The sequence below is a fragment of the Streptomyces sp. NPDC027672 genome, from assembly GCF_055566335.1.
Genome location: NZ_JBVHSO010000008.1, coordinates 337,494 through 420,889 on the forward strand (window position 1 = coordinate 337,494; position 83,396 = coordinate 420,889).

At 73.9% G+C, this 83,396-nt stretch carries 77 protein-coding genes and 1 rRNA gene (1 of these 78 only partly in view); 23 read left to right on the plus strand and 55 right to left on the minus strand.

Translation table 11 applies throughout. The annotated features are described in order from the left end of the window. From ACZ4SV_RS21500 to ACZ4SV_RS21535, 8 genes are all read right to left on the minus strand, one after another. A protein-coding gene (locus ACZ4SV_RS21500; protein WP_468006014.1) for a Zn-dependent alcohol dehydrogenase crosses the window boundary here: on the minus strand, positions 1-73 show its beginning. It extends 1,010 nt beyond the left edge of the window; only the first 73 of its 1,083 coding nucleotides appear in the window; it begins with the start codon at positions 71-73; its stop codon lies off the left edge, out of view. 15 nt (positions 74-88) lie between these two features. Continuing rightward, positions 89-1,477: an aldehyde dehydrogenase family protein gene (locus tag ACZ4SV_RS21505; RefSeq protein ID WP_468006015.1), complete on the minus strand. Its 1,389-nt coding sequence runs from the start codon at positions 1,475-1,477 to the stop codon at positions 89-91. Positions 1,478-1,633: 156 nt separating this feature from the next. After that, positions 1,634-2,299, minus strand: coding sequence for a class F sortase (locus tag ACZ4SV_RS21510; protein ID WP_468006016.1), 666 nt, complete (start codon positions 2,297-2,299; stop codon positions 1,634-1,636). Next, on the minus strand, positions 2,286-2,960 hold the full coding sequence (locus tag ACZ4SV_RS21515; protein ID WP_468006017.1) for a hypothetical protein: 675 nt from the start codon (positions 2,958-2,960) through the stop codon (positions 2,286-2,288). Before ACZ4SV_RS21515 ends, ACZ4SV_RS21510 begins: the two co-directional genes overlap by 14 nt. A 102-nt stretch (positions 2,961-3,062) precedes the next feature. Beyond that, the gene (locus ACZ4SV_RS21520; RefSeq protein WP_468006018.1) at positions 3,063-4,310 is read right to left on the minus strand and encodes an MFS transporter; all 1,248 of its coding nucleotides are present in this window, start codon (positions 4,308-4,310) and stop codon (positions 3,063-3,065) included. Between the two features lie 24 nt (positions 4,311-4,334). Continuing rightward, positions 4,335-5,714, minus strand: coding sequence for a CitMHS family transporter (locus ACZ4SV_RS21525; protein WP_468006019.1), 1,380 nt, complete (start codon positions 5,712-5,714; stop codon positions 4,335-4,337). A gap of 220 nt (positions 5,715-5,934) precedes the next feature. Continuing rightward, positions 5,935-6,552 carry a TetR/AcrR family transcriptional regulator gene (locus tag ACZ4SV_RS21530; RefSeq protein WP_365941588.1) on the minus strand — a complete coding sequence of 206 codons (618 nt, stop codon included), beginning with the start codon at positions 6,550-6,552 and terminating at the stop codon, positions 5,935-5,937. A gap of 178 nt (positions 6,553-6,730) precedes the next feature. Beyond that, complete coding sequence (locus ACZ4SV_RS21535; RefSeq protein WP_468006020.1) at positions 6,731-7,330, minus strand: hypothetical protein; 600 nt, start codon at positions 7,328-7,330, stop codon at positions 6,731-6,733. A gap of 151 nt (positions 7,331-7,481) precedes the next feature. Here ACZ4SV_RS21535 and hmgA point away from each other — a divergent pair, with 151 nt between their 5' ends. The 3 genes from hmgA to ACZ4SV_RS21550 are packed head-to-tail and all read left to right on the plus strand — an operon-like array spanning position 7,482 to position 10,767. After that, positions 7,482-8,792, plus strand: coding sequence for a homogentisate 1,2-dioxygenase (gene hmgA, locus ACZ4SV_RS21540; protein WP_468006021.1), 1,311 nt, complete (start codon positions 7,482-7,484; stop codon positions 8,790-8,792). A 46-nt stretch (positions 8,793-8,838) separates the two neighbouring features. Then, positions 8,839-9,588 carry a GntR family transcriptional regulator gene (locus tag ACZ4SV_RS21545; protein ID WP_468006022.1) on the plus strand — a complete coding sequence of 250 codons (750 nt, stop codon included), beginning with the start codon at positions 8,839-8,841 and terminating at the stop codon, positions 9,586-9,588. A 24-nt stretch (positions 9,589-9,612) separates the two neighbouring features. Then, complete coding sequence (locus ACZ4SV_RS21550; RefSeq protein WP_468006023.1) at positions 9,613-10,767, plus strand: type ISP restriction/modification enzyme; 1,155 nt, start codon at positions 9,613-9,615, stop codon at positions 10,765-10,767. 217 nt (positions 10,768-10,984) lie between these two features. On the opposite strand, the gene ACZ4SV_RS21555 is transcribed toward ACZ4SV_RS21550, so the two are convergent. Continuing rightward, on the minus strand, positions 10,985-11,707 hold the full coding sequence (locus tag ACZ4SV_RS21555) for a TetR/AcrR family transcriptional regulator (RefSeq protein ID WP_468006024.1): 723 nt from the start codon (positions 11,705-11,707) through the stop codon (positions 10,985-10,987). Between the two features lie 63 nt (positions 11,708-11,770). On the opposite strand from ACZ4SV_RS21555, the gene ACZ4SV_RS21560 reads away from it, so the two are divergent. The 3 genes from ACZ4SV_RS21560 to ACZ4SV_RS21570 are packed head-to-tail and all read left to right on the plus strand — an operon-like array spanning position 11,771 to position 14,747. After that, positions 11,771-12,727, plus strand: a complete 957-nt coding sequence (locus ACZ4SV_RS21560) for an ATP-binding cassette domain-containing protein (RefSeq protein WP_468006025.1) — start codon at positions 11,771-11,773, stop codon at positions 12,725-12,727. Continuing rightward, complete coding sequence (locus ACZ4SV_RS21565; RefSeq protein WP_468006026.1) at positions 12,724-13,503, plus strand: ABC transporter permease; 780 nt, start codon at positions 12,724-12,726, stop codon at positions 13,501-13,503. The genes ACZ4SV_RS21560 and ACZ4SV_RS21565 overlap by 4 nt, the downstream gene beginning before the upstream one ends. A 47-nt stretch (positions 13,504-13,550) precedes the next feature. After that, the gene (locus ACZ4SV_RS21570; protein WP_365882109.1) at positions 13,551-14,747 is read left to right on the plus strand and encodes a CaiB/BaiF CoA transferase family protein; all 1,197 of its coding nucleotides are present in this window, start codon (positions 13,551-13,553) and stop codon (positions 14,745-14,747) included. A 40-nt stretch (positions 14,748-14,787) separates the two neighbouring features. Here the strand turns inward: ACZ4SV_RS21570 and ACZ4SV_RS21575 are convergent, their stop codons facing one another. Both ACZ4SV_RS21575 and ACZ4SV_RS21580 read right to left on the minus strand, forming a co-directional pair. Further along, complete coding sequence (locus ACZ4SV_RS21575) at positions 14,788-15,057, minus strand: hypothetical protein (RefSeq protein WP_365882107.1); 270 nt, start codon at positions 15,055-15,057, stop codon at positions 14,788-14,790. Between the two features lie 432 nt (positions 15,058-15,489). Next, entirely contained in the window at positions 15,490-16,296 is an 807-nt protein-coding gene (locus ACZ4SV_RS21580; protein ID WP_468006027.1) for an SGNH/GDSL hydrolase family protein, read from the minus strand. A 253-nt stretch (positions 16,297-16,549) separates the two neighbouring features. Here ACZ4SV_RS21580 and ACZ4SV_RS21585 point away from each other — a divergent pair, with 253 nt between their 5' ends. Both ACZ4SV_RS21585 and ACZ4SV_RS21590 read left to right on the plus strand, forming a co-directional pair. After that, positions 16,550-17,644: a DUF5925 domain-containing protein gene (locus tag ACZ4SV_RS21585; protein ID WP_365884057.1), complete on the plus strand. Its 1,095-nt coding sequence runs from the start codon at positions 16,550-16,552 to the stop codon at positions 17,642-17,644. Between the two features lie 16 nt (positions 17,645-17,660). Next, positions 17,661-18,431, plus strand: coding sequence for a DUF72 domain-containing protein (locus ACZ4SV_RS21590; protein ID WP_468006028.1), 771 nt, complete (start codon positions 17,661-17,663; stop codon positions 18,429-18,431). Positions 18,432-18,588: 157 nt separating this feature from the next. On the opposite strand, the gene ACZ4SV_RS21595 is transcribed toward ACZ4SV_RS21590, so the two are convergent. After that, positions 18,589-18,957 (minus strand): GntR family transcriptional regulator, encoded by a 369-nt coding sequence (locus ACZ4SV_RS21595; protein ID WP_397946624.1) that lies wholly within the window; start codon positions 18,955-18,957, stop codon positions 18,589-18,591. A 111-nt stretch (positions 18,958-19,068) separates the two neighbouring features. Here ACZ4SV_RS21595 and ACZ4SV_RS21600 point away from each other — a divergent pair, with 111 nt between their 5' ends. Next, a complete protein-coding gene (locus tag ACZ4SV_RS21600) occupies positions 19,069-19,572 on the plus strand; it encodes a ribonuclease FAU-1 family protein (protein ID WP_468006059.1) in 504 nt (167 codons plus the stop codon). Between the two features lie 28 nt (positions 19,573-19,600). Here the strand turns inward: ACZ4SV_RS21600 and ACZ4SV_RS21605 are convergent, their stop codons facing one another. Continuing rightward, positions 19,601-20,221: a class I SAM-dependent methyltransferase gene (locus tag ACZ4SV_RS21605; RefSeq protein ID WP_468006029.1), complete on the minus strand. Its 621-nt coding sequence runs from the start codon at positions 20,219-20,221 to the stop codon at positions 19,601-19,603. Between the two features lie 135 nt (positions 20,222-20,356). On the opposite strand from ACZ4SV_RS21605, the gene ACZ4SV_RS21610 reads away from it, so the two are divergent. Further along, positions 20,357-20,491: a hypothetical protein gene (locus tag ACZ4SV_RS21610; RefSeq protein WP_365877634.1), complete on the plus strand. Its 135-nt coding sequence runs from the start codon at positions 20,357-20,359 to the stop codon at positions 20,489-20,491. Between the two features lie 199 nt (positions 20,492-20,690). Here the strand turns inward: ACZ4SV_RS21610 and ACZ4SV_RS21615 are convergent, their stop codons facing one another. The 10 genes from ACZ4SV_RS21615 to ACZ4SV_RS21660 all read right to left on the minus strand — a co-directional run bounded on the left by ACZ4SV_RS21615 (position 20,691) and on the right by ACZ4SV_RS21660 (position 34,108). Then, positions 20,691-21,557: an esterase/lipase family protein gene (locus ACZ4SV_RS21615; protein ID WP_397946626.1), complete on the minus strand. Its 867-nt coding sequence runs from the start codon at positions 21,555-21,557 to the stop codon at positions 20,691-20,693. A gap of 180 nt (positions 21,558-21,737) precedes the next feature. Further along, positions 21,738-22,706, minus strand: a complete 969-nt coding sequence (locus ACZ4SV_RS21620) for a DNA polymerase Y family protein (RefSeq protein ID WP_365877630.1) — start codon at positions 22,704-22,706, stop codon at positions 21,738-21,740. Next, complete coding sequence (locus tag ACZ4SV_RS21625) at positions 22,703-26,209, minus strand: DNA polymerase III subunit alpha (RefSeq protein ID WP_468006060.1); 3,507 nt, start codon at positions 26,207-26,209, stop codon at positions 22,703-22,705. Before ACZ4SV_RS21625 ends, ACZ4SV_RS21620 begins: the two co-directional genes overlap by 4 nt. Before the next feature lie 199 nt (positions 26,210-26,408). Continuing rightward, positions 26,409-27,311, minus strand: a complete 903-nt coding sequence (locus ACZ4SV_RS21630) for a S1 family peptidase (RefSeq protein WP_468006030.1) — start codon at positions 27,309-27,311, stop codon at positions 26,409-26,411. Positions 27,312-27,499: 188 nt separating this feature from the next. Then, entirely contained in the window at positions 27,500-28,282 is a 783-nt protein-coding gene (locus ACZ4SV_RS21635; RefSeq protein ID WP_468006031.1) for a DUF1684 domain-containing protein, read from the minus strand. Next, on the minus strand, positions 28,279-29,571 hold the full coding sequence (locus ACZ4SV_RS21640) for an NtaA/DmoA family FMN-dependent monooxygenase (protein ID WP_468006032.1): 1,293 nt from the start codon (positions 29,569-29,571) through the stop codon (positions 28,279-28,281). Before ACZ4SV_RS21640 ends, ACZ4SV_RS21635 begins: the two co-directional genes overlap by 4 nt. Next, the gene (locus ACZ4SV_RS21645; protein WP_468006033.1) at positions 29,568-30,650 is read right to left on the minus strand and encodes an LLM class flavin-dependent oxidoreductase; all 1,083 of its coding nucleotides are present in this window, start codon (positions 30,648-30,650) and stop codon (positions 29,568-29,570) included. Before ACZ4SV_RS21645 ends, ACZ4SV_RS21640 begins: the two co-directional genes overlap by 4 nt. An 88-nt stretch (positions 30,651-30,738) precedes the next feature. Continuing rightward, on the minus strand, positions 30,739-31,500 hold the full coding sequence (locus ACZ4SV_RS21650) for an amino acid ABC transporter ATP-binding protein (protein ID WP_365877622.1): 762 nt from the start codon (positions 31,498-31,500) through the stop codon (positions 30,739-30,741). Beyond that, positions 31,497-33,254, minus strand: a complete 1,758-nt coding sequence (locus ACZ4SV_RS21655) for an FAD/NAD(P)-binding protein (protein ID WP_365877620.1) — start codon at positions 33,252-33,254, stop codon at positions 31,497-31,499. Before ACZ4SV_RS21655 ends, ACZ4SV_RS21650 begins: the two co-directional genes overlap by 4 nt. Beyond that, a complete protein-coding gene (locus ACZ4SV_RS21660) occupies positions 33,251-34,108 on the minus strand; it encodes an amino acid ABC transporter permease (protein ID WP_365877618.1) in 858 nt (285 codons plus the stop codon). Before ACZ4SV_RS21660 ends, ACZ4SV_RS21655 begins: the two co-directional genes overlap by 4 nt. A 408-nt stretch (positions 34,109-34,516) precedes the next feature. Between ACZ4SV_RS21660 and ACZ4SV_RS21665 the strand changes: the two genes are divergently transcribed. Both ACZ4SV_RS21665 and ACZ4SV_RS21670 read left to right on the plus strand, forming a co-directional pair. Next, complete coding sequence (locus ACZ4SV_RS21665) at positions 34,517-35,464, plus strand: ABC transporter substrate-binding protein (protein WP_365877615.1); 948 nt, start codon at positions 34,517-34,519, stop codon at positions 35,462-35,464. Between the two features lie 318 nt (positions 35,465-35,782). Beyond that, positions 35,783-36,220: a cell division protein SepF gene (locus tag ACZ4SV_RS21670; protein WP_103812297.1), complete on the plus strand. Its 438-nt coding sequence runs from the start codon at positions 35,783-35,785 to the stop codon at positions 36,218-36,220. A 37-nt stretch (positions 36,221-36,257) separates the two neighbouring features. On the opposite strand, the gene ACZ4SV_RS21675 is transcribed toward ACZ4SV_RS21670, so the two are convergent. After that, positions 36,258-37,448, minus strand: a complete 1,191-nt coding sequence (locus ACZ4SV_RS21675; RefSeq protein WP_365883306.1) for an acyl-CoA dehydrogenase family protein — start codon at positions 37,446-37,448, stop codon at positions 36,258-36,260. Positions 37,449-37,493: 45 nt separating this feature from the next. Then, positions 37,494-39,170 carry an MFS transporter gene (locus tag ACZ4SV_RS21680; RefSeq protein WP_365883305.1) on the minus strand — a complete coding sequence of 559 codons (1,677 nt, stop codon included), beginning with the start codon at positions 39,168-39,170 and terminating at the stop codon, positions 37,494-37,496. Between the two features lie 260 nt (positions 39,171-39,430). On the opposite strand from ACZ4SV_RS21680, the gene ACZ4SV_RS21685 reads away from it, so the two are divergent. Both ACZ4SV_RS21685 and ACZ4SV_RS21690 read left to right on the plus strand, forming a co-directional pair. Beyond that, positions 39,431-40,681, plus strand: a complete 1,251-nt coding sequence (locus tag ACZ4SV_RS21685; RefSeq protein WP_468006034.1) for a glycosyltransferase family 39 protein — start codon at positions 39,431-39,433, stop codon at positions 40,679-40,681. A gap of 237 nt (positions 40,682-40,918) precedes the next feature. Next, complete coding sequence (locus tag ACZ4SV_RS21690) at positions 40,919-41,941, plus strand: phosphatase PAP2 family protein (protein WP_468006035.1); 1,023 nt, start codon at positions 40,919-40,921, stop codon at positions 41,939-41,941. A gap of 194 nt (positions 41,942-42,135) precedes the next feature. Here the strand turns inward: ACZ4SV_RS21690 and ACZ4SV_RS21695 are convergent, their stop codons facing one another. Both ACZ4SV_RS21695 and ACZ4SV_RS21700 read right to left on the minus strand, forming a co-directional pair. Continuing rightward, positions 42,136-42,351 carry an I78 family peptidase inhibitor gene (locus tag ACZ4SV_RS21695; protein ID WP_468006036.1) on the minus strand — a complete coding sequence of 72 codons (216 nt, stop codon included), beginning with the start codon at positions 42,349-42,351 and terminating at the stop codon, positions 42,136-42,138. A gap of 517 nt (positions 42,352-42,868) precedes the next feature. Continuing rightward, on the minus strand, positions 42,869-43,564 hold the full coding sequence (locus ACZ4SV_RS21700) for a LysM peptidoglycan-binding domain-containing protein (RefSeq protein ID WP_365878198.1): 696 nt from the start codon (positions 43,562-43,564) through the stop codon (positions 42,869-42,871). 547 nt (positions 43,565-44,111) lie between these two features. Between ACZ4SV_RS21700 and ACZ4SV_RS21705 the strand changes: the two genes are divergently transcribed. Both ACZ4SV_RS21705 and ACZ4SV_RS21710 read left to right on the plus strand, forming a co-directional pair. Next, the gene (locus tag ACZ4SV_RS21705) at positions 44,112-44,903 is read left to right on the plus strand and encodes a hypothetical protein (protein ID WP_365878200.1); all 792 of its coding nucleotides are present in this window, start codon (positions 44,112-44,114) and stop codon (positions 44,901-44,903) included. Between the two features lie 82 nt (positions 44,904-44,985). After that, positions 44,986-45,378: a hypothetical protein gene (locus ACZ4SV_RS21710; protein ID WP_365878202.1), complete on the plus strand. Its 393-nt coding sequence runs from the start codon at positions 44,986-44,988 to the stop codon at positions 45,376-45,378. A gap of 69 nt (positions 45,379-45,447) precedes the next feature. Here ACZ4SV_RS21710 and der read toward each other — a convergent pair whose 3' ends face one another. The 5 genes from der to ACZ4SV_RS21735 all read right to left on the minus strand — a co-directional run bounded on the left by der (position 45,448) and on the right by ACZ4SV_RS21735 (position 49,700). Further along, positions 45,448-46,929: a ribosome biogenesis GTPase Der gene (der, locus tag ACZ4SV_RS21715; protein WP_365878204.1), complete on the minus strand. Its 1,482-nt coding sequence runs from the start codon at positions 46,927-46,929 to the stop codon at positions 45,448-45,450. A gap of 78 nt (positions 46,930-47,007) precedes the next feature. Continuing rightward, on the minus strand, positions 47,008-47,595 hold the full coding sequence (locus ACZ4SV_RS21720) for a lysophospholipid acyltransferase family protein (RefSeq protein WP_468006061.1): 588 nt from the start codon (positions 47,593-47,595) through the stop codon (positions 47,008-47,010). 62 nt (positions 47,596-47,657) lie between these two features. Beyond that, positions 47,658-48,353: a (d)CMP kinase gene (gene cmk / locus ACZ4SV_RS21725; protein ID WP_365878208.1), complete on the minus strand. Its 696-nt coding sequence runs from the start codon at positions 48,351-48,353 to the stop codon at positions 47,658-47,660. A 115-nt stretch (positions 48,354-48,468) separates the two neighbouring features. After that, on the minus strand, positions 48,469-49,554 hold the full coding sequence (locus ACZ4SV_RS21730) for a prephenate dehydrogenase (protein ID WP_397937155.1): 1,086 nt from the start codon (positions 49,552-49,554) through the stop codon (positions 48,469-48,471). Continuing rightward, complete coding sequence (locus ACZ4SV_RS21735; protein WP_365878212.1) at positions 49,551-49,700, minus strand: hypothetical protein; 150 nt, start codon at positions 49,698-49,700, stop codon at positions 49,551-49,553. The genes ACZ4SV_RS21730 and ACZ4SV_RS21735 overlap by 4 nt, the downstream gene beginning before the upstream one ends. Positions 49,701-49,847: 147 nt before the next feature. Here ACZ4SV_RS21735 and ACZ4SV_RS21740 point away from each other — a divergent pair, with 147 nt between their 5' ends. After that, positions 49,848-50,306 carry a Rieske (2Fe-2S) protein gene (locus ACZ4SV_RS21740; protein ID WP_468006037.1) on the plus strand — a complete coding sequence of 153 codons (459 nt, stop codon included), beginning with the start codon at positions 49,848-49,850 and terminating at the stop codon, positions 50,304-50,306. Between the two features lie 47 nt (positions 50,307-50,353). Here ACZ4SV_RS21740 and ACZ4SV_RS21745 read toward each other — a convergent pair whose 3' ends face one another. The 11 genes from ACZ4SV_RS21745 to ACZ4SV_RS21795 all read right to left on the minus strand — a co-directional run bounded on the left by ACZ4SV_RS21745 (position 50,354) and on the right by ACZ4SV_RS21795 (position 63,208). Further along, positions 50,354-51,103 carry a nucleotidyltransferase domain-containing protein gene (locus ACZ4SV_RS21745; RefSeq protein WP_365878216.1) on the minus strand — a complete coding sequence of 250 codons (750 nt, stop codon included), beginning with the start codon at positions 51,101-51,103 and terminating at the stop codon, positions 50,354-50,356. Positions 51,104-51,107: 4 nt separating this feature from the next. Beyond that, positions 51,108-52,115 (minus strand): ADP-ribosylglycohydrolase family protein, encoded by a 1,008-nt coding sequence (locus tag ACZ4SV_RS21750; protein ID WP_468006038.1) that lies wholly within the window; start codon positions 52,113-52,115, stop codon positions 51,108-51,110. Positions 52,116-52,183: 68 nt separating this feature from the next. Continuing rightward, positions 52,184-53,245 (minus strand): pseudouridine synthase, encoded by a 1,062-nt coding sequence (locus ACZ4SV_RS21755; protein WP_365878218.1) that lies wholly within the window; start codon positions 53,243-53,245, stop codon positions 52,184-52,186. Positions 53,246-53,259: 14 nt separating this feature from the next. Then, positions 53,260-53,898 (minus strand): SMC-Scp complex subunit ScpB, encoded by a 639-nt coding sequence (gene scpB / locus ACZ4SV_RS21760; RefSeq protein ID WP_365878220.1) that lies wholly within the window; start codon positions 53,896-53,898, stop codon positions 53,260-53,262. After that, positions 53,895-55,037, minus strand: a complete 1,143-nt coding sequence (locus tag ACZ4SV_RS21765; protein WP_468006039.1) for a segregation and condensation protein A — start codon at positions 55,035-55,037, stop codon at positions 53,895-53,897. The genes scpB and ACZ4SV_RS21765 overlap by 4 nt, the downstream gene beginning before the upstream one ends. A gap of 18 nt (positions 55,038-55,055) precedes the next feature. Beyond that, complete coding sequence (locus ACZ4SV_RS21770; RefSeq protein ID WP_365878224.1) at positions 55,056-55,598, minus strand: hypothetical protein; 543 nt, start codon at positions 55,596-55,598, stop codon at positions 55,056-55,058. Then, a complete protein-coding gene (locus tag ACZ4SV_RS21775; RefSeq protein ID WP_397969388.1) occupies positions 55,583-56,716 on the minus strand; it encodes a ParA family protein in 1,134 nt (377 codons plus the stop codon). The genes ACZ4SV_RS21770 and ACZ4SV_RS21775 overlap by 16 nt, the downstream gene beginning before the upstream one ends. Before the next feature lie 424 nt (positions 56,717-57,140). Next, complete coding sequence (gene ald, locus ACZ4SV_RS21780; RefSeq protein ID WP_365878227.1) at positions 57,141-58,265, minus strand: alanine dehydrogenase; 1,125 nt, start codon at positions 58,263-58,265, stop codon at positions 57,141-57,143. 137 nt (positions 58,266-58,402) lie between these two features. Beyond that, positions 58,403-60,478 (minus strand): tetratricopeptide repeat protein, encoded by a 2,076-nt coding sequence (locus ACZ4SV_RS21785; RefSeq protein ID WP_468006040.1) that lies wholly within the window; start codon positions 60,476-60,478, stop codon positions 58,403-58,405. A 332-nt stretch (positions 60,479-60,810) separates the two neighbouring features. Further along, on the minus strand, positions 60,811-61,437 hold the full coding sequence (locus tag ACZ4SV_RS21790) for an NUDIX hydrolase (protein WP_365941592.1): 627 nt from the start codon (positions 61,435-61,437) through the stop codon (positions 60,811-60,813). Between the two features lie 121 nt (positions 61,438-61,558). Then, positions 61,559-63,208: a CTP synthase gene (locus tag ACZ4SV_RS21795; protein WP_365878405.1), complete on the minus strand. Its 1,650-nt coding sequence runs from the start codon at positions 63,206-63,208 to the stop codon at positions 61,559-61,561. Between the two features lie 543 nt (positions 63,209-63,751). On the opposite strand from ACZ4SV_RS21795, the gene ACZ4SV_RS21800 reads away from it, so the two are divergent. From ACZ4SV_RS21800 to ACZ4SV_RS21810, 3 genes are all read left to right on the plus strand, one after another. Continuing rightward, complete coding sequence (locus ACZ4SV_RS21800; RefSeq protein WP_468006062.1) at positions 63,752-65,554, plus strand: glycoside hydrolase family 15 protein; 1,803 nt, start codon at positions 63,752-63,754, stop codon at positions 65,552-65,554. Positions 65,555-65,639: 85 nt separating this feature from the next. Beyond that, positions 65,640-67,013: an FAD-binding oxidoreductase gene (locus ACZ4SV_RS21805; protein WP_468006041.1), complete on the plus strand. Its 1,374-nt coding sequence runs from the start codon at positions 65,640-65,642 to the stop codon at positions 67,011-67,013. Positions 67,014-67,063: 50 nt separating this feature from the next. Next, positions 67,064-68,710: a PucR family transcriptional regulator gene (locus tag ACZ4SV_RS21810; protein WP_468006042.1), complete on the plus strand. Its 1,647-nt coding sequence runs from the start codon at positions 67,064-67,066 to the stop codon at positions 68,708-68,710. Here ACZ4SV_RS21810 and ACZ4SV_RS21815 read toward each other — a convergent pair. The 6 genes from ACZ4SV_RS21815 to ACZ4SV_RS21840 form a co-directional block, all read right to left on the minus strand. Next, on the minus strand, positions 68,707-69,870 hold the full coding sequence (locus ACZ4SV_RS21815) for a glycosyltransferase family 4 protein (RefSeq protein WP_468006043.1): 1,164 nt from the start codon (positions 69,868-69,870) through the stop codon (positions 68,707-68,709). The two genes, ACZ4SV_RS21810 and ACZ4SV_RS21815, sit on opposite strands and share 4 nt — an antisense overlap. 294 nt (positions 69,871-70,164) lie before the next feature. Beyond that, positions 70,165-70,920: a hypothetical protein gene (locus ACZ4SV_RS21820; RefSeq protein ID WP_468006044.1), complete on the minus strand. Its 756-nt coding sequence runs from the start codon at positions 70,918-70,920 to the stop codon at positions 70,165-70,167. Between the two features lie 37 nt (positions 70,921-70,957). Further along, positions 70,958-72,700 (minus strand): DNA repair protein RecN, encoded by a 1,743-nt coding sequence (recN, locus tag ACZ4SV_RS21825; RefSeq protein WP_468006045.1) that lies wholly within the window; start codon positions 72,698-72,700, stop codon positions 70,958-70,960. A 39-nt stretch (positions 72,701-72,739) separates the two neighbouring features. Then, positions 72,740-73,657 carry an NAD kinase gene (locus ACZ4SV_RS21830; protein ID WP_365879412.1) on the minus strand — a complete coding sequence of 306 codons (918 nt, stop codon included), beginning with the start codon at positions 73,655-73,657 and terminating at the stop codon, positions 72,740-72,742. Beyond that, a complete protein-coding gene (locus tag ACZ4SV_RS21835) occupies positions 73,654-74,469 on the minus strand; it encodes a TlyA family RNA methyltransferase (RefSeq protein WP_468006046.1) in 816 nt (271 codons plus the stop codon). The genes ACZ4SV_RS21830 and ACZ4SV_RS21835 overlap by 4 nt, the downstream gene beginning before the upstream one ends. A 19-nt stretch (positions 74,470-74,488) precedes the next feature. Continuing rightward, positions 74,489-74,860 carry a hypothetical protein gene (locus tag ACZ4SV_RS21840; protein ID WP_468006047.1) on the minus strand — a complete coding sequence of 124 codons (372 nt, stop codon included), beginning with the start codon at positions 74,858-74,860 and terminating at the stop codon, positions 74,489-74,491. 42 nt (positions 74,861-74,902) lie between these two features. Here ACZ4SV_RS21840 and ACZ4SV_RS21845 point away from each other — a divergent pair, with 42 nt between their 5' ends. After that, positions 74,903-75,250 (plus strand): sterol-binding protein, encoded by a 348-nt coding sequence (locus ACZ4SV_RS21845; RefSeq protein WP_468006048.1) that lies wholly within the window; start codon positions 74,903-74,905, stop codon positions 75,248-75,250. On the opposite strand, the gene ACZ4SV_RS21850 is transcribed toward ACZ4SV_RS21845, so the two are convergent. From ACZ4SV_RS21850 to ACZ4SV_RS21865, 4 genes are read right to left on the minus strand one after another with little or no spacing between them, the layout of a single operon-like run. After that, positions 75,234-76,085 carry an ABC transporter ATP-binding protein gene (locus ACZ4SV_RS21850; RefSeq protein ID WP_397949347.1) on the minus strand — a complete coding sequence of 284 codons (852 nt, stop codon included), beginning with the start codon at positions 76,083-76,085 and terminating at the stop codon, positions 75,234-75,236. The two genes, ACZ4SV_RS21845 and ACZ4SV_RS21850, sit on opposite strands and share 17 nt — an antisense overlap. Beyond that, positions 76,082-77,128, minus strand: a complete 1,047-nt coding sequence (locus tag ACZ4SV_RS21855) for a FecCD family ABC transporter permease (RefSeq protein ID WP_468006049.1) — start codon at positions 77,126-77,128, stop codon at positions 76,082-76,084. Before ACZ4SV_RS21855 ends, ACZ4SV_RS21850 begins: the two co-directional genes overlap by 4 nt. Continuing rightward, the gene (locus ACZ4SV_RS21860) at positions 77,125-78,168 is read right to left on the minus strand and encodes a FecCD family ABC transporter permease (RefSeq protein ID WP_468006050.1); all 1,044 of its coding nucleotides are present in this window, start codon (positions 78,166-78,168) and stop codon (positions 77,125-77,127) included. The genes ACZ4SV_RS21855 and ACZ4SV_RS21860 overlap by 4 nt, the downstream gene beginning before the upstream one ends. Before the next feature lie 57 nt (positions 78,169-78,225). Beyond that, a complete protein-coding gene (locus ACZ4SV_RS21865) occupies positions 78,226-79,254 on the minus strand; it encodes an HAD-IIA family hydrolase (protein ID WP_468006051.1) in 1,029 nt (342 codons plus the stop codon). Between the two features lie 73 nt (positions 79,255-79,327). On the opposite strand from ACZ4SV_RS21865, the gene ACZ4SV_RS21870 reads away from it, so the two are divergent. After that, entirely contained in the window at positions 79,328-80,611 is a 1,284-nt protein-coding gene (locus ACZ4SV_RS21870; RefSeq protein ID WP_365879397.1) for a DUF1015 domain-containing protein, read from the plus strand. A 105-nt stretch (positions 80,612-80,716) separates the two neighbouring features. On the opposite strand, the gene ACZ4SV_RS21875 is transcribed toward ACZ4SV_RS21870, so the two are convergent. Continuing rightward, a complete protein-coding gene (locus tag ACZ4SV_RS21875) occupies positions 80,717-81,634 on the minus strand; it encodes a tetratricopeptide repeat protein (RefSeq protein ID WP_468006063.1) in 918 nt (305 codons plus the stop codon). Here ACZ4SV_RS21875 and ACZ4SV_RS21880 point away from each other — a divergent pair. Further along, a complete protein-coding gene (locus ACZ4SV_RS21880) occupies positions 81,581-83,065 on the plus strand; it encodes a hypothetical protein (protein WP_468006066.1) in 1,485 nt (494 codons plus the stop codon). The two genes, ACZ4SV_RS21875 and ACZ4SV_RS21880, sit on opposite strands and share 54 nt — an antisense overlap. A 30-nt stretch (positions 83,066-83,095) precedes the next feature. On the opposite strand, the gene rrf is transcribed toward ACZ4SV_RS21880, so the two are convergent. Beyond that, a 5S ribosomal RNA gene (rrf, locus tag ACZ4SV_RS21885) occupies positions 83,096-83,212 on the minus strand. Positions 83,213-83,396: the final 184 nt, after the last annotated feature.

Below are 83,396 nucleotides of genomic sequence, written 5' to 3' on the forward strand. Positions count from 1 at the left end.
GTTCGGGCAGCTCGATCCCGGTGATCTCCAGCGGTGCGCCGATGGCGGGCAGGACGGCGGCTCGTACGGCCATGGGTCTCGTACTCCCTTAGAACTGGAGGGACTTGGTCTGCAGGTACTCGGCGAGGCCGTGGCTGCCGAGTTCCCGGCCGACGCCGGACTGCTTGTAACCGCCGAAGGGCGCGAGCGGGTTGAACCGGCCGCCGTTGATGTCGACCTGGCCGGTGTCCATGCGGCGCGCGAAGGCTACCGCCTCCTCCTCGCCGGCGGCCCAGACCGCGCCCGCGAGCCCGTACACCGTGCCGTTGGCGATGCGCAGGGCGTCCGCCTCGTCCTCGTAGCGCAGGATCGTGAGGACCGGGCCGAAGATCTCCTCCTGGGCGATCGTCATGTCCGGGGTGACGTCGGCGAAGACGGTGGGGCTGACGAAGTAGCCGCGCTCGTGCGGGGTTCCGGGGCCGCCCGCGACCAGCCGGGCGCCCTCCGCGACGCCCTTGTCGATGTAACCGCGCACCCGCTCCTGCTGCCTGGCGCTGACCAGCGGGCCGATGCGGTCGGCGTACTTGGCGGCGGCGGTCGCGGCCAGCTCGACGGCCTCGGCGTACTGGTCACGGTGGACCAGCATGCGGGTCCAGGCGCTGCACGTCTGGCCGGAGTTGGCCATGACGTTGGCGACGCCGACGTTCACCGCCCGGGCGAGGTCGGCGCCCGGCAGGATGACGTTGGCGGACTTGCCGCCGAGTTCCAGGGCGACCTTCTTCACGGCCGCGCCGGCCACCGCGCCGATCTGCCGGCCGACCGCGGTGGAGCCGGTGAAGGAGACCAGGTCCACGCCGGGGTGCTCGGCGAGGGCCTGTCCGGCGACCGGGCCGAGTCCGGTGACCAGGTTGAACACGCCCGCGGGCACGCCGGCTTCGTGCACCGCCTCGGCGAATAGCTGGGCGGTGAGCGGGGTGTCCTCGGCGGGCTTGAGGACGATCGTGCAGCCGGCGGCGAGGGCCGGGGCGGCCTTGGCGACGATCTGGTGCAGCGGGTAGTTCCACGGCGTGATGGCGCCGACCACGCCGACCGGCTCGTGCAGGACGGTGGAGTTGCCGACCTTCTCCTCGAAGGCGTGGGTCGCGGCCAGCTCGGCGTAGGAGGCGGCGACCGCGATCGGCATGGAGGTGTGCACCGCCTCGGAGAACTTCAGCGGTGAGCCCAGCTCGGCGGTGACCGTCCCGGCGATCTCGTCCTTGCGGGCCACGAGGGCGCCGTGCAGGGCGGTGAGGCGCGCGGCGCGTTCGGCCGGTGGCGTGGCGGCCCAGCCGGGCAGGGCGGCGCGCGCGGCCCGTACGGCGGTGTCGACGTCCAGCGCGCCGCCCGCCGGCACCCGGCCGATGACCTGCTCGTCGGCGGGGTTGACGACCTCGATCACGTCCCGGTCCGCGGCGGGGCGCCAGGCGCCGTCGATGTACAGCGCGTCATGTGCCTTCATGGTGTGTCCTCCCGGCGGGTCCGCGTCGTCCGGCACACAAACTAGCGATGATAGTTTTGCTGCGCCAGACTTTCCCGGGCCCTGCCCGTGCCGGGGCACCGTCGCGGACGGACCCCGGCCGGCCCGGACCCGCACGTCCGCGCCGGCCGGGCCGCGTCACCTCACCGCGCTGAAGTGCGCGAAGACCACCACGTTGCTGGTGTAGCCGGTCCGCCGGCTGAACAGGCCGCCGCAGGTGATGATCCGCAGCTCCGGGCGCCCGGTCGAGCCATAGACCTCCCGGTCGGGGAAGCCGGCCTTGTCGTACACCTTCACCCGGTCCACGGAGTAGACGGCGGTACGGCCGTCCGCGCGCCGCGCCTCGACCGTCCGGCCGGGCCCGATGTGGGCGAGGCCGGCGAACACGGCGGGCCCGGACCGGGTGTCGCGGTGCCCGACGGCGATCGCGGTGCCGGTCTCGCCGGGGGTGGCTCCGCCCTGGTACCAGCCGACCAGTTCCGGCCGGTCCACCGGCGGTGTCTCCAGCTCCCGGCCGGCGTCCAGCCGCAGCGGGACGACCGGGGCGTCGATGCCCAGCGAGGGCACCCGGAAGGCCGTCGGCCGGGACCGGGGCAGCGGGCGGGGCGGCGGCGCGGCCGGGGCGGGCCGGGCCGCGTGGGCACGGGAGTCCTGGGCCGCCGCCATGGACGGGCCGCCCCGCCTGCCGTCCGGCCCGCAGTGCGACACCACCGTGGCCAGGACGGTCGCCAGCACGGCCGTCCTGGCGAGGCGGTAGGCGCGGGTCCGGTACCAGGGCCTGCGTCGGCGCCTACGCGGCGCCATGGGGCCGGCGGCGGATCACCCGGAGGTACACGACACCGCAGACGGCGAACAGGCCCACGGCCGCCGCCCCGGCCACCGGCGCGTACGCGGCGGCCCTGTCGATGAGGCCGCCGCCGCCCGCGTGCACACCGCCCTTCGGGCCGTCGTGGTCGCTCTGTCCCCAGGACCCGTTGTTCTGCTGGTGGTCCTCGATCTGCCCGCCGGGCGCCCCTTCCGCCCGGCCGTCGTGGCAGTTGACGCGGAAGACCTTCTCCTTCAGGGCCGGGGGCGTGCCCACGGTCCAGCTGATCTTGTACTGTCCGTCCGCCAGTCCCAGCACATCGGTGTGCCCGGCACCGCCCGCGAGCTGGATGATGCCCGTCACGGTGGCGGCGGTGGGCAGCGGGGGCTGGGGCGTGATCGTGTACGCGATGCTGGTCAGGGTGTCGAAGTTGAGGGCCTCCAGGAAGAACTTGCAGACCACCGGGTCGTCCTTGGCCGAGCCGACGAACGACGGCGGATTGGTCGAGCGCGCGTTGTGGATCCGGATGTCGCCGTTCTCCCCCTGGGCCGCCGCGTTCGGCGCCGCCACCCATGAAGCACCCGCCGCGGCGAGGGCGGTGAGGACGACTGTGGCGCCCGCGCGGGAACCGACGGCACGGGGGAGTGTCAGGGTGAGCATGCGCATTCCTCCGAGTTCAGATGATTTTCATACAAATCGCTCTTTCGTCTGGACTCTGCTCCATCCCCCGCGCGACCCCCGGCAGCGACGCCCGGCGCGCCGTCAGATATCGCTCGTGCGGCGCAACCGCGAGCCGCGCCGCCGCTCCCCCGCCACCCGTCCGGCCGTCTCCCGGCGCGGCTCCGGCGTCCGCAGCGCCACGCCCGACGACACCAGCAGCAGGACCCCGAGCAGCACGAACGGCGCAGCCACGCCGGCCAGACCGGCCACCAGGCCCGCGGCGGCCGGGGCGGCGACCTGGCCGAGCCGGTTGCCGGTCAGCCGCAGCGCCAGCGCGGTGGAACGGGCCTCCTCGGGCGCGGCCCGCACCACCGTCGTCATCGACAGCGGCTGGCCCACGCCCAGACAGAAGCCGAGGGCCGTGAGCATCGCGCCGAGCGCCCACACCGGCACCGGCAGCGCGACCGCCGCGCACAGCAGGGCCGCCGGCAGGCAGGTCGCGGTGAGCAGCACGGGCCGGCCGAGCAGCCGCAGCAGCGGGGTGAGGACGAGCCGGCAGGCGATGCTGGCGGCGGCCCGGAGGCCGAGCAGGACGCCGACGACCGACGGTGCGATGCCCCGGTGCTCGCCGACCACCGGCAGGTAGGCGGTGAGGATGTCGGTCGCGGACAGCACCGAGAGGCTGATCAGGATGCCCGCGGGCACGCCCCGGGTCCGCAGGATGCCGGCGACCGGCACCCGCCCGGCACGCGGCGGGCGTGGGCCGGCGGCCGTGCGGTCCTCGATCCGCCACAGCGAGGCGAACGCGGCCGCGGCGCCCGCGCCCGCCGTGACGAGGGCGAGCGCGCTGCTGCGGGCCAGCCCGCCGGGCCCCTCGCCGCCGACGAGGGCGCCCGCGGCGAGGGGCCCGGCGAGCTGGCCGAGCGAGGCGCCGATGGTGAAGTACCCGAAGTCGCGGTCCTGTTCGTGCGGCGCGGACTGCCGGGCCACCAGCGACTGGGCGCCGATCACGAAGCACAGGTGCCCCAGCCCCATGACGCCGCTCCACAGGGCCATCGCCCCCAGCGAGCCGGCGAGGCCGCTGAGCGCGCAGCCGCCCGCGATGAGGACCACGCCGACGGACAGCAGCGGGGCGCAGCGGCCGTGGTCGGTGCGACGGCCGAGCGGTACGGCGGCGAACAGCGGCAGCAGGGCGTACACCCCGGCGATGACACCGACCGCCCGTTCGTCGGCGCCGAGCGCGAGGGCCCGGTAGGAGACGGCGGGCCGGGCCATCGACACGGCGCCCTGCGCGCAGCCGAAGGCGATGACGAGACGGAGCAGCCAGCCGCGGTCGCCACCGGGCGCCATGGGCGAAGTCCCTTTCCTGCGTGCTCAGATGATGCCGTACAGCAGGCCCGCGCCGAGCACCACCAGGGAGGTGAGCACGGCCCACTTGACCACGAACCGGGTGTGGTCGCCGAACTCCACCCTGGCCATGCCGACCAGGACGTAGACGGCCGGGACGAGCGGGCTGGACATGTGCAGCGGCTGGCCGACGATGGAGGCGCGGGCGATCTCCGCCGCGGAGACGCCGTGCGCCTGGCCCGCCTCGGCGAGCACCGGCAGGACGCCGAAGTAGAAGCCGTCGTTGGACATGAAGTAGGTGAGCGGGATGCTCAGCACGCCGGTGACCAGGCCCATGTGCGGGCCCATGCCGGCGGGGATATTGTCCACCAGCCAGGTGGCCATGTGGTCGACCATGCCGGTGCCCTGGAGGACGCCGGTGAAGACGGCGGCGGCGAACACCATGCCGGAGACGTTGAGCACGTTCTCGGCGTGGGCGGCGATCCGGGCCTTCTGGTCCGGCATGTGCGGGAAGTTGACGGTCAGGGCGAGGGCCGCGCCGAGCAGGAACAGCACCGGGATCGGCAGCCACTCCATGATCATGGCGGTGAGCAGGACGACGGTGAGCAGCGCGTTGAACCAGTACAGCCGCGGGCGCAGGGTGGGGCGGTCCGGGTCCAGGCCCTGGAAGCCGTCATCCTCGGGCGCGTCGTCCGCGGCCCCGGCGGCGGCGCCGGCCGCGGGCCCGCTCCCGGCGCCGGCGCCGACCAGCACCGTCTCGCTCTCCTCCACCAGCACCTCGTCCAGCATGAGCACGCCGAGCCGGCTGCGCTCGCGGCGGCCGAGGACGTAGGAGAGGACGAGGACGAACAGCAGGCCGGTGGCGAGGGCCGGGATCATCGGTACGAAGATGTCGCTCGCGTCCAGCTTCAGCGCGGTGGCGGCGCGGGCGGTGGGGCCGCCCCAGGGCAGGGTGTTCATCACGCCGTTGGCCATGGCGGCGACACCGGTCATCACGACCAGGGACATCTTCAGGCGCTTGTACAGCGGGTACATCGCCGAGACGGTGATCATGAAGGTGGTGGAGCCGTCGCCGTCCAGGGAGACGATCGCGGCGAGGACCGCCGTGCCGACCACGATCCGCAGCGGGTCGGCCTTGCAGAACCGCAGGATGCCCCGCACGACCGGGTCGAAGAGACCGACGTCGATCATCACGCCGAAGTAGACGATCGCGAACATGAGCATCGCCGCGGTGGGCGCGAGGCCGGTGACGCCGTCGATGACGTAGTCGCCCAGCTTGGCGCCCTTGCCCACGCCCACGCAGAACAGCGCGGGGATGAGCACGAGCGCCGCGATCGGCGACATCTTCTTCAGCATGATCAGGACCAGGAAGGTCGCGATCATGGCGAAGCCGAGGATGGTGAGCATGAATGGTTACCTAACGTTCGCCCTTGAACATCCCACCTGGGGGCCGGCGGTGCGATGACGTTAGGTCCGTTCACTCGGCGTTAACAAGATGGTGAGGCGCGAGCAATAAGCGCGAAAGTCCAGGTCACGGCAGTGCGAGCCGGACGGCGGGTACGGCGTCGGGCAGCGCGGGCGGCGGTCCCGGCGCGGAACCGGTCCGGTGTGACCGGGGTGGCCGGTCTCAGTCGAGTACGCGGCCCAGGTAGGCCCGCAGCAGGTCCCGGGTCTCGGCGATGACCGCCTCGTCCCCCTGCGGGTCGACCCGGAATGCCAGTTGCACGAGGGTGTCGGCGGCCTCCACGGCGACCAGGAACACCCGCCGCAGGCCGGCGTCCGGGGTGCGGGCGAGATGGCCGGCCAGCAGCTCGGTCAGCCGGTCGGCGACCCGGGTGTTGGGCTCGCCGTGGCGGGAGCCGACCGGGATCTGGTTGCCGAAGTCGACCAGGGAGAAGCCGGGCGCGGTGCGCTTCATGGCCAGGTACTCGTCCAGGACGGCGTCCATGGCGGCCCGCCAGCCCCCGGTGCGGCTCTCCGCCAGCCGCTCGGTGACGCGCTCGACGTACCGCTCCAGGTTGCGCTGGGCGAGGGCGTCGGCCATCTCCCGCTTGTTGCCGAAGAAGCGGTAGACCGAGCCGATGGGGACGCCGGCGCGCTGGGCGACGGCGCGGGTGCTCAGGGCGTCGTAGCCGACCTCGTCGAGCAGGTCGGCGCAGGCGTCCAGGATTCTGGTCAGCCGTTCGGCGCTGCGCCGCTGGACGGGCGCGCGGCGGAGCGATGTCGCGTGGGGCACGGGCTTCATGATGCCTTTCCGCCGTGGTCCGGTGAAGCTCGCCCCAGAGTACGGAGACGGGCGGGCGGTCCACTCACCCGCCGGGGGCAGGGCTGTGAGCAGTGGCCTTGCCGGGCCGGTCCGGGCGGTGGCCGGGCGCCCGGCGGGCCTCCGGTGAGCCGTCATCCGGCCGGCACGCCGACCGGGCTCAGCCCTCCGGCGTACCCGGCGTACTCGGCGTGCCCGGGGTGCGCGACGTACCCGGCGTACCCGGGGTGCGCGGGGTCCGCCCTGCCGGGGGCGGTTCCGGGTCGGACACCGTGATGTCGGCGGTGCTCTGGACCGGCTTGCCGTGCACCGCCCACACCGTGCCGTCGTCGGCGTAGAGACGGGCGGTGATCTGGTGGGTGCCGTGCGGGACGAGGCCGGCGGGCAAATGATGGGTCCGGGACCGCAGCCGGGCGACCCGGCGGCCGTCCACGAAGAGGTGGACGAGTCCGCGGCCGAGGACCGCGACCGGGCGCGTGCCGGGCTCCGAGCAGCGGAAGCGGCGCAGGGCCAGCCGGACGTCCCAGCCGCCGGCCGGGTCCGGGGCGACCTCGACGGCGACCTCGGGCGCGCCCTGCGGGGGCACCTCGCGCAGGTTGCGCCCGGTCTCGTCGGTGCCGTCCAGCACCTTTCCCACCGGCGAGGGCGAGACCCCGTCCCCGTGCGCCTCGCCGGCCGCGCAGGCCGCCGCCCCCCACGGCAGCAGGACGCACACCGCGAGCGCGACGAGCCGTCCACGCGTCCACTTCGTCCACGACATGATCCGGAGCGTAGAACAGCGCCCCGCCGCCCCGGATCCCCCTCGAGTCGGGTTCCGGCCATACCCCGGAGGGAGGACCCGGGAATGCTCTTGCGCGGGCCCGCACTCATTCCTACGGTGTTGCATAGGAATCGGGACGCGAGGAGCGATCATGAGCGGGGACGCACGGAAGACCGCCGAGGGGCTGTCGTATCTGACCGGATTCGGCAACGAACACGCCTCGGAGGCGGTGCCGGGCGCCCTGCCCGAGGGCCGCAACTCGCCCCAGCGCGCGCCGCTCGGCCTGTATGCCGAGCAACTGAGCGGTACGGCGTTCACCGAGCCGCGGGCTCACAACCGGCGCTCCTGGCTGTACCGCATCCGTCCCTCGGCCGCGCACCCGGCGTTCACCCGCACCGGCGAGGGCGCGCTGCGCACGGCGCCGTTCACCGAGACCGTGCCCGACCCCAACCGGCTGCGCTGGAACCCGCTGCCCGAGCCGCCGGCCGGCACGGACTTCCTCGGCGGCCTGTGGACGCTGGGCGGCAACGGCGACGCGACCCAGCGCACGGGCATGGCGGTGCACCTGTACCACGCCAACGCCTCGATGGAGCGGGTCTTCTCGGACGCCGACGGTGAGCTGCTGATCGTGCCCGAGCGCGGCGGACTGCTGCTGCACACCGAGTTCGGCCGAATGCATGTGGAGCCGGCCCAGGTCGCGCTGATCCCGCGTGGAGTGCGCTTCCGTGTGGAGCTGACGGACGAGTCCGCGCGCGGTTATGTGTGCGAGAACTATGGGTCGCCGTTCCGGCTGCCCGACCTCGGTCCGATCGGCGCCAACGGCCTGGCGAACCCGCGGGACTTCCGGGCGCCGGTCGCCGCGTACGAGGACGTCGAAGGCCCGGTGGAGGTGGTGAACAAGTTCTGCGGCTCCCTGTGGACGGCCACCTACGACCACAGTCCCCTGGATGTGGTCGCCTGGCACGGCAACCATGTGCCGTACGTCTATGACCTGCGCCGGTTCAATGTGATCGGCACCATCTCCTACGACCACCCGGACCCGTCGGTCTTCACGGTCCTGACCTCTCCGTCGGACACGCCTGGCCTGGCCGGTGTGGACTTCGTGGTCTTCGCGCCGCGCTGGCTGGTGGGCGAGGACACGTTCCGGCCGCCGTACTTCCACCGGAACGTGATGAGCGAGTACATGGGCCTGATCGAGGGCGCGTACGACGCCAAGGCGGAGGGTTTCGTGCCGGGCGGCGGCTCGCTGCACAACATGATGTCGGCCCATGGCCCGGACCGGGAGACGTTCGACCGGGCGAGCGCGGCCGAGCTGCGGCCGCAGAAGATCGACGACGGGCTGGCCTTCATGTTCGAGACCCGCTGGCCGGTGACGCTCACCGCGCGGGCGGCCGGGGCCGACCACCTCCAGCAGCGCTACGACGACGTGTGGCGCGGACTGGAACGCCACTTCCGGGGATGACCGGCGCCATTGCGCCGGACGTTCCCCGCCGGGTACGGATAGCCGCGTGACCTCCTTCGCTCCGGATTCGATCGTCCTGAACCGCAAGCTGCCGCTGTGGTACCAGGTGTCGCAGTCGCTGCGCGCCTCCATACTGGGCCGCTCCCCCGCCGACCCGCTGCGCCTGCCCACCGAGGAACGGCTGGCCGAGCACTACGGCGTGAGTGTGCTGACCATGCGGCAGGCGCTGAAGGAGCTGGAGGACGAGGGGCTGATCAGCCGGCACCGGCGGCGCGGCACGTTCATCGAGCCCGGGGCGCGGCGCGGGACGCCGGTGCGGCTGCTGGGCTCGGTGGACGCGATCGTGGCCCAGCAGTCCGGGATGACGACCGAGCTGCTGGACCACGGCCGGGTGCCGGTGCCGGCCGGACTCGCCGAGTACTTCCCGGACCTGGCGGAGGTGGCGTCGTACCACCGGCTGCGCAGCGACGAGAAGACCGGCGAGCCGACCAACCACGCCGTGAACCACATCCGTCCCGACCTGGCGGAGCGGATCGACCCGCGGGACCTGGTCCGCTGGCCGATGACCAAGGTGCTGCGGGACGTGGTGAAGGCGGACATCAGCCGGATCACGGACACCGTGGAGGCCCGGCTCGCCGACCCGGAGACGGCCCGGCTGCTCGACGTGCCGCTGCTCAGCCCGATCCTGCACTACACGGGGGTGACGTACGACTCCGCGGGCCGGGTGCTGGACGTGGCGGTCATCCACTACCGGGGTGACCGGTTCTCGTTCACCGTCACGCTCGACGCCACCTGATCGCGGGGCGGGTCAGGCCGTACCATGCCCAGCGTGACGCACGACGACGCGCCGCCGCTGGCGGACCTCATGCCGTGGTCCGTCGCACCGCTGCGGCTGGGCCGCGCCTGGCCGGCGGCACCGGACGCGGCCTCGCTGCGGGCCCGCTGGGACGCCCTGCTCAAGGCCGAAGGCCCGGACCGGGAGGCCCTGTTCGAGCCGACCCGCGCGCGGGCGCTCACCTCGGCGGTGGGCCAGCTTCCCGGTCAGTCCACGGGGACGCGGCGGCTCGCGCGCGCCGAGGGGCCCTGCGCGGAGCCGGTGCGGGTGCTCGCCGCCCCCTTCGACGAGCAGTGGCTGATCCCGGACCACCGGCTGATCGACGCGGCCCGCCCGGAGCTGTGGCGGGTGGCGGACGCGGGACAGGTGTTCACGGTGGAGTCGGGCGACGCGGGCCTGCCGCTGCTGGCGACCGGGCTGCTGCCCGCCCTGCGCACCGGCCGGATCCGCCCGCTCTACCGCCGCCCCGGCACCGCCGAACCGAATCTCGCCCCCGGCCTGCCGGACCTGCTGTCGGCCCGGCTGGGCGTCCGTGTCCCGGCACCGGACCTGCTGGCCTGGATCGTGGCGGCGGTCCGCCCGGACCTGACCGTCCCGCTCACCGCGGACCCGGACCTGTGGACCGCCGGCGTGGAGCTGGGCCGCCGGGCGCTGTGGCTGATGCGGCGGGACGGCGAGCGCCCCCGGCTGCCGGGCGGGCGCCGGCCGTACGTCCGCGCGCCCCTGCCTCCCCGCCCGCTCGCGCTGCGCTACGACCCCGACGAGGAGGCCCTGTACCTGGAGGAGGGCCGTATCTCCCCGGTCCCGCCCGGGGTCTGGGAGTTCGAGGTGGCCGGGGTCCCGGTGCTCCCGTCCTGGTTCTCGGCCCGCACCGCCCCGGCCGGGCCGGGCACGCTCGCCGCGATCCGCCCGGCGTCCTGGCCGCAGGAGTGGACGTCGGAGCTGCTGGAGCTGATCACGGTCCTGGCGCTGCTGGCGGAGGTGCGGACCCTGCGGGACGGACTGGAGGTGACGTCCCCGGTCACGGCGGCCGAGCTGCGGGAGGCGGGCGTCCTGCCGGTTCCGGAGCGCTCCCGGCGCCCCGCCTCGGTCCTGGACCACCAGGAGGAGGGCCCGGACGGCCAGTTCGCCCTGCTCTGACCGCCGGCGCACCGGCCCGGCGCGACCGTCAGCCGGGGCACCACCGGACACCCCACCGACACACGGCCCCCGCTCGGGGCCGCCGCCGGTTCACCGGCTCCCCGGCTCCGGACCGCCACCGGTTCACGGCTCGCCCGCTCCGGACCGCCACCGACTCACGGCCCCCGCGCTCCGCGTCGTCACCGACGCACGGCCCCCGTTCCGGGCCGCCGCCCTCTCACCGGCTCCCCCGTTCCGGGTCGAAGGAATCGATGACCCGTTCCACCATCCGCTCGAACACCGCCTCGAGGTCGATCGGTCCCGCGTCCGCCATGAAGGCCGCCGCCATCCTCGGATAGGCGCCGCTGGCGATCCGGCCGCCCAGGTAGGCGATGCGGACCGCGTTCTCCTGCTCCTGCGACCAGGGCAAAGCGCGCACCCGCTCGGCGGTGTCGAGTTCGTTGCGGACGTACGTCGTGACCATGCCGTTCAGCATCGCGATGCACTCCAGCTTGGTGCCGTACGCCGCCTCCAGCGGGTCCAGGCAGGCCAGGCAGTGCTCCAGGTAGCGCAGGGCGTTCGGGCTGAAGCCGTAGACGGGTGACATCAGGCGCGGCAGCCACGGGTGCCGGCGCATCAGCTCGCGGGTCTGCCGGGCGACCCGGCGCATGTCGGCCCGCCAGTCGCCGCTCGGCTCCCACGCCTCGTGCTCCGCGCCGGCCGCGTCCACCATCAGCTCGTACAGGTCCTCCTTGCGGGGGACGTAGTTGTACAGCGACATGGTGCCGCAGCCCAGCTCGGCCGCGACGTGCCGCATCGACACGGCGTCGAGCCCCCGCGCATCGGCGATCCGGACGGCCGCGGCGGCGATGTCGTCGCGCGTGTACGCCGGTTTCGGCCCCCGGCCGGTGCGCTCGGGGCGCGCCCAGATCACCTCGGGGACGGCCCCTCGGACTGCCATGGATCATCACCTCGGCCACCATCGTAGTTACGTACACCGTACGTAGTGCGGTATGGTCCGGGCATGGCTACTACGTACGCTGTACTTAGTGAAGGTCTGGAGAAGCGCTTCGGCGCTGTGCGGGCCCTGCGCGGGCTGGACCTGGCCGTCGCCGAGGGCACGGTCTGCGGGCTGCTGGGGCCGAACGGGGCGGGGAAGACGACGGCGGTGCGGCTGCTGACCACGCTGCTGCGCCCGGACGCGGGCTCGGCGCGGATCGCCGGACACGACCTGGTGCGGGAGGCGGCGGCCGTGCGCCGCCGGATCGGGGTCACCGGGCAGTACGCCACGGTGGACGGGGACCTCACCGGCCGGGAGAACCTGCGGCTGTTCGCCCGGCTGCACCGGGTGCGCGGGCCGGCCGCCCGCGCGGACGCACTGCTGGAGCGCCTGGGGCTGACCGAGGCGGCCGGCCGGAAGGCGTCGACGTACTCGGGCGGCATGCGCCGCCGCCTGGATCTCGCCGCGAGCCTGGTCCGCCGGCCCGACGTGCTCTTCCTGGACGAGCCGACCACCGGACTCGACCCGGCCAGCCGCGCCCGCATCCGGCAGACCGTGCGCGAACTGAAGGAGGAGGGCACGACCGTGCTGCTCACCACGCAGTACCTGGAGGAGGCCGACCTGCTCGCCGACGACATCGCCCTGGTGGACCGGGGCCGGGTCGCCCACTCCGGCTCCCCCGCCGCGCTCAAGGCGCTCATCGGGTCGTCCGTGGAGGCCGTCGTCGCCGACGCCGGCGCGCTGGCGCGGGCCGCGGCCGTGCTGGACCGGCTGACCGGCCGGGAGCCCGTGTTCGACCGGGAGCGGAACGCGGTCGGCGCGGTCACCACCGACCCCACGCTGACCCTGCCCCGCCTGGTGCGCGAGCTGGACGCGGCCGGCGTGCCGTTGCTGGACGCCGGCATCCGGCCGCCCACCCTCGACGACGTCTTCCTGCGGCTCACCGGAGAGTCCGCCCCCAACGAGGAGAGTGCCGCGTGAGCGCATGGGCGTACGACGGACTGGCGATGACGGGCCGCCAGCTGCGCCGGGTCCGCAACAACCCGGGGCTGACGGTCCTGACGCTGATGATGCCGGTCAACATGCTGCTGTTCTTCGGCTATGTGTTCGGCAGCGCCCTGGCCATGCCCGGCCGCGAGTACCGCTCCTTCCTGGTACCCGGACTGCTCGTCGCGACGGCCGCCGGCGGGGTGATGACGGGTATGTTCCAGGCCGCGCAGGACGTCCACCGGGGCGTGGCGGACCGGCTGCGCACGATGCCGGTGAGCCGGGCCGCCGTACCGCTCGGGCAGGCCGTCGCGGACCTCGTCGTCACGGCCGTCGGGACCGTGCCGCTGCTGCTGGTGGCGCTGGCCGTGGGCTGGCGGATCGAGGGGTCCGCGGCCGGGGCGGCCGGGGCCGTGGCGCTGCTGCTGCTCTTCCGGTTCGCCTGCACCTGCGCCGGGGTGTTCCTGGGTCTGCTGACCCGCAGCGAGGAGGCCGCCGGGCAGCTCGGCGCCGCCTCCTTCGTGCTGCCGCTGCTGTCGGACGCGTACATCCCCACGGACCACCTGCCCGGCTGGCTGCGCACGCTCGCCGAGTGGAACCCGATCAGCGCGGTGACGACCGCCCTGCGGGACCTCTTCGGCAACGCTCCCGTCCCGGAGGGCGCCGCCTGGCCGGTGGCGCACCCGGTCGCCGGGGCGCTCGTCTGGAGTCTGGCGCTGACCGCGCTGTTCCTGCCGCTCGCGGTGCGCCGGTACGCACGGGCCGGATGACCCCGCGCTGCTGACAGCAGCGGAGGCCAGGGGAGATCATCCACCCCATGGAGCAACTCCCCCTGCCCCTGGAGGGCATCACCGTCGTCGCCGTCGAGCAGGCCGTGTCCGCGCCGTTCGCCACCCGGCAGCTCGCCGATCTGGGCGCCCGGGTCATCAAGGTGGAGCGGGTCGACGGCGGCGACTTCGCGCGCGGGTACGACACCGCGGCCGGCGGTCTCGCCTCGCACTTCGTGTGGTGCAACCGCGGCAAGGAGTCCCTCGCGCTGGACCTGAAGGACCCGCGCGGCCTGGACGTCGTACGGCGGCTGGTGGCGGACGCGGACGTGTTCGTGCAGAACCTCGCGCACGGCGCGGCGGCCCGGCTCGGCCTGGACGCGGCCACGCTGTGCGCCGCCCACCCGCGGCTGATCGCGGTGGACATCTCCGGCTACGGCGGCTCGGGGCCGTACGCGGACAAGCGGGCCTACGACATGCTCGTGCAGTGCGAGTCGGGGCTGGTGTCGGTGACCGGGACGCCCGAGCAGCCGGTGAAGGCGGGCATCCCGGCGGCGGACATCGCGGCGGCCATGTACGCGTTCTCCGGTGTGCTCGCCGCGCTGGTGCGGCGCGGGACGACCGGGCGGGGCGGGCCGGTGGAGGTGTCCATGCTGGAGGCGCTCGCGGAGTGGCTGGGGCATCCGCTGCACCACACGATGCACGGCGGGGAGCCGCCCGTCCGCACCGGGCTCGCGCACGCCGTGATCGCGCCGTACGACGCCTATCCGACGGCGGACGGCGGGCGGGTGCTGCTGTCCGTGCAGAACGACCGCGAGTGGCGGCGGCTGGCCGGACAGGTGATCGGCCGCCCGGAGCTGGCCGCGGACCCGGCGTACGCGACGAACGCCGCGCGGGTCGCGCACCGGGAGCGGACCGACGCGCTGGTCGCCGGGGCGCTGCGGGTGCTGGACACCGAGGAGGCGGTGGCCAGGCTGGAGAGGGCGGGCATCGCCTGCGCCCGGCTTCGGGATCTGCGCGGACTGGCGGAGCATCCGCAGCTCGCGGCCCGGGGGCGGTGGCGCCGGGTGGGAACGCCGGCCGGGCCGCTTCAGGCGCTGCTGCCGCCCCTCACGCTGCCGGGCGGAGACGAGCTGCGGATGGGTGACGTGCCCGCGCTCGGGCAGCACACCGAAGCGCTGCTGCGTGCCGTGGGGATGACGGACGACGAGGTGGCAGCGCTGCGCCGGGACGGTGTGGCGGCCTGAGCGCGGCCCCCCTGCTCGGGTGGGGGGACCCGCGGCGCGGTCAGTGACCGCCGAACAGCGAGCGGCGCAGCCGGCGCAGCGGCGCGAAGAGGGAGACGCGGCTGACCCGCGCGCCCCGGTCGCTGCGCGCGTGTACCGGAGCACGTGCCGTCAGCTCACGCATGAGCGAGGTCGCCTCGACCGTCTCCCGCTGCGGTATGGCGGGTCCCGCCAGCACCGACAGATGGCGGTCGAGGCGCGAACTGGTCGCGCTGCTCCCGCAGGTGATCGCAGGGACCCTGGCCCTGCTGCGTACTGTTATCTGTTCCATGTCACTCCCCACCCGTACGAGTCACCCGGCCCGGGCAGGCTAACCCTATCGCCCCGGTGGAGCACACGGGTATCTCGGGCACAGGATTCACCTTCCCTGTAAGGGGGTTGACCATCCCTCGGTGACTACTCTCCGAATCCGACCGATTTCAGGGTGAGTTGGACAATCGGCAGGCCGGCGGGGCGAGCCGGTCCGGCGTCCGGCCCGGTGGTTACGGCGGGTGACGCCGGGGAGGGGCCGAGCCCGGCGGGCGGGCCGCCGGGTCCGGCGAGGCTGACGGCGGCCTCGCGCGCGGACACGGAAGCGATCACTCCGGTACCGCGCTCCCGGCCGTCCGTGTAGACGGCCGGGAGCGGACGGAACGTGGGCGATCTCACGTGCCCGGCCCGGTGGGGGGCCGGAGTTTTCACCCGGACGGGCGAGCCCGTACGGTCATGCCGCGTTGGTGAACACCGGCAGATAGCCACCGGAGTGGCCGGCCGCGGTCGGGTGGTACGACTCGCCGATGTCGAGCCAGTCGACGCTGTGCAGCCAGGAGTCGCCGGAGCAGATCTCGTGGCCGGTGAACGTGGTGCGGACGTCGCCGAAGGCGAAGCGGTGGGCGGTGGCACGGGTCTTGATGACGGTGTCCATGTAGTCGGCGGCCTCGTTGATCGCGGACCGCTTGGTCTCGGAGAGGCCGAGGCAGGTCTGGCCGAGCAGGTAGAAGCGGGGGTAGCCGATGACGACCACCCGGGCGGACGGGGCCTTGGCCGTGATCGCGTTGTAGACGGCGTCCAGCTTGGCGGGGAGCGTGTTGGCGACGTACGCCTTGGCGGTGTTGATCCGGGACAGGCAGGTGCTGTCGGACTGGAGCACACAGGTCGTCATGACGTCGGAGAAGCCCGCGTCGTTGCCGCCGACCGTGAGGGACACCAGTGAGGTGGAGGAGTTCAGGGAGCCGAGCTGGCCGGCGAGTACGTCGTCCGTCGTCGCGCCCGAGCAGGCGTTGAAGGCGAACGAGGAGGGGCTGTGGGCGGCGTTCCACAGGTACGGGAACGCCTTGGTGCTGCGGTCGCAGTTGCCGCTCGAACTGATGTAGCTGCCGGCGCCCACCCCGGAGGAGTAGGAGTCGCCGAGCGCCACATAGCCGCCGGCCGCCGCTGTCGGGGACGCCTGCGCCGAAGCGGCCCCGGTGAGACCGAGGCCGGCGGCGAGGAGGAGCGAGGTCACGAATCCGGTGAAACGGGAACGTCTCATGGAACCTCCTTTAGCAGGATCTCTGCCGTAACTTTCGTAGCAACTACGCGCGTTGACGGGAAGTGTCCATGCCAAAACTTTTGCCCTCTCAACAGATTCGCCCCATGTCGTTCACCGCTCAGTTATTGCGTGGACATGTCAGATTGACCGATCATCCGTCAACTTCCGTCCACAGCAGGCCGAACCGCTCCCGACGGAACGTCAGGAGGGAAATACCGTGCGCGGAGCCCGTCCGTGCCGGATCATGGGCGGCATGGCCGCGAACCCACAGGACGCTCTGCCGATCCGGCTCCACGTCGACGACTCCGACTCGCCGTCCGACGTCGTCGACGCGCTGTTCCTCGGCCGCTTCGCGACGGGCGAGCAGCCGTTCTCCCACGCGCTGAACATCGACCGCGTGCGCTCCGGAGCGACCCTGCTGCCCGACGGCGCCCGGGTGCTGCGGGTGGCCCGCGACGACGACCGCAGCGCCACCCTCGCCGAGGGGGAGGGCTGGACCCTGCTGGTCTCCCGCTGGAACCGGGGCGCGGACGTGACGGTCACCGCGACCAGCGCCGAACTGGCCAAGGGCATCCTCGACCAGGCCACGGACGGCGCCACCGACGAGCCGGAACCACAGCCCGAGAACGTGACGATGGGCTTCTGGTACGTCTCGCCCCGGCGCGGCCCGCACCGCACCACCCGGCAGATCTCCGCCGGCACCTGGGACGAGGTCCGGGGCAACTACACGGCACCGGTGGCGGACGCCATGGACCGTCTGATGCGGACCACTCCCGACGACATCGCCGGCCGGCTGCTGCTGCTCCACGGCCCGCCGGGCACCGGCAAGACCTCCGCGCTGCGCACGCTGGCCCGCTCCTGGCGGGACTGGTGCCAGGTCGACTGCGTCCTGGACCCCGAGCGGCTCTTCTCCGACGTCGGCTATCTGATGGACATCGCGATCGGCGAGGACGACGGCGCGGGCAAGGGCCGCTGGCGGCTGCTGCTGCTGGAGGACTGCGACGAGCTGATCCGCGGCGAGGCCCGGCACACGGCGGGCCAGGCCCTGTCCCGGCTGCTGAACCTCACCGACGGCCTGCTCGGCCAGGGGCGCAACGTGCTGGTCGGGGTCACCACCAACGAGGACCTGGAGCGGCTGCACCCGGCCGTGGTCCGGCCCGGCCGCTGCCTGGCCCGTATCGAGGTCGGCCCGCTGACCCGCCGGGAGGCGGTGGACTGGCTCGGCACCGAGCAGGGCGTCGGCCGGGACGGCGCGACCCTGGCCGAGCTGTACGCGCTGCGCCGGGGCACCTCGCCGACCTCGGTGCCGGGAGCGCGGGAGGGAGCGGACGCGGGGCTGTACCTCTGAGTGCTTTCATGAGGGTATGACCCTGTATGTCGGCACGTCGGGGTGGCAGTACAAGGACTGGCGGGACCTCGTCTACCCGGCCGGGGTGCCGGCGCGGCTGTGGCTGGAGGAGTACACGCGGCTCTTCGCCACCGTGGAGATCAACAACGCGTTCTACCGGCTGCCGTCCTACGACACCTTCGCCGCCTGGCGCGGCCGGGTGCCGCCGGACTTCGTGGTCGCGGTCAAGGCCAGCCGGTTCCTCACCCACGTCAAGCGGCTGAAGGAGCCCGGGGAGCCGGTGCACCGGCTGCTGACGCACGCGGCGGGCCTCGGCGACCGGCTCGGCCCCGTCCTCCTCCAGCTCCCGCCCACCCTGCGCGCGGACCCGGCCCTGCTGGACGCCTGCCTGGCCTGTTTCCCGCCCGGCACGAGGGTCGCGGTGGAGCCCCGGCACGACTCCTGGTGGACGGCCGAGGTGCGCGAGGTGCTGTCGTCCCGGGGCGCGGCCCTGTGCTGGGCGGACGTCCTGGCCCGCCCGGTCACTCCGCTGTGGCGCACCGCCGGCTGGGGCTACGTCCGCTTCCACCAGGGCCGGGCCCGTCCCTGGCCGCGCTACGGCCGGCGCAGCCTGGAGACCTGGGCGGACCGGATCGCGACCACCTGGCCGGACGGGGAGGACGTGTACGCGTACTTCAACAACGATCCGGGCGGAGCGGCGGTGGCGGACGCGGTGGCGTTCGCCCGGACGGCGAGGCGAGCGGGCCTGCCGACCAGCCGCGCACCGGAACCGGCGAGACGCACGTGACCTCCCGCCACGGGCGGGCGAGGCACACGCGACCTCCCGCCACGGGCGGGCAAGAGGCGAGCGGCGGCCCGGTCGGCTTGTCCTCTCCGACCGGTACGGCGCGATGTGCCGGGGCCGGCCCGGGGCTGCCGGGCCCCGGCCTGGGGCGGTGGGTCCCCTACTCCCCGTAGGCCGCCCGCAGGGCGTCGCGTACGGCGGCCAGGGCCTCCGGCTCGCCCAGCCCCAGCCGCCTGGCCCGCTCGGCGTACGCCTGGGCGGCGAGGGACGCCTCGCGCTCCGCGGCCGAGCCGGCGGCGGCCACGAAGGTGCCGTTGCGGCCCCGCGTCTCGATCACCCCGTCGCCCTCCAGCGCCCGGTACGCCTTGGCCACGGTGTTCACCGCGAGCCCCAGGGACTCGGCCAGCCCGCGCACGGTCGGCAGCCGGTACCCCACCGGGAGCGCCCCGGACCGCGCCTGCTCGGAGATCTGCGCCCGCACCTGCTCGTACGGGGGCGCGCTGTCATCGATGCGGATCTTCAGGCTCACAGGGGCGATTGTCCCGCATCCGCCGGAAAATCAGAGGCGGTCCGGTCTCCCGGCCCGTACGGTGCCTGCTCATGACCGTGCTCGTACGGAATCCGAACCCGGAGGTGCGCCCTGTCCGCGAACTCTGCTGAGCCGGCGGGCCGGCTGGAGGTCGTCCTGCGCAAGGCGGGCCGGACGAAGATCCGTTACCCGGCGGAGCTGCTCCAGGACGACGGCACCCGGATCGCCGTGCGCGCGCCGTGGGCGGGTGCCGGGGTCCGCGACTTCGGGTTCGTGCGGTTCGAGCCGGGCGATGTGTTCACCGAGTACTACTGGCGGGACCGGTGGTACGCGGTGAAGGAGGTCCGCACCGCGGACGGCTCCGTCAAGGGCTGGTACTGCGACGTCACACGCCCCGCGGTGCGCTCGGGCGCGGAGCTGGTCGTGGAGGACCTCGACCTGGACCTGTGGCGGTCGGCCGACGGGCGGGACGTGCGGCGCCTGGACGAGGACGAGTTCGCCGCCGGCGGGCTCGCGGCGGCGGACCCCGGGGCCGCGGCCGCCGCGGTGGCCGCGCTCGACACGCTGGAGGCGCTGGCGGTCCGCGACGGCGGCTTCACCGCGCTGCTGGCCTGACCGGGCCGGGCGGCACCGGGTCGCCGGGTCACACCATGGCCACCACCGCGTACCGCTCGTCGTCGACCTCCTTGCCCCACAGCGCCGAGTCCCCGGAGAGCCGCTCCACGCGCGCCTCCCGGACCAGCGGCTCCAGCAGGGCGGTGAGCCGATCGGCGGGTATGCCGACCGGGGCGAGGGTTCCCCAGACGCCCTCCACGAGCACGAACCGGCCGCCGGGCCGCAGCAGCTCCCGCCAGTGCCGCAGCGCGCCGGCCGGGTCCGGCAGGGCCCACAGCACATGCCGGACCAGGACCGTGTCGAAGCGCCGCCCGCCCACCGGCGGGGCCCCGGCGTCCCCGCGCAGGACCTGCGCCGGGTGCCCGGCCAGCTTGGCCCGGGCGCGCTCGGTCATCGCCGGGGAGCGGTCGACGGCCGTCACGCGGTGGCCCTGTTCGGCGGCGAGGAGTGCCAGGCTGCCGGTGCCGCAGCCGAGGTCGAGGACGTGGGCGGGAGGCGCGGGGAGCCAGGCGCGCAGGCGGCCGGCCCAGGCCGCGCGGACCTCGGGATCGCGCAGCCCGTGGTCCGGTTCGTCGTCGAACCCGGCGGCCCGCGCATCCCAGTCCGTTTCCTGGGCAGCCGCAACGCTGGACGTGTTCTCGCTCGTCATGCCCAGAGGGTGACACACGCCACTGACAGTGCGGTCGTGACAGCCGCCACTGACATACCGGCACCCGAGGAACTCTCGCCACAAACGTCCGCCTCCGCGCACAGCGGAGCCCGGCGGGCACTGGAGGAGGCAGCCATGCGCCGTGTGACCCTGCGGAAGCTCCCGAAGAGGACCGACAGCCGGCGGATCCGCGAGGAGGCGCGAGAGCGCCCGGCGGACCGCCCGGAGGTGCGCAAGGACATCGCACGCGTCTGGTGGCCCGACGGCTGACGCCGTCGGCCGACGCCTCCGTCTGAGCGGGGGCTGAGCGCAGCCTTAAGCGGACCATAAGGATCGCCGCGGCCGGCGACTTCCCGCCGTCCCCGGGCTAGCTTCGGATCACCCACGGGATCGCGCCCGGTGCGCCGTCACCGGTGGTGAGGTGCCGGGGCCTGTCCGGCGGCTCAGGCCGGACAGGCCCCGACGGGCCTCAGAGGGCCGAGGCGCAGGTGGTGGGGGTGGCGTGGGCCGGGTCGAGGGCGTTGGCCACCTCGTGGAAGGCGATCCGGTCGGTCAGGCCGATCGCGAGGTGCTCGGACAGGTCCAGCGGGCACAGGTCCTGGAGCAGGACGTTGTGGACGCCGGGGCCGCTCAGGTACTGGGTGCGCCAGGGGGTGACCACCTCGTCGTACCGGGTGGCGATGACGGTGTAGCGCACTCCGGGGACGGTGTCGCCGCCCGCGTTGAGCCGGGTGACGAAGTCGGAGCCGGTGATCTGGTCGGTGAGGCCGGGAGTGGCGGCTTCGAGCAGGTCCGCGGCGCCGGGGAAGTACGGCAGCAGGCGGGTGAGGCCGTCCAGGTCGGTGCCGTGGTTGTCGGGGGCGAGGCCGACGAGGGCGTTCACCTTGGCGGCGCCGCCGAGGAACTTCAGGTAGTGGCGGGGCATCATGCCGCCCTGGGAGTGGCCGACCAGGTCGGCCTTGGCGGCTCCGGTCGCGGCGAGCACCCGGTCGACGAAGGCGGACAGCTGCCCGGCGGACTCGGCGATGGGTCCGAGGCCGTGGAAGACGGGGACGCCGGGGAGCCGGCCGTAGTCGAGCGAGTAGACGCAGTAGCCGCGGTCCGTGAGGTACGGGGCGAGACCGAGCCAGTTGTCGACCGAGTTGCCGAAGGTGCCGTGCACGAGGACGACGGGGCGGGGGTGCGCGGCGGACGGCTTGCAGGTGTAGTCGTTCCAGCCCCGGCTGGGGGCGGCGGCGGTGCCGGAGGCGCTTGCGGCGGCGGCCGGCACGAGGGCGGCGGCGACGCCGAGGAGCAGCGCGGCGAGCGGTCTGAGCGCTCTCTTCCAGGGCAGCATCGTGTGATCTCCTTGCGGCTCAAGGGGGGTGCACGGGCCTGACCCTGTGATCCGGATCACGGGATGCTGTTCATCCGTCAAGTTACGGGCGAGTAGCGCACGCGTGAAGTTACGCGTCGGTAAAAACTTCCGGTGCTCACCGGACCCGGCGCCCGCCGGGCCCGGGAGCGGCCCCGCCGGTCAGGCCGCCAGCGTGCCCGGACGGATCGCGTGGGGGCCGAACTTCGCCCGGGCCCGGTCCGCGACCTCCTCGATGCGGCGGGCCTTCTCGTCCACGGGGTCGAAGGTGAGCTGGTGGGCGGCCCGGTCGGCGGAGGTCAGGTCTTCGGCGCGCAGGGCGAGCGCGCGGACCCGGGCGCGCTGGAGCCCGAGCGCCTCGTACATGCCGTAGGCCGCCTTCGTCAGGGCCGCCGAGTGCGCGGTCGGCTCGGTCAGGGCGCGGCTGCGGGTGGTCGCGGAGCGGTCGGCGTAGCGCACGGTCAGGGTCAGGGTGCGGCAGACCTTCTCCACCGCGCGCAGCCGGGCGCCGATCTCCTCGGTGGCCGACAGCAGTGCCTTGCGGTGCCGGTCCGGGTCCAGTTCGTCGATGCCGAAGGCCCGTTCCGTCATCAGCGACCGCGCGACGCCGTTCGGGACGACCCGGCCGCGGTCGACGCCGCCCGCCTTCTCCCGCAGCTCCCGGCCCGCCCGCGCGCCGATCAGCCGCTGGAGCGTGGACAGCGGCGCGGCGGCGACCCGGCCCAGGGTGTCCAGGCCGTACTCGCCCAGGACGCGGGCGGTCGCCGGGCCGACGCCGGGCAGCGCGGTGACGGGCTTGTCCGCGAGGAACCCGGCGACGGCGTCCGCGGGCACCGCGCGGGTCGTCCCGGGCCGGGCGTCGCGCAGCGCCACGCGGGCCAGCATCGGGCCCGGACCGGCGCCGATCACGCAGTCGACGCCGTACCGCGCGAGGGCCCGCACCCGGATCACCGAGGCCAGTTCCACCGCGTCGCGCCCGAAGTACCGCTCGGCGCCGCGCAGATCGGCCAGCGCCCCGTCCGGCGGCAGCGCCTCCACGACCGGGGTGAACTCCTCCAGCAGCCCGAGCAGTCCGGGCAGGGCCGCCTCGGACGCCGGCGGCAGCTGGAAACGTACGCAGAGGATGGTCATCCCGCACTCCCCGGACTCTGGTGCCACAACTTCCGTATCGCCGCGGGTGCTTGCGCGGCGTCCTGACCCGCGGGCCGCAGATCGGCCCAGGGGTGCATCTCGTAGCCCGTGGGCATGCGGATCGTCCGGCCCGTCCCCGCGCCCGGGGCGGCGGAGCCGGCCGGCGCCGGCCGTCCGTCGGAACCGGCGAGCCGGGCCCGGAGCGGACCGTCCCCGCCGCCGTCCTCCGCCGTGGTCCCGGACGGTCCGGCCAGCCGGGCCGCGACCCCGTCGAGGCCCTCCGCGTGCCGCACCTCCACCAGGTCGGCGAGGTTCCAGGCGGCGGAGCCCACCACGCTGAAGCTGCGCGGTCCGCGCCGCTGCACCACTCCGCGCACCAGCAGCAGCCAGGAGTGGAAGACGGTGTGGGCGCAGGCGTCGTGGGAGTCGTCGAAGAACGCGAGGTCGACCAGGCCGGTGCCGTCGTCCAGGGTGGAGAAGATGACCCGCTTGCCGGACCGGACCGGCGGCGTCTGGGTGGCCGCCTTGGCGCCCGCGACCAGCACGGTCTCCCCGTGCCGGACCTCGCGCAGCCGGCGCGCGGAGACCACGCCCAGCTCCGCCAGGAACTCCTGGTGGTCGTCCATGAGATGGCGCGAGGTGTCCATGGACAGCACGCCCAGCTCGGCGCTGAGCCGTTCCGCCGGGGTCAGGTCCGGCAGCCCGGCCGGCGCGGTCCGCCGGCCCCCGGCCAGCGGGAGCTGGCCACCGCCGCCGCCCCGGGCGCCCCGGTGCAGCTCGGTCAGGTGCAGTTGCAGATCGCGCCGGTTGGCGCCGAAGGCGTCCAGCGCGCCCACCTGGGCGAGCCGTCCGGCCAGCGGTCTGCTGGGCCGGGCCCGTTCCCAGAAGTCCAGCAGGGAGGCGTACGGCTGTCCGTCCTCGATCCGCCGCGCCTCGGCCTCGCTGATGCCGTGGACGTCGCAGAGGGCGAGCCGCAGTCCCCACACCTCCGGTGATTCGGACACCAGTTCGATCCGATGGGCGGCCCCGGAGACGTTCACGTCCAGCGGCAGGACCGGCACCCCGCGCCGCCGGGCGTCGGCCAGCAGCAGCCGCTTCGGGTACATCCCGGGGTCGTGGGTGAGCAGTCCGGCGTAGAAGGCGGCCGGGTGGTGGGCCTTCAGCCACGCCGACTGGTAGGTGGGCACGGCGAAGGCGACGGCGTGCGCCTTGCAGAAGCCGTACGACCCGAACGCCTCCACGATCTCCCAGGTGCGCCGGATCGTCTCCGCGTCGTACCCGCGCAGCGCCGCCCGCTGCGCGAACCACACCCTGATCCGCCCCTGCGACTCCGGGTCGGACAGTCCGCGCCGCACCCGGTCGGCCTCGCCCCGTCCGCAGCCGGTCAGGGTGGCGACGATGTCGATGACCTGCTCGTGGAAGACGACGACCCCGTACGTCCCCGCCAGCGCCTCCTCCAGGTCCGGGTGCGGATAGCGCGCCGGCGCCCGGCCGTGCCGGGCCTCGATGAAGGGCCGCACCATGTCGGCGGCGACGGGCCCGGGCCGGAACAGCGAGATGTCGACGACCAGGTCGTGGAAGGTGCTCGGCTGAAGCCGTCCCACCAGGTCCCGCTGGCCGGGCGACTCGATCTGGAAGCAGCCCAGCGTCTCGGCCGAGCGGATCAGCCGGTACGTCTCCGGGTCCCCGGGCGGCACCGCGTCCAGGTCGATCCGCCGCCCGGCCGCCCGCTCCACCTCGGCGACCGCGTGCGCCATCGCCGACTGCATCCGCACGCCCAGCACATCCAGTTTGAGCAGCCCCAGGTCCTCCACGTCCTCCTTGTCGAACTGCGCCATGGGCAGCCCCTCGCCGCTGGTCGGCACCACCGGCGTACGGGCGAGCAGGGAGGCGTCGGACAGGAGCACCCCGCACGGGTGCATGGCGATCCCGCGCGGCAGCGCGTCGAGCGCCTCCACCAGCTCCCACAGCCTGCCGTACTCCTCCTTCCGCGCCGCCAGCCGCCTCAGCTCGGGCAGCTCCTCCAGGGCGGCCCGGGCGTCCCGGGCCCGGATGTGCGGGAAGGACTTGGCGACCCGGTCGATCTCGGCCGGGTCCATGGACAGCGCGGCGCCCACGTCCCGGATGGCGTGCCGGACCCGGTAGGTCTCCGGCATGGCGACGGTCGCGACCCGCTCGCCCCCGAACCTGCCGATGACCGCCCGGTAGACCTCCAGCCGCCGCGCGGACTCCACGTCGATGTCGATGTCGGGCAGCACCACCCGCTCCCTGGACAGGAAGCGCTCCATCAGCAGTCCGTGCTCGACCGGATCGGCGTGCGCGATCCCCAGCAGGTGGTTGACGAGCGACCCGGCGCCGGAGCCGCGGGCGGCCACCCGGATGCCCATCTCCCGGACGTCGTCCACGACCTGGGCGACCGTCAGGAAGTACGAGGCGAAGCCGTGGTGGGCGATGATGTCCAGCTCGTCGTGCATCCGCTCCCAGTACGCGCGCCGGCCGCCGTAGCCGAGCCGCAGCATGCCCGCCGCCGCCCGGGAGGCGAGCGCCCGCTGCGCGGTGCGCCGGCCGGCGCCGACGAGGTGCGGCTCGGGAAAGTGCACGCTGCCCAGGCCCAGGTCGTCCCGGGGGTCGACCCGGCACTCGGCGGCGGCGGCCCGGGTCTGCTCCAGCAGCCGGCCGGCGGCCTCCCGCCGGAACCCGGCGGCCTCCACGACCCGCTCGGCGGCGTCCAGCATGGCCCGCCCGTCCTTCAGCCACGCCTCGCCCGAGTCCAGCCCGCCCCGCGGGTCGACCGGCATCAGACGGCGCGCGGCGTCCAGCACGTCGGCGACCGGTCCCTGCCCGGGATCGGCGTACCGGACGGCGTTGCTGAGCACCGGCCGCACCCCGTGCTCGGCGGCGAACCCGACGGTACGGGCCGCCAGCCGCAGGGAACCGGTCCCCGTGCCCGTCCGCCCGTGCCAGACGGCCTCCAGCCGCAGCGCGTCGCCGTAGACCTCGCGCCACGGGGCCAGCAGCTCCGCCGCCCGGTCGGGCCGCCCGGCGGCGAGTGCCCGTCCGACGTCCGACTCCGGTCCGAGCAGCACCAGCAGTCCGTCGTCCCGGTGGGCGGTCCACGGCAGCAGCGGGGTCCCTCCCCCGGCGTGCGCCGCCGTGACCAGCCGGCACAGGCCGGCCCAGCCCCGGGCGCCGTCCCGGGCGAGGAAGGTCACCCGGGGCGCCGACTCGTCCACGAAGGCGCCGCCGCGCACCGGGGTGCGCCGCCGCTCCCGCGGCGCGGTCCGCCGCGCCGCCACCGCCAGGTCCACTCCGAACAGCGGCCGGACGCCCGCCCCGGCGCACGCCTTGGCGAAGCGCACGGTGCCGGCGAGGGTGTCGCGGTCGGTCAGGGCGAGGGCGTCCATGCCCCGTTCCGCGGCGCGCTCGGCCAGCCGCTCCGGGTGGGACGCCCCGTACCTCAGGGAGAACCCGGAGACGGTGTGCAGATGCGCGAAGCCCGGCACAGCCACCTCCCGCACACATGGAGTCCCGAACGACTCTCGAACACTAGTTCCCTACTTCTCTCCCCACCCTACCTCCATTCCGAACATGTGTACGACTTATCGGAGCACCCCCTCCGACCTGCGCAAACATCTGCGCGACCGCATGACGAAGCCCCCGCGTGCCCTGGGGCGCGCGGGGGCCGGACCGGTGCGGGGCCGGTCAGAAGACGTGCACTCCATAGGCGCTCAGCGCCTCGGTGACCGGCTGGAAGAACGTCGTACCGCCGGAGGTGCAGTCGCCGCTGCCGCCCGAGGTCAGGCCGTAGGCCGTGGTGCCGCCGTACAGCGGGCCGCCGGAGTCGCCGGGCTCGGCGCAGACGGTGGTCTGGATCAGACCGGAGACGACGTCGCCGCCGCCGTAGTTGACCGTCGCGTTGAGCGCGGTGACCCGGCCGCTGTGCGTGCCGGTCGTGGAGCCGCGCCGGTAGACGGTCGTGCCCACGGAGGGCGTGGCCGCGCTGGTGATGTCCTGGCTGCCCACGGAACCCGACTTGGCGACCGAGCTGTTGGTGTAGCGCACGATGCCGTAGTCGTTGCCGGGGAAGCTGGAGCCGGCCGTGGTGCCGAGCGTGGTGGAGTGGGAGGAGTCCGACCACCAGGTGCCCGCGCCGTCGGTGCAGTGCCCGGCGGTCAGGAAGTAGTAGGCGCCGCTGGAGTCCTGGACGTTGAAGCCCAGCGAGCAGCGCCAGCTGCTCGCGTAGATGGCGTCGCCGCCGGAGATCAGCTTGTTGAACTTGCCCGGCGTGCGCTTGACGACCAGGGCGTCCGCGGCCGCGCCGGCCTGCTTCTTGATCTTGGCGATCCCGGCCTGGGTCACCGTGCTGTCGGCGGTGACCACGACGCGGTGGGTCCGGGCGTCCACCGCCCAGGCCGTGCCGGGGACGTCGGCCTTGAGGACGGAGTCGCTCACCTGGGTGAGCTGGGCGGCGCTGAACGTGTGGGCGTCACCGGCGTTGGCGGTGGGGGCGGCGAACGCGGCGGCGGCGAGGAAGCCGGCGGCCACGGCGGTCAGCCGGGTGCGTCTTGTGGTGCCGGCGCGGGGAGTGGTGCGCTTGATCCTCACGTTTCGTTCCCTCCAAGGGAAGTCGGGGGCCCGCGTGGGGTCGGGGCCCGTGAGGCGCAGCCAGGGACCCGGCCGGATTCGGCATATGCATGCCCCTGACAAGCGCTGGTGGGGAGTATTCGGCCGAACGGCCGGTCGGCACAAGAGTGCCTTTCGGCCGTCGGACCACGCTCCCCACCACCGGACCCCTAGCCCACGCGGCGCTCACCCGCCTCGACGGCCGCGTCCAGCGTGTTGCCGGGGGCCGGGAAGGGGCAGATGAAGTGGTCGGCGAGGGCGCACGGCGGGAGCTGGGCCCGGTTGAAGTCGACGCTCGTGCGCCCCTCGGCGTCCGGTGCCTGCGGATACAGGAAGCGGAACCGGAAGCTGGTGCTCCCACTGGTGGCGTCGGCGAACACCGCCCACAGCCGCCCGTCCGGCAGTTGCGCGACCTTCAGCGTCCGCTCCCGGCCGGCCAGCGGGAACGTCAGCTCGCCGGCGAGGGCGAAGCCGCGTTCACGGCCGTCGGCGTTGCCGACCCGGATCGTGCGCGTGCTCTCGTACGGCGTGAACCGGCCCGGCACCACCCAGCGGGGGTCGTAGGGAGTGGCCTCGATGCCCGGGAAGGTCCGCCGGGCGGCGGACTCGGGGTCGTACACCCGCACGCCCCACACGCCCTCGCGCACCAGGACGACCAGCCGCCGCGCACCCAGCGCGACCTGCGACTCGGCCTCCGGGCCCTGGTCGGCGGCCAGCCGGACCTCGCCCGCGAAGGGCCGTCCGGACACGGTCAGGCCGTCGGCCGCGGCGGCGGTGAGGACCACGGCGTCGCCGTCCGCCACCCAGTTCCCGGGAATGTCCGGAAGTCGACCCTCCGGATAGTCCTCGATCCAGTGTGTCGCGGTCAGCGCGAGCGGTCCGTAGGGCGCCGAGACGCTCTCCACCCGCTGCTCGTGCCACTGCTTCCAGGCGTCGGACGCATCGGTCGTCATCTCAGGTTCCTTTCATCGGTGATCCCTCCCGGCACCCCGAGATGGGAGCGGAGCGTGTCGCCCCGGTATTCCGTGCGGAACGCGGCGCGTTCCTGGAGCAGCGGCACCACCCGGTCCACGAACTCCTCCAGCCCGCCGGCCGGGAGCTGCGGCACCAGGACGAACCCGTCGGCGGCCCCCTGCCCGGCGTAGTGGTGCAGGTCGGCGGCGACCGTGTCGGGCGTGCCGACGAAGGACTGCCGGCCGCTCGCCTCGATCACCGTCTCCCGGACGGACAGCCCCTTCTCCTCGGCCAGCGCCCGCCAGCGGGCGGCGAGCGCGCGCAGGCGGGGGTCCCGGGTCTCCGGCTCGCTGTCGGGCAGCGGGCCGTCCGGGTCGTATCCGGACAGGTCCGTTCCCCAGACCCGCTCCAGCGCGTACAGCGCGTACCGCGGGGTGACCAGGTGCCGTCTGATCCCGGCGGCCCGCTCCTGCGCCTCGGCCGCGGTGTCCCCGAGGACGACGGTGATCCGGGGCATGATCCGCAGGTCGCGCGGGGCACGGCCGTACGCCGCGAGCCGCCGTTTGACGTCGGCGTACCGGGCCCGGGCCGGGCCCGGCGGGGCGTGCCGGACCAGGAGCACGTCGGCCGAGGCCGCGGCCAGCTCCCGGGCCCGCTCGGTCTCCCCGGACTGGATCACCACCGGCTGCCCCTGCGGCGAGCGGGGCAGCCCGAACTCGCCCGCGATGTCGAAGTACCGGCCGCGGTGGACGAACGGCCGGGGCTCCCCGCCGGGGCCCCACGAATCCCACAGCCGCCGGGCCGCCAGGACGAGTTCGGCGGCCCGGCCACAGGGGTCGAAGGGCCCTTCGAAGCGGTGGTCCGGGCCCCGGCGGACATCCGCCGGCGCCGTCACCCGCCAGCCCGCCCGGCCCGCGCTGAGGTGGTCCAGGGTCGCCAGCCTGCGGGCGAGTTCGTACGGCTCCCCGAAGACGGCGTTCACGGTGGCGGCCAGTCCGAGCCGGGTGGTGATCCCGGCGAGCGCGTTCAGCACGGCGACCGGCTCGGGCCCGCCCACCGGGTCCAGCTCGTGCAGCCGGCCGCGGTGCTCGGGCAGCGGCGGTTCCTCGTCGAGCAGGAGGAAGTCGAACAGACCGCGCTCGGCGGTGCCGGCGAGCCGTTCGTAGGTGGCGAACGCGAGCCGTGAGCCGGCGCGGGTGCCGGCCCACACCGACCGGCCGGCCGCGTCGCCGTCCCGGCCGGCCCCCGGCGCCAGGGCCGCCAGATGCACCTGGTGGCGTACGGTCACGAGGCTCCCCCGGTCAGGGCGTACCGGCCCGCGGGCCGGGCCAGGCCCAGGTGCTCGCGCAGGGTGCCGCCCGGGTAGAAGGTGCGGAACAGACCGCGGTGCTGGAGCAGTGCCACCGTGCCGTTGACCAGCCGCTCCAGATCGCGGCGCGGTGCGACCGGGACGAAGTGGAAGCCGTCCGTGACGCCCTCGGCGTGCCAGCCGGCCACCAGCTCCGCGAGGTCGACCGGGCCGCCCCGGTACAGCGGGCCCTGCGCGGTGATCCGCGGACCGCCGCCGCCGTGCCCCGGCTCGGCCGCGTGCTCGCCGTCGCCGAGGTCCACCAGCAGGCTCACCAGGACCCGCGGCACGTCCGGGCCGCGTCCGCAGGCGGCCGCGGCCTCCCGCAGCGCGGCACGGGCCTCGGCGGCCCGGGCGGGTGTGGCGGCCCGGACCAGGGCCACGTCCGCGTACCGGGCGGCGACCGCGCGGGCGGGGCCGTCCGTGGCGTCGACCACGCGGACCGGGTGGCCCTGCGGCGGCCGGGGCACGGTCGACGGGCCCCGGACCGAGAAGGCGGTGCCGGTGAAGTCGACGCGGTGCACCCGGTCGCCGTCGAGGAAGCGGCCGGCGGCCACGTCCCGGATCTCCGCGCCGTCCTCCCAGCTGTCCCATAACCGCGCGGCCACGTCGGCGACCTCGCCGGCCTCCTGCCACAGGGCGTCGGCGGGTGCCGCGTGCCGGCGGCCGAACAGCCGGGCCTCCCCCTCGGTGGCGGACACGTCGATCCGCCAGCCGGCCCGGCCCCGGCTGATCCAGTCCAGGGTGGCCACGGCGGCCTGCACCTGGACGGGCTCGGTGTGGGTGGTGGTGACCGTCGGCACCAGTCCGATCCGCCGGGTCGTGGGCGCCACCCGGCACAGCACGCCGAGCGCGTCGGGTCCGGGCCGGGCGAAGGAGTCGTCCAGCGTCACGAAGTCCAGCCCGCCGCGTTCGGCGAGCCGGGCCAGCTCGGCGCAGGCCCCGCCGTCGAGCACACCGGGCCGGCCGGCGGCGTCCGGCTGGTCGAGGGCGGCGGCCAGATGCAGCAGCCCGTTCATCCCCGGCACCCCCGTGCCCGCCGCGCGGGCGTACGTCCCTGCCGCCCCGGCCGTGCGGTGCCGTACCCCGGCCCCATGTCCCCCACCTTCACAGCACCTTCGCCAGGAACGCCCGGGTGCGCTCCTCCCGCGGAGCGCCCAGCACCGCGGCCGGCGGCCCCTGTTCCACGATCCGGCCGTCGGCCATGAACACCACCGTGTCGGCGACCTCCCGGGCGAAGGCGATCTCGTGCGTGACGACGATCATCGTCGTGCCCTGGGCCGCCAGGTCCCGGATCACGTCCAGCACCTCGCCGACCAGTTCGGGGTCGAGCGCCGAGGTCGGCTCGTCGAACAGCAGCAGCTTCGGTTCCAGCGCGAGCGCCCGCGCGATGGCCACCCGCTGCTGCTGCCCGCCGGAAAGCTGGCGCGGGTAGGCGTCGGCCTTGTCCCCGAGCCCGACCCGCTCCAGCAGCCGGCGCGCGTTCTCCACGGCCGTCTTGCGGGGCCGCTTCAGCGCGGACACCGGCGCCTCGACGACGTTCTCCAGGACGGTGAGGTGGGGGAAGAGGTTGAAGTTCTGGAAGACGAACCCGATCCGGGTGCGCTGCCGCAGGACCTCGCGTTCGGGCAGCTCGTACAGCTTGTCCCCGGACCGCCGGTAGCCCATCAGCGCGCCGTCCACGCTGATCTCGCCCCGGTCCACCTTCTCCAGGTGGTTGATGGTGCGCAGCAGGGTGGACTTGCCGGAGCCGGACGGGCCCAGCACGACGGTGACCTCACCGGCGCGCACCTGGAGGTCGATGCCCCTGAGCACGTCGAGCGAGCCGAAGCTCTTGTGCACCGACCGGATGTCGACCATGACGCTCATCGCGCGAGTTCCTTTGTTCGTGGGGCGCGGAGGAAGGACAGCACCGCCCGGGCGGTCGCGTCGTTCTGCCGGAACGCGGGACCACCGGTGCGCGGGCGGGTGAACACGCCGGGGGTGCGGGTGTCGGTGTACGGGCCGAGCGCGAACCGCCTCGGGTGCGGGCGCCCGGCGGTGTCCAGGACGCGGCCGTCGACGGGGTCGACCCGGAGCAGTCCGTCGGGGGTCTCGGCGGCGTCGGCGCGCAGGCCGCGCAGCAGGCCGTCGCGGACCCGTCCGACGGCGGGGTCGGGCAGCCGGGCCTCCACCAGCGCGCGGGCCTCGACGGAGAAGCCGGGCACGGTGGCGCCGGCGGCCCGGAACACGCCGTCCTCGGCGGTGACGGTCATCCCGGCCCCGACGAACCGGAGCAGCCCGGCCCGGGACAGCGCGAGCATCTGCCGCAGCCGGGGCGCGGGCGGCCCGGACGCCAGGTAGCTGAAGAACCCGTGCCACCAGGGACCGATGTCCCCGAGCCGCACCAGCTGCCCGTAGACGGAGAGCAGTCCGAGGAAGACGGCCAGGTCGGGGCTGTGCGCCGGGTCGTGCCGGCGGCGCAGGTCGGCGTCGATGTAGTCGCGCAGCCCGTCCTGGAAGGCGTCGTGGGAGGCGTAGCGCACGCCGTCCAGCGGGTGGTCGAGCGCGGCGAGGTCGAGCCGGTCGGCCGGGTCGGGCACGGCGGCGGCGACCAGGGCCCGGGTCTCGGCGGGGCCGTCGGCCGCCGCGTACTTCTCCTCGAAGTCGGCCCAGGCCATCGCGGTGCGCCCGGGGTGGGCGGTGAAGAGCCGGTGGTAGTGGGCGAAGCCCAGCTCCTTCTCGACCAGCGGCCACACATCGCGCCGGAAGTCGAACCCACCGGGCCGGGCCAGCAGTTCCTCCGCCTCGGCGGGCCCGAAGAAGCGGGGCAGCGGCGGCCGGTCGCCGGTCCAGTCGTAGCCGATCTTGGAGTGGTACGGCACCCCGCGCCGGGAGCCGACGTACAGCACCGGCTCCCGCCCCGAGGGCAGATACGTTTCGCCCTCGTACCGTCCGCCGCGTCCCTCGGTGAGCAGCACCATCAGATCGACGAAGGCCAGCCCGAAGCCGCGGACGAGGACGGGTTCGCCGGGCTTGAGCGCGGAGAGGTCGCTGTCGGCGGTGAAGTCGGGCGGCAGGTGGGTCAGGCCGTGTTCCCGGGCGTAGGCGGCCAGTGCGGCCTGTTCGCCGTCGGGTTCGGCGTCCAGGTGGCCCAGGGCGAGGATCACCAGGTCGGCGAGGAGCGGGTGCGGGCGGCCCTCCAGCCACACCCGCTGCCGGCCCTCGCGCGGCCCGTCGACCCGCAGGGCGCGGTGCGGATGGTGGTGGACGGTGACGTCCGGGGGCAGGGCGTCCCGGGCCCGTTCGTACACCCAGCGCAGATAGCGGCCCTGGAGCCGGCGGTCGGGGAAGGTGCGGCCCGCCAGCCCGGCCCACTCGTGCAGGGTGGGGCCCTCGCGGACCGGGCCGTCCATGACCACCGTGTCGTCGGTGAACATGGTGACGTCCTCGGCCTGCGAGTTCATCCACAGCAGCGGGGACTGCGCCTGCCGCCATATGCGTCCGCCGCCCGGCGGGTGCGGGTCGACCAGATGGATGTCCAGGCCCGCCCCCTCGTACAGCTCGGGCGCGTTGGCGGCCAGGCGTTCGAGGATGCCGGTCCCCCGCGGCCCGGCTCCGACGATCACCAGCTGCCGCCTCATCGGGCGTTCACCGTGCCGCGCGCGTAGCGCTTCTCGACGTAGTACTGGCCGATGCCGAGCAGCGAGGTGACCACGGTGTACCAGAGGGTGGCGACCATCAGCAGCGGGATCACCTGATAGGTGCGGTGGTAGACCAACTGGGCGGAGAACAGCAGGTCGTTGACGGCGATGATGCTGACGATCGAGGTGCCCTTGAGGGTGCCGATCAGCATGTTGGCGGCGGGCGGCACGATGGAGCGCATCGCCTGCGGCAGCACGATCCGCCACCAGCGCCGCAGCCGGCCGAGGCCGAGCGCCTGGGCGGCCTCGATCTGCCCGCGGTCGACGGAGAGGATGCCGCCGCGGACGACCTCGGCGGCGTAGGCGGCCTCGTGCAGGGTGAGGCCGACGACCGCGACGGCGACCGGGCTGAGCAGGTTGACGGTCTTCACGCCGAGCACCTGCGGGTACAGCGCCCCGATGTTGAACCACAGCAGCAGCTGCACCAGGATCGGGATGGACCGGAACAGCCACACGTAACCCCAGCTGACCGCGCGCAGCACGGGGTTGGCGGACAGCCGGAACCCGGCGAGCAGGGTGCCGAGGGCGAAGCCGAGGACCATCACGACGGCGGTCAGCCACAGCGTGAGCCACAGTCCGCGCAGGATCGAGTCGGAGGTGAAGTAGTCGGCGACGACGTCCCACTGGAACGCCTTGTTGCGCAGGACGGAGTTGACGGCGAACCCCAGCAGCACGAGGACGGCGGCGGCCGCCGTCCACTGGCCGTAGCGGCGCTGCGGGACGATCCGCGGGGCGTCCGCGGGCTCGGGTGTGTCCGAGGCGGTGGGAAGTTTGGCGAGGGTGTCGGATGACATGGGAAGGCTCCGTGACGCGTGGGATCGTCGGAACGGGTGATGCCTTCACACGAGCGCGCCGCGCGGCGCGGATACGGCCGAGCCCCTCAGCAGGACCGTGCGTCGAGAGTACGTGGGCGTTTCGGTGCACTGTCAAGGCTGTCCATACTGTGAGCCGTACATCTCAAGTCAGTTGACGCGGAACCGGATGCCTGTTCCACTTGGCCCATGCATCCACAGCAGTGGCTGGTCACCCGCTCCCACATCGACTTCGGTCGCGTGTGGTCCTCTTCCTGTTGAGCTGACCCCCTGCGCGCGTCCGCCCCTCGCGGCGGACCTTCTCGCGTTCTCTCCGCGTTGCCGCCTTCACACGCGCTCCCCTCCCCTCGCGCTTCCGCACACCCTTCTGCTTCAGGAGACCGCTACCCGATGCGTACGTCCCTTTACCGGCACGCCATGCCCTTCGCCCTGATCACCTCGGCCGCCCTGCTGCTCACCGCCTGCGGCTCCGGATCCGGCGGCCCGGGCGGCGCGGACGCCTCCGGAGTGGCGGCCAAGAACGCCGAGGTGCCCACCACGGACGTCGTCTCCGGCGTGCGCAAGGACCCGGCCGCGGCGAAGCTGCTGCCCGCCGGCACCACGAAGCTCACCGTCGCGGTCAGCGTCGGGGGCACCCCGCCCGGCACCGCCTACCTCTCCGACGGCAAGACCCTGACCGGCCAGGACGTCGACTTCACCGAGGCGGTCGCCCGGGTGCTCGGCATCAAGCTGAAGGTGGAGCAGGCCGGCTTCGAGGCGATCCTGCCCGCCCTGGACAGCGGCAAGTACGACTTCGGCGCGAGCAACTTCGGCGTCACCGACGAGCGCCGCAAGACGATCGACTTCGTCACCTACGTCAACGACGGGCAGGGCTTCGCCACCCGCAAGGACAGCAAGCTGTCGAAGATCACCGACCTCAGGCAGCTCTGCGGTCTGAACATCGCGACCGGCGCCGGCACCACGTTCGAGGCCACGCTGGAGCAGAACAAGCACGTGTGCGCCGACGCGGGCAAGAAGGCGTACCAGATCCAGACGTACGCCGAGCCGAGCGCGATCTGGTCCTCGGTCCAGCAGGGCCGCAGCGACGTGGTGATGTCCACGATCAACGGCCTGCGCTACGCCGTCGCGCACCAGGAGGGACTGAAGTTCCTCAACGAGTACCACCGCCTGGACGTCGGCTTCGCCTTCAAGAAGGGCTCGGCGCTGACGCCGGCCTTCCAGGCGGCCGTCAACAAGCTGCTGTCCGACGGCTCCTACGAGAAAATCCTCAAGAAGTGGGGCACGACGGGTTCGGCGATCAAGGAATCCCGCATCAGCCCGCCGGAGCTGACGAACTGACAGCGACACCGTCCGGCACGGCAGCGCGGCGTGCGGGTTCCCGGCCGGGGACCCGCACGCCGCGTTTGTGTGACGAGTCCGGCGTTCACCCGGACGCACCGCCCGTCACCCGTCCGCCGCGAACAATCATATTTCACTCTCAGTCAGCAGCCGTATGAGTCTCGGCCCTTGGGGCACAAGGACTCTCGACGGATCCGCTGTGCACCAGTACCGTCACAAACCCCCCGCGCGGCGTCTATCCACTTGGCACGCCGTCCGCATCATGGATGACCATAGGGGTGCGGAAAGCAAGAGAGAACGCTGTGAGAGGAGGCGTCCATGGGATCGGTACGCAAGGCGAGTGCATGGCTCGGCCTCGTCGACGACAACGATGACGAGCGCTATTACGACGACGACTACTCCGAGGGCACCGAGTCCGGGGACGCCTGGGTCACCGACCCGCGGGTGAAGGTGGCCACGGACACGGCCGAGGACAAGGGCCGCAGGATCGGCACGGTGACCCCGGACAGCTTCCGGGACGCCCGCGCCATCGGCGAACTGTTCCGGGACGGTGTCCCGGTCATCATGAACCTCACCAACATGGAGCCCGGCGACGCCAAGCGGGTCGTGGACTTCGCGGCCGGGCTGATCTTCGGGCTGCGCGGCTCCATCGACCGGGTGTCCAACCGGGTGTTCCTGCTCACCCCCGCCGACACGGAGATCATCAGCGGTGAGGCGTCCGCGCACCGCTCCGACGGCTTCTTCAACCAGAGCTGAGGCAGGGCCGTTCACCGGCCCTGCCTGTCGACGGGGCTCACCGGAAGGCGTCGAGCCCGGTGAGCGCCTTGCCCAGCACGAGCTGGTGCATCTCGACGGTGCCCTCGTAGGTGAGCACCGACTCCAGGTTGGTCGCGTGCCGCATCACCGGGTACTCCAGGGAGATCCCGTTGGCACCGAGGATCGTCCGCGCCGTACGGCAGATCTCGATGGCCTCGCGGACGTTGTTGAGCTTGCCGAAGCTGACCTGCTCGGGACGCAGGCGGCCGGCGTCCATCCGCCGCCCCAGATGGTGGGCGAGCAGAATCCCCTTGTGCAGTTCCACCGCCATGTCGGCCAGCTTGGCCTGGGTGAGCTGGAAGCCGCCGATGGGCCGCCCGAACTGCTCTCGTGACCTGGCGTAGTCGAGGGCGGTCTCGAAGCTGCTGCGCGCGGCGCCCATCGCGCCCCAAACGATGCCGTACCGGGCGTGCGAGAGACAGCTCAGCGGGCCGCGCAGCCCGACGGCCTCCGGCAGCACGGCCGTACCGGGCAGCCGGACCTCGTCCAGGACCAGTTCGCTGGTCACGGAGGCGCGCAGAGACCACTTGTGCTTGATCTCCGGTGCCGAGAAGCCGGGGCTGCCGGCGGGCACGAGGAAGCCGCGGATGCCCTCCTCGGTCTGCGCCCAGACGACGGCGACCCCGGCGACCGAGCCGTTGGTGATCCACATCTTGCGGCCGCTGAGGACCCAGTCGTCGCCGTCGCGCTTGGCGTGGGTGCGCATCGCGGCGGGGTCGGAGCCGTGGTCGGGCTCGGTCAGCCCGAAGCAGCCGATCACCTCGCCGGCGGCCATGCGCGGCAGCCACTGCTGCTTCTGCTCCTCGCTGCCGAACCGGTGGATGGCGTACATCGCGAGGGAGCCCTGCACGGAGACCAGCGACCGGATGCCCGAGTCGGCCGCCTCCAGTTCCAGACAGGCCAGGCCGTACTGCACGGCGCTCGCGCCCGCGCAGCCGTAGCCGGTGAGCGACATGCCGAGCGCGCCGAGCGAACCCAGTTCCCGGGCGAGGTCGCGGATGCCGGGCAGCTCGCCCCGCTCGTACCAGTCGGCGACGTACGGCAGCACGCGGTCGGCGGCCCAGGCGCGGACGGTGTCCCGGACGGCCAGGTCCTCCGGCTCCAGCAGGTCGTCGATGCCGAGCGGGTCGGCGGCGTCGAACGGGGGCAGCTTCGCGGACGCGGACATGAGACACCCTCCGGGAGGAAGACTCGACAAAACTAGCAGCGCTAGTTACGGCTCTCCGGCCGACGTTACGGTGCGGTGTCCCGCACGTCCAGAGGAGGCCGGCCGGGGACCCGCGGCGCCGGGGCCGCCGCCTTCCGCCTCCCGGGGCGCCGGCAGTCCCACCCCGTCACCGGCCGGCTCCGCACCACACTGCATCAGCCGCGGCAGCCGCAGCGCCAGCACCGCACCCAGCAGCAGCAGGACCGCGCTGACCAGCAGCGTCACATGCAGCCCGTGCACGAACGACTCCCGCGCCGCCCGGCGCAGCGCGGCCCCGGCGGGCCCGCCGAGCCGGCCGGCGACCTCGTAGGCCTCGCCGAGCGAGTGGCCCGCCGCGGCCGACGCGCGCCGCGGCACACCCGGCACCGCGCGCAGCCCCGGCGCGTAGGCCGCGTTCATCACACTGCCCAGCAGCGCGATGCCCAGGCCGGCGCCGAGCTGGTACGACGTCTCGCCGATCGCCGCCGCCCCGCCGGACCGATCGGCCGGGACCTCGCTCAGCATCGACTCGTAGGCGCCGAAGAGCGTGGTCTCCAGGCCGAGACCCAGCAGCACGAAGCCGGTCAGCAGCAGCGGCGGGTCGTCGGTGCCGCCCATCGCCGTCAGGGTCAGCACCGCGACGGCGGTCAGGCAGAAGCCGGCGCACACCGTCCGGCGCGGCCCGAAGCGGCGCAGGACGCGCGCGCCCGCCAGGCCCGCCGCCATGGCCGCGACGGTCAGCGGCAGCAGTCTGAGGCCCGTCTCCAGCGGGGACAGGCCGAGCACCAGTTGCAGGTACTGGGCGGCGATCAGCTCCAGGCCGACCAGCGCAAGCATGGCCAGCACGATGCAGCCCACCGCGGTGCCGAACGCGGGCCGGCGGAACATCCGCAGGTCCACCAGCGGGTACGGGTGGCGGCGCTGCCGCCGTACGAAGAGCAGGAGGAGGGCGCAGCCGGCCGCCGGCGGCACCACGGTGAACAGGCCGGCCGCCTCTCCCCCGCCGAGCCGCTTCACCCCGAGGACGGCCCCGAAGAGCCCGGCCGCCGCCAGCAGCGCGCCGGTCACGTCCCACGGGCCGTCGCCCGCGCCCCGGGACTCCGGCAGCAGCAGCCGGCCCGCCGGAATGCTGATCAGCATGAGCGGGATGTTGACCAGGAAGACCGAGCCCCACCAGAAGTGCTCCAGCAGGAAGCCGCCGAGCAGCGGTCCGACCGCCGCGCCGACCGCCGCCACCGCGCTCCACACGCCGATGGCCACGGCCCGCTCGCGCCGGTCCGGGAAGACCTCGCGGAGGATCGACAGCGTCGCGGGCATGATCATCGCGCCGCCGGCGCCGAGCAGCGCGCGGGCCAGGATCAGCAGCTCCGCGCTCCCCGCCCACGCGGCCAGGGCGGAGGCGACGCCGAACAGGCCGTAGCCGAGCAGCAGCACCCGTCTGCGGCCGATCCGGTCGCCGAGGGTGCCGAAGAGGATCAGCAGCGAGGCGCAGACCAGCGGATAGACGTCGACGATCCAGAGCAGTTCCACGGCGCCGGGCCTGAGGTCCTCGGTGACGGCGGGGACCGCCACGTGCAGCACGGTCGCGTCCAGGGCGACGAGCAGCAGGCTGGCGCAGAGGACGACGAGGACGACCCACCGGTGGGCACCGGCTCCGGCCGCCCGACCGCGCTGCCGGACGGCAGCCGTGGTCGTCCCGGACATGTACGTACCTCCCAGATGATCCCTCGCGTGGGGCGGACCGACGGGACGGGGACTCCCTGTCGTGCGGCCGGAGCGGAGCGGCGTCTCCGGCCCGCGCGAACCCACGCGGGTGGCTCGTCAGCGTACGCGAGTCCGCCCCGGGGCCGCGTGGCGGACCTCTCACCCGCGCGAGGCAACCCGTGTGGCGTACAGCACGCCGCGGCCGGCCTGCCGTGACCCGGCCGCAGGTCCGGTCCGGACCGCCGTCGATAATCGGGCCCGTGACCGATCCTGACCCGCGCGCGGCCCCGCCCCGCGCCTCTCTCCCGCGCCGGGCGGCCCCGGCCCTGCTGGGCTACGCGGCGGTCCGCGCCCTGGGGCTGGCCGTGCTGGCGGTGTGGAGCGCCGCGCGCGGCACCAGCGCGCACACCTTGCTGACCGCGCGCTGGGACGCGCTCTGGTACACGCGGGTCGCCGAGCTGGGCTACGGCTACGAGGTGCGGCTGCCGAACGGGGACGTCCACTCCAACCTGGCGTTCTACCCGCTGCTGCCCTGGCTGGAGCGGCTGCTGCACGCGCTCACGCCGCTGTCGTACGCGGACGCCGGGTTCACGGTGAGCGTCCTGGCCTCGCTCGCCGCCGCGGCCGGGATCTTCGCGGTCGCCGAGCACGTGCGCGGCCCCCGCGCGGCGTTCTTCACCGTCCTGCTGTGGGCGGTGCTGCCGGTCGGCGTCGTGCAGTCGATGGCGTACAGCGAGTCACTGTTCACGGCGCTGGCGGCCTGGTCCCTGTACGCGGTGCTGACCGGGCGGTGGGTGAGCGCCGGCGCGCTCGCGGCGCTGGCGGGGCTGACCCGGCCGGTGGGAGTGGCGGTGATCGCCGCGGTGTGGACGGCGGCCCTGATCTCGTTCGCGCGAGCGCGGAGCACGCGGCACGCGCCGGGCGCGCACCACGACGAGCGCGCCACCGGCGCACTCCCTGCCCCGCACACGCCGCTCCGCCCGCCCGGCGCGCTCCCGTCACCGCGCGCCCTGGCCACGCGCCGGGCGCTCGGCATGCTGCTCGCTCCGCTCGGGGCCGCCGGCTACGTCCTGTGGGTGGGCCGGCGCACCGGCGGGGGCCCGCTGGGCTATCTGGACGTACAGGCCGGCTGGCGCAACGGCTTCGACGGCGGCTACGCCTTCGCCCGCTTCGTGGCCGACAAGTTCACGTCGTTCCCGTCCGCCCTCGCCGGCTGCGGCCTGATCGCCGGGGTGGCCCTGCTCATCTGGCTGTACGTCACCGGGGTGCGCGAGCGCCAGCCGGCCGGGCTGCTGGTCTACACGGGTGTCGTGCTCGCCCTCGCCCTGTGCGCGTCGAGCTACTTCGGCTCCAAGCCGCGGCTGCTGATACCCGCCTTCCCGCTGCTGCTGCCGCTCGCCGGGGCCCTGGCCCGGGCGCGCACCTCGCGTTCGGCCCTGGTCACGGCGGGATTGGCGGTCCTGGCGGCGGTCTACGGGGCCTTCTGGCTGAACGGTTCCGGTCCGCCATGATCGACAGGACGGGCCGATGACGTCCGGGAGAATTCCACGCCAGGACCGGGTTAACGCATTCATAAGCGCCATATAAACAACACCCGGCATGATCAAAGGAATTGACCCGGCCGGGCTTCCCGGATTGCGGAATCCCGGGAATTCTGGGCGCCCTTGAGACGTTTCCCACATCACATCGTCATCACAAAGCCGCTGTTTCGACCGGGAACACAGCTCACTCGCTGTAACGTCGATTGGGTGCGTACCGAACGAAACCTCACCCGGCGTCTGGACCGGGTGTTCGCCAGACTGGACCGTGAGCCGGAACGACCGGCCCACATCGATGTGCCGAGGATGAGCCGGCACCGGGTCGTGCTGTTCTCCGCGACCCTGGCTTTCTACCTCGCGATCGTGTGGGCCATCGTCACCACGTCCTGGCTCGTCCGGCTGGACTGGCAGGTCATGTTCTTCCGGCCGTACCAGCAGTGGCCGCAGATCCACGCGTTCCTCGACTACTACGTGGTGCTGGGCCAGCGCGGCCCCACCGCCGTGATGGTCGCGGCCTGGCTGGGCTGGCGCTCCTGGCGGCAGCACACCGTCCGCCCGCTGCTCACCCTCGCCGCCTCGCTGCTGCTGCTGAACGTCACCGTCGGCGCCGCCAAGCTGGGCATGGGACGGCTCGGCCCGCACTACGCGACCGTGATCGGCTCGAACGAGATGGGTCTGGGCGGCGATATATTTCCCAGCGGCCACACCGCCAACGCGGTCGTGACCTGGGGCATCCTCGCCTATCTGGCCTCCACTCCGCGCGCGCGCCGCTGGCTGTCGGCCCTCTCCGCGGTCACCTCGCTCGGCGTCGGCCTCACCACCGTCTACCTCGGTACGCACTGGCTGAGCGACGTGCTGCTGGGCTGGGCCGCCGGTCTGCTGATCCTGCTGGCGCTGCCCTGGTGCGAGCCGCTGATCGCCAGGGCCGAGCTGGTCCTGTTCGACCTGCGCGACCGCTGGCGCGACCGCCGCGGCCGGACCGTGCCCGAGCCCGCCGTCCCGGTCGCACCGGTCCTGCTGCGGCCGCTCGGCTCCCCGGCGGAACAGCCGGCCCGCGAGCCGGTCGCCTCGACCCGGGCCTCCCGGGGCCTGGTGCACCTGGCACCCGGACCGCACACGGCCCGTTCGGAGCGCACCCCGGTCACCCCGGCGGGCAGCCGCCGGCCGCCGCACGCCGACCGCCTGCCCCGCGGCACGTCCCAGCCGGCCGCCCGCCCGCTGACCGGCGGCTGACGGCGGGCACGAAACGCCAGGGCGGGTACGGAGCGCCACGGCGGCGAAGTCCGGTACGCACCACCGCTTCGCGCGCCGCGCCACCGCCGACGCCCGGCCGCACGATGGCCCCGGCTCCCGGAGAGGGAGCCGGGGCCTTCGCCGTAGCCGCGTCCGGAGCGCCGGGCCGCGCCGCCGGGAGTCACCGCCGGAGGTCAGCCCTTCCAGGCGCGGGCCACCCGGCCGTCCCGTACCTCGAAGTTCAGCCGTCCGGCCCGGTACTCCATGGTGATGATCGCGCCCGGCGGCAGCGACCGCACCGTCGGCCAGCCGCGCCGCCGGGCGAGGCGCTCGGCGTGCGCCGCGTCGAGGCCGACGTAACCGTCGGGACTGTCCTGGGGCTCCGCCGGCGGAGGGATGATCGGTGCCATGGGGCCACGCTAGCCGGGCACGGCCGGGTATGAGAAGTGTCCGCCCCCGGTCACATCTTCGTCACAGCTTCCCGTTCCGCGTTTTACCGGACACCGTCACACGTACGGGGGTTTCCGTTCGGCTTACCGGGGTATTCGAACACATTTTACGCGCGCCGGAAGGGCCTGCCGAATTACCTGCGGAAAGCGCCGCAGTGGGGATCGGGGCGGGGCCGGGACGCGATTGTCGGGCAATCCCGTGCGGGCGTACCGCAGCTGACGGGCCATGGGAATTTTCACGGATTCGGCACACGGCCGTCCGACGACTCCCGGCGGGCAGCGCGCCGACCGCCCGACGGGGACACGGCACCGCTGGTGCGCGCGGATCCCGCACGGCCCGGGCTCCGGTCCCCCGGCCGCCGCCGCACCGGTCCACCCCGGTCCGCGCCGGCCGCACGGCCGCCGGGAAGAGGGACGCGGACGGCCGCCGCCCCGGGTGTGCCGGGACGGCGGCCGCGGTCGCGCGGTGTGCCGGCGCTCAGAGCGCGAGGCTCTGGCCGGGCACGATCAGGTCGGGGTCGTCGCCGATGACGGCCTTGTTGGCGGCGTAGATCCGCTCCCAGGTGGTCCCGTGACGGGCGGCGATGATGCTCAGCGTGTCGCCCTCGCGGACGGTGTAGCCGCCGCTGGAGGCGGCGCGGCCGGTGCCGGTGGCCGGACGCTCCGGTGTCCGCGCAGGGGCGGAGGCTGCGGGTGCGGAGGCGGCCGGTGCGGACTTCGTCGTCGTGCCGCCCTGGGACGACGGCGTACCGGCGGAGCCGGTGCGGGCCGCCGCGGGGGCGGCGCCGTACGCCCCGGCGCGGGCCGAGCAGACCGGCCAGGCGCCCCAGCCCTGGGCCTGCTGGACCTGGGTGGCGACGGAGATCTGCGCGCTTCTGGAGGCCTGGTCGGCCGTCGGGGCGTAGGCGGTGCCGCCGTACGCGCGCCAGGTCGAGGCGGAGAACTGGAGCCCGCCGTAGTAGCCGTTGCCGGTGTTGATGTGCCAGTTGCCGCCGCTCTCGCACTGGGCGATGCGGTCCCACACTCCGTTGTCCGCCGCGGCGGCGTTGCCGGTCGCGGCCAGCAGGCCGAGCGGGGCCAGCAGGGCGGCCCCGGCGAGCGCGGCCGTGGTGCGGCCCTTGCGGGCGCTGTCGGGACGGGCGGTGCTACGGGTGGTATCGGCACACTCGGACATGTAGTTCCCTCTCCACGAACCCGGGCTCCCCCGGACGCGGCACGCCCCGGCCGCGCATGACCCGCGGCCGCCGCGCGCCCCGCCCCGCCCGTCGTGACCGGTGCAGGCGCTGTGCTCTGCCTGACGCCGGCCGGCGGACGTACCCGAGCGGTGCTCGTTGCACACGGCGGAGGAATCTAGGGAGGACGGGCCGCGGGAATCAACCAACCCGCCGTCCGGCCAGGCCAGTTGCCCGTTACCGGAGGTAGCGGCGATTTCCGGTCACCCACTACATGGTTCGATTTCCCGATTTTTCGACCACCGGCCGCGTCGGCCTGTGACCCACCTCACCTCTTCAAGTTCCTTGAAGAAATCCGGAGTTGACGGTCCGTGGCCGAAACCGCACCGAAGGTGACCGCGTACGGCGGAAGGTCCGAACCGGTCCGGCCCGGGGCGTGACTCCCACCACAGGACGCCCGTTGTCTTCTTCATGAGCCCGCAACCCCGGGGGCTCATCGGCCGGGAGCCACCCGGCCGACCCCAGCACCCCATCCCGAGGGAGCCACCCGTGCCGCGCATGCTCGACGTCAGCGACGCCGTACGCGCCGAGATCGGCGACGAAGAAGCCGACCGGCTGCTCGCCGGAGAGAACGCCCCGGGCAGTTACGACTGCACGTCCTGTCGCACCCCGGGCGACTCCGAGCAGGAGCGCACCAGCACCGTCCTGTTCGTCGGCGACGAGACCGCCGTCCTCGCCTTCGCCCACGCCGGCTGCCTGCCCTCGCAGGTCGTCCAGGTCACGGAGGAGCAGTTGCAGGGCGCCGTCCGGTCCATCGGCGCCGCGGACGAGCAGGTGCCCGGCGGTGTGCCGGACAGGACCGTGCCCGAGCAGGCGGTGCTCGGCGTGACCAGCGGCCTCGTCCTGCTCGACGGCGAGCTGCACCCCGCGCTCGTCGTCGAGCCCACCTCGCCGATCGTCCGCCCGGGCACGGCCGGCCCCGGCGACGACTTCCTGCCCCTCCTGGTCGAACAGGGCTTCCTGCCGGTGACCGAGCTGTCCTCCGTGCCTCCGGTGCTGCACGGCTGGTCCGTCCTGCTGGCCGTGGGCCGGCTGCACGCGGTGCTCCAGCCGGGGAGCAACGGCGGACAGCCGGTGGCGTGGTGGCAGGCGCACCAGCCGCTCCAGGTGACCGACGGCTGGCGGGCCGCCGCCAACAAGCACCAGCAGGTGCTGCTGTTCGCGGCGCCGGTGGGCTCCATCGGACGCCAGCCCCGGGAGGACCTGCTGCGCGACGCGCTGGACAAGGCGGCGGCGAGCGGCCGGCTGGTCGCCGCGGCGCTGCCGCTCGCGGGGACGTGAGCCGGGATCCGTCGTGCGGACCGGACCGCACCGGAGAGTGGTACGACCGCATCCCTTTGGGGTCCCGGTCGTTTGGACATACGTGCACGCATACGACGCTTCTCCACGCCGGTCCTTCTCCTCCGTGCCCGCCGCCCGGTCGGCGCAGGAGCACTGCGGCGGTTCGGCCACGCCGATCTACGACGCGCTTTACACGGAGTGGGTCAAGGCCTTCCGCACCCTGCCGGGGGACCGCAGCGGCGAGGAGGGGCTGAGGTTCAGCCCGTTCGGCGAGTTCCCGGACGGCAGCGGCCGCTACGGCGACCACCGCGCGGGCACCTTCGGCAGCACGTACAGCGCCTACAGCGCCGGGGCCTACAGCGCCCGGCAGCAGTCGCAGTGGCAGCGGGTCGGCACGCTGGGACGGCAGCAGGACACCGGGGCGCAGTACGTCCCGGCCGCCGCGCTGCCGCCGGGACCGCGCCGGGGTGCCTGACGGACCCGCACGAAAGACGGGCGGCCCCTGGAGAACCAGGGGCCGCCCGTCATGTCGTACCCGCTCGGGTCACTTCTTCTTCGTGCCGCGCTTCTCGCGCACCCGCACCGAGATGTGGATCGGGGTGCCCTCGAAGCCGAACTCCTCGCGCAGCCGGCGCTCGATGAAGCGCCGGTAGCCCGCCTCGATGAAGCCGGAGGCGAAGAGCACGAACCGCGGCGGCTTGGTGCCGGCCTGGGTGCCGAACAGGATGCGCGGCTGCTTGCCGCCCCGGACCGGGTGCGGGTGGGCCGAGACCAGCTCGCCGAGGAAGGCGTTCAGCCGGCCGGTGGGGACCCGGGTCTCCCAGCCCGCGAGGGCCGTCTCGATCGCCGGGACCAGCTTCTCCATGTGGCGGCCGGTGCGCGCCGAGACGTTCACCCGCGGCGCCCAGGCCACCTGGCCCAGCTCGGTCTCGATCTCCCGCTCCAGGTAGTAGCGGCGCTCCTCGTCCAGGGTGTCCCACTTGTTGATGGCGACGACCAGCGCGCGGCCCGCGTCGACCGCCATCGTGATGATCCGCTGGTCCTGCACGGAGATGGACTCCGAACCGTCGACCAGGACGACGGCGACCTCGGCCTTCTCCACGGCGGCGGCGGTGCGCAGCGACGCGTAGTAGTCGGCGCCCTGCTGGAGGTGGACCCGCTTGCGGATGCCGGCGGTGTCGACGAACTTCCAGGACTTGCCGCCGAGTTCGATGATCTCGTCGACCGGGTCGCGGGTGGTGCCCGCCATCTCGTTGACGACGACGCGCTCCTCGCCGGCGACCTTGTTCAGCAGCGAGGACTTGCCGACGTTCGGGCGGCCGATCAGGGCCACGCGGCGGGGACCGCCGAGGGCCGTGCCGAAGGACTGCTCGGGTGCGTCCGGCAGCACCTCCAGGACGGCGTCGAGCATGTCGCCGGTGCCCCGGCCGTGCAGGGCCGAGACCGGGTGCGGCTCGCCGAGGCCGAGGTTCCACAGGTAGGCCGCGTCGGCCTCGCCGCTCTGGCCGTCGACCTTGTTGGCGCAGAGCACCACCGGCTTGCCGGCCTTGCGCAGCAGCCGGACGACCGCCTCGTCGGTGTCGGTCGCGCCGACCTTGGCGTCCACGACGAAGACGACCGCGTCGGCCGCCTCGATCGCGTACTCGGCCTGGGCCGCCACCGAGGCGTCGATGCCGAGGACGTCCTGCTCCCAGCCGCCGGTGTCGACGACCTTGAAGCGGCGGCCGGCCCACTCGGCCTCGTAGGTGACGCGGTCGCGGGTGACGCCCGGCCGGTCCTCCACGACCGCCTCGCGGCGGCCGATCATCCGGTTGACCAGCGTCGACTTGCCGACATTGGGGCGGCCGACGACGGCGAGCACGGGCAGCGGGCCGTGGCCCGCCGCCTCGATGGCGCCCTCGACGTCCTCGACGTCGAAGCCCTCTTCCGCGGCCAGCTCCATGAACTGCGCGTACTCGGCGTCGCCGAGAGCCCCGTGCTCGTACTCGTGCTCGGCCGAGCCGGCGGGCTGGATGTCGTCGTTCATGAAGTCCGTACCTCGTCGTTCATCGGTGGTGATCGGTGCACCGGCCCCAAAAGGGCTGATCCACTACTCAAGTGTCGCCTAGCGCCCGGTCAGGCGCCTGGCGTTTTCCAGGTGGCTGGTGAGCTGCTTCCGGATGCGTTCGGTCGCCTGGTCCAGCGCCGCGCGGGTGCGCCGTCCGCTGCCGTCGCCCGCGTCGAACGGGTCGCCGAAGACGACGTCGACGCGGGAGCGCAGCGGAGGCAGCGCCTTGGTCAGCCGGCCGGGCCGGCCGGAGCTGCCCAGCACGGCCACGGGGACGATCGGCGCCCCGCCGCGGACCGCGAAGTAGGCGAGCCCGGCGCGCAGCGCGGCGAAGTCGCCCTCGCCCCGGGTGCCCTCCGGGAAGATGCCCAGCACTCCCCCGGCCGCCAGCACGCCGAGGGCCTGGGTGATCGCGCCCCGGTCGGCCGTGGTGCGGTCCACCTTCAGCTGGCCGATGCCGGTCAGGAAGGGGTCCAGCGGGCCGACGAAGGCTTCCTTCTTGATCAGGAAGTGGGTGGGCCGGGGCGACACGCCCATCACCATCGGCCCGTCGATGTTGTGGGAGTGGTTCACGGCGAGGATCACCGGGCCGGTGGCCGGCACCTTCCAGGCGCCGAGCACCCGCGGCCGCCACAGCCCGTACATCAGGCCGACGCCGATGCGCCGCCCGACCTCGGCGCCCCGCTCCGACACGGCCGGCAACCCGCTCACTTCGCGGCTCGCTTCTCCTCGACCAGGGTGACGACGCACTCGATTACCTGGGCGAGGGTCAGCTCGGTGGTGTCCACCTCGACCGCGTCGGCGGCCTTGGCGAGCGGCGAGGTCTTGCGGCTGGAGTCGGCCGCGTCCCGCTTGATCAGGGCCTCGCGGGTGGCGTTGACGTCGGCGCCCTTCAGCTCGCCGCTGCGGCGGGCCGCGCGGGCCTCCGCGGAGGCGGTGAGGAAGATCTTCAGGTCGGCGTCCGGGAGGACGGTCGTGCCGATGTCCCGGCCCTCGACCACGATGCCGTGCTCCGCGGCGGCGGCCAGCGAGCGCTGCAGTTCGGTGATCCGGGTGCGCACCTCGGGCACCGCGCTGACCGCGCTGACCTTGGAGGTGACCTCCTGGGTGCGGATCGGGGCGGACACGTCCACGCCGTCGACCGTGATGGCCGGCGCGGCCGGGTCGGTGCCGGAGACGATCTCCGGCTTGCCGGCCACGGCGGCGATGGCGGTGGGGTCCTCCAGGTCGATGCCGTTGGTCACCATCCACCAGGTGATCGCCCGGTACTGGGCACCGGTGTCCAGGTAGCTGAGGCCGAGCTGCGCGGCGACGGCCTTCGACGTGCTCGACTTGCCCGTGCCGGAGGGACCGTCGATCGCGACGATCACGGGCTTGGCGGTCGGGGCGGCGCCGTTTTCCACGGGGGGACACCTTCCTGGGCGGTGCGGGCGGGGAGGCGGGGAGCGAGAGCGCCCCGCACAAGGTTACTGGGTACGGGTCACTCGTCCGGACGCGTGCGGCATCCGGTGCCGGGTGCTACTGCCGCAGCGCCCAGCCCCGCTCCCGCAGCGCCTCCTTCAGTGGCGCCGCCGCCTGCGGCTCCACCATCAGCTGCACGAGACCGGCCTGCTGCCCGGTCGCGTGCTCGATGCGGACGTCCTCGACGTTCACCCCGGCGCGGCCCGCGTCGGCGAAGATCCGGGCGAGCTGGCCGGGCTGGTCGTCGATGAGGACGACCACGGTCTCGTAGGTCCGCGGCGCGGTCCCGTGCTTGCCGGGTACCCGCACCTGGCCGGCGTTCCCCCGGCGCAGCACGTCCCGGATGCCCGCGGTCCCCGCGGTCCGCTCGGCCTCGTCGGCGGACTGCAGGGCGCGCAGCGCCCGGACCGTCCCGTCCAGGTCGGCGGCGACGTCGGAGAGCAGGTCGGCGACCGGGCCCGGGTTCGCGGACAGGATGTCGATCCACATGCGCGGGTCGGAGGCGGCGATCCGGGTCACGTCCCGGATGCCCTGCCCGCACAGCCGTACGGCGGCCTCCTCGGCGTGTTCCAGGCGCGCGGCGACCAGGCTGGAGACCAGGTGGGGCATGTGGGAGACGAGGGCGACGGCGCGGTCGTGGGCGTCGGCGTCCATGACGACCGGTACGGCCCGGCAGTGCGAGACCAGTTCCAGGGCGAGGTTGAGCACCTCGGTGTCGGTGTCCCGGGTCGGGGTGAGCACCCAGGGGCGGCCCTCGAAGAGGTCGGCGGTGGCGGCCAGCGGGCCGGACTTCTCCCGGCCGGACATCGGGTGGGTGCCGAGGTAGGCCGTGAGGTCCAGGCCGAGCGCCTCCAGTTCGCGGCGGGGGCCGCCCTTGACGCTGGCGACGTCCAGGTAGCCGCGGGCCGCGCCCCGGCGCATCGCGTCGGCGAGCACCCGGGCCACATGGGCGGGCGGGGCGGCGACGAGCGCCAGGTCGACCGGGCCGGCGGGCGCCTCGTCGGTGCCGGCGCCCAGCGCGGCGGCCGTGCGGGCCTGCCCGGGGTCGTGGTCGGCGAGGTGGACGGTCACGCCGCGCCGGACGAGGGCCAGGGCGGCGGAGGTGCCGATCAGACCGGTTCCGATGACGAGTGCGGTTCTCACTGGGCGATGTCCTTGCGCGGGGTGGCGGCGGGGCAGACGCGGTCGGCGCCGGCGCGGGAGGCGTCCGGCTCCGCGGCCCGTTGCGCCGGGTGGCCGGCCCCGTCCCTCACCAGGGGGCCGGCCCCCCGGACCGCTCGTACCGCCACGGCGCTGCTCCTCGCTGACGTGCGTGTTCTGTTCTTGGTCCGTCCAGCGTAGTCAGCCCGCGCGGTACGGACGTGCGCCGCCCGCCCGCTGAGACGATGCGGGCGATCCGGTATGCACCGATATGCACTTCTGTACGGAGGTCTGCGATGACCCAGTCAGCGACACGGCGCACACTCCTCGCCACGGGCGCCGGCGCGCTCGCCCTGGGATGCGTGGGGTGCGGCGGCGACCGGGACGGCGACGCCACGGCGTCGGCGTCCCCGGCGTCCCCCGCCGCCGAGGAGACGTCACCGGCCGCGCGGGAGGCCGCTCCCGCCGGGCCGCGGCTGGCCGCGGCCGGTGACATCCCCGAGGGCGGCGGCAAGGTCTTCCCGGACCGGAAGATCGTGGTGACCCAGCCGGCGAAGGGGGAGTTCAAGGCGTTCTCGGCGGTCTGCACCCACCAGGGCTGCGCGGTGGACCGGGTCGCGGACGGCACCATCGACTGCCCCTGCCACGGCAGCAGGTTCCGCATCACCGACGGCTCGGTGGCCGACGGCCCCGCGACCCGGCCGCTGCCCGAGGCGCCGATCATGGTCCACGGGGACGCGATCCACCTGGCCTGAGCGGCGGGGGCGTACGGCCCTGGGCGCGTTCCCGGGCGGGGAGGGCCTCAGCCGTGCAGCCGGAGCCGGACCACCAGGTCGTGCAGGGCGTCGCGGGCGCCGGCCGCGGCGGGCAGGGCCGAGCCGGCCTGCGCCTCGTCGAGCGCGGTGTGCAGCCGCTCCACGTCGTCCTCCGCCCGCGTCCGGTCGACGTCGGCGGCGCCGTGTCCGTGCTCTTTCGCGGCGGCGATCAGCTCGGGCAGGTACGCGGGGCCGCCGGCCTGTTCCACGAGCGTGGGCAGGTGCGGCTGGACCTCGCCGGTGCGCATGAGGTGGACGCCGGTGAGCAGCACCCGGAAGGTGCCGAGCAGCGGCTTGAGTTCGCCGGTCTTCTCGAACAGCCGCCACTGGGTCACCGCCTGGCCGCGGTAGTGGTGGGCGTGGCGGCTGGTGAGGACGCCGGGGACCAGCGCGGTCAGCTCCCGGTGGGCCTCGGAGGTGTGCACGACCAGGGGCGAGACCAGTTGCTCCAGCACATGGCCGTTGCGGCGGAGCATCAGCCGGACGAACTTGCGCAGGTCGTGGGTGACGAGGTCCAGCTCGACGCCGTAGCGGACCCAGGTGCGCGAGCGGGTCTCCGCCGGCTCGCGCAGTCCGAGGAGGTCGGCGGCGGGCAGCAGATGGACGCCTCGCAGGTCGACGTCGGAGTCCTGCGAGGGGAAGCCGTGGAGGTGGGCTCCGCAGACGGTGGCGAACAGCACCGGGTCGGGCTGTTCCGCGACCACCGGAGCCAGGTCTATGTCGAGGTCGTCGATCATGGGCCTAAGCGTCCCAGAGCGTTCCCAGCGCCGACAGGCCCTCTCGGTACTCGATCCGGCCGGTCCAGCCGGCGGGCCAGGCGTTAGCGCCCAGCCAGGCACCGGCGAACGCTCCGGTGAGGCAGGCGAGGGAGTCGGAGTCGCCTTCGGTGCAGGCGGCCCGGCGCAGCGCGGTGAGGGGTTCGCCGGGGAAGAGCAGGAAGCACAGCAGGCCGGTGGCGAGCGCCTCCTCGGCGATCCAGCCCTGGCCGGTGGCGAGGCAGGGGTCGGTCTCCGGGGAGACGGTCCGGGCGGCCCGCTGGAGCCGTTCGAGGACCGCCAGGCACTCGTCCCAGCCGCGTGCGATGAAGTGCTCGGGGTCCGGGTCCTGGGCGCGGGTCCACAGGTCGCCGAGCCAGGCGTGGTGGTAGCGGGTGCGGTGGTCCAGGGCGTAGGAGCGCAGTTGTCCGACGAGTCCGGCGGGGTCGGCGCCCCGGGCGAGCAGGTGGACGGCGTGGGCGGTGAGGTCGGAGGCGGCCAGCGCGGTGGGGTGGCCGTGGGTGAGCGCGGCCTGCAACTGGGCGGCGCCGGCGCGCTGTTCACCGCTGAGCGCGGGGGCGAGGCCGATCGGGGCGACGCGCATGTTCGCGCCGCAGCCCTTGGACCCGGTCCGGCTGGCGTCCTGCCAGGGCCGGCGCGCGTCCTGGAGCAGGTCGCAGGCCGCGAGGCAGGTGGCGCCGGGGGCCCGGTCGTTCTCCGGCGACCGGTACCAGGCGACGAACTCCTCGCGCAGGGCCCGCTCCAGGCCCTGCGGGGCGAGGTCGCCGTTCCCGGTCGCGGTCCGCAGGGCGCGCCCGACGGCGAGGGTCATCTGCGTGTCGTCGGAGACGCGGGCGGGCCGCGGCAGTTCCCGCTCCCGCCAGGGTCCGAACTCGGACAGGATCAGCGGGACGGTCTTGAACTCGGCCGGGTAGCCGAGGGCGTCCCCGAGGGCGAGGCCGAGGAGTGCGCCGGTTGCGGCTCGTGCGGACATGCGGATCATCATCCCCTTTATCGTCAGCTTGACCATAAAGGGGATGACGAGCGGACCGCAAGGGCCTGCTACAGGTCGACTTCCTTCATCAGCATGCCGACCTCGGTGTTCGACAGGCGGCGCAGCCAGCCCGACTTCTGGTCGCCGAGGGTGATCGGGCCGAAGGCGGTGCGCACCAGCTTCTCGACCGGGAAGCCCGCCTCCGCCAACATGCGGCGCACGATGTGCTTGCGGCCCTCGTGCAGGGTCACCTCGACCAGGTAGTTCTTGCCGGTCTGCTCCACCACCCGGAAGTGGTCCGCGCGCGCGTAGCCGTCCTCTAGCTGGATGCCGTCCTTCAGGCGCTTGCCCAGGTCGCGCGGGATCGGGCCGACGATGGCCGCGAGGTAGGTCTTCTTCACGCCGTACTTCGGGTGGGTCAGCCGGTGCGCCAGCTCGCCGTGGTTGGTGAGCAGGATGACACCCTCGGTCTCGGTGTCCAGCCGGCCGACGTGGAAGAGCCGGGTCTCGCGGTTGGTGACGTAGTCACCGAGGCACTGCCGGCCTTCCGGGTCCTCCATCGTGGAGACGACGCCGGCCGGCTTGTTCAGCGAGAAGAACTGGTACGACTGGGTCGCCACGGTCAGGCCGTCGACCTTGACCTCGTCCTTCTCCGGGTCCACCCGGCGGCCCTGCTCGGTGACGATCTCGCCGTTCACCTCGACCCGGGCCTGCTCGATCAGCTCCTCGCAGGAGCGCCGGGAGCCGTAGCCCGCGCGCGCGAGGACCTTCTGCAGCCGCTCGCCCTCCTGCTCGGCGCCCGGGAAGGTCTTCGGCAGCTTGACGTCCTTCTTGCCGGCGTACCGCTCCCGGTTGCGCTCCTCGACCCGCGTCTCGTACTCCCGCGAGCGCGCCGGGGCGCTGCGGCCGCCCGGCTGGGGCCGCTTCGGGCCGCCCTTGGCGCCGCCTCGCGCGGCACCGCCGCGTCCGGCCTTGGGGCCGTCCTTGGTGGCTCCCGGGCCCACGTCGTAGCGGCGCTCCTCGGGGCGGGGCTTGCTGGGACGGCCCTGCCCCTGCTTCTGGTCCCTGTCGTTGCCGGCTCCGCGGTAGTTACCGCGCCCGCCGCTCTTGCCGCTGCCGCTGCTTCGCATCAAGGTTTTCCGTCTTAGTCGTCTGCGTCCTGACCGCCGGGCGCGTCGGGCGCGTCCGGGTCGAACGACGGGACTCCCTCCTGGGTCTCGGCCTCGATCGCCTCCGCCTCCGGGAGGAAGGGCGCGAGTTCCGGAAGTTCGTCCAGGCCGCGCAGGCCCATCCGCTCCAGGAAGTAGTTCGTCGTCCTGTACAGGATCGCACCTGTTTCGGGTTCCGCGCCCGCCTCCTCGACCAGACCGCGCTGGAGGAGGGTGCGCATGACGCCGTCGCAGTTGACCCCGCGTACGGCGGAGACCCGGCTGCGGCTGACCGGCTGGCGGTAGGCGACCACCGCCAGCGTCTCCAGTGCCGCCTGGGTGAGACGGGCGGTCTGGCCGTCCAGCGCCAGCCGTTCGACGGCGGGCGCGTAGGCGGCGCGGGTGTAGAAGCGCCAGCCGCCGGCGACGTACCGCAGCTCGAAGCCGCGGCCCTGGGCCGTGTACTCGTCGGCCAGCTCGCGCAGGGCGTCCGCGATCAGCCGCTCGGGCCGCTCCAGGATCTTCGCCAGGTGCCGCACGGTCGCGGGTTCGTCCACGACCATGAGCACGGCCTCCAGGGCCGGCTTGAGATCGAGGCCGGCGACGGCCTGTGCCCCGGCGGTCTGCTCGCTCACGGCTTCTCCTCCTCCTTCGGCGGCTCCGGCGGCCGGTCGAACTCGTCCGTGACCAGTGGCGCCGGGTCCGCTTCGCCGCCGGTCCAGCGCACGGTCAGCTCCCCGAGCGCGGCCTCCTGCTCCAGGGCGACGGCCTTCTCGCGGTACAGCTCCAGCAGGGCGAGGAACCGGGCCACGACGGTGAGCGTGTCACCGGCGTCCCCGGCCAGCACCCGGAAGCTGGCCTCGCCCAGCTCGCGCAGCCGCGCCACCACGATCGCGGCCTGTTCGCGGACGCTGACCAGCGGGGCGTGGATGTGGTCGAGGTACACCTGCGGCCGGGGCCTCGGCCGCATCGCCTTGACCGCGAGCCGGGCGAAGCCCTCGGGGCCGATGCTGATGACGACCTCGGGCAGCAGTTCGGCGTGGTGCGGTTCGAGTCCGACGGTACGGGGACGGCGCCGGGCCTCCTCGTCGAGCCGCCGGCCGAAGATGTCGGCGACCTGCTTGTAGGCGCGGTACTGGAGCAGCCGCGCGAACAGCAGGTCCCGGGCCTCCAGCAGCGCGAGGTCGGCCTCGTCCTCCACCTCGGCGGCGGGCAGCAGCCGGGCGGCCTTCAGATCGAGCAGCGTGGCCGCGACCACCAGGAACTCCGTGGTCTGGTCCAGGTCCCAGTCGGGTCCCATGGCCCGGATGTGCGCCATGAACTCGTCGGTGACCTTCGACAGGGCGACCTCGGTGACGTCCAGCTTGTGCCGGGAGATCAGCTGGAGGAGCAGGTCGAAGGGGCCCTCGAAGTTCGCCAGCCGGACCGTGAAGACACCGTCGGAGGAGCCCTGGGGCGGCTCGGACGGCTCGGGCGGCTCCGGCCCGCTGGGCGGCCCGGGGACCTGTTCCGGGGCCTCGCCGGGCTCGACGGGTTCCCCGGACCGCTCGGGCCCGCCACGCCGTACCCCGGCCCCGGCCGGCCGTACCGCAGGCTCGACGGGCCGCACCGCCGGCGCGGCCGGCTCTCCGGGCTCGCCAGGCTTCTCCGGCTCCCGGAATTCCTCGGGCTCACGGGGTTCCGCCGGCCCGGCCGGCGAGGTGCCCGGGCCCCGGCCCAGCGCACGCCGGCGGCCGGCGGCTGCGCCGGGGGCAGGGGCTCCGTTCGAGGTCATAGCCCCCGCAGGCTATCGCTACCGTCCGCGCAGCCGGCGTACGAGGATGCTCGCGTCCCCGCGGGACTCCAGGTCGGCCAGGACCACGGCCACCGCCTCGCGGACGATCCGCCCGCGGTCCACCGCGAGCCCGTGCTCACCGCGGAGCACGAGACGCGCGTGCTCCAGGTCCATCAGCTCCTCGGCCGAGACGTACACGGTGATCTTCTCGTCGTGCCGCTCGCGCCCGCTGGGCCGCCGGGACGCCGACCGGCCGCGCTTGCGCGGCTGTGCGGCGGCGTCCGGCGCCTGCTGCCGGCGCACCGGGCGGCTGCGGGACTCGCCGGCGTCGGCCGGCTCGGCCTCCGCCGCCGCGTGCTCCGCGCCCTCTCCGTCCCCGCCCCGGACGGGCACCGACGCCGGTGCGTCCTCGGCGGCGGCCGTCTCGTCGCTCTCCCCCGCGGGAGCCGGCACCCGGGCCTCGCCGCCCGCGCCGCGCCGGGGAGTCGACGGCTGGAGCGCCGTCCCTCCTGTCGTACGGAAGAGTTCGTCGGCCCCGGGCAGACTCACTCGGCGTGACACCGGGCGAGCACCTCCCTGGCGAGCTGGCGGTAGGCGGCGGCACCGACGGAGTTGGAGGCGTACGTGGTGATCGGCTCGCCGGCGACCGTGGTCTCCGGGAAGCGGACCGTGCGCCCGATGACCGTGTGGTAGACGTGGTCGTCGAACGCCTCGACGACCCGCGCGAGCACCTCACGGCTGTGCACGGTGCGCGAGTCGTACATCGTGGCGAGGATGCCGTCCAGCTCCAGTTCGGGGTTGAGCCGCTCCTGGACCTTCTCGATGGTCTCGGTCAGCAGGGCCACACCGCGCAGCGCGAAGAACTCGCACTCCAGCGGCACGATCACCTTGTGAGCGGCCGTCAGCGCGTTGACGGTGAGCAGGCCGAGCGAGGGCTGGCAGTCGATCACGATGTAGTCGTAGTCGGGCAGCAGCGGCTTCAGGGCCCGCTGGAGCGTCGACTCGCGCGCGACCTCGGAGACCAGCTGGACCTCGGCGGCCGACAGGTCGATGTTGGAGGGCAGCAGGTCCATGTTGGGGACCGCCGTCTTCAGCAGGACCTCGTCCGCGGACATGCCCCGCTCCATGAGCAGGTTGTAGACGGTGAGGTCCAGCTCCATGGGGTTGACCCCGAGTCCCACCGACAGCGCGCCCTGCGGGTCGAAGTCCACGAGCAGCACGCGCCGGCCGTACTCCGCGAGCGCGGCACCCAGGTTGATGGTCGACGTGGTCTTGCCGACGCCGCCCTTCTGGTTGCACATCGCGATGATCTTCGCGGGGCCGTGGTCGGTCAGCGGGCCCGGGATCGGGAAGTACGGCAGCGGGCGTCCGGTCGGGCCGACGCGCTCACGGCGCTGACGGGCCGCGTCGGGCGCGAGCGTGGCCGCGTACTCGGGATCCGGCTCGTACTCGGCGTCGGGGTCGTAGAAGTGCCCCTCGGGCAGTTCGTCGTAGTCGGCGAAGTGGTTGTGGGGCGCGCCACTTCCGTCGCCGGCCATGGCGTTCACGTGATGGCCATCCATGCTCTGGTGTGCTGTCCCGGCCGTCTGCGGACCGGAACTCTGGTGGGCTGCGAAGGTGCGCACAGCTACGGAGCCGACAGCCTCGAATCCCGCGGGGCCCTGGCCCCGGACCGGCATTCCTGGTTGACCACCCCCGGGAGAAAATGTCGACTCATTCACAAGTCGTCTTACCTCCTTGGTGACCAGGAAACTTCTAGACAAGGTCAGCGTGGCACCATGCCGACGGTTGGCGACTCTATGGCGTGTCGGCGGTCCGCAGCAACACAATCCGCCGGACCCGGCAGGATGTGTCGGCAATGAAACATGTCGCTGTCAAGGGCGTACGGCCGTCGCACCGCAGGTTTCACCGGTGTGCGAATCGGTCGAAGGGTTACGTTCGAGGCGAGTTGACCGAGAGCCGCAAAGTGACCATACACACATCCGGCCGGACCTTGTCGGGCAAGGTCCGGCCGGGTGTGTGCGGTTGACGAGTCGTGTTGACGAATCGCCTTTTTGCTCGCGGTGACTTGGCGGCTCACCTGGCCGTCAGCCGCTGGCGGGCTCAGCCGAGCAGCGACTCCAGCTCGACGTGGTCCAGGCCGTGGGCCTCGGCGACCTCCTTGTAAACGACCTTGCCGTCATGGGTGTTGAGACCCTTGGCGAGCGCGGCGTCCCGGCGCAGCGCCTCGACCCAGCCGTTGTTGGCGAGCGAGACGATGTACGGCAGCGTGGCGTTGGTGAGCGCGTTGGTGGAGGTGTTGGGCACCGCGCCCGGCATGTTGGCGACGCAGTAGAAGACCGAGTTGTGGACCCGGAAGGTCGGCTCGGCGTGCGTGGTCGGGTGCGAGTCCTCGAAGCAGCCGCCCTGGTCGATCGCGATGTCGACAAGGACACTTCCCGGCTTCATGCGGGACACCAGCTCGTTGGTGACCAGCTTCGGGGCCTTCGCGCCCGGGATGAGGACCGCGCCGATGACGAGGTCGGCGTCGAGGACGGCCTTCTCCAGCTCGAAGGCGTTGGACATGATCGCCTTGACCCGGGTGCCGAAGATCTTGTCGGCCTCGCGCAGCTTGTTGATGTCGCGGTCGAGCAGGGTCACGTCGAAGCCCATGCCGACGGCGACCTGGGTGGCGTTCCAGCCGGAGACGCCGCCACCGATGACGACGGCCTTGGCCGGGGTCACGCCCGGGACGCCGCCCGGCAGCACACCGCGGCCGCCGGCCGCGCGCATCAGGTGGTAGGCGCCGACCTGCGGGGCCAGCCGGCCCGCGACCTCGGACATCGGGGCGAGCAGCGGCAGGGCGCGGTTCGGCAGCTCGACGGTCTCGTAGGCGATGGCCGTGGTGCCCGACTCCAGCAGCGCGTCCGTGCACTCCTTGGACGCGGCCAGGTGCAGGTAGGTGAAGAGGATCTGGTCCTTGCGGAGCCGGTGGTACTCCTCCGCGATCGGCTCCTTGACCTTCAGCAGCAGGTCGGCGGCGGCCCACACCTCGTCGGCGGTGTCGAGGATGCCGGCACCGGCGGAGACGTACTCCTCGTCCGTGATCGAGGAGCCGAGGCCGGCGCCGCGCTCGACGACGACCTGGTGGCCGTGGCGCACCAGCTCGTGCACACCGGCGGGGGTGATGGCCACCCGGAACTCGTTGTTCTTGACCTCGCGGGGGATGCCGACCTTCACGTCGATCACGGTCCTTGGCTCAGAGGGTATGGGGGTGCAATGCAGACGTACCCAGACATGCGGGGGCACACCGGGAGACACCGCAGGAGAAAGTGCGGCAGAGCCAGTTTAATGAAGGTGTTCCGGCTGTCTAGCCTTTCATTGCATCAATCTTCACTGGATGCACTACGGATTTCGCAGGCGTTAGCGTCGTGTTCCGGCTCGGCGTCGCCCTCCGGTGCCTCCTCACCCAGCATGCGCTCCGCCGCCGCGCGGTGCAGGCGGGCCGCCGCCGGGTCGCCGAGCCGGTCCAGGGTGTCGGCCAGCCGAAGCTGCAGAGCGGCCTGGAGCCGGCCGTCCTCGGCACGCCGCGCCCACTCCACGGCCTCCTGGCAGGTGCGCAGCGATTCCTCGGGCCGGCCCGCGTACTCCTGCACCCGGGCGATCTCGCTCAACGCCCTTGCGCTCGCGGCGACATCGCCGCTCCTGCGGTAGCCGGCGAGGGCGGCCCGCCAGTTGCGCAGCGCCTCGCCGTAGCGGCCGGCGTAGGTGTGCGCGGTGCCGATCCTGCCGTAGAGCCGGGCGGCCTCCGGGGCCTGGCCGCGGGCCAGCCGCTCGGCCAGCGCCCGGCCGAACCAGTCGGCGGCCCGGTCGTGGTCCCCCAGCTCCTGGTAGGCACCGCCTACGGATTCCATCGCGCGGCCGGTCGCGTACGGGTCGTTCGCCTCGCGTCCGGCGTCCAGCGCGGCCCGGTAGCGGGCCAGCGCCTCCCGGGTGCGGCCGGTCTGCGCGTCCAGATCGCCCAGGTTCAGCAGGGCCGCGGCCTTCTCCCGGGGCAGCCCGCGCCGCTCGGCGACGTCCAGAACCAGGCGGTGCACGCCGTACAGGTCGGGCGCGGCGGCCTGGGTCCCCTCGTGCGCGGCCAGCGCCCGGACCAACTGGGACATCAGCCGGCGGGCGAGGGTGTCCAGCTCGCCGTCGGCCACCGCGAGCCGCACGGACGCCAGCAGGGCGGGCCGGCGCAGGCGCAGCCAGTCGGCGGCGGCCCGCGGGTTCGGGAAGCGCAGCGCCCGGGGCATGCCGCTCAGCTTCTCCCGGGCCTGCGGGCTGTCCGTCTCGGTGATCGCCCGGCAGGACTGGAGCAGCCGTACCGTCCGCTCCAGCATCCGGGCCCGGGCCAGCTGCAGCTCCGCCGGCCGCTCCTGGCTCTCGGCCAGGGCGCGCAGCAGCGGGTGCAGACAGCCGGGGACCTCGTACTGGGGCAGCGGGGAGGGCACCGGGCGCAGCAGGCCGAGGGCGACGAGGTCGTCCAGGGTGGCGCGGGCGGCGTCGACCGAGCAGCCGGCCAGGGCCGAGGCGGTGTGCGGGTCGGCCAGCCCGGCCGGGGCGAGGCTGAGCAGGCGCAGTATCCGGGCGGCCGGTGCGGGCAACTGGTCGTACACGAGCCGGAAGACACGCGACAGCGGAGTGCCGTCGGCGCCCTCCGTGCCGTCCTCGGTGGCCGCGTGCAGCCGCTTGGCGAGGTCGGAGACGGCGGACATGGGGCGGGCGGCGAGCCAGCCGCCGGCCAGCACCAGCGCGGCCGGATGGCCCTGGCAGGCCTCCACCAGGCTCTCCGCGGAGCGCGGGTCGACGGTGACGCGGACCGCGCCGGTGTAGCCGGTGAGCAGTTCCACCGCGGACTTGGTGTCGAGACCGCCGAGCGTGCAGGGGCGGACGTCCGCGATCCCGGTGAGCGGGCCCCGGGACACGGCGACCACCAGGCAGTCCGGGCTGTCCGGGAGCAGCGCGTCGACCTGTCCGGCGCCGGCCGCGTCGTCCAGCAGGAGCAGCGTCCGCCGGCCGGCGAGGCCCGCCCGCAGGGCCGCGGTGAGGTCGTCCTCGGCGGCTCCCGCGGGCGCGGGCAGTCCGAGCGCGCCGAGCAGGTCGCGGGCCACCTGCTCGACGGGCACCGGCGTGCCGCCGGGCTCGCTGAGCCGGGCCCGCAGCACGCCGTCGGGGTAGCGGCCGGCGATCTGCCGGACGAGTTCCCCGGCGAGGCTGGTCCGGCCGGAACCGGGGCGGCCCGCGATGAGGAGCACGCGCGCGCGGGGCGCCTTGCGGCCGGACAGGGTGTCCAGTCCGGCGCGCTCGATGTCGGCGCGCAGTTCCTTCAACTCCCGGCTACGGCCCAGGAATCGGTCCTTCGTGGCCGGGTGCGCGGGCAGCTCCGCGCCGTCTGTGTCCACCACCTGATCCGTCACGGGCCACACTCCCGTCCCACCGCACGCGCAAGCCCGCCGGTGTCTTCCGGTACGGGCGTTCAAGAGCCTAGTTCACGCTCTGCGACGTGCCCGGAGGAGCGCGGCGCACGCATCCCCCGATCGGATCAGGCGATCGTCACACCAGTCCCCCGGACGGGTGCGGGCCTGCCGGGAGGTCCGGGCGGGCGGGAGGCACCGGACAGCCCCTGGACGGACGCGCGGGCCGGCCGGTCACCGAAGGCGCGCGCCGACCGGCCGACTGCCGAAGGGACGCGCCGGGCAGGACGCGCCGGCCGGCTCCCGGAGGCCGGCGCGGGCCATGGACGTGCCCGTCAGTTCCCGAACGGACGGGCCGGCCAGGGCGCGTCGGCCGGGCGCAGGGCGTCCAGCCCGGCCCCGCCGCGGGCGGCGACCAGCGAGAGGACGCCGACCACCAGGCAGTTGTTGTGCACGTCACCGGCGAGGATCCGCTGCACCAGCTCGTCGGCCGGCACGCGCGCGTGCTCCATGTCGGTCTCCTCGTGCTCCGCCGCGAAGCGCTCCCCGTCGGCGTCGGACAGGTCCCGGGCGAGGAAGATCCGCACGGCCTCGTCACAGCCGCCGGGCGTGGTGTACACATCGGTCAGCACCCGCCAGTCGCCGGCCTTGACGTGCGCCTCCTCGTACAGCTCCCGCTGGGCGGCGTGCAGCGGGTTCTCGCCGGGCACGTCCAGCAGGCCGGCCGGGATCTCCCACAGCTTGTGCCGCACCGGGTGCCGGTACTGGTTGATCAGCAGGACCCGGTCCTCCTCGTCCAGGGCGAGGACGGCGACCGAGCCGGGGTGGACCTGGTAGTCCCGGCGGGCCACCGAGCCGTCGGGCATGACCACGTCGTCGGTGCGCACGGAGGTCTTGTTGCCCGTGAAGGGGGTCTCCGTCGCCCGGATCTCCCACTCCGCGGGAGTGTCCTTGATCGTCATGCCTGTCCTTCCACGTCTTTCCCACACAGCCGGCCGGACACGTCGCGGGTCCGGCCGGGAACAGAGACCGGGGTGCCCACCCTGAGCGGGTACGCACCCCGGCCACCGTACAACCGGTGTGTTACTCGGCGGTCTTCCGCTCGACCGCCGCCTTGACCAGGCCGGCGAAGAGCGGGTGCGGGCGCGTCGGCCGGGAGCGCAGCTCCGGGTGGGCCTGCGTGGCGACCAGGTAGGGGTGGACGTCACGCGGGTACTCGACGTACTCCACCAGCTTGCCGTCCGGGGAGGTGCCGGAGAACAGGACGCCCGCCTTCTTCTCCAGCTCCGCGCGGTAGGCGTTGTTCACCTCGTAGCGGTGCCGGTGGCGCTCCTCGACGTACTCCTTGCCGTCGTAGACCTCGCGGACGATGGAGCCCTCGGCCAGCTTGGCCGGGTACATGCCCAGCCGCATCGTGCCGCCCATGTCGCCCTCGCCGGCGACGATGTCGAGCTGCTCGGCCATGGTGGAGATCACCGGGTGGCCGGTGGCCGGGTCGAACTCGGTGGAGTTGGCGTCGGTGATGCCGGCCAGGTTCCGGGCGGCCTCGATCACGATGCACTGCAGGCCCAGGCACAGGCCCAGCAGCGGGATCCGGTTCTCGCGGGCGTAGCGGATCGCGCCGACCTTGCCGAGCACACCGCGGTCGCCGAAGCCGCCGGGGATGCAGATGCCGTCCACGTCGGCGAGCTGCGCCTTGGCGCCGGCCGGGGTCTTGCAGTCGTCGGAGGTGACCCACTTGATCTTCACCCGGGCACGGTGGGCGAACCCGCCGGCGCGCAGGGCCTCGGTGACCGACAGGTAGGCGTCGGGCAGGTCGATGTACTTGCCGACCAGGGCCAGGGTGATCTCGTGGTCGGGGTTGTGCACCCGGTCCAGCAGGTCGTCCCAGGTGGTCCAGTCCACGTCCCGGAAGGGCAGGTCCAGCTTGCGCACCACGTAGGCGTCCAGGCCCTCGGTGTGCACGACCTTGGGGATGTCGTAGATGGAGCGGGCGTCGGGGCAGGCGACCACGGCGGCCTCGTCCACGTCGCACATCAGGGAGATCTTCCGCTTGATCGCGGTGGGCACCTCCCGGTCGCAGCGCAGCACGATCGCGTCGGGCTGGATGCCGATGTTGCGCAGCGCGGCCACCGAGTGCTGGGTCGGCTTGGTCTTCAGCTCGCCGGACGGGCCGATGTAGGGCAGCAGCGAGATGTGCACCACGAAGACGTTGTCGCGGCCGACCTCGTGGCGGACCTGGCGGACGGTCTCCAGGAACGGCAGGGACTCGATGTCGCCGACCGTGCCGCCGACCTCCGTGATGACCACGTCGACCTCGTCGGTGGCCATGCGGCGGATGCGGTGCTTGATCTCGTTGGTGATGTGCGGGATGACCTGGACGGTGTCGCCCAGGTACTCGCCGCGGCGCTCCTTGGCGATCACCGTGGAGTAGACCTGGCCGGTGGTGACGTTGGCGCTGCCGTCCAGGTCACGGTCGAGGAAGCGCTCGTAGTGGCCGATGTCCAGGTCGGTCTCGGCGCCGTCGTTGGTGACGAACACCTCACCGTGCTGGAAGGGGTTCATCGTGCCGGGGTCGACGTTCAGGTACGGGTCCAGCTTCTGCATCACGACACGCAGGCCGCGGGCCTTGAGCAGCATGCCCAGGCTGGAGGCGGTCAGTCCCTTGCCGAGCGAGGAGGCGACACCCCCGGTGACGAAGATGTGCTTGGTCGTCGAGGATTTGGGCGGCATGGCCAAGAGGGGGCTCCCGTGGTCGCTGTCTGTGATGCCGGGCGGCTTCCCGCCCGGGGATCTCCGGGGGTGCCGTCGCTGCGGTTCGGGGGTTTTTCTCCCACCGGTCCACGGGCTACCAGGGTATCAGCGCCGGAACGGGATGGCTTCCGGCCACGCTCCGCACCCGCCCGGGCACCCTGCGGACCCGCAGGTGTCACTCGTGTCACTCCGGGCACCACCCAGACACACGGTAATCACCCGCCGCTCATCCGTTCGGCTCACACGGGTTGCCCGGAGCGGCACACACATCATCTACGTGCGTCGTATCCTGCTCGGACACTCACTGCCGCGCCCGGCCGGAACGACGGGCACACCCCCGCCTGTATCACCGGAACAACGAGAGCGCGGCAGTTCGTTGAGCAAGGACTGTCGTGTTGTTGCCTCAAGGCTCGGCGGACTGCTTTGCTTCACCGCTCAACGACGCATAACAACGACCCCTTGACCGCACTAAGCGATATCCCCCTGCGCGGGGGTGACGTGGCCGTTCGACTGGAGTTGCACGTGGCCGGGCGCATCGAAGACTACGCACTCATCGGAGACATGCAGACCGCCGCACTGGTCTGCCGGGACGGCACGGTGGACTGGCTGTGCCTGCCCCGCTTCGACTCGCACGCCATCTTCGCCGGCCTGCTGGGCACCGAGGAGCACGGCTTCTGGCGGCTCGGCCCGGCGCACGCCGCCGACGCCGCGCCGCCCACGGCCGCCCGGCGCGGCTACCGCGGCGACTCGCTGATCCTGGAGTCCGAGTGGGACACCCCGCGCGGCACCGTGCGCGTGACCGATTTCATGCCCCCGCGGGACGGCGCCCCGCAGCTGATCCGGATCGTGGAGGGCGTCACCGGCCGGGTGCCGATGCGCTCGGCCCTGCGGATGCGGTTCTCCTACGGCCGGGTGGTGCCGTGGGTGCACAAGCACGAGGGCCGCACGGTGGCCGTCGCCGGGCCGGACTCCGTGTGGTTCGACACGGAGGCCGAGACCTACGGCAAGGCGCTGACGACCTACGCCGACTTCACGGTCGGCCCCGGTGACCGGATCGCGTTCACGATCTCCTGGGAGCCCTCGCACAAGGAGCCCCCGGCCCTGCCCGAGCCGGAACAGTCCCTGGAGGCCACGGAGAGCTTCTGGCGCGAGTGGGTCGAGCAGTGTACGTACCACGGGCCGTACCGCGAGGCGGTGATCCGCTCCCTGATCACCCTCAAGGCGCTCACCTACGCCCCGACCGGCGGCATCGTCGCCGCGCCCACCACCTCCCTGCCGGAGGACATCGGCGGCGTGCGCAACTGGGACTACCGCTACACCTGGCTGCGGGACGCGGCGATCACCCTGTCCTCGCTGCTGCGCACGGGCTACCGCGAGGAGGCCCGCGCCTGGCGCGAGTGGCTGCTGCGGGCGGTCGCCGGCGACCCGGAGAACCTCCAGATCATGTACGGCATCGCCGGCGAGCGGGAGCTGGGCGAGGCCGAGCTGGACTGGCTGCCGGGCTACGAGAAGTCCGCCCCGGTCCGGGTCGGCAACGGCGCCGCGCACCAGCTCCAGCTCGACGTGTACGGCGAGGTCACCGAGGCCCTGCACCTGGGCCACATGACGGGCCTGGCCCGCAACGACTACGCCTCGCTGCTCCAGCTCAAGCTGATCCGCTACCTGGAGGACCACTGGCAGGAGCCGGACGAGGGCATCTGGGAGGTGCGCGGGCCGCGCCGGCACTTCGTGCACTCCAAGGTGATGGCCTGGGTCGCGGTGGACCGCACGATCAAGCTGGTCGAGTCCGGGGACGCGGACGGCCCGCTGGAGCGGTGGCGCGAGCTGCGCGACGACATCCACCGGGACGTGTGCGAGAAGGGCTACGACAAGGAGCGCAACACCTTCACCCAGTCCTACGGCTCGCAGGAGCTGGACGCCTCGCTGCTGCTCATCCCGCAGATGGGCTTCCTGCCGCCGGACGACAAGCGGGTGATCGGCACCATCGAGGCGATCCAGCGGGAGCTGTCCACCCCGGACGGGTTCATCCTGCGCTACCCGACCGAGGGCCGGCACGCGGGCGTGGACGGCCTGCCCGGTGACGAGGGCGCCTTCCTGGCCTGCTCGTTCTGGATGGCGGACGACCTGGCGATGATCGGCCGGGTGGACGAGGCCCGCCGGCTGTTCGAGAAGCTGCTCGGGCTGCGCAACGACCTCGGTCTGCTCGCCGAGGAGTGGGACCCGCGGCTGAAGCGCCAGGTGGGCAACTTCCCGCAGGCGTTCAGCCACGTCCCGCTGATCGACACCGCGCTGCGGCTGACGGCCTCGGGGGCGTACGGCGGCTAGCCGCCCCGCCCGGCCGGGCGCGCCCCGCCGTCCGCGGGGCGCGGCCTACGCTGGGAGGGAGTTCCCTTCCGGCAGGGGGCGGGTGATGGCTCTCCGTTCCAAGGCGCACACGGCTCTGGCCGCGCTCCGCGCGGAGCTGGCCGGCCAGGTGCTCGCCCCGGACGACCCGGGGTACGACGCGGCCCGTACGCTCTTCGACGCGCGGGCCGAACGGCGGCCGGCCGTGATCGCCCGGTGCGCGGACACGGCCGACGTGGTGCGGGCGGTGCGCTTCGCCAGGGAGCTGGACCTGCGCGTCGCGGTGCGCGGCGGCGGCCACGGCCTGGCCGGCGCGGCGCCGGCGGACGGCGCGCTCCTGGTGGACCTGCGCCGGATGCGCCGGGTGACGGTCGACCCGGCGGCCGGGACGGCCCGGGTCGAGGGCGGCGCCACGATCGGCCGGCTGGACCGGGCCGCCCAGCTCCACGGGCTCGCGACGACCGGCGGGCGGGACTCCGCCGTCGGCGTGGCCGGCTTCGTCCTCGGCGGCGGCACCGGCTGGCTGGACCGGGTCTTCGGCCTGGCCGCCGACAACCTCCTCGGCGCCGAGCTGGTGACCGCCGGCGCGGAGCGGGTGCGGGCGAGTGCCGGCGAGCATCCCGAGCTGTTCTGGGCGCTGCACGGCGCGGGCGGCAACTTCGGCGTCGCCACCGCGCTCACCCTGCGGCTGCACCCGCTGCCGGAGTTCTCCCTCGCCCTGCTGGCCTTCGCGCCGCGGCACGGACCGCGGGTGGTCCGCGCCTTCCGGGAGATCATCCGTACCGGCCCGGACGAGGTGGGCGGCGCGGTGCTGTGCGTCACCGGGCCGCGCGGGCCGTGGGCGCCGGCCGGCCGGCCGCTGTGCGCGGCGCTGCTGACCTACGCCGGGCCCTGGGCCGGACTGCGCGCGCTCGCCGCGCCGCTGCGCGCGCTGCCGTACGACGCGGAGCTGGCCGGCGACCTGCCGTACGCCGGCGCGCAGCGCCTGCTCGACGCCCCGGCCGGGCTGCGCGCCCACTGGTCGGCGCAGTGTCTGACCGGGCTGCCGGACGCGGCGGTGGAGGCGTTCTGCGCCCGCGCGGCCGCCGCGCCGGAGCCGGCCGGGACCCGGCTCGCGCTGTTCCCGGGAGGCGGGGCGGTCGCGGCGGGCCCGCGCGGGTACCCGGTGTCCGGCCGGGACGCTCCCTGGACCGCGCACCCGTACGCGGCGTGGGCGGACCCGGCCGACGACGAGCGGGCGGCCGGCTGGGTGCGCGAGGCGCGGGCCGCTCTCGGACCGTGGAGCGCGGACGCCGTCCCGCTGAACCTCGTCGGCGACGAGGGCGCCGAGCGGGTGCGGGCGGGGCTGGGCGCCGGGAACCTGCTGCGCCTGGAGCGGGTGAAGCGGCGCTACGACCCCGACAACGTCTTCCGCGTCAACCACAACATCCGCCCGCTGTAGCCGGCCCGCGCACCTGTCGTCGGCGCGTTTGCGCAGGTAGCGTCCGCTGCATGGACAGCCGTACCGACCACCGTTTCGACACCCAGGGCGCCGGGATCACCGTGCGGCGGGCCCTGGAGCTGCCCGGCCTGCGCAGCGGGCTGCCGGAGATCGTGGCGGGTGCCGACCGGCTCGGCCGCACGGTGCGCTGGGTGCACGCGGGCGAGGTGCCGAACATCGCCTCGCTGCTCAAGGGCGGCGAGCTGCTGCTCACCACCGGCTACGGCTTCGGCACCCGGCCGGCCGAGCAGCGGGCGTTCGTGCGGACCCTGGCCGAGCGCGGGATCGCCGCCCTGGTGGTGGAGCTGGGCCCGCGTTTCGCCCGGCTGCCGGCGGCGCTGGTGGAGACGGCCCGGACGGCCGGCCTGCCGCTGGTCCAGCTCCATCGCGAGGTGCCGTTCGTGACGGTGACCGAGGAGATCCACACGGAGATCGTCAACGGCCACTACGCGCTGCTCCAGCGCGCCGAGGAGGTGCACCGGCGCTGTACCGAGGCGCTGCTGAGCGGTGGCGGGGTGCCGCAGGTGCTGGGCATCCTGGCCGACTTCAGCGGCAACCCGGTGTTCCTGGAGACGGCCGACGGCCGGCTGCTGTACGCCGCCGGGGCCGGGCCGGAGGGCGCCGATCCGCTCCAGGTGTGGGAGGGGCTGCGCGGCCCGCACAAGGAGGTCCCGCCGCCGGCCGGTTCGGTGCTGGTGGACGTGCCCGGCGGCGGGCCCGGCACGTCGGGGTCGGTGCGCGCCCGGCTGGTCCTGCCGCCGGTGTGCGCGGCGCCGGCCCCGGTGCACCGGATCGCCGCCGAACGGACCGCGGGCATCCTGGCGGTGGTGCTGATGCAGGCCCGGCAGGAGGAGGAGCTGGCGGCGCGCGGGCGCGGTGACTTCCTCACCGATCTCGCCGAGGGCCGGATCGCGGCCCAGGACGCGCCGGCGCAGGCCCGGGTGCTCGGCTTCCGGCCCGGTGACGGCCCGCTGCTGCCGGTGGTGATGCGGCTCGGGGACACGCTCCCGGCCGGCGGGGGCTGGGCGGTGCTGGCCCGGGCGGTCGCGGAGGAGCTGGCGGCGGTGGGCGTGCCGGTGCTGCTGGGGGTGCGGCCGGTGGAGGGCCGGGTGCCGGTGCTGCTGGGGCTGCGCGCGGAGCCGGAGCGGGCGGCGGTGGCGGACCGAGTCGCGGCGGCGCTGCGGGCCGGGGCGGAGCGGGCCGGGATGCGGCGGCCGGGCTCGCCGCCGCCGGTGGTGGTGGTCGGGGTGGCCGGCGGCTGGGCGGCGGCCTCGGCGGGGCTGCGGCACGCGGCGGAGACGGCGACGGCGGCGCAGGGCCTGCCCGACCGGCCCTGGTACGACGCCCGGCGCCTCGACATCGACCTGCTGCTGTGGCGGCTGCGGGACCATCCGGACCTGGCGGCCTTCGTGGACCGGGCGATCGGCCCGCTGCGCGCGCACGACCAGCGCTCCCGGCCGCCGCTGCTGCCGACGCTGGAGACCTATCTCGCGCACGCCGGCCGCAAGGCGGAGACGGCCCGCGAGCTGCACCTCAACCGGCAGACGCTGTACAACCGGCTCGCCCGCATCGGCGAGCTGCTCGGCACCGACCTGGACGACCCGCAGACGGTGCTGGCGCTCAGCCTGGCCCTGCGGGCGCGCCGTCATGTCGCTTAGGGCAGTGGCCGCGGCTGGGTCAGTTCGTCGTACACGCTGAGCACTTGCGCCACGGTCTCCTCCTCGGTCGGCCAGGTCGCGGCCTGCCGGGTGCCGCGCTCGCGCAGCAGCGCGCACCACTCGGGGTCGGCGAGCAGCCGTACGACCGTGTCGGCGAGGGCCGCCGGATCGCCGTACGGGACGAGGGCGGCGGCGTCGCCGACGAGGTCCGGGATGCCGCCGGTCCGGGGCGCGACGAGCGGCACGCGGGCCCGCAGCGCCTCCTGCGCGAGGACGGGCCGCGGCTCCGGGGCGCCGGTCAGGAGGGCCAGGTCGGCGGCGGCGAGCAGTTCGGGCACGTCCTCGCGGCGCCCGAGGAGCCGTACCGGCAGCTCCTCGTCGCCGATCCGCCGCTGGAGCACCGGCCGCAGCGGCCCCTCCCCCGCGATCACCACCAGCGGCGCCGGGTCGAGTTCCCGCCAGGAGCGGGCCGCGTCGAGCAGCACGTCGTAGCCGCGGTGGCGGTCCAGGGAGCCGGCCACCAGGATCACCGGGCGGCCGGTGGCGCCGAGTTCGGCGCGGACCTTGGGCCGGCGCCGGTCGGGGTCGGCGGCGGCGGTGCCGCCGTGGGTGCCGGACGGGCCGCCGGGCCGGTGCCGGCCGGGCAGCGCGACGGCGGCGAGCCGGGCGTCGCGCGCGCCGCTGCGCCGGGCGCGGTCGACCAGTTCGGGGCTGGTGCCGAGGACCACGGCCGCCGTCCTGGCCACCCGCCGCTCCAGCAGCCGCAGCAGGTGCGCCCGCGGGCCCTCGGCGTGGGCGCGGCCGTGCCAGGTGACCACCAGCGGGGTGGTGCGCCCGCTGAGCGCGAGGACGGCCCGGAAGGAGGCGTGCAGGCCGTGCGCGTGCACCAGGTCGGCGTGGGCGCAGGCCGTGCGGAGCGCGGCCACCGAGACGGGGTCGCTGCTGCGCGGCACGTGCACGTGGCCGGCGCCGGTGCCGGTGAAGTCGTAGGCGCGGTCGGCCTCGGTGGGGGCGCACACGGTGACCCGTACGCCCCTCGCCACCAGTCCCTCGGCCAGGGAGCGCACGTGCGCGCTGCTGCCGGTGTTGCCTCCGCCGAGCACCTGCACGGTGCGCAGCGGCGACTGGCCGTGCGGTGCGGTGCTGCTCAGAGGGCTCACGGGGGTCACGGGGCCGGGGCTCCTGGTTCACGGGGAGGGGTCACGGGGAAACGTACCGAAGGTAGCGGGCTCCGGGGGGCGGAAGGACGCATCCCGCGCGCCTCCCGCACGGACCGTTCGGCCTCCTGGCCCGCCCCGCGTTCCGCGCCAAGCATGCCAGGGCACAGGGCCGTTCGGGCACATCCGGGCGGGCGCAGCGGACGGCGGACCGGGGCAACGCGCCGGAGCACATCACCCGCACGGGCGAGGCGAGGCTCACCCCGCTGGGGCGGTGCCCGCGGGCATCGGGCGAGGTCAGCCGCGTGCCGTGCGCCGCGCCCAGGCGGTCACCCGGTCCCCGTGACGGGCCGCGGCGACCAGGGCGACGGCGTGCGCGAGCAATCCCGCGCGCTGGTTCCGCGCCACTACGGCCGCCCCGAGCGCGGCACCGAGGGCGTGCGCCCCGGTGTCCCCGAGCATGACCCGCTCCCCGAGGTCGTCGGGCAGCACAGCGGCGGCGGCCCCCAGCGCGGCGGCGGCCGGCCCGGTCCCGGGCCCCGTCCGCAGCAGCCCCGGCGCCGCGAGCAGGGCCACCGCGCCGGCGGCCCGTCCCGGCCGTACGTCGAGGAGGTTCACGAAGTGGGCGGTCCCGGCGATCACGACCCCGGCGAGCAGCTTGTCGAGCGGCCGCTCCTTCAGCAGCGCGCCCGCCGCCAGCCCCGCGGCCGCTATGCCGAACAGCTTCACGGCCCCGCTGGTGACCTCGCCGTCCCGCAGCGCGCGCAGGTGCGCCCGGAACCCCCGCCGGTGATCCCCGGCGACATCGTCGTAGGCCCCGCACACCCCGGCGCCCAGCACCGCGATCCCGGCCGCGGGGCACACCCGCCCGGCGGCCACCGCCGCCCCGATCGCCACGGCGGGCCCGGCGTACATCCCGACGTCCCGCCCGGCGTGATTCCTGCGCTCCCACCGCCCGCGCCCGCCGGGCGCGGTGGCGCGCAGCAGGGTCTGGCCGGTCCGGGTGAGGGTTGCGGCCAGCAGGAGGGAGCGGAGCGCGCGCTTGTCGATCACGGCCCCACTCTAGGGACCCCGCTCCGGGCCGGGTCCCTCACACCTCCGCGCGGGCCGTGGCCAGGAGTTCCTCCGCGTGGGCCCGGGCCGTCTGCGAGTCCTCCTGGCCCGCCAGCATGCGGGACAGTTCGCGGATGCGGTCCTCGCCCTCCAGGACCTTCACGCCGGAGCGGGTGACGGAGCCGTCGTCGGTCTTCTCCACCAGGAGCTGGCGGTCGGCGAACGCAGCGACCTGGGGCAGATGGGTGACCACGACGACCTGCGCGGTCTTGGCCAGCTTCGCCAGCCGGCGGCCGATCTCGACCGCGGCCTTGCCGCCGACACCGGCGTCGACCTCGTCGAACAGGTACGTCGGCACGGGATCGGTGCCCGCGAAGACGACCTCGACCGCGAGCATCACCCGGGACAGCTCGCCACCGGAGGCACCCTTGGCGATGGGCCGCGCCGGGGCGCCCGGGTGCGGGGCGAGCAGCAGCTCCACCTCGTCCACGCCGGCCGGGCCGTAGGCGACCGTCCGGCCGTCGACCTCGACGCCCTCCGGGTCCTCGGTCTGCCGGATGTCGAAGGACACGCGCGCGTGGGGCATCGCCAGCGAGGCCAGCTCGGCGGTCACCGCCGCGGCGAACCGCTCGGCGGCCTCCGTCCGCGCGTCCGTCAGCGCCTGCGCGAGCGCCCCGAGACCGGTGCGCAGCGCGTCCCGCTCGGCGGTCAGCTCCGCGATCCGCCCGTCGTCGCCGTCCAGCTCGGTGAGCCGGGCGGCGCCGCGCTCGGCCCAGGCCAGCACCGCGTCCACGTCCTCGCCGTACTTGCGGGTCAGCGCGGTCAGCGCGGCCCGGCGCTCCTCCACGGCGGCCAGCCGCAGCGGGTCGGCGTCCAGGTCGTCGGCGTATCCGGCCAGCTCGCCGGCCACATCACCGAGCAGGATGCCGATCTCCCCGATCCGGTCGGCGAGCGCGGCCAGCGCCGGGTCGTGGCCGCGCACGGCCTCCAGGGCCCGGTGGGCGCCCGCGACGAGCGTGGCCGCGTCGATGCCCTCGGGGTCCTCGGGATTGCCCGCGAGCGCGGCGTGCGCGACCGTCGCGGCGGACGCCAGCGCCTCGGCGTGCCCGAGCCGCTCGGCCTCCTCGGCCAGCTCCACGTCCTCGCCTGGCCGGGGTTCCACGGCGGCGATCTCGTCCAGGCCGTAGCGGAGCAGGTCGGCTTCCTGCGCCCGCTCACGCGCCCGCGTGGTGATCTCCTCCAGCTCGGCGGAGACGGCCCGCAGCCGCCGGTAGGCCTCGCTGTACTTGGCCAGCGGCACGGCGACGGCGTCGCCCGCGTACCGGTCGAGCGCCTGCCGCTGCCGGGACAGCTTCAGCAGTCCCTGCTGGTCGGTCTGCCCGTGCACGGCCACCAGGTCGTCGGCCAGCTCGGCGAGCAGCCCGACGGGCACGCTGCGCCCGCCCAGGAACGCCCGGGAGCGGCCCTCGGCGGAGACGGTACGGCTGATCAGCAGGGCGCCGTCGTCCAGCTCGGCCCCGGCCTCCTCGGCGCGCAGCACGGCGGCGGCGCCGGCGGGCACGGCGATCCGTCCCTCCACGACCGCCTTGCCCGCCCCGATCCGCACCAGCGCCGGGTCCGCCCGGCCGCCGAGCAGCAGCCCCAGGCTCGTGACGACCATGGTCTTGCCCGCACCCGTCTCACCGGTGACCGCGGTGAACCCCGGCGACAGCTCGACCACGGCATCGTCGATGACCCCGAGCGACCGTATCCGCATCTCCTCCAACACGGAACAGACCATACGAGGTCCGGGGCCGGGAACGCACATGGCCCGGCGGTCTCACTCGGAGGAGTGGTGCGGTGCTCCGCGCCAGCCCGTGGTCGGCAGCGCGAACTTGGCCACCAGCCGGTCCGTGAACGACGAGTGGTGCAGCCGGGCCAGCCGCACGGGCACGGCCCCGCGCCGCACCTCCACCCGCGCGCCGGGCGGCAGCTCGACCGTCCGCCGGCCGTCGCACCACAGCACGCCGGGCGGGATGTGCGGCAGCACCTCCACCGCGAGCACCGAGTCCGGCGAGGTCACCAGCGGCTTGGCGAACAGCGCGTGCGCGCTGATCGGCACCATCAGCAGCGCCTCCACCTCCGGCCAGACCACCGGTCCCCCGGCGGAGAAGGCGTACGCCGTGGACCCGGTGGGCGTGGACAGGACGACCCCGTCGCAGCCGAACCCCGTCACCGGCCGCCCGTCGATCTCCAGCACGACTTCCAGCAGCTTCTCGGCGCCGGCCTTCTGCACGGCCGCCTCGTTCAGCGCCCAGTCGGTGTGCACGATGTCGCCGTTGCGGTGCACGACGACGTCGACGGTCATCCGCTCCTCGACCTCGTACGACCGCGACACCACCCGGTCCACCACCCGGTCGAGGTCGTCGCGCTCGGCCTCCGCGAGGAACCCGACGCGCCCGAGGTTGACGCCGAGCATCGGCACCCCGGAGGCCCGCGCGAACTCGGCGCCGCGCAGCAGGGTGCCGTCGCCGCCGAGCACGATCAGCAGCTCGCACCCGTCCAGGCACTGCGGGGTGGCCTCCTTGATCAGGGCGACCTCGTCCGGGAGCGGCAGGTCGCGCGCCTCCTCCTCCAGCACCCGCACCCCGATGCCATGCCGCAGCAGGCCCTTGACGACGAGTTCCGCGCTGCGGATCGCCGCGGGCCGCCCGGTGTGGGCGAGCAGGAAAACAGTACGCGCCAGGTTCTGTGTCAACGCGGCCCCTCCGCCACTGCACGGTCGACGTCGGCCGGGTCCACCCGGGGTGCCCCCGCCCGCAGCCAGAGAAAGTACTCGACATTGCCCGAGGGGCCGGGCAGCGGACTGGCGGTCACGCCCCGCACCCCGAGCCCCAGCTCCCACGCCCGCTCGGCCACCTGCCGCACGGTCTCCGCCCGCAGTTGCGGACTGCGGACGACACCTCCGCTGCCGAGCCGGTCCTTGCCCACCTCGAACTGCGGCTTGACCATCATCACCAGGTCGGCGTCCGGGGCCGCGCACTGCTTCAGGGCGGGCAGCACCAGGCCGAGCGGGATGAAGGACAGATCGCCCACGACAAGGTCCACGGGTTTCCCGTCGATCGCGTCGAGCGTCAACTCGCGTACGTTCGTACGGTCCTTGACGGTGACGCGTTCATCGCTCTGCAGCGACCAGGCGAGCTGTCCGTAACCGACGTCCACGGCGACGACATGGGCGGCGCCCGCGCGCAGCAGGACATCGGTGAAGCCGCCGGTGGAGGCGCCGGCGTCCAGCGCGCGCCGGCCCTCGACGACGAGCCCGCCGGGCACGAAGACCTCCAGCGCGCCCGCCAGCTTGTGGCCGCCCCGGGAGACGTAGCCCGGGTCGCTCTCGTCGGCCCGTACGACGATCGCTGCGGCGGTCTCCACCTGGGTGGCCGGCTTGGTCGCCACCATCTTGCCGACGCTGACCCGGCCGGCGGCGATGAGCTGGCTGGCGTGCTCGCGCGAGCGCGCCAGCTTGCGGTGGACCAGCTCGGCGTCGAGGCGGCGACGTGCGACTCCTGCCACGTTCGGTTCAGCTCCTGCTTCAGTAAGGCCGTGGGGGCGCCGGAGGTCCCGGGCGGGCGTCGAGCGCGGTGAGCGCGTCGCGCAGCCCCCGGTGTACATCCTCGTACACCTGGAGGTGTCCGTCGGTGGCGAGGTGGTCGGCGTCGCCCAGCCGGTCCAGGTGGGCGTCGATCCCGGCGTCGCCGGTGGGGGTGCGCGGGATGTCCAGCGGGGCCGGGGCGGCGGGGTCGAGCCCGGACCCGGGCTCCTGTCCGGACTCACGCCCGGACCCGGGTACGGGTTCCTGCTCGGGCCCGGCCTCACGGTCGTAGTCGGGACCGTGGTCGTGCTCGGCCCGCGTGGCGTACTCGGCCGGCCTGGCGGTCTCGGCCGCGGAGACGGACTCGCTCATGCCCCGACGCTACCCCGAACCGCTGCGGTACCGTCGGGGGCGATGGCCACGATCGAGGAGTGCCGCGCCGCACTGGGGCGGTTTTCGGCCAATATGCGAGGGGCCGAGGGCCGGGCCCGCGCCGCCGCCGCGCTCGACCGCTCGGTCAGCTGCCACCTCACCGATCTGGACGTCACCTTCGAGGGCCGGATGACCGGCGGCCGGATCGAGGTCGACGCGACCCACCCGGGGCCGCCCCGGGAGAAGGCCCGGATCAGGCTCGCCCTGACCGGCGACGACCTGGTGGCCCTGGTGGACGGCGCGCTGGACTTCGCCACCGCCTGGGGCTCGGGCCGGGTACGGCTGGAGGCGGGCCTGCTGGACCTGTTCCGGCTCAGGAAGCTGCTGTGACCCGCCCGGCGCGGGTCCTGCGGGCCGCCGGCACCACCAGCGGGGTGCCCGTCTCCGGGTCCTCGATGACCTGGCAGCGCAGCCCGAAGACCTCCTCGACCAGCCCGGCCGTGACGATGTCGTTCGGGGCGCCCTCGGCGATCACCCTGCCGCCGCGCAGCGCGATGAGGTGCGTGGCGTAGCGGGCGGCGTGGTTGAGGTCGTGCAGCACCGCCACCAGCGTCCGGCCCTGCTCCTCGTGGAGTTCGGCGCACAGGTCGAGGACGTCGATCTGGTGCTGGATGTCGAGGTAGGTGGTCGGCTCGTCCAGGAGCAGCAGCGGGGTCTGCTGGGCGAGCGCCATGGCGATCCACACGCGCTGGCGCTGCCCGCCGGACAGCTCGTCCACGTACCGGTCGGCCAGCTCCGCCACCCCGGTCTGGCGCATCGACTCCCGCACGACCCGCTCGTCCTGCGCCGACCACTGGCGCAGCAGCCCCTGGTGCGGGTAGCGGCCCCGGCCGACCAGGTCGGCGACCGTGATGCCGTCGGGCGCGAGGGACGACTGCGGCAGCAGGCCGAGGGTCCGCGCGACCTTCTTCGCCGGCAGCGACTGGATGGCCTGCCCGTCCAGCAGCACCCGGCCCTGACTCGGCTTCAGCATCCGCGACAGCGCCCGCAGCAGCGTCGACTTGCCGCACGCGTTCGGGCCGACGATCACCGTGAAGGAGTGGTCGGGGATCTCCACCGACAACTGCTCGGCGATGACGCGCTGGTCGTAGGCGAGGGTGACGTTCTCGGCGGACAGGCGGTTCACGGTGCTCCTCTTGCGGTCGGACTCGGGGGTGGCGCTCATATCCGGCCCGCCTTGCGCTCGGCGACCAGCAGCCACAGCAGATAGGCGCCGCCGAGGACGCCGGTGACGACGCCGACGGGCAACTGGTCGGCGCCGAAGGCGCGCTGCGAGGCCCAGTCCGCGGCGACCAGCAGCACCGCTCCCATGCACAGCGAGGGCACCAGGTTGGGTCCCGGGGAGCGGGTGAGGCGGCGGGCGAGCTGCGGCGCGGTCAGCGCGACGAAGCTGACCGGGCCCGCGGCGGCCGTGGCGGCGGCGGTGAGCAGCACGGCCGAGACCATCAGCAGCAGCCGGACCCGCTGGACGCGCACACCGAGCGCGTGCGCGGTGTCGTCACCCATCTCCATCATCCGCAGGCCCCGGGCGTTGACGAGGACCAGCGGGACGACGACGGCGCACAGCCCGAGCAGCGGCCAGACCTGCTCCCAGTCCCGGCCGCTGAGCGAGCCGGTCATCCACACCACCGCGCGGGTCGCGTCGACCAGGTCGGCCTTGGTGAGCAGATAGCCGTTGACCGCCGTGGCGATCGCGTTGACGCCGATGCCCACCAGCACCAGCCGGTATCCGTGCACGCCCCGCTTCCAGGCGAGCGCGTAGACCGCGAGACCGGTCGCCAGGCCGCCGGCGAGGGCGCCCACGGTCACCTGGGCGGCGCTGCCGGACAGCAGCACGATCACGACGAGCGCGCCGGCCGTCGAACCCTGCGACAGCCCGAGCACGTCCGGGCTGCCGAGCGGGTTGCGGGAGACGGACTGGAACAGCGCGCCGCCGAGCCCGAGCGAGGCCCCGACCAGCAGTCCGACGAGGACCCTGGGCAGCCGCAGCTCGTTGACGATGAAGTCCTGGTAGGCGGTGCCCTGCCCGGCGAGTGTCCGCAGCACGTCGGCGGCCGGGATCCTGGCGTCGCCGGTGCCGATCAGCGCGACACCGGCCGCTCCGGCGGCGGCCAGCAGCAGGACCACGACGAGCAGGGCGCGAGCGTCCAGGCGCAGGGAGAGCCCGCCGGGGAGGCGTACGGCACGGCTTTGGGAGTACGTCTTCACAGTTGGGCCGTCCTGCGTCGTCGTACGAGGAAGATGAAGACCGGGCCGCCGACGACCGCGGTGACGATGCCGACCTGGAGCTCGGCCGGCCGGGCCACGACCCGGCCGATGACATCGGCGCCGAGCAGCAGCACGGGCGCCAGCAGCGTGCCGTACGGCAGGATCCAGCGCAGGTCGGGGCCGGTGAAGGAGCGCACGACGTGCGGCACCATCAGACCGACGAAGACGATCGGGCCGCAGGCGGCCGTCGCGGCGCCGCTCAGCACCACCGCGGCCAGCATGGCCAGCGCGCGGGTGCGGTCGAGGTGGGCGCCGAGGGCGCGGGCGGTGTCGTCGCCCATCTCCACGGCGTTCAGCGGCCGGGCCAGCGCGAGCGCGAGGACGGTGCCGGCCGCGAGGAACGGCAGCACCTGGAGGATGGTCGAGCGGTCCGCCGAGGCCAGGGAGCCCACCGTCCAGAAGCGCATCCTGCCCAGGGCCGCGCCGTCCGTGATCATCACGGCCTGGAGATAGCCGTACAGGGCCGCGCTGATCGCCGTGCCGGCGAGTGCCAGCCGCACCGGGGTGGCGCCCCGGCTGCCGCCGAGGAACCACACCAGCGCACCGACCGCCGCAGCGCCCAGGAACGCGAACCACACATAGCCGGTGAGGCTGGTGACGCCGAAGTAGGTCATGGCCGTGACGACGGCGGCGGAGGCGCCCGCGTTGATGCCGAGCAGCCCGGGATCGGCCAGCGGATTGCGGGTCAGCGCCTGGAGCACCGCGCCCGCCAGCCCGAGCGCGGCGCCGACCAGCAGGCCGAGCACCGTGCGCGAGAGCCGTTCGTCCACGACCACGTCGCCGTACGTCCCGGTGTCGTGGAACAGGCCGTGCCAGACCTGCTCCGGGGACAGTCCTTTGGCCCCGACCGCGATGCTCGCCAGCGCGACGAGCACCAGGAGCACGGCGGACAGCAGGAGCCCAAGGGCCCTGGCCGCTCGGTGGGTTGGGGGCGCGGGGGCGTTCTCCGCGCGCGGTACCGGAGGACTGTCGACCAACACGGGGTTAGGTTAGCCTACCCTGCACTGCTTCTCGATCCCCGGTGTCCCGCCGGTCCGTCAGAGACCGAGCCGGGTCAGTGCCTTCTCCCCGTCCAGCGCGCAGGAGCCGTCGCCGGCCGCCGTCCAGGCCGCCGCGCACAGCGCCCGCAGTCCGTCCAGCGGCGCACCGTCGCCCGTCAGCTCCAGCCGTCCGTCGCCGGGCGCGGCCGTCCAGCCGCCGCAGCGGAAGCCGTCCCCCTCCTCGGTGACCTCCGGCTGCCCGCCGAGCAGCCCGCGCAGATCCGCGTCCACATACGTCGGCCGGTGCCGGGGCGGCGCGGCCAGCAGTTGCGCGCCGTCGGTGACGCCGGTCAGCACCAGCAGCGAGTCCACCCCGCCGTTGAACGCGCCCTCGATGTCCGTGTCCAGCCGGTCGCCCACCACCAGCGGGTGCCGGGCCCCGGTCCGGATGATCGTCTCCCGGTGCATCGGGGGCAGCGGCTTGCCCGCGACCTGCGGCTCGGCACCGGTCGCGATCCGCACCACCTCCACGGCGGCCCCGTTGCCCGGCGCGATGCCCCGGCCGCTCGGGATCGTCAGGTCGGTGTTGGACGCGAACCACGGCAGTCCCCGCCGGATCGCGTACGACGCCTCCATGAACCGCTTCCAGGGCAGGTCCGGGCCGCCGTAGCCCTGCACGACCGCCGCCGGGTCGTCGTCCGCCGACTCCACCGGCACCAGGCCGCGCTCGCGCAGCGCCACCCGCAGCCCCTCACCGCCGATCGCCAGCACCCGCGCCCCGGCCGGCAACTGCTCGCCGATCAGCCGCGCGACGGCCTGCGCGGAGGTGATGACGTCGTCCGCGCCCGTCGGTATGCCCAGCTCCGTCAGGTGCCCGGCCACCGCGTCCGGGGTCCGCAGCGCGTTGTTGGTGACGTACGCGAGCCGCATCCCGCCCGCCCGCGCCGTCGCCAGCGAGTCGACCGCGTGCGCGATCGCGCTGCCCCCCGCGTACACCACCCCGTCCAGATCGAGCAGCGCCGTGTCGTACGTCTCGCTCAGGGGCCGCCCACTGCCCTCGGGCCTCGTCCTGACGCCTTGGCTCATATCCGTATCGCTCCTCGTCGACTCGCCTTCCCTCGATCATCCCGCATGGCACCGGCACACGTACGATGCCGGGATGAAGACAGCAGGTCACTCGGAGGCAACGACGCGCCGCGGCCTGGAACTCACCCCGTTCCGAGGTCTCCGTTACGACCCTGACCGGGTCGGCAGCCTCGCCTCCGTCACCTCCCCTCCCTACGACGTCGTCGTACGGCCCGACGGCCTGCACCACCTCCAGTCGGCCGATCCGCACAACATCGTCCGGCTGATCCTGCCCCAGGCCGGCTCCCCGAGCGCCCGCACCGACCAGGCCGCCGACACGCTGCGCCGCTGGCTGGCCGAGGGCATCCTCGTCGCCGACCCGGACCCCGGCCTGTACGTGTACGAGCAGCGCGACGGCGACGGCCTGCTCCAGCGCGGCATCATCGGCGCGCTGCGGGTCACGGAGCCCGCCGAGGGCGTGGTGCTGCCGCACGAGGACGTCATGCCGCCCGTGGTCGCCGACCGGGCGGCGCTGATGCGCGCCACCCGCGCCAACCTGGAGCCGCTGCTGCTGACCTACCGCGGCGACGGCGCGGCCGCCGAGGTGGTCGAGCGCACGGCCGAGCGCCCGCCGCTGCTGGCCACGACCACCGAGGACGGCTTCCGGCACCGCCTGTGGTCCCTCACCGACGCCGAGGTCCTGGCCCGGGTCCGGACCGACCTGGCCGGCCGGCAGGCCCTGATCGCCGACGGCCACCACCGCTGGGCCACCTACCGCCGGCTGCGCGCGGAACACCCCTCCCCCAGCCCCTGGGACTACGGCCTGGTCCTGCTGGTCGACACCGCCCGCTACCCGCTGCGGGTGCGCGCCATCCACCGGCTGCTGCACGGCCTGCCGGTCGCGGACGCGCTGCGGGCGCTGGACGGCCGGTTCCGGGTACGGCGCCTCGACAAGCCCCTCCCCGACGCCCTGGCGGCGCTCGCGGACGCGGCCCGGGACGGCAACGCCTTCCTGCTGGCCGGCGACGGCGCCTTCCACCTGGTCGACCGGCCCGACCCGGACCTGCTGGCCCGCACCATCCGCACCGACCGCCCGTCCGCCTGGCGCTCCCTGGACGCCACGGTCCTGCACACCGTGCTGCTGGAGCACGTGTGGCACATCCCCGAGGACTCGCCGGCCCACGTCGCCTACATCCACGACACGGCCGCGACGGTCGAGAAGGCGGAACGCGACGGTGCCACGGCCGTGCTGATGCACCCCGTCCGCGAGGAGGTCGTCCGCGACCTGGCCCGGCAGGGCGTGACGATGCCCCGCAAGTCCACGTCGTTCGGTCCGAAACCTGCGTCCGGGCTGGTGCTGCGGGCCCTGGAGATCTGAGCGGACGGCACAGGGAAGAGAACGGCGATACGGAAAAGGGCAGGCCCCGGGGGGCCTGCCCTTTTCTCGTCGGCTTCTCTCCGGTGACGTCGCCGGTGAGCGGCGTCAGTCCTTGTCGCCGTCCTCCGCGTCCTGCGCGGCGTTCGCGTCCTCGGCGTTCTCCGCGGCCTTCGCGTCCTCGGCGTCCTCGGCGACCTTCGCGTCCTCGGCGTTCTCGGCGACCTTGGCGTTCTCCGCGACCTCGGCGTTCTCCGCGTGGTCCTCGGAGGACTTGCCGGAGGGCTCCTCGGTCTCGTCGGAAGCATCCTCGGAGACATCTTCGAGGGCGTCCTCGGGAGCGTCCTCGGCCAGGGCGTCGACGAACTCCACGCCGTCCAGCTCGGCGAGCCGGTCGGAGGCGTCGGTGCTGCCGTCCCGGTCGGCCTCGACGGCCTTCGCGAACCACTCGCGTGCCTCGCGCTCCCGGCCGACGGCCAGCAGGGCGTCGGCGTAGGCGTACCGCAGGCGCGCGGTCCACGGCTGCACCGAGTGGGAGGCCAGCTCCGGGCTCTGCAGGGTCACGATGGCCGCGTCCAACTGGCCCATGTCCCGCCGGGCACCGGCGGCCACGAGCCGCATCTCGACCTGCCCGGCCTTGTCCAGCTTGTGCACCTCGGGGGCGCCGGCCATGTCCAGCGCCTTCTCCGGCCGTCCGAGCCCGCGCTCGCAGTCGGCCATCACGGGCCACAGCTCGACGGTGCCGGTCATCCGCCGGGCCGCCCGGAACTCGGCGAGGGCCTCGCCGTACTTCTGGTTCGCGTACGCGGCGAAACCGGCGGCCTCGCGTACGGCGGCCACGCGGGACGCGAGACGCAGGGCCACCTTGGAGTAGCCGTAGGCGCCCTGGGGGTCCTCGTCGATCAGACGGGCGACCATCACCAGGTTCTTGGCGACGTCCTCCGCGAGCGTCTTGGGCAGGCTCTGGAGCTCTTGTCGGACGTCCTTGTCGATCTCGTCGCCGGTGACGTCCTCCGGGATGGGCAGCCGCTTGATCGGCTCCCGGTCCCGGTCCCGCTCGTCGCGGAACCGGCCACCGCCACGGCGGTCGTCCCGGCTGTCCCGGCTGTCACGGCTGTCACGGTCATCGCGGCCGCGGAAGCCGCCGGGGCGTCCGCCCCGGTCGTCACGGCGCGGCCCACGGGCGTCCCGGTCGTCCCGGCCCCGGAAGCCACCCCGCTCACCACGGCTGTCGTCACGACGGAACCCACCGCGGTCGTCGCCACGGCGGTCATCGCTACGGCGGTCGTCGTCGCGGCGGAAGGGGGGACGGTCGCCGCTGCGGTCGTCGCGGCGGAACGAGGGGCGGTCGCCGCCACGGTCATCGCGGCGGTCATCACGCCGGTCGTCGCGGCGGAAGCCACCGCGCTGGTCGTCCCGGCGTCCGAAGCCGCCACCGCGCTGGTCGCCGCCACGCTGGCCGTGACCACCGCGGTCGTCATCACGACGGAAGGACGGACGGTCGCTGCCACGGTCGTCGCGGCGGAACGGGGGACGGTCGCCGCTGCGGTCGTCACGGCGGAACGAGGGGCGGTCGCCGCTGCGGTCGTCACGACGGTCATCGCGGCGGAAGCCGCCACGGTCACCACGGTCCCGGTCGTCGCGCTGGAAGCCCGGACGCGTACCGCGGTCGTCGTCGCGGCGGAAACCGCCACCACCACGACGGTCATCGCTACGGCGGTCGTCGTCGCGGCGGAAGGGGGGACGGTCGCCGCTGCGGTCGTCGCGGCGGAACGAGGGGCGGTCGCCGCCACGGTCATCGCGGCGGTCGTCACGCCGGTCGTCGCGGCGGAAGCCACCGCGCTGGTCGTCCCGGCGTCCGAAGCCGCCACTGCGCTGGTCGCCGCCACGCTGGCCGTGACCACCGCGGTCGTCATCACGACGGAAGGACGGACGGTCGCTGCCACGGTCGTCGCGGCGGAACGAGGGGCGGTCGCCACCGCGGTCGTCACGACGGTCATCGCGCCGGTCGTCACGGCGGAAGCCACCGCGGTCGCCACGGTCGTCACGTCGGTCGTCGCGGCGGAAGCCGCCACGGTCACCACGGTCGCGGTCGTCGCGCTGGAAGCCCGGACGCGCACCGCGCTCACCCTCGCGGCGGAAACCACCACCACGGCGGTCGTCGTCGCGACGGAAGGGGGGACGGTGGTCGCCACGGTCGTCACGACGGTCACCACGGTCGTCACGACGGTCGTCGCTCCGGCGGCCATCGCTCCGGCCGTAGCCGGCACGGTCGTTGGGACGGCGGTCGTTGTCCCGGCGGAAGCCGCCCCGGTCACCACGGTCACCGCGGTCACCACTGTCCCGTCGCCGCTGGTCGCGCTCCGGTCGCTCGTCGGGAGAGTTGGTGGACATGGTGACTCCTGTCTTAGGTACTGCAAGCATTGTAAAAACAAAAGGACCCCTGGTCCCAGCTGAACGCTGGTGACCAGGGGTCCTCCAAAGATTGTTCGGCGGCGTCCTACTCTCCCACAGGGTCCCCCCTGCAGTACCATCGGCGCTGTGAGGCTTAGCTTCCGGGTTCGAAATGTAACCGGGCGTTTCCCTCACGCTATGACCACCGAAACCCTAATGGTTTCGAGCGAACAAGCACACTTTTTACTTGTGTATACAGTTCAGCTCTGAACCGGCAACCGTTCGTTGCCTCAGAACATACACAGTGAACGCGAGCATCAATGGACAAGCCCTCGGCCTATTAGTACCAGTCAACTCCACCCGTTACCAGGCTTCCATATCTGGCCTATCAACC

What these genes read in the sequence shown, in the direction of transcription:
- ACZ4SV_RS21505 (WP_468006015.1), bottom strand. Translation starts at nt 1,477, where the DNA reads ATGAAGGCACATGACGCGCTGTACATCGACGGCGCCTGGCGCCCCGCC.
- ACZ4SV_RS21510 (WP_468006016.1), bottom strand. Translation starts at nt 2,299, where the DNA reads ATGGCGCCGCGTAGGCGCCGACGCAGGCCCTGGTACCGGACCCGCGCC.
- ACZ4SV_RS21515 (WP_468006017.1), bottom strand. Translation starts at nt 2,960, where the DNA reads ATGCTCACCCTGACACTCCCCCGTGCCGTCGGTTCCCGCGCGGGCGCC.
- ACZ4SV_RS21520 (WP_468006018.1), bottom strand. Translation starts at nt 4,310, where the DNA reads ATGGCGCCCGGTGGCGACCGCGGCTGGCTGCTCCGTCTCGTCATCGCC.
- ACZ4SV_RS21525 (WP_468006019.1), bottom strand. Translation starts at nt 5,714, where the DNA reads ATGCTCACCATCCTCGGCTTCGCCATGATCGCGACCTTCCTGGTCCTG.
- ACZ4SV_RS21530 (WP_365941588.1), bottom strand. Translation starts at nt 6,552, where the DNA reads ATGAAGCCCGTGCCCCACGCGACATCGCTCCGCCGCGCGCCCGTCCAG.
- ACZ4SV_RS21535 (WP_468006020.1), bottom strand. Translation starts at nt 7,330, where the DNA reads ATGTCGTGGACGAAGTGGACGCGTGGACGGCTCGTCGCGCTCGCGGTG.
- hmgA (WP_468006021.1), top strand. Translation starts at nt 7,482, where the DNA reads ATGAGCGGGGACGCACGGAAGACCGCCGAGGGGCTGTCGTATCTGACC.
- ACZ4SV_RS21550 (WP_468006023.1), top strand. Translation starts at nt 9,613, where the DNA reads ATGCCCAGCGTGACGCACGACGACGCGCCGCCGCTGGCGGACCTCATG.
- ACZ4SV_RS21555 (WP_468006024.1), bottom strand. Translation starts at nt 11,707, where the DNA reads ATGGCAGTCCGAGGGGCCGTCCCCGAGGTGATCTGGGCGCGCCCCGAG.
- ACZ4SV_RS21560 (WP_468006025.1), top strand. Translation starts at nt 11,771, where the DNA reads ATGGCTACTACGTACGCTGTACTTAGTGAAGGTCTGGAGAAGCGCTTC.
- ACZ4SV_RS21570 (WP_365882109.1), top strand. Translation starts at nt 13,551, where the DNA reads ATGGAGCAACTCCCCCTGCCCCTGGAGGGCATCACCGTCGTCGCCGTC.
- ACZ4SV_RS21575 (WP_365882107.1), bottom strand. Translation starts at nt 15,057, where the DNA reads ATGGAACAGATAACAGTACGCAGCAGGGCCAGGGTCCCTGCGATCACC.
- ACZ4SV_RS21580 (WP_468006027.1), bottom strand. Translation starts at nt 16,296, where the DNA reads ATGAGACGTTCCCGTTTCACCGGATTCGTGACCTCGCTCCTCCTCGCC.
- ACZ4SV_RS21585 (WP_365884057.1), top strand. Translation starts at nt 16,550, where the DNA reads ATGGCCGCGAACCCACAGGACGCTCTGCCGATCCGGCTCCACGTCGAC.
- ACZ4SV_RS21590 (WP_468006028.1), top strand. Translation starts at nt 17,661, where the DNA reads ATGACCCTGTATGTCGGCACGTCGGGGTGGCAGTACAAGGACTGGCGG.
- ACZ4SV_RS21605 (WP_468006029.1), bottom strand. Translation starts at nt 20,221, where the DNA reads ATGACGAGCGAGAACACGTCCAGCGTTGCGGCTGCCCAGGAAACGGAC.
- ACZ4SV_RS21610 (WP_365877634.1), top strand. Translation starts at nt 20,357, where the DNA reads ATGCGCCGTGTGACCCTGCGGAAGCTCCCGAAGAGGACCGACAGCCGG.
- ACZ4SV_RS21615 (WP_397946626.1), bottom strand. Translation starts at nt 21,557, where the DNA reads ATGCTGCCCTGGAAGAGAGCGCTCAGACCGCTCGCCGCGCTGCTCCTC.
- ACZ4SV_RS21620 (WP_365877630.1), bottom strand. Translation starts at nt 22,706, where the DNA reads ATGACCATCCTCTGCGTACGTTTCCAGCTGCCGCCGGCGTCCGAGGCG.
- ACZ4SV_RS21635 (WP_468006031.1), bottom strand. Translation starts at nt 28,282, where the DNA reads ATGACGACCGATGCGTCCGACGCCTGGAAGCAGTGGCACGAGCAGCGG.
- ACZ4SV_RS21645 (WP_468006033.1), bottom strand. Translation starts at nt 30,650, where the DNA reads ATGAACGGGCTGCTGCATCTGGCCGCCGCCCTCGACCAGCCGGACGCC.
- ACZ4SV_RS21650 (WP_365877622.1), bottom strand. Translation starts at nt 31,500, where the DNA reads ATGAGCGTCATGGTCGACATCCGGTCGGTGCACAAGAGCTTCGGCTCG.
- ACZ4SV_RS21655 (WP_365877620.1), bottom strand. Translation starts at nt 33,254, where the DNA reads ATGAGGCGGCAGCTGGTGATCGTCGGAGCCGGGCCGCGGGGGACCGGC.
- ACZ4SV_RS21660 (WP_365877618.1), bottom strand. Translation starts at nt 34,108, where the DNA reads ATGTCATCCGACACCCTCGCCAAACTTCCCACCGCCTCGGACACACCC.
- ACZ4SV_RS21665 (WP_365877615.1), top strand. Translation starts at nt 34,517, where the DNA reads ATGCGTACGTCCCTTTACCGGCACGCCATGCCCTTCGCCCTGATCACC.
- ACZ4SV_RS21670 (WP_103812297.1), top strand. Translation starts at nt 35,783, where the DNA reads ATGGGATCGGTACGCAAGGCGAGTGCATGGCTCGGCCTCGTCGACGAC.
- ACZ4SV_RS21675 (WP_365883306.1), bottom strand. Translation starts at nt 37,448, where the DNA reads ATGTCCGCGTCCGCGAAGCTGCCCCCGTTCGACGCCGCCGACCCGCTC.
- ACZ4SV_RS21680 (WP_365883305.1), bottom strand. Translation starts at nt 39,170, where the DNA reads ATGTCCGGGACGACCACGGCTGCCGTCCGGCAGCGCGGTCGGGCGGCC.
- ACZ4SV_RS21695 (WP_468006036.1), bottom strand. Translation starts at nt 42,351, where the DNA reads ATGGCACCGATCATCCCTCCGCCGGCGGAGCCCCAGGACAGTCCCGAC.
- ACZ4SV_RS21700 (WP_365878198.1), bottom strand. Translation starts at nt 43,564, where the DNA reads ATGTCCGAGTGTGCCGATACCACCCGTAGCACCGCCCGTCCCGACAGC.
- der (WP_365878204.1), bottom strand. Translation starts at nt 46,929, where the DNA reads ATGAACGACGACATCCAGCCCGCCGGCTCGGCCGAGCACGAGTACGAG.
- ACZ4SV_RS21720 (WP_468006061.1), bottom strand. Translation starts at nt 47,595, where the DNA reads ATGTACGGGCTGTGGCGGCCGCGGGTGCTCGGCGCCTGGAAGGTGCCG.
- ACZ4SV_RS21740 (WP_468006037.1), top strand. Translation starts at nt 49,848, where the DNA reads ATGACCCAGTCAGCGACACGGCGCACACTCCTCGCCACGGGCGCCGGC.
- ACZ4SV_RS21745 (WP_365878216.1), bottom strand. Translation starts at nt 51,103, where the DNA reads ATGATCGACGACCTCGACATAGACCTGGCTCCGGTGGTCGCGGAACAG.
- ACZ4SV_RS21750 (WP_468006038.1), bottom strand. Translation starts at nt 52,115, where the DNA reads ATGTCCGCACGAGCCGCAACCGGCGCACTCCTCGGCCTCGCCCTCGGG.
- ACZ4SV_RS21755 (WP_365878218.1), bottom strand. Translation starts at nt 53,245, where the DNA reads ATGCGAAGCAGCGGCAGCGGCAAGAGCGGCGGGCGCGGTAACTACCGC.
- ACZ4SV_RS21765 (WP_468006039.1), bottom strand. Translation starts at nt 55,037, where the DNA reads ATGACCTCGAACGGAGCCCCTGCCCCCGGCGCAGCCGCCGGCCGCCGG.
- ACZ4SV_RS21775 (WP_397969388.1), bottom strand. Translation starts at nt 56,716, where the DNA reads ATGCCGGTCCGGGGCCAGGGCCCCGCGGGATTCGAGGCTGTCGGCTCC.
- ACZ4SV_RS21790 (WP_365941592.1), bottom strand. Translation starts at nt 61,437, where the DNA reads ATGACGATCAAGGACACTCCCGCGGAGTGGGAGATCCGGGCGACGGAG.
- ACZ4SV_RS21795 (WP_365878405.1), bottom strand. Translation starts at nt 63,208, where the DNA reads ATGCCGCCCAAATCCTCGACGACCAAGCACATCTTCGTCACCGGGGGT.
- ACZ4SV_RS21805 (WP_468006041.1), top strand. Translation starts at nt 65,640, where the DNA reads ATGGCTCTCCGTTCCAAGGCGCACACGGCTCTGGCCGCGCTCCGCGCG.
- ACZ4SV_RS21810 (WP_468006042.1), top strand. Translation starts at nt 67,064, where the DNA reads ATGGACAGCCGTACCGACCACCGTTTCGACACCCAGGGCGCCGGGATC.
- recN (WP_468006045.1), bottom strand. Translation starts at nt 72,700, where the DNA reads ATGGTCTGTTCCGTGTTGGAGGAGATGCGGATACGGTCGCTCGGGGTC.
- ACZ4SV_RS21840 (WP_468006047.1), bottom strand. Translation starts at nt 74,860, where the DNA reads ATGAGCGAGTCCGTCTCCGCGGCCGAGACCGCCAGGCCGGCCGAGTAC.
- ACZ4SV_RS21845 (WP_468006048.1), top strand. Translation starts at nt 74,903, where the DNA reads ATGGCCACGATCGAGGAGTGCCGCGCCGCACTGGGGCGGTTTTCGGCC.
- ACZ4SV_RS21850 (WP_397949347.1), bottom strand. Translation starts at nt 76,085, where the DNA reads ATGAGCGCCACCCCCGAGTCCGACCGCAAGAGGAGCACCGTGAACCGC.
- ACZ4SV_RS21865 (WP_468006051.1), bottom strand. Translation starts at nt 79,254, where the DNA reads ATGAGCCAAGGCGTCAGGACGAGGCCCGAGGGCAGTGGGCGGCCCCTG.
- ACZ4SV_RS21870 (WP_365879397.1), top strand. Translation starts at nt 79,328, where the DNA reads ATGAAGACAGCAGGTCACTCGGAGGCAACGACGCGCCGCGGCCTGGAA.